A 102,868-nucleotide genomic window follows, 5' to 3' on the forward strand; every position below is an offset into this window, starting at 1 on the left:
GCATCGGTCAGGGTAATCTGATATTTAATGGGGCGCATCGATGATCATTCCTTTAACTTTTTCCCCAGCATATCAAGAAACGACGATTATCACAATAATTTAGCTTTTCAAAGATACGTTACACTAGTCATGCAATGAGCTTGTATAATCCAGCCAATCCGTTTTGGAATCATGCTCATTGGGTGACGCTTCAGCAAAACGTGACCGTAACTAAAATTCGAAACACTGATCCAATGTCAAATCGTTATCGAGTAGCGACGTACTCATTAAAGAAGGGACACCACTTAAAGCTGTTCCACTCAGCGGTCAACGTTTCTTGGGGGTTGGATTCAGGCAAATTCAACACTAACCGCACTTACACTTACGCCGTTAATAAGAACGACAATAGCCACACTTGGTTTAAATTTGGCATTCATTAACAAATTCTTTAAGAATCTCACAAAGCGATCGGCAATTTTAGCCGATCGCTTTTTTGTCATCATTTTTTCTCGTCAGAACCTATTTCAGACCACTTACTACCATTTTTCGACCACCTACTTTAAATGGGTTTACGACTCTTAAAAAGTATCGTTTAATTAAGAATGGCACTGTATGAATCACCATTATTCTTTACTAATTTTATTGCAATCCTGCCAATTGTCGGCGCTATTGTTAAATATGTTGACAAAAGTATAAGAATATCTAATAATGGCGCCAAGAAAGCTGTCATTTCCTCTGAATTGGTGTAAACTAACCAGTGTTTGCAATAGATCATTCGAAAAAATTCAAAACTTGAAAGGAGCTTTCACATTGCTAAAAATCGCAAGGGGACGCGTTTCCTATCTGGCAGTTCTGGGGGCGGTCTTTTTTATGGCGATTCAAGTTATCGCCAACCTAAACCTTCCCAGCCTTACCTCGGACATTGTTAATAACGGGGTTGCTACCGGTAATATCAGCTATATTTGGAAAATCGGTTTTAAAATGGTCGGTTTTTCGCTACTCAGTATTGCGGCGGCCGTCTGCAACGTGTTCCTAGCTGCAACGACATCGCAAAAGCTCGGTAAAAATTTAAGAAGTGACATTTATCGAAAAGTCATCAATTTTTCAAATGATGAATACGATCAAATCGAAACTTCTTCTTTGATCACCCGGACAACTAATGACGTGGTCCAAATCCAAAACGTCGGCATCATTATGTTGCGAATGATGCTGATGGCACCAATTATGCTGATCGGGGCCAGCTTTCTGGCCTACAACAAAAACCATCAGCTGACCACCGTGTTCTTAGTTGTCTTACCAATTATGGCCCTCTTCATTGGTTTTCTGCTTTACTTCGCTGTGCCAATGTTTCGGGCAATGCAGACTAAAACCGATAAAATCAACCGGATTTTTCGAGAGGGACTAACCGGGGTTCGGGTCATCCGAGCTTTCAGACAAGATCAGTTTGAACAGGACCGCTTTGAGGATGCCAATAAAGATTACACGCAAAATGCCATCAACGTTAACGTCTTAATGGCCCTGGCCTTCCCAGTGATGACGATGATTATGAGTGGCACCAACATTGCGATCATTTGGTTTGGTGCTAAGTTGATCGGCACTCAATCCATGCAAGTGGGGAACCTCATTGCCTTCATGACTTATGCCATGCAGATTCTCATGAGCTTTATGATGATGTCAATGGTCTTTATTTTCATCCCTCGAGCCCAAGCTTCTGCTAAGCGAATCCAAGAAGTTCTAAATCTCCACTCAACACTCAAACTCAAAAAGAAGCCTGTCAAAATCGATCTTTCAGCACCAACTCACACCTTAAAATTCGACCATGTGACTTATCGATACCGGAACGCCGAACTTCCGGCGTTAACTGATATCGATTTTGAAGCCAAGAGTGGTCAAACTGTCGCAATTATTGGTGGAACCGGTTCTGGAAAAACTTCCCTGATTAATTTAATTCCTCGATTTTACGACGTGGAAGCCGGACAGGTTGAGCTGGATGGTATTAATGTGAATGACATGGCACTTGATCAGCTTCACGAAGCCGTTTCATTAGTGCCACAAAAAGCCACCCTCTTTACCGGGAGTCTTCGTGACAATATGAAGTACGGTAAACCTGATGCGACAGACGACGAAATCTGGCACGCATTATCCATTGCCCGGGCCAAAGATTTCGTTGCCGACTACCCTGAAGGACTGGATCTTCACGTTGAACAAGGTGGCGGTAACTTCTCAGGTGGCCAACGCCAACGACTAGCCATTGCCCGAGCCCTGGTTAAGCAATCGGCCGTCTACATTTTTGACGATTCATTTTCAGCACTGGACTTTAAAACCGACGCCGATTTGCGAGCAGCCTTAAGGCGTGATCCGCATATTCAACAAAGTATCACCGTGATTGTTGCACAACGAATTGCTACGGTTGCCGATGCCGATTTAATTCTGGTATTGGATAACGGCCGTTTAGTCGGTAAAGGTACCCATGATGAACTTCGAAAAACTAACCGAGTTTATCAAGAAATCATCCATTCACAAATTCGAGAGGAGGGCGATTAGATGGCTGAGAAGAATACTTCAAACGATACTCAAGCTCGACCAATGCCTGGTCGGGGCGGCCCTGGTGGCCCTCGCGGCGTTGTTGAAAAGCCTAAAAACTTTTGGAAAACAACGGCCCGCTTAATGCGTTATATGTCTGACCGGATTATCGGCCTCATTTTGGTGTTGGTCTTCGCAATTACCAGTGTCATTTTCCAAATCAGAACGCCAAAGATCTTGGGTCAAGCCACTACCGAAATCTATAAAGGTGTTATGAAAGGCACGGCTGAGCAAAAAGCCGGCTTCAACATTGGCAACCTGCCGATTAATTTCGATAAAATTGTTCATATTATCATCATTGTCGCCCTCATGTATTTGGCATCAGCGGTCTTCAGTTACCTGCAACAGTTCATCATGACACTGATTTCCCAGCGAACCGTTTACCGCCTCCGAAAACAAATGAAGCAGAAGATGCGCCGAGTACCAATTAAATATTACGATACCCACAGTAATGGTGATATCATGAGTCGAGCCGTTAACGATATGGATAACATTGCCAGCACCCTCCAGCAAAGTCTCACCCAAGCAGTGACCAGTTTTGTCACCTTTATTGGAACGTTGTGGATGATGTTTTCAATTAGTTGGAAGTTGACGCTGATTGCTTTTGTAACCATTCCTTTAAGTCTAATCGTGGTTGGTATTGTCGCACCCAAGTCCCAAAAATACTTTGCGGCTCAACAGAAAAGTCTTGGGTTGCTTAATAACCAAGTCGAAGAAAATTACGCCGGCCAACTGGTTTTGAAGAGTTTTAACAAAGAAAAAGATACCATTGATAAATTTGAAGAACAAAACGATCAATATTATCAATCAGCTTGGAAAGCCCAGTTTATTTCCGGTATCATCATGCCTCTTATGATTTTTATGAATAACATTGGTTATGTATTTGTCGCCATCATTGGTGGCATTCAAGTCGCCAACGGTAGTGTCACACTTGGAAATGTCCAGGCCTTTCTTCAATACACCAACCAATTTTCGCAACCCATTTCGCAATTAGCCAACTTGATGAACACTATCCAGTCAACGATTGCTTCAGCCGAGCGAGTGTTTGATGTGATTGACGAAGAAGAAATGAAGAATACCAATCAAAATCGACCGGTTGAAGCGAACACCGATAATATCGTTTCACTGGAGCATGTTCAATTTGGTTACGAAAAAGACGAGTTATTGATGACTGATTACAATCTCGAAGTGAAGCCCGGTCAACAAGTCGCCATTGTGGGGCCAACCGGTGCCGGAAAAACGACCATCATTAACCTTTTGGAACGGTTTTACGATGTCTCTGGTGGTTCGATTCGCCTAAAAGGCGTTGACACCCGTGATATCGATCGTGAAAAACTCCGCTCACATTTTGCCATGGTGCTTCAAGACACCTGGTTATTTACCGGGACCATTTACGATAACATTAAATACGGTCGCGAAGATGCGACGCATGATGACATTATCGAAGCGGCCAAGGCAGCCCATGTCGACGAATTTGTTCGAAAACTACCTGACGGTTATGACACTGTTTTAAACGAGGCGGCTTCCAACATTTCTCAAGGCCAACGTCAATTATTGACGATTGCCAGAGCCTTTGTAGCGGATCCGGAAATTTTAATTTTAGATGAAGCCACCAGCTCAGTGGATACCCGGACCGAAGTTCAAATTCAACACGCGATGAACGATTTACTGAAGAATCGAACCAGCTTCGTGGTGGCCCATCGACTTTCCACCATTCAAAACGCTGATAATATCATCGTGATGAATCATGGTTCGGTTGTCGAAACCGGCACCCACAACGAATTGCTGGCTAAGAACGGATTCTATGCGGATCTGTACAACAGTCAGTTCTCAGACAACGTTTCGTTTGATTAAGGAGGCGAGCACATTGAAAAAACGAATTGGCATTGCGATCACTGCTGTCCTTCTCACCCTGGGGCTTGCCGGCTGCGGTCGTCCAAATTTATCGGTAAATCACCACGATTTAAAGCCTGATGGATTGGGCGCTGTAATTAAGGGCCAGAGCCGTCACCAAGCCATCACTTACCGAGTTGATCAGGGCCCAAAGCAAACCGAAAAGACCCATAACGGCAGCTTTGCCTTAACCATCCCCGCCAAGGCCACCGACCAAAAGATTACTTTAAGTGCTGGCGGGACAACCCAAACCGTTAAACTGGCAAAGGCCAAACCAGTGATTGCCTACACTAACCTGCAAAAGAAATATAATCAAGCGCTCACGGCAACAGCCCTTTCCAAACAGGATCGCCAAAAAGCCATTACCTTACAGAAGCAAGGAGCTAAACTTAAGCAGCAGCAACAAGCCATCACCAAAACGGTGGCCACTGAAAAGGAAAAATTGGCAGCCGGCGACACCCGCGCGGCCAGCCAACTAGCTCGTCAAGCAAAAAAGGCAATCGCTTTGAAATCTCAAACAGCCAAGTTTCAGACAACCAGTGCCGAGGTGACTGCCGCAATGCATCAAGCAAAGCAGCGGGTCAAAAATCAATTATTGCCAACCAAGTCTCGCGATGGCATTCATAATTTGGTTTCAACTAAGGACATCAAGATTCGCGTCAACACTGATCGGCAACAAGTGGTTGGTTTAGCGCTGATGGTTCCGGTTAACGCACTGAAAAATAAAACCCAAGCCAAGAAATTTGCAGTTTCCTTTTCAATTTTGGCCGATAGTGCCGGTGCCAACGCTAAGAAATTGATGAAACAGTTCCAAAAACAAACTAAGTCCAGTAAGACCAGCAAGACGACCAATAAAGCCTTACATTCAAATGGGCTTGATTTTCGAATTGGCTATTCAACAACCACATTATATATTTACATCACAAAATAAACTCAAGCCAACAAAAAAGACGACCTCACCTATAAGATGAAATCGTCTTTTTTAATTAGCGCGAAAGGTCTAATGAGTACTTGTTTCGTTTAATACCAACCATTCGCTTGCCAGAAAGACTTGGCAGCTGACCATGACCCATATCGGCCGGCAACGTACTGGTTGGCCACCTTTTCCTGGTTGGCAGCCGAGTAATCACCATGCAGGTATGAAGCACTTAATTGATACTTACCAACGTACTGACCATTGCGAGCGGAGTATGAACCGCCTGATTCGTGTGAGGCAATCCAAGCTTTCGCTGAATTACTTGAACCGGTATTCGTTGTTACTGAACGTTGAGTGGTTGAGCGACCGGTTGTCGACTGACTAGATGTTGTCGGATAGCTTGATTGGCTAGTGGTATTAGCCGCTTGATAATTGCTGGTTTGTTTGGCAGTCGAGTTAGTTTGGGCTGACTGTTTATATTGTGGCTGAACATATGACTGTGTTGACGTCGTCTGTTGAGCCGGTTGAGTCGTCGTAGTCGACGTTGTTGTCTGGCTACCATCGGGAATGTTTAACTGCTGACCAACCGTAATCACACTTGAGCTGCTCAAATTATTTGCTTGATTAATGGCATCGACCGAGACATCATATTTTTGTGAAAGTCCCCATACGCTATCGCCGGATTGAACCGTCACAACGGTCGCAGCTGAAGCATACGAAAAACCTGCGAAGAAAAGACCAACAGCAGCGGCTGAGGTTGCGAGGATCATTGATAATACTTTTTTCAAAATTACACACTCCTATAAATACTTGTGTCTGTGACTGGAAGTTGCTGACCTCATCGATCAACAATGCTTAGTCTATCGCATCGGTGTAACAGACAAATAACACCAGTATTAAGCTTATCGGCAAGTGTGTAATTCATGTAACGGCTTGGTAATTTTTGTTAAACGTTTATTTATCAAAATAACGTCAAACCAGGCATACCCTAACCACTCACACGATTTGGCAATTTGTAATAAGTCGTGGGGAAAGTCTTGATTTTTGGGAAAATAATCCTCGATCAATCATCAATCAATCTCATTTTTAGGATTTATTTTGGAAATCAAGCCGATATTAAATGATTTCGACAATCAAAAACGAAATTGCCGCCCAAAATAAGCTGCCAATAAAGTCTTTCAAATAACTCATCCAAAAGAGCTGACCAAATCGCCAAAAATCAACGATTCCTTTAATCACGCCAATGACAACTAAGATCAACGCAACGATTTCCATATCATTAATCAATTGTGCTAATAGTCTTTTCATATGAGTTTCCTTCAAAGGGGTCTAAAAAAGCAGCCCTGTAAGACTGCCTTATCAAGCTTAAGATTCTTTTCGACGAATGCCATAAAACTCTTCAGGATAATAAATTTTGCCGCTTCGTTTAAACAATCCGCCATCGGTCAACGGTTTAATCAGATTGGCATTAATTGCCACCGGCATGGTTGAAAAAATATTGAAGTTTTCTGCAGCGACGTAGCCTAAATCATAGAAGAACTCCGTATTATCAATCGCACTAACTGCCGGATAACCTGCTAACTGAGCCCGATTTTCAAGTTCATAGATCAATGCCTGGCCCACGCCCTGTTTTCGATATTGCTTGGGTACACTAACTTCCACAATCGACACAATCCGGTGCGTATGGTGCGGCGAACGAATAGTAACCGGAATCATCAGGGCATGACCGATCAACTGGTGATCATGGTCTTTAGCCACCACTTCAAACTCAGAATGATAATCATTGTATGTTCGCAACCGGTCGACCATGTCCACCTCGTCGCCATCAGTATTGGTTTCACCATTTGTATAGCTTTCAGCAATAATGGCTCTGATCTCTGAATATTCGTCTCGCTGGGCAGTTTCAATTGAAAATTTCACGACTAATCTCTCCACTCTTTTTTCTATACCGTGTCTCCATCAAATTTAGTACTCATCAAATGATTTACATCAAGTCTGGTTGGACCATCAACTTGCCAGATGATCACACCTTCTTATACACTTAATATACAGTATAAGGGATAACCACATTAAAAAACAATGAGAAAGTTGGCTAATTATGTCCACAAAAGTAAAATTTGCAATTATCGCCGTTTTGACCTACATCATTTTTGTCATTGCTGCCATCGGTTTTGGCTTTCTTGATCCTCAAAAGATCGGCATTACTTGGAGTATTTTTTGGTACGTTGCAGCAGCCCTCATCATCTACTACCTCTGGTTTAAAAACGTTGTCTATCACCGAGTCATGTACTATGCTCGCCAATTAAAGCTCACCAAGGCCGATCTTCAAAAATTTTTGCCGAATTTAAAAAAGAGCCAAGTCATCCCCGACCCTCAACGAAACAATTATTTTGCACCTATTTTTAATTTTCCCCTGCAGGGATTGGATGTCCTGGATAAAGCCTTAACTAACGAAGCAAAGCAGCGACACATTCAACCTTTCAAATGAGCCTTAGTCGACTTAACCCTCTGTTACCTCGGCTAGCTTCTTATCCAAATAAGCGGCCAACTTTTCCTTTGGATAGATTCCCGACACTTTTTCAGCCGCTCGACCATTCTTAAAAATAACCAAACTGGGAACACTAAGAACGTGATACTGTTCCGCAATTTCCTGATTGCCATCCACGTTCATTCGACCGAAATGAATCCGGTCTCCATAAACCTTTTCCAAATCCGCTAAAATTGGTTCCAAGATCTTACACGGACCACACCATGGTGCCCAAAAATCAACGACGGTCAATTGATGATTTGTTTCAGCTTTAAGATTATCCTTCGTTATCGTGACGCTCATCTGTCTGCTTGCCCTCCTTTCGAACATAGTGAATGATTAACGTAATAATCACAGCCCCCAACACGATTAAGCCAAACAGTGGTGCTGGAACTTCAATATCAATCATCGGAATTGATAAGACTAATTTCAAGGCAATAATGTCAATTAAAATGTACGCCATCGGTTGTAGTTCGGGAATCTTTCCCATCAACTTCATAATCACTTCAGCGACACCCCGCATTGCCAAGATTCCAATCATCCCACCAATTAAAACAATCACCGGATTCGGTGAAATCGCCAGTGATGCCAGTACCGAGTCAATTGAGAAAACCACGTCCATGAATTCGATTTGCATGACCACCGACCAAAATAATGATAGTCGGTGCTTTTTTTGATTGGCTAATTTTTTAGTTCGAACTACTCGGGTTTTCCGGAAGAAGGAATAAACCAGATAGAACAGATAACCTGCTCCCAATACTTTAATTTCCCAAAAATGAATCAGGTAAGTACCCAACCCAATGATCAGAAATCTGAACAGGTAGGCACCCCACAAGCCATAAAATAGTGATTTCTCACGCTGGATCTTCGTTGGCAACGCCTGAGTCTGCGCGGCTAAAACCACCGCGTTATCTACTGAGAGCAAGCACTCAATGGTAACCAGGGATAAAATAATCAACCAGTCGCTGCCACTGGTAATAACCGTACTCCAATTATGTGCATCAAAAAACGGGCCGTATAAATTCGAAACCCAATTCAACAATTTGGCAACCTCTCCTCATCTTAAACTTCCGTTTCATTTGATAGATTATAATATTCTACCACAGACGGCAATAGGCAAATCGGAATTAATTTTCGTTGAGCGCTTCCAAATCGTACCGGCTCAATCGATACTTCACAATTAGGTGATTCAGCTTATGCGCATAATGCGGGTCGGTTGCATAGCCATTTTCCTGAAGTAACCGGGTCGTGGTTCGATAGCTTAAGAGATTTGACCGCCTGACGAATTTGTCGTGCAACAAGCGATTGTGGTCCATGATTGCCGATTGATAATTAGGATATTTTCGAAAGGCAGCCATAACTTTCACTGAATGACCGTTCTCAACTTCCCGGGTCTCAAACGACATTGATTGTCCGTGATAGCGCCCCTTAACGCCAAAGGGATTTTTAGCTAGTCGATACAGCGCTGATGAGCCAAATTGTGATTCCAAAATTGCCTGGGCAATGACCACACTGGGAAGTACCCGGCGATTCTGACGAAAATTTTTGACAGCCGGGCCGGAAATTTTCCGGATGAAGGCATCTTTCTGTTTAATGGTCATCTTTTGCCGATTGGACTTGTCAGCAACCGAAATACGAGGCTGTTGAGTAACGACCTGTCGATGAGTTCGAATCACGACAGCTGCCAAAACAACTCCCGCCACTGCAATTAAAAGTGCTAAAATCCACCAAATTCTTTTATGCAACTGTGTAACCCCACTTTAATTCAAATTAGCCAACTAATTGATTTCTCTGAAGTCAACCCGGTCATTTATCTGAAAAAAGATCGGTTCCGCTTGGCGAATCAACTCATCGGTTAACTGGATTTTAACCACCGACTTGGCATGGTATGGCTGATAATAATAATTTCGGCTTTCGCAGCATACCGCTGCCCGGTAAACCGAGTAAGTCGGTTGATGAGCGGCGCTCTTTGGCACGTTGACCGAGTCCAATAAATGCCAGCAATTGTCAAACGCCTCAATTTCATTTTCAGGTAAATCAATTCGTTCCTTTAGATAAGCCGCCCGAATAAATCGTGAACCGGGTGAATAGGATCCTGGTGGAATAGCCTTACCGGACACGTTACCGGTTGTTACCCGGGGTGTATTAAGCGGGACCGTTCGATGTTTGAATGCTTCGGTAAAGTTAACGTACTTTTCTAATTGGCGAAGTTGGCGCTCGAAATGATTACTGTTTGTCAAAACGCCCAACGGATTTTCAATCACTTCAATTGGATGCGTCACTGGTTCAATCGCTACGATTCGACCAGTTGGGTCACAGGCCGCAAAATGCAGTTCACTGTGACCGTACTTCAATAGACTATGCTTATCAGCCATCAATTCAATTTCATCAATGTGATCAATGATGTCTTGAACCGAACGGTAGTTAGACAACAAATAAAATGACAATTCAAAAGGAGCCAAATGAATCCACCCCGCGGTCGGTTCTTCAACCAGCTGGCTGCCATTGGTAAAGGTTAACTTTTGAACGGCTAAGCCAAACTCATTGACCCCATCGGAGGTATCGATTCGTCGGCCATGCTGACCACCTGAGCCTACCAGCGCGTATTTAGTGATGTATTCCCGATCATCAAATACTGAATGCCAGTGGTAGTGTCGTGGACAAAATAGTGGCCGGGCACCTAACTGCGGCCAGTCCATTGTTCTGGCCAAAACATGGGCATGATCGATCTGGCCAATTTGAAGGATGCTGGTACACATAAAATCGACTCCTTTCCTTACATTAAACTAAGATTTAATTTAAATTGTGCCGGGACAGCGATTTGCTATCGCAACGCGTGTCATAAAATGGTAAAATTTTCTTAACTGGGAAATTTATCTCAGTCACTTTTAGATACATACAGGGGACAGTTTATCATGCACGCAACAATTTTAAAATTACACAAGAATCGGGTATTCACGCTGTTAGTATGGCTGATAATGATCTTTATTGCAATTATTTCTGCTCCAAGCGTTACTAATACGCTCCAATCCCATAGTCAACCAACTTTCAGTGCTAAATCACAACCTACTCAAGCCGCCAAGCTTCGCAACCAATGGGGCTATCACTTGGCCAACACAACGTCAGTCAACGTCGTCTACGAGAATCCCACCGGCAAGTTGACAACCAACCAACAGAAAAAAATTCAATCCGTCATTAATCGATTAAAAAAGCACCGTTCATTTTACAGTATTAGTCGGGTTGTGTCACCTGATACCAACGTTTCCGGTCAGGCACAATTACTTTCAAGGGACGGATCGACTCAACTGGTTTCACTGGACATTAATGCCAAAAATAATCTGCGAATTTTAACCAATGAATTAAGTGGTCAAGTTAAAGTGCCCGGCTTACGTTCCTACGTTACCAGCCCCGAAATTATTCGTGACGTCTCAAATCAAAAAAATGCCCAGATCACTAAAATTATCCTGGTGGCGCTATTTGTTGCTTCGACGTTGATTGTCGGTCTTTATTTCAGAGCTCCTCTGGCAGCAGCCGTTTCATTTATGAGCCTCTTTGCTGCTTTTGTCACCGCCTATAGTCTTTCACTGAATCTGGCCAAACATTTTAACTGGGCGTTTTCACAATACGTTCCCCTTGAGATTGGTCTGGCCACTTTGGTATTAGGCACCATTTGGAATATTTATCTCTACCGTAAATTTAGAAGTGTCTTGACCGTTCAACAGGAGGCCAGAGCAGCCACTAAACAAACAATTCAAAGTTTACGATTTCCGATTGTGACGGTGGGCGGTTGTTTAACTATCTTATTTGCCCTTTGTGGCTTCATTAATTTTAATGAGATCCGTGCACTTTGGACATTGGCGATGACCTACCCGATTCTGATTCTGGCTGTTTTGACCCTCAATGCCGTCTTTATGGCTGCATTGGGAGAGAGCCTCTTTTGGCCATCCGGAACCCCACAGGCGACGATGAAGTCCCACTATTGGCGAACAGCTACTGAATTCTCACTTTGGCAACCAATTGCCGGTTTTTTAGTTGCCCTATACATCACACTGCCCTTTATCTATTTTTATCATAATAGTTTGAGCTTTTCTGCAATGACTAACTTAACTGAAACCAGCCAGGCTGTTAAGGGCGCCCGGGTATTGCAAGCTCATTTTGGCGAAGGAAAAGCCACCCCTGTCACGATTTACTTGAAAGCCAACCAGCCGCTTAATAACGAGAAAGACCTACAAAGTCTTGATCAATTAACCAGTAAGCTTCAACATACCAAGGGTGTCCAAAATGTCTATTCACTCACCCAGCCTGGCGGTATGCCAATTGATAAATACTACGTTGCTAATCAACTTGATGCCATTGGCTTAAGCTCAAAGGAAGCCACCGGCCGATTGTCTCAAGCATCTAACAGCTTACATTCAAATGCAGCTAAGCTTGATTTAAAGGCCTTAAAACGCCAAGTTAACCAATTATCGACAATGGTCACTAAAAGCAATCAGATTGTTCAAGACAGTAGTCGTCTAGCCGCTCAAGTCAATCGGACTGCTGCCAATTCAAGCGTCACGGTGCAACAAAACGCGTCAAAACGGGTTCGCCGATACCAACAGCAAATTAATCAGCTGGCACAATCACTTCAAAGCGTTTCTTCAGGAGTTGGTCAATTAGCAACCGAGGGAAAAGTCATCCAAAGCTATGGTCAAAACAGCTATAATAATTTGCAATCCTATAGCCGCCAAATCAACCAAGTAAAACAACAACTGAAGCGGGTCAATCAACAGGTGACGGCCTCAACCTCACAGTTAAACGGGATTTACGATTACTTAAATGGGTTACAAAAATCTGGTGGCGCAAGTATTTATTACATTACGAAAGCCCAACTTGCTGACACTGACTTTCAGCAAACACTATTGAACTATGCCAGTCAGAACAAGCGGTTGACAACGCTTCAAGTCGTTTTCAAAAATGCCCCGTCAAGCCAAACAACGGTGCATCAAATTAAACGATTACAGCAACAGATTGACCTTCAGTTAAGAGGAACTTCGCTTTCCCAAGCGACTGTTGCCATCACAGGGGAGCCGGTTGCTCAATCAATTATTCAATCAAAGATGACCCACCATTTCACTACCTTAATGGCCATCCTGGTCTTTGGCATCTTGCTAGCTGTCTTCATTCTCAGCCGGGCAATTCTTCAGCCGTTTTATTGGACCGCTGCGTTTGTCATGTCTGCACTAACTGGTTTTCAGCTAACCTACTTAACCATGCACTTTGTTGCAAGTGTTAAACAATTTGACTGGCAGGTTCCCTTACTTGCAGCTGTAATCCTGGCCGCATTTGGCGCCTGGCAAATCATCGCACTCGGGCTATCTTACCGATACACGGAATTATCTCTTCTTGATTGGATTTTACCGACGATGACCAGTTATGGCCAAATCGTCCGCTATATTTTATTGGTGGTTGTCATTCTGTCCATTGCGTTGACCTTTGGCGCATCCTTAGCCATGATTGAGACTGCTTTGATCGTTATTTATACAGCGTTTATTTTCTACTTGGTTCTCCCAATGATCGTTTCATCGTTAGGAAAACTGGCAGTCACATTGCCGGATAAGAAAAATATTCTCAAAAATAAGTAGCCGATCACGGCAATCATCATGAATTTGTTCACAAATTGTAACATTTCTCGTTATTTTAGACTCAAGAACCTGAATTTTGCTTTAAAATGCTTTATTATTTCACCAATTTAAGCAATCCGTCCGAAATCTTTCGGGCGTTTTTTATTTATCCGGACAATTCATTTCCCGTCATAACAACGTTTATCCACCAATAAAACAACCGGTTGCTCAAAATATTTCGTGACGAAATCTTCCTTAACTGCATTGAAAATTGTTTGTCACAGTCCTGCAACAAAGGACTGGTAGGATTGTACTTGTAAATTGATAGGGAGTTGTTAAATTATGAAAGTACATAGACAAATCGTTTTAGTTCTGGTTGCATTTTTCACATTGTTGACAGCAGGTTTTACCACTGCACAAGCTGCAAAAACAGATGAACCAACTTATTCATCTATCTACAACGTTGCTAAGCAAAATCTTGGTAAACCATATGTCTGGGGCGCAACGGGTCCTTCGTCGTTTGATTGTTCCGGCTTTACCAGCTACGTTTACAAAAAGGGTGCTGGTGTCTCACTTCCAAGAACTGCCCAAGCACAATACAATGCTGAAAAGAAAGTTTCTTACAGCAATCTCCAAAAAGGCGATTTGGTATTCTTTGGCGGTAGCGCCGTTTCTATTTCACACGTTGGCCTTTATATCGGTAATGGTAAAATGATTGATGCTCAAAATCGTGGTGTCATTACTGAAAATGTCAAAGCACCTTGGTGGCATTATGTTGGCGGCGTTCACGTCACAGATCTTGATTAATTGATTTAACGAATTTAAGTTTCAACATATTCATGACAACTTAATATCTATTTCAGAAAGCGACCGAAGCAAGTAACCTCTTGCCTCGATCGTTTTTGTTTTTCCTGGTATCTCAAGATCACCTTGCCACACCTGCCGGCAACGATTAGAATGTAAGTAGTTTTTTGATGGAGATTTTCAAATGGAAAAATTCAGTCACTCAAGTGATACCGATATTGGCGATTACCTGAAACTCTTTGCCTGCACAGCTGTGATGCTTCAAACAGTTTTAGCCTTTGCATTGAAGCTGACTGTTTCCGAAACCAGCCAAATCTTTATCGGAATTATTTATAATCTGATCAAATTTACAGCACCGGCGTTTATCTTTGGTATCTTATATACAACCACTCGCAAAACTATTTTAACCGGTCGCTACCAACCTTATTTAAAACAGCAGTGGCATTCTTTATTTGTTCCAACAATTTGGTGGACCATGATTTACTTACTCATCACCCCCGACCTGCAACAGGTTCATCATTATGATGATTTAAAGACTTTTCTGTGGCAGTTTGTTAACGGCAATGCGGCACCCCACCTCTGGTACAATACGATGATGCTACAGTTCATTCTTTTAATGCCGTTATTCTGGCTGATTGGCCGTTGGTGTGCCACGAGCACGAAGCGGGGACTTCTGGTTGCTTCGATCACCGCCATCGTCTACCTGGCTTGGATTATCTTTTACGATCAAGAAGTATTTCACGGCCCCCAGATGGTCCACTGGTATCTCCTTGATCGCTTCTTTTTGAGCTTTTTGGCTTATGGAATTTTTGGAACGCTGGCCTGGCAGTATCGCCAAGCCGTCAACCGCTTCTTTCGGACTTGGTGGCCAATCGGTTGTTTGATCTTTCTTGGCAGTTTCTACTGGATTAACAACGAACTTTTTCAGTTTGGCTTCCCAATTATGCTTACAAACGCGCCCTACTACAAGCCCACCATGGTACTTTATGATCTGACTGTTATCAGCCTGATCGCCGCACTGGCAATTACTCAACTCGATCATCGAAGTCCTGTTAATCGAGTAGTCCATCTTTTAGCCGTTTTTGCTTATAAGGCTTTTCTATCAAACGCTTTTTGGACAGAGCTGCTTTGGCTGGCGGGTGGCAAACAACTGGTATTGCATCATCTCTGGCTTGGAATTGCCACTCTCTACCTGGGAACGTGGCTATTGTCATTTGCCTCAGCTTTTGCAATTCACTTTGTATGGCAGAAATTATCGGTTACCATCCCCAATTTCGCTGGAAATTAAAAACTGTGACTCACGAGGTTATCTCGAGCCACAGTTTTTAATTTTATTTTTATTATCGAGGACGAGCCATGTTAATATGTTGGATGCCAACTTCTTGAAACGGTTGGCCAAATTGTTTAAATCCAAGTGTCTCATAAAATCCTTTGGCACTTTCCTGAGCACCAAGGTAAAATCGTGAAAATGCGGCGTACTGGGGTGCTGCTAAAATTGTTTCCAACAAACACTTAGCGTAGCCACGATGCCGAAAGTTTTTTAGCGTCGCAACCCGTTGAATGTGAACGCCCGCTTCTGTTAAAGTGACCCTGGCTGTTGCGACAGGCCGGTGATTCCCGTAGGCTACATAGTGAGTTGCCTGGGCATCCGTTCCGTCAAATTCAAGTGCTTCGTCAATTCCCTGTTCATTGACAAAAACGGCCTTCCGAATCGAACGGGCATCCTGATAAATTTGGTCCAGTTTTGAAGTTTGTTTAATTTCCACTAACCCAGCCACCTTATGATTGGACGTTATAGGCGGTGACGGTCACCTCATCACCATCAAATTGTAACTTGGTTAAGCTGCCATTGGCCGGGCGCGTTGTGACATCAAATTGACCATTACCAAAGCGTTCAACCAAACTCAGTAGTGTGTTACCGTGACTAATTAGTAACACGTTGTCGCCATCCTTAATCTGAGGATTATTTTTAATTAGTGCCAAACCCTGATCCAAGCGTTTCCAATACTCTTCGTTGTTTTCAGCTTGATGAAACGGATCAGCTTCTTTTAAATAGTCCTTAGCCTTGCCAATTGAATACTTTTCAACAATCGACTTAAATGTCGGCAATCCGTGCGGAGCTCCCGCCAAATACCAAGCCTGATCCATATCGTTACCCTCAAAATAGCCATAGAACTCTTCCCGGAAAAATGGTGATGTAATTGGCGCTTTAACGTCGGAAGCAACGTTATGTTTTAACACTTCCTTGGCAGTTTCTTCAGCTCGAGTGGTGTCACTGCAATAAGCTGCAACAAACTTAACATTTTTTAATTTTTCCCCAGTATCCACCGCGTTCTGACGTCCTTTTTCAGTCAGAGGTGAATTACTCCATCCCTGAAGCTTGTTATAGATGTTAAAATACGTTTGACCGTGACGAACCATATACAAAGTAAATTTAGTCATGTCTTCACATCCTTTGCCTTTGATACCTTAAGTATACCAACTTATACCGGGAATGCGGACAAAAACTTGTTGGTTAATTGGTGCCAAACCGCTTGGATCCGCTCACTTATTTTAGGACAGCTTCTCCAAGCAACATCGCTCCGTATAAGGGATTGATTCAAAAAATCCAAGCCCATGATTTTCCGAATCAACGCCTTATCCTCCGGGTGTTAACCGCTTGGATCCACTCACTACTCTTAGGACAGCTTCTCCAAGCAATTTACTGCGTCTAAGGGATTCATTGGCAAAAAGCCAAGTGCGGGCTTTTCACCAATGAACGCCTTAGTCTCCGTAAATTAACCGCTTGGATTCGCTCACTTATTTTTTTAACTTTCCCCCAAGTTCTTTGCTTGGCACTTTTTTCTTTTCACTTATCTGCTATCATAAATGAAGTACGTATTTTCATTTAAGGAGTCGGCATCTTGAAATATGTTAATTCAATCCTTGCAAAATGCAGTACCCGTAAAGGATTTCTTTTATTATTAATCATTTGCTTCTGGGTAAAAACCATGTTTGCCTACTTTGTTGATTTCCGATTAGGCATTACAAATCCGTTTCAATTCCTAATCGTATTAATCAATCCATTGGCAACAACCGTCTTACTACTAAGCATCCCACTTTACTTTAAGAAAAGTCGGATCTTTTATCCACTCGCTATTATCATCTCAATTTTAAATACAGTTCTCCTATACTTAAACGTGATCTATTTTCGCGAATTCACCGATTTTATGACGGTCAGTACGATGACCGGTTATTCTAAAGTAAACCAGGGCTTAAGCGGCAGTTCCCTGGCATTAACCAATGTCCACGATGTGATCTACTGGTTGGATTTAATTGTGATTGTCATTTTAATGGTGACTAGAAAAATCAAAATCGATCACCGCCCACTTAATCGTCGAATCGGTTTGGCGGTCACTTCGCTTTCCGTCCTATTTTTTGCGATTAATTTATCGCTTGGAGAAATGGATCGGCCTCAATTGTTAAGCCGGACGTTTGATCGAACTTACATTGTCAAATATCTTGGACTGGATGCCTTTACCGTTTATGACGGCATTAAGTCCCAGCACACTAACGATTTGCGGGCAACTGCAACCAAATCCGAGTTGGGAGATGTTTTAAAATTCACTCATCGGCATTATGCTAAACCCAACAAAAAGTATTATGGCATTGCCAAAGGAAAAAATGTCATTATCCTTCATCTTGAAAGTTTCCAACAATTTTTAATTGGCAAAAAGATTAATGGACAAGAAGTCACCCCATTTCTTAACAAACTTTACCGAAGCCATTCATCGTATTCCTTTAAAAACTTTTTCCATCAGGTTGGCCAAGGAAAAACTTCAGACGCTGAAAACATGCTTGAAACCAGTACCTATGGCCTTCCTCAAGGCTCGCTGTTTGCACAACTTGGCAGTGACAATACGTTCCAAGCCGCACCGGCCATTTTGAAGCAACGCCGCAACTATACCAGTGCGGTTTTTCACGGTAACGTTGCCAGTTTCTGGAACCGAAATAACGTTTATAAAGAAATGGGCTATCAATACTTCTTTGATGCCAGTTACTACGATACTTCCGGCGACCGATCCATGGGCTATGGCTTAAAGGACAAACTGCTATTTAGGGATTCTATCAAATATCTGCAGAATCTTCAGCAACCATTTTATGCAAAATACATTACCGTCACGAACCACTTCCCGTATGATCTGGATAAGGAAGATACCAACTTCAAGACAACCAATACGGGAGATGACGTCGTCGACAACTATTTTGTTACAGCCCACTACCTGGATCAATCCATTCGTGAATTCTACCGGTACCTGAAGAAGTCCGGTCTTTTAAAACATTCGCTGATCCTACTTTATGGTGATCATTACGGGATCTCCAACTCCGAAAATAAAAACCTGGCAAAGGCCCTTGGCAAGAATCCGGACGACTGGACAGATTATGATAATGCCCAACTTCAACGGGTACCGTTAATTATCAACATTCCTGGTATGAAGCACGGCTATATTTCCAAAAAGTATGCCGGTGAAATCGACGTTTTACCTACCTTGATGCATTTATTAGGCATCAGTACCAAACGTTACGTTCAATTTGGCACCGACATTTTCTCAAAGCAACATGATCAGGTTGTTGCCTTCCGAAATCAGGATTGGGTTAGCCCCGCATTCACTTCTATCAGCGGTGATATTTACTCAAATAAAACCGGCCAACTGCTTAAACTAACCAAGCGTCAGCAAAAACAAGTTGATAAGGATAAATCCCGAGTGGACAAAGAACTAGCCTTATCTGATTCGCTAAACGAAAAGAATTTGCTGCGCTTCTATCATCCGAAAGGCTTCGAAACGGTTGATCCCCGTAAGTACAACTACGCTAACTTATACCAAAAAGAACTTAAAATTAATAAAGAGCGTGGTAAAAAGTCGACCAGTCTTTATTCGAAGCATGGCAATACGATTAAGGATTACGTCACTGATGCGCCGGAAATTCATCACAAGTCAACAGATTCCAACCGAATCAAGATTACCAACCCGGATGCAAGCAATAATGATAGCAGCAGGTAATGCGTAAATAAAACGATTAATGATCGAATTGTAACTCGTTCAACCATACTCTTAGTTGCCAGGTAAAAATCAACCAATCATCTTAATGGGAAGATGGTATCGTGAAAAAACAGGTTCAAAACAAACATTGGGTTAATTTGCTAATCTATAATCTTTTAGTCAGTCTACTGGCAGTGGCATCATTTGCTATGGTTATTTTGGCAATTATTAACGTCATCACTTTGAAGCGCGGGCCTTACCGCCTGATTTTCTTCCTGATTTGGGGCTTCTTTCTAATCGATTATTTAATCCGGTTGAAATTAGCGCCTTCCAAAAAGGATTTTCTGATTTCAAACTTGTTTGATTTGATCGCACTAATCCCATCACACCCGATTTTTGCACTTTTCCGAATTGCCCGGATCATCACAATTATTCGGGATTATAATCTTTTATGGAAACTGGGTTGGACTGGTAAATTCACCAACGAAATTCATCGGTTCTTGTACGATACCGGCTTTATTTACCTATTTTCAATTAGTCTGGTAATCTTGATTGGCAGTTCACTGGTCTTTGCTTCATTTGAACACGTTTCACTTCAAGAAGCACTCTGGTGGGCCATCACAACCGCCACAACTGTCGGCTACGGTGATGAAACGCCTCATACAGCCGGTGGCAAGATTGTCGCTTCGCTACTAATGCTTGGTGGGATTGGTTTTCTAGGTTTACTGACCTCTACAATTACCGGCTTTTTTACAAAACAAGATGTTGAAGAAGATCGGGATCGAGCTTTAAAACACTTAACCAAACAAGTGGATCATCTATCAAAGCAAGTTTCCCAGTTACAAAAGACTATTCAAACGCCGCAAGAACGAAAGCCCAAACCGGCTCCTAAAAAGAAACACCATCAATAGAAAAATGACCAATATAATTTTGACAAAGTCTGCCGAATTGTATTGAGTCTTTTAATTTTACATATAAATGATTGATAAAAATATCGCAAGGAAAATTACTGTTGAGAAAATAGTAACAATTGTAATAACCATTAATCCTTTTTTATTGTAAGGGTTGATTCGCTTACCGCTCGGCCCTGCCAACCAAAACTTGTCAGATTGTTTGAGAGAGCTGCCATATTTGTGAAGATTATAAATCATCAGCCCATATAAATACCAAAATAAAATTGTAAAAGACAGAAGTTGCAAGCCAACGCCGATGGTTAGCGAAATTATGCCAGTCTGCATTAAGATAATCGTTGCAAAGAAGAGCCCAATCACTAAAATAATCGCGATTATCAATCCTAAGTTACTTCTTTTGGGCATACTTGGCTTTGTAATACTGGTTACCTTCCTTTCAAAACTACGAGGTTATTTTCTATTATCTAAAACCGTCTTAGCTTGTCAAGTTTAATTTTACCTTTGTACTTAATTGCTTAACAAATACTCACTTATTCGAAAGTTCAAAAGCCTTTACTTTTAATTGTTATGTGGTAGCATTCGATTAACATTTAACCATATTTATCGAAGGTAACATTTTTGCTTATTCTACGTTTAGAAAAAACAGTAGTAATAATTTAGTGAGGTGAGATTTATGAAAAGCCAAGGTCAAAAAGCTTCAACCGCAAACTATTGGTGGGCGATCGTTTCATACATTATGATTTCTCTTCCCGCAATGTTTTTTGAAAAAGTCAGCAATGTTACTAAATCTAGTCTCTTTCCCTATATTGTTACAATTCTAGAAATTGTCATGTTGTTAATAGTTGGTCGGTTACTAATTGGTGAAATGAAAAGTGAATTGAAGCTTTTTTCTAAAAAGATCCCCGTATATTCCTTATATATCCTTTTGGGTATCGTCAGCATTATCGCTTGGAACATTATCTGCAACATTGTCTACTATCATCCAAACGTAAATGCGAGGAAATTCACCACTACCGCAAATTCAGCGCCGCTAATTATGTTTATTTTTGGTGCAATCCTGGCACCATTTCTAGAGGAATTGGTATTCAGAAAGGCTTTAATTGCCGCTTTTAAATCAGTTTTCAACTCAACTATCCTGTCCATTCTGCTTTCGAGCCTGCTGTTTGGTTTAGCTCATTGGGATTGGGCCGAAACGGCGCTGACTTCCAAAGCTGAACTAATGGGTCTCTTATTACGATTTGGAATGGGTGTAATTTTATCAATCTTATATTTAAAGGCCAAAAACATTTTTGTCCCAATTGGCATCCATATGGCAATTAATCTGATTGCAGGCGTTTAGTAAACCTGTCACAGCAACCCTTTTGAAAATTAACTCACCTTTAATTATTCGGATATTTATACCCATCATGCGAATAGTTATGTAATTAGACTAACCGAAATGGCTAGCCTTTTTATTTTCCATTTGATAACAATTTGAACAAAAAAATCATTTCATCGATGCATCGACGTGCTGTGCAGTGGTCCCCGTCTATCCGGGTAAAGTGACTGCATCATAGTGTTAACTGCAACCGGTGCTTCGCCAAAGGCTGTGGCGATTAGTGGCTCCTTCCCCGGATATTCGGAAACATCCCCAATTGCCAATACATTTGCCAACTCGGTTTTTCCAGCTGACTTAACCGAGATTTTACCGCGGTTAACTGCCGGATGCGCTTCCCAAGCATTTAAAGCCTCGTCTTGGGCAATAAAACCGTAATTAACAACAATTTTATCGACCGTTAAAGTTTTTGTTTCATCTGATTTCATTTTTTTAGCTGTGATCATGACCTGATCATCACCAGTTGCTTGCAGCTGCTTAATCAAATACGGTGTCACCGGTTCAATTGAGGACGCTTGTAGCCGATCGACACTATGCTCCATTGCCCTGAACTTGTCACGCCGATGAAGCAGATAGACCTTTTTGGCAACTGATTCCAACAATAGTGCTTCATCGATGGCTGAGTCACCACCACCAGCTACCAGGACCGTCTGATCTTTAAATTGAGCTAAATTCTTAACGCTATAAAATAGTTGACGACCTTCAAACTCATCACTATTGTCAACTGCCAACTTGCGCGGATTAAAGGCACCGACTCCTGTGGCAATAATGACACCCTTGGTGAGCGTCGTTTCCTGATTTGTCGTAATTTGATAGCCACCATCGACCTTTTGGACATTCTTCACCGTTTGATTCAGTTTGACGGCTGTTTCAACCGTCTTAAGTTGACTTTCGAGCTGTTCAACCAGATCTCTGGCTTTAATTTTTGGATAGCCGGCCACATCTAAAATAATTTTTTCCGGATATAGTGCACTTACCTGGCCACCTAGTTCGCTTAAGCTCTCAATGATCTGGGCTTTGGCATTTCGAAGTCCCGCATAAAAGCCGGCAAACATCCCTGCCGGCCCACCACCAATAATGGTTATATCATACATTGTTTCACTCGAAGTCATTTTTGAGATTCCTCCTTAGATTCATAAAGGGTGACTGTCATCACCAATTTGAGTTTCTGTTTAGTTTAACGCTTTTTTGAACGATTCTTTTCCGATCTGCCTTTTTTGAGCCGGTGCTTTTTCGGAATGATAATTCGCTGGCCTTGAAGTGTTTTGACTTCCCTTAAGCCGGCATCAATCATAATGTAAATTAAAAACCAGCCGATAATAATATCAAGAACTTCCTGCATAATGGAAACATTTAAACCGGTATTCGGAATGTCCCAATCCCAAAATGTGTGTAAAGCGACCGCAATCAAAAAGAAAATATAAAATTTAGGTTTAGTAAAGAAATCGCGCATTGTAAACGGCTTTTTACGAGCTTTTCCCAGAATAATGGCGCCGCCCATAATGGCTGCCCAAATAGTGTGGGTTCCAATTGCCTGAAAGCTACGGGTAAAAATAGTCATTAAGCCATATTGACTAATATAACCGGAACTTTCAAAGACTGAGAAGCCGGCCCCAACTGCAGCCCCGATCAAGACACCGTTAAATATGTAGTTAAGTCGATACGAATTAATAAACAGAATCACGACCACACATTTGGCAAGTTCTTCTACAAAGCCGACAACCAGTGCCGATTCAATACTCACATCCGTTCGAATTGGCAGCATTAAATAAAATGTCATGGTCACAAGCAATGATAAGATCCCGCCGACTAAAAAAGTCGTTAGGACCTGCAGAACCGAAATATTTTGATAAACATTAATTTCGAAAAACATCATCATCAACGAAAACGGCACGGCCAGTGACCCAATAAAAATCAGCCCGGGAATTGCTTTATTGCTTTTAAAAAGAAATAGTAACAGCATCAGCATCGCAAAACTCACAGCCAACACAAAAAAGATTCTGGAAAAAAACCACGGTTTAACCGGGCGACTCGACACCTTTCTCAAACTAGGGGTTGTGCTCCTGGTTCCCACAATAAAGAGTCGATCTGCTTCATCTTTAGTATGCCGCTGAAAAACTTCAGAAAACATCCTCGATAGATGAATTTCAACCGGATTGTCCTGGGATTCGTCACTCAACCGCTTGGCAATGTGGTCATCCAAGTTATCCAGATTATCATAATTTCGTCGAACGCCCGTCCAAATCAGCGAGAAAAAATTGCGCCCGATTTTTTTATTTTCGAGTTTCATTTAAAAAATCCCATTTCTTAATAGTATTACTATTTAGCGTACCTTACCCAGCAAACAGATTCAAGTCGGTGTCGCTCACTCTTTTAGGACAGCTACACCAAGGAGATTCCTACATGTAAGGGATCAGGTGGAAAAATTCAAAAACAGAATTTCCTCACGTGACGCCTTACGCTCCGGAATCTAACCGCTTGGCTCCACTCACTTTTCCTAGGACAGCTCCTCCAAGCAGACCCCTGCATGTAAGGGATTAGATTGAAAAATCCAGGCCCGTAATTTTCCCATCTAACGCCTTACATTCCGGAGTCTAACCGCTTGGTTCCGCTCACTTCAAATTTTGAATTATCCGTCATTTTCGGTTATGATTAGGTAAAGGGTTTTCATCCTTGATATTACAACATTATGGAGGTAGCTTTAATGGCCCAGAAAAAAATGATTCTCGATCTTGATACCGGTATTGATGACGCAATGGCAATCGCATATGCCGTTGCTGATCCGGACGTTGATTTAATTGGTATTATCGGCTCATATGGTAATGTTTACGTCGAAGATGGCGTTATTAATTCACTTAAAATTCTCGAACTGTTGGGTGCAACCGATGTCCCAGTTTACCAAGGCCTGTCGCACTCGTCTGAAAGTGACCACTTTGATCGCATGCCGGTTAGCGCTCAGATCCATGGCGAAAACGGGATTGGTGAAGTGGATCTTCCTGCCCCTAAGCGTCAGCCGGAAACTGGTGATGCGATTGATTTCTTTATCGATGCTGTTAAAAAATATGGCAAAGACCTAATCTTGGTTCCAACCGGCCCATTAACTAATCTGGATGCCGCAATTAAAAAAGCACCTGAAATTACCAACGAAATCGGTAATATCACAATCATGGGTGGCGCTGTAACCGTTCCAGGAAACGTGACCAACGTCGCCGAGGCTAATATCCAACAAGATGCCACAGCCGCCGACCATGTCTTTCGAAAAGCCCCATTGACCCAAGTTGGTCTTGATGTGACCTTACGCACACTGTTAACGAAAAAAGAAACCCAGCAGTGGCGTAACCTAGGGACTAAATCTGGTCGCGCTTTCGCTGATATCGTTGATTACTATATCAAAGCTTATGAGGTAACCAGTCCCGACCTTCATGGGTGTGCCCTCCATGATCCGTTCGCGGTTGGGGTGGCGATTAACCCTAACTTTGTTCAAACTATCAGTTTAAACATGTATGTGACAACCGATGAAAAATACTACGGCCGAACGACGGGAGATCCGGCACGACTTTCAGATCCTAATCCAAATGTCAAAGTTGCCGTTAATGCCGATGTTGACGCCTACTTAGACGCCTTCATGACCCACTTAACCGGCCTCTTTAAACAACATTAATCACAGATCCATAAAAACGACCGTCTTCGTATTTAACGAACTGACAGTCGTTTTTCATTTGAGTTAAAAGTCTACTGGGGATTGGTCAACTTCTGTTAAAGTTAGCGTACCGAAAAAAAGCTCTTGAGATAACTGCCAACACCGTCATTATCATTATTGCTGGTAATGACGCTGCTAATGGCCCGAATTTCATCCGTACCATTCTCCATTGCGACCCCAATTCGAGCGTGTGAGATCATGCCAAGATCATTTTGCGAATCGCCAAACGCCATCAAATTTGAAAAGTTCCAGCCAAAATGGTTTAAAAGGGCTTTTAAGCCAACCGTTTTATCCATTTTTGGCGCCAAAAACTCTAAGATTTGTGGTTGTGACCGGACAACATGGTAACGCCGACTGATTCTAGCAGGCATCGCTTTAACAAAATCATCCAGAAGTGCCGGTTCCTCACACACAACTGCTTTGGCATATGACTCAGTTTCCGCCAATTCAGCATAGCTTTGTGAAGCAAACTCGATATTGCCTTTAAATTGTTGTTCATACATGGAAGGCTTTAAGTCCGAGATCGCATAGACTCGTTCAAAATTCAAAATGTCCAATGGGGCACTGAATTCTTCTGCAAGTTTATGTAAGGGCTCAAAATCTACTTTTGCCATGCCACTCTTAAATAAAGGCGTCTTATCGTTGTTGTGAACAACCAATGCGCCATTAAAGGTAATGGTGTAATCATCCTCACCTGTTAAACCCAATTGTTCAAGGTATGGCCAGATTGCATTAATCGGTCGGCCTGTGCAAAGGACGACTTTAATGCCCTCATCATGAATCTGTTTCAAAATAGTTTCATTAATTTTGGAAATTGTTTTATCACTTGTCAGCAAGGTGCCGTCCAAGTCCAAAGCTACCATTTTAATCACTGAGAATATCCCCCTCTTTTAGTATAACGAGGTTAATTTTAATGAAAATTGAGTAAAAAAACAATCCTTTTAGGAAGATCTTACAAATAACTTCTTAATTTTGAAGAAACCGACATTGACTGTTCATGGCTAATTTGACATTTAACTAAGTGCTTAAATCATTTGAGATCGATAATTATTCCGGACAAATTAAAAAGCATAACAATTTATTGATTAAGTCAATGCCCTAATCAGCAATATCCAGTCATTATTTCACAAGCAAAAAAGAAGCCAAGGCCTTTAATAACCTTGACTTCTAAATTCATCCGTATAACTCAACCGTTATTTTCTAACTTAACTTATCTGTGATTCAAGTTCACGAAGTTCTGCCTCACGTACACTGCGAGGTAAAAATCTTCTAATTTCTTCTTCGTTAAAACCAACCTCTAGTCGATGGTCGTCAAAAATGATTGGTCGTTTAATCAAATCCGGGTACTTAACCAATAAATCAATTAATTGAGATACCGAAAGATTGTCAATATCCAAGTTTAATTTCTTGTAAATATTGGATCTTGTAGAAATGATGTCTTCACTACCATTTTCAGTCAAGCGTAAAATCTGCTTAACCTCATCGGCATTAAGAGGATTGGAATTGATGTTTCGCTCTTTAAAGGCAATGTTGTGACGCTTTAACCAAGCGCGTGCCTTTCGACTTGACGCACTACTTTGTGCAACGTAAAGATTTAACATTACAATCCCCCCTAATTTGTAACAAAAATGAAACTGAAATACATCTTTCACGTAACATATTAACACAGTGACACCTTTTGTCAATACCATTACTTACTTTTTGTAAATGAATTTGTGAATTTTTCTCTCCCCATCCACTTTTTAATTATGAGTCATTAGAAACAAAGCAATACAAATTACTAGGATCAATACTGACACCATGTATCCAAGAAAAAGTTTTGCTGAAAAATTAACTTCTTTTTCTCCTCTAACAGCAAGCGCCATGCCGTAAATAAAAATAGAAAAGAACGAATAGATCCCTAAGGAAATGATGCTGTACGCAATCATGCTTCCCTGAGCCTCTTTCTTTAATCCTGGCAAAAACATCCCAAACGCCACACCGATAAGTAACAAGATAGTTGGCGTTACTGCTACTATTTTTTTCATGTCTTTTTCCTTTCTGCGCTATCATTATGATTTATTTTGAGCCATTTCTTGGCTTGAGCTTCTTCAAAGTAAACATAACGGGCTACACATTAATGATTTGAATTGAAATATGATAAGTGATGATAATGACATTTGCCCATTATCACTTCTGCATCAGATACTATAATCATCTGACCGGTTCAATCATAAGCTTTATTAGTGTTGGGTAATAAACACTCACAAAATTTTCGATCGTCTATCGCCTACCAATTCCTGTACCTAAATGATGGAAGTATAACTTAAAAAGAAATCAATTTCAACTTATCATAAAATTATTAGCCCCTTCGATCAATTAAACCAAAGCATCCCGACCAACCAAATGGTTTATATGGAACAGGTCTAACCGCTTGGCTCCGCTCACTGCTAGGACAGCTTCTCCAAACAGCACCATTCCATATAAGGGATCGAGTAGAAAAATCTAAAAACAGGATTTCCCTACTCGACGCCTTATATTCCAGGTGCTAACCGTTTGGCTCCGCTCACTACTATTAGGACAGCTTCTCCAAGCAACACCACTCCTGATAAGAGATCAATCTGAAAAATCCAAAGTCGGGATTTCTCAGATTGATCTCTTATCATCCGGGTGCTAACCGCTTGGCTCCGCTCACTGACGTTTACAAAGTGTTCTTAATTGATTATACTTGACGGTATACATTGTGTTTGCAGGTGAAAAAAATGAAAATTACCCTCTTAGCGACCAGTGATACACATGGCTTTATCGAACCAACCAACTACGTTGATTCGAACTCAGATAAGCCTTTTGGTCTAGAAAAAGTAAGCTCGACAATTAAACGATATATCCGCCAACATCCAGATGAAAAGGTCATTTTGATTGATAATGGGGATTTTCTTCAAGGGTCACCAATGGCTGATTACGTCGCCAAGCGCGCCGATACAACCGACCGGGCGGCCTTTATTAACGCTTATAACCAAGTTGGTTATCGAATCGGCAGCATTGGCAATCATGAATTTGATTACGGGCTGGATTATCTAAATTTTGTTATTAATCATTCAACTCGGCAATTTGTGTGTGCCAACATTGTCGATCGCGATAACGAGCCCTTGCTGACGAATCCTTATACGATTATGACCGTTGCCGGGGTTAAAATTGGCTTCCTGGGATTAACCACCACCAGTACTAAGAAATGGAAAAACGTGAACGATTTAAATGACTTCAATCTGATTTCCGAACTAACCGCGTGCAAACGCTATTTACCAGGATTAAGAGATAAAGTTGACATTGTCGTCATCGTTTATCACGGTGGGTTTGAGCGGGATCGAACCGGTACCTGGAATGACATTAATCCGGGTGAAAATCGTGGCTACGATATTTTAAAAAATATCAAGGGAATTGATGGCTTTATTTCCGGTCACCAACATCGCAAAATCGCCAGCGAGCTATTTAAGGTGCCAATTATCCAACCCGGATCCCGGGGTGAATACATTGGCAAAATCACTTTTGACATTTCACCCGAAGACAAGCGAATCACCCATCGTAACGCTGAATTATTAAGTGTTGCTGATAGCGACCCTGATCAAAAAATCGCCAAGGAAATTGCCTCCCTTTCCGATCATCTGCAGCATTGGCTTGATAAACCACTTTCTCGAATCGATGGGGATCTAACCTTTAGTGATCCTTTTCATGCTCGAATTAAGGAATCTGCCTTTATTGAATTTATTCAAAAAATTCAAATGGCCAAAATGGGCACCGATATTTCTGCCACCGCGTTATATAATAACGAAGCCCACGGGTTTGAAAGTCCCATTACGATGCGTAATATTATCACCAACTACGTTTATCCAAATACACTAGTAAAATCCAGAATTACCGGTGCTGATCTGCGAGCCGCTTTAGAAGTTACCGCTAAATACTTTGATGTTAAACATGGCGAAGTGGTCGTTAACGAACGCTTCATGTTTCCTAAAGAGCGCTTTTATAATTACGATATGTACGAGGGAATTGAATACACACTTAATATTGCTAGGCCAGTTGGTCATCGGGTTACTAAATTAAAATATCATGGTCAAGATGTTACTGACGATCAAATTCTATTTGTGACTTTAAACCGCTATCGAGCAAGCGGTGGCGGTCACTATCCCATGTATACGAAAGACAAAATTGTTGCTTCTTGTGATATGACCATTAGTCAAATTATTTTAGAGTACTTACAAAAACATCCCATCATCAAGGCAACTAATAATCATAATTTCAAAATTGAAGCTAAAGATTAACTACTTAATTGTCCACAATTTAATAGGCCCTTTTTCATGCGCTAATCACGTGTTTAAGTTATTATAAACTGTGTTAAATTCAAATCACGATTAACTCATGAGGGGAGAGACAAATCCATGCATCGAACAACTCGTCAAAATTTCTGGTTGGCAATTTTTTTAGAAGTTCTTGTTTTAGCACTATTATTTTATGTGATACCACCAGTTGAGAACCTAATTACCCGTAACGATACAGGTCAATTCTTTGTTCAGGACCTAACCTTATTAATTATTTTTGTGGCGATCAATCTCATTTGGATTAAACAGCCAATTCATTTCTCATTGCACACCTCAATTGGCTCAGCCTTATTACTAGCTTGGCCGATGTATCTTATCCTATTGTCGGCTGTGATTCAATTGGCAAACGGCCGCGCTAATAATTTGATTAAAGCAAGTGTCGTCGGAATTAGTGCCGGTGTTTTTGAAGAATATCTATTTCGAGGACTGATCTTAGGCATTTCTTTATATGTCTTTACCAAATACAAGACGCACAGCCAAATTTGGTCAGCCGTTATTCTTTCAAGTATTTTATTCGGAATCACTCACGGCATTAACGCCTTTTCACAGCCTTGGGATCAAACTGCATTGCAAATTATTTCAACCGCCTGCTTCGGGATCTTCTTAGCAGCTTTATACTTAAGATCCGGCAGCTTGATCTTGCCAATGTTAACCCATGGATTATGGGATTTCAACAGTACTTTAGCCAGCACCAGTGTCTTCAAAGAAAGTGCCGTAACAGGTCAGGAAATTTTAATTCAAGGTATTTTGGGGCTATTCTTCATTTTGTTGGCAATCTTTTACCTAAGAAAAAAACGAACTGACTCTTTGAAAATTAACTTTTAAACCGAAAAAAGCATCCCGTCAATTTTTATTTGACAAGGATGCTTTTTCATTTATCAGCTTAACTCAATTCGACTATTTAACGTACTCGGCTCTTGGCATGATTTGGCCGATGTTTTGATTGCCTTCGCCTAGCCGGTTCGTGCTGTTGTGATGATTTTTTGTTTTGACCAATGTAGGCGACCGCTTTAAAATCACGGATGGCGGTGACCTTTATCTTACCAGGATAAGCCAATTCAGCTTCGATTTGTTTTTTAACTTGATCAGCCAGTTCCGCATTCTGTTGATCGTTAATTTTTCTAGGATCAACCATGATTCGAATCTCTCGACCAGCCTGAATGGCGTAACTTTCCTTTACACCACGCTTACTGCTGGCAATTCGTTCAAGACTCTTCAACCGGTTAACGTACTCTTCAACTGATTCACTTCGGGCACCAGGTCGGCCACCGGAAATGGTGTCACCAGCCGCCACCAGATAGGAAATCGGTGTTGTGACTTCAACATCCCCGTGGTGAGACGCAATGGAATTAATGACCCTTGAGTCCTCATCAAACGTTTCGGCAATTTTCACACCCAATTCAACGTGCGTTCCATCAACTTCGCGATCGATTGCTTTGCCAATATCATGCAGCAAGCCGGCTCGTTTAGCAACCTTAACATTCAAACCTAGTTCAGCTGCCATTAAACCGGCAATCTCAGCTACTTCAATCGAATGATTTAACACATTCTGACCATAACTGGTCCGATACTTTAGCCGACCAACAATTTTAATCAAGTCTGGATGCATCCAACCAATGTGTAATGAACTAACCGCTCGTTCACCGGTTTTCCGAATATCATTCATCACATCAGTCTGTGCAATCGTTACTTGCCGCTCAATTGATTGTGCATTAATCTGCTTTGAAACGGTCAAATTGGTTAGTGCCAATTTCGCAATTTCCCGTCTAATCGGATCAGCCGTTACAATATGCAATACTGAGCGGTCATCTGGATCAAAAACCAAATCAACGCCGGCCAGAGTCTCAATATAACGTAAATTCTGACTGTCACGCCCGGTTAATTTTTGCCTGGTACTATTATCGTAAATTTGAACCAGATGTTCCGTGTGTTCTCTAGGCATATCAACCGGGCCGCGTTGAATAGCATCCACCGCCATAATTTTAGCGATTTTAGGGGCATTAACAGCCGCTTCATCCTGTTGATATCGTAATTCAATTTCTTTTTCACGTGCCAACGAGTCTTTTAGCTGATCGAGAATTTCAACTTTAGCTTGCCCAATCGATAGTTGGCCACGTTCTTCAAGCGTTGTCACCCGTTTGCTTGATAAGGCTTCTGCCCGTTTTCTCAGGTCAACAATCGACTGTTTCAAGTGTGATAAGTCATTAGCCCGTTTTGTCATTTCTTCGTGTAGTTGATCAAGTCTGGCAGCGGTTTGGGTCAAGCCGGTCTCCCGTTGTTTAATTCGAACTTCCCGAGTTGCATTATCAGCTTGATAACTGTCGAGTTCTTCCTCAATGGATTCCTTATAATCAGAAACACGTTGATCAGCCGTCTCATTAATCTTTTCAACGGCCTCCTGGGCTTTCACTTTGGCATGTGCCAGCACTTTATCTGCCTCTCTGTGGGCACCTTGAATTTCAGCTGCGTACCGACGCTTTTGAAGCGAGACGCCGCTAAATGCCCCGATCACGCAGGCCAGAAACCCTAAAACAATATAAATCAAGGAATTTGCCCTCCCTTCCTTCTGGACTCTTCCATTATTAGTCTAACATATTCCACTGACTAATCGAGATAACGGTTCAAAAACTTCTTCACCGTTTCCGTATATAGTTTGGGATGATTTTGATATGATCTGGCATGGCCTCTTCCTGGAACAATTAAAAGCTGCTTGGGACCTTTATCGGCCTTATAAAGCGGATAAACCATCTTGGTCGGTACAAAGTGATCGTGCGCGCCATGGATAAATAGCATTGGCCGCCGATTCTTTTTAACCTGATTTAACGCACTGGCCTCCTTAAACGTATACCCGTTTTTAACCCAATTAATTGCGCTAACAATGCCAACCAATGGAAATCTCGGCAAATGATATAGCTGTTTTGCCTGGTAGGCAATTTCATCAGAAACATTCGTGTAGCCACAATCCTCAATGTAGGCTTTGACTTGCTTGGGAACATTTTTAACACCGCTAACCATCATCGTCGTCGCGCCGCCCATACTGGTTCCGAAGACCACAATCTTGGAATCAGGGCCCTTTCTGGCAATCACCTTTTTGATCCATTTAACGTAATCCAGTCGATCCGGCCAGCCATAACCAATGTAATTCCCTTGGCTGTCACCATGGCCCCGAGCATCGGGTAACAACACATTATAACCTAGCTGATGGAAAAGATAAGCATATTGAAACATTTTATCCTTATTTCCCATAAAGCCGTGTGCAACAACAGCTGTCTTGTTCGTTGGCTGATCAGCCGAAATATAGTTGGCATCCAACTTTAGATGACCAGTTGCCGATAATTCATGCCAGCGTTGTTTATGAACCCCTTGATACCATCGATGGGCTGGGTACAACGGGCTACTTGGCTTAATTCTTTGCGGCTTACTCAAAAATGATTTAGGTGCCGGAACAACGGCCACCTTGTAAAAATAAAGACCCGCTCCAAATAATCCTGCGGCGACCACCGTTACCAGCGACGCACAGGCAATTAATAGTTTTGTTCGCTTTTTCATTTACTATTCACCATTATATTTTTTAATTAACTACTCAATTGACGCCTTATCTTCCGGAGGTTAACCGCTTTTGTCCACTCACTTTCTTAGGACTGTTCCGCCAAGCTGATTCCTGCATGTAAGGGATTCGGCTCAAAAATCCAAACCCGGGATTTCCAAGCCAAACGCCTTACATTTCGGAATCAAACCGCTTGGCTCCACACACTATCAATTTGCAGTATAATTAGTACTAACGAATAGGACGGTGATCATAATGTTTCCAGAACGATTAAGAGCTTTGCGTCGGGGAAAACACCTGACACTTTCCCAATTAGCTCAATTACTTAATACGCAATTTCCAACCGATAAAGAACATCGCAATACGCCCCAACAAATTGGTAACTGGGAGCGCGGTGTTCGCACCCCTTCATACGTTGAAGTTCAAAAACTAGCTTCCTTTTTCAACGTTACCATGGACTACTTAACCGGCCTGACAGAAAATACAACCTATGATTTGGCTCGGTTGTTTATTTCAGATAAATCTCTCCAATTTAATGGTCAAACTCTAGATTCTTCCGATCGCTATGAAATCTACCAGTTGATTTCCGGTTATATCCATGGCAAGACAGGTCGGCCACAACCACCTACCCCAACCATGAAGCAAGAAGAGCTGGACTTGGGGATGGATAAAAACAACCATCACTAATCTCATTTAATCATTAAATAGACGCTGACGAAAGTTGAAATTGTGAAGCCAACCCATGCAATCGCACAAAAAGCGATATGGGCTCTGTTTTTTTGAATAATTGCAAAAATTAACCCGACTAACAAAATAACCCAAATGGCAGCTATTTTCTGAGCAAATGTCATCATTCAATCAACCCTCGAATCTTAATTAAATTCATTTAGTAGGAGTCACTATGCTAACTAACAAACAAAAAAAGAAACTCTTAAAACGTCATCATCAAAAAGCAACCACCAATAATGATTACATCAATCAAATGAAGCGCTATCGGGAGCTGTTTTCGGACTTCCCTGACATTAAGTTTTTAATTAATAATGTACTCGAAAGCGACCATCTAATCAAGTCTAAATTACTTCCCCAGGATCTGCCGGTTTTACTATTGCCTGATAATGTCCAGGATCAGCTCTATCAAGTCATTAATCAAAAGTTTGATAAGAACGATCCTAAGGGCGATCAACTTTGGGATCAATTATCCGATGCCCTCCCAAAGTTGGATAAAGCCCTTCGCTCTTACCGCGACTACCTTGAAGAAACGTATGGCATGTGGGCTTATATTTCCGCGCCATTTGTAAAAGATCTGGCAGACTACATTGGTAACCACAGTGTTCTGGAGGTCATGGCCGGCAACGGATACATCTCAAAAGGCCTCGCTGACCTTGGATTAACCGTTTATCCGACTGACAGCCTCGATTGGGTTGCCGAGAATCAAACGGGTCAACACCAAGTCACAAAAATCGAAAAACTGGATGCCGTTTCTGCCATTCACAAATATCAAGGCCACGTTGACGACGTGATCATGAGTTGGGCGCCGGATAAAGGGACCGTTGATTTGGATGTCCTAAATGCAATACGAAAAGCCGACCACGATCTCAAACTGATCGTCATCGGCGAGAAAAACGGTGCCACGAATTCAAAAGCTTTCTGGCAAGCGGCCCATATGATTGAGCCGAAAGCCACTGAAAAATTAAACCGTCACCATCAACCATTTGATTTGATTAAAGATCAGGTTTACCTAATTGACTAAGCCGTGGTAACGGTAATTTTTTAATCAAGGGTTCCTTTTCAGGCGGCTCTTTCTCAAATTTAAGAAGGGCCACTTTTGTATCGGCACCACCTCGATAATCACCGCTTTCACCATTTGACCGAACCACTCGATGACAAGGCACGACAATTAAAAAGGGATTCTTAGCAACGGCACTGGCCACCGCTCGAATTGCTTTTGGCTGGCCAATTATTTCGGCCAATTGTTTATAAGTAATGGTTTGCCCATAGGGAATCTGTTGCAGAGCTTTCAGAACCCGGCGCTCCAATTCATTATGAATCTCACTAAAGTCAAGTGGCACATCAAATTTCTCACGCTTTTTATCAAAATATTCTTTAAATTCATCAAGATAAGCCCCAGTAATATCGTCATCATACATGAACTGATACTGATATCGATTTTGAGGATAAAAGTCAAAAATTTCAGAAATGTGTCGATGGGGACTTGAAACAAAGTTTAGCCCCTTATCGGTCACTGTAAAATAAAACACTTGATGATTGATTTCAACGCTTTCCCAATAAATTTTTTTCATAAATAAAATCTCCAAAATAACTCGTTACAGGTATTGTACCACAGCAGATGCACCGGCAAAGATTTGACGCAAATCAAGTGTGACTCATCGCTTTACTTGACTGTCAATAAACCGTCAACCACAATAAGTTTAGTGATCACAATTTTTGTCGAATACTTGAAAGGAAAGATCTTCGATGCAAAATAGCCAAAGCCTGACAGCCGCCAAACAAAGGTCGGGTTTACAATACGATTTAAGTCAAATTCAGATTAATAAAACCATCAGTGAGCTGATCCAAATGGGTCACGCCGAACGAGATAAAGTGCCTTTTGACCAATTGGCCCATTTTCAGCCCGTAAATCGAAATGTGGTTTCCGGAATTGAACACGTGGAAAGCAAATTAATTTCAGAACTGTTACCCCTCCGTCATAAACGATTGGCCGCCTCCCCCTTCTCCTTTTTCAGAGGGACCGACGAATTAATGGCTTATGATTTAGCCAACCAAGTCTCGACTAACATTCCGGTAGTAATTTCCGGCGATGCTCATATCGGCAATTTTGGATTTTACGCTTCACCGGAACGAAAATTACTTTTTGACCTCAATGATTTTGACGAATCCACCATCGGTTCCTGGGACTGGGATATTCGTCGACTTTTGGTCAGCGTCGTGCTGGTTGGGCAACAACTTGGTCTATCTCAAAATAAACTTTCAGCCATCGAGAAGGGCGCCGTAGAAACCTATCAGGAAATCTTAAGTAAGTGTTTCGATAATCATAGTGCTTTGGAACGTTATTACTTTTCAACGGAGGTCGAAAGTTTTTTGAAATCAGAAGCTTCCGATCATTCTGCTTCAAGCCTGTGGGAAAAGATTAAGTGCAGTGCAGTTTCTCGAAATTCCGAAAAAGTGGTTAAAAAATTCACCACCCTCGACTCAAAGGGCCACTTGGTCTTTCGGGAAAACCCACCGAAAACCGTCCACGTTTCAAAAAAACGGATGGCTCAAATAACCAACCACCTGGAAAAATACCTTCAAACAGTTGGTCCAGACGTTGCTGTTCTACTCTCACAGTTTCACATCAGTGATATTGTTCGCCATAGTGTCGGTGTTGGCAGTTTTGGCACCCGATGCTTTCTAGTCCTTTTAACAGCAATTGACGGCAGCCACCTGGTCCTCCAAATTAAAGAGGCTTTACAGACCCGGCGCTTTCAAGGATTCGACGTAACAACCCAATACAGTCAAAACGGGCTGGATAATGGTGAGCGAATCGTGACTTGCCAGCAGGTCTTACAGCGGGCATCCGATCCCTTTCTTGGTTTTTATCATAACGATGAGATCGATCGTAGTTTTTATGTTCGTCAGTTCTGGGACATGAAGGAATCGGTCAACCTAGAAAAAATGAGTGAAACCGACTTTGCCGACTACGCCAGGGTCTGTGCGTTGTTACTGGCACGGGGCCACGCCCAAAGCCCTACTGCCGGCATTGTCCATGGCTACGTTGGCAAAAAGAAAAAGTTAGTCAAAAGTTTGGTTAATTGGGCCAATGATTACGCAAAACAGGTTCATGTCGATTATCAATTATTTAAAGAAGCTTATGATACCGGCCAATTGGCAAAGGAGGAACAAATTAATGCATAAAGTGGTTTTTCACGTTGATGAAGTTGAAAAGTGGGCCCATACCATGGGAAACATTCAAAACCTACTTGATTATGCTCAAACACAGCATGACCAATATCAAATTGTCGTACTCGTTAACGGCGATGGCATTATGAGCTATTTAATGTCCACCGCCAAGCAGGCTGTTAAAAAACTAGGTGATCAAGCTGTGCGGTTTCATGCTTGTCAAAACGCCATGCGCAGCCACGGTGTTCAGGCCAAGGACTTACCGGACAATGTCGAAATTGTTCCAGCTGGGGTTGCCGATTTAATTACATTGCAAGAACAGGGATATGCTTACATCAAACCATGAAAAACGTGGTGGATTGCGACTTAACTGCCGTTGCCACCACGTTTTTTATGGTTTAAATTTCAAGATTATCCAACCAATCGCTCAACACCTTGATGAATTTCTGTGGGATGATCAATAATTGCGCTCGCATGGGCAGCCGATAATTCTGGCACATCCCCGAACCCATAAGTGACGCCCAATGTTTTCACGTGGTTCTCGTAACCACCAAGCATGTCCGTATTGCGATCCCCGATCATGACACTCTCAGCTTCATCGGCACCCGACTGCGTTAAAGCGTACTTCAAAATGGCCGATTTGGTAATGCGGGTTTTCTCGTCACTGGTTGCGCCGTACTCACTTTCAAAATAACGGCCAAGTTGAAAATGATCATTGATCCGTTTAATCATCACTTCAGGCTTGGCAGAAGCAATGTGTAACTGATAGCCGGCTGCCTTTAGCGCTTCAAGCTCCGTCAAAATGCCAGGATAGATTTTCAGCTGGAAGATGCCCTCTTTTTGATAAAATTCCTGATAGTAACTCAACGCATTAAACACGTCATCATCGGAGAGATCCGGGTAAAACTGGCGAATTGACGTAATCAATGCCGGTCCGATAAACTTCCGATACTGGGTGGCCGTTAAAGTCGGTAAGTGCATTTTTTCAATAAAGTATTTCAGAGATTGCACAATCCCCTGTTCCGAATCAGCAATGGTACCATCAAAATCGAAGAATAGATGCTTCATCTTTAACTCTCGCTTTCGTCTAAATCTATATATGTCACCATCTTACCGGTTAAGGGGAAAATTGCAAGTCGATTAATTAAAAAAGCTGACCTATAAAACATTAAGAATAAGTGATAATATAAGACTGTTATCAGCTTAATTGCTTACAGGAGGGGTTCATTTTGAAAATTAATCGTCATCTTCAAAGAGTCGGCTGGCTGTTGCTGCTTTCCGGACTGGTCATCGGCGGCTTATTCTGGCATCATTCAAACGTTGAGGCCGGCACAAAACCGGCAAAGCTCAGTCCATCAGCGAAGATCAAAGCCCGGGTCGCAAAAATGTCAACCAACGAAAAAATCGGTCAGTTATTTGTCACCGGTGTTTCCAATAACAGTGCCGCTGTTCGCCATGATATCAAAGAATACCACTTGGGCGGCATTATTTTAATGGGTAATAATTTTGTTGGCTCGCGTAAACAGTTTAAACACCGGCTTAGCAATTATCAACGCAGCGCGAAAATTCCGCTCACCATTTCAACAGATCAGGAAGGCGGTACTGTTTCCCGCCTGAGCAGCAATCCACGCATTTCAGGCCATCGTTACTACTTTTCACCACAACAGGCTGACAAGAAAGGCGGCATGAAGGAAGTCAAAAAGATTTATCGGTTAGAAGCTAAAACACTTAGGTCACTTGGCATTAATTGGGATTTTGCGCCGGTTGCCGACGTCTCAAAAAATCACCACAGCTTTATTTACAACCGAACATTTAAGCCCAGTTACCAAAAAACTGCTTCTTACATTCGCCAAGTGGTTCCAGTCATTCAACACCAGCACGTTGCGGCCACGTTAAAGCACTTCCCCGGTTATGGTTCGGCTGCTGATACCCATACCGGCTCAGCCACCGTTAACCGTTCCCTAAGTTCATTTGAAAAACGGGATTTTGTTCCCTTCAAAGCTGGCATTAATAGTGGCGTGGATGCCGTGATGGTCACCCATATCATTCTAAGAAAAATTGATCCAAAAAAGCCCGCTTCTCTTTCCTATAAGGATATTAGTCTCTTGAGAAAGCAACTAGATTTTAAAGGCGTGATTGTTTCGGATAGTTTGCAAATGCAAGCGGTGGGTAATTACGCCACTCGTCACCACGTTCAACGCGATGTGGCCGCCTTTAAAGCGGGAAATGACGTCATCCTATCCAGTGATTATAAGAAGGGCATCCGCCATCTTCGCTACGCCATTGCTCATAAACACCTCTCCCAAAAGCGGTTAAATCAATCCGTTGAAAGAATTCTGACTCTAAAGCAAAAACTCGGCCTAAAGATTTAGTTATTCCTTACCATGTCGATTAGTCGAATCAAAAAAATCACCCCTGCTCGTTTGAGTAAGGGTGATTTTTTAATTTGTGCTTGAGTCAGTCACGATTAATCCGTTTTGACAACCAGCTTTTTATTAGCTGTGATAAAACTACCATCTTCAAGTTGGAAACGGGTCGTTAAGCCACTTTTGACAAGTTGCGTCACCTTTAACACTCGACCCTTCGAATAGTGACTCACTCGTTTAGCTTTAGTGAATGTTTTTTTCGAATAACTGTTAATTCCCTTCTGATTTATGACTTTAATGGTCTTAACCGGCTTCGTGTAATACCGCTGGATCAGCTGAACCGCCGATTTGCGTGCTGTGACATATTGACCATTGGTTAATTCAAAACGCGTGGTTTTGCCTTGGCGAACAATTCGACGAACCTTCAGAACTGTTCCCTTCTTCAGTCGTTTCACCTGATTGTCGCGAGTAAAGCGTGGACTACTGTGCGTATAGACGCCCTTTTTGGCCGTTACTCGAATGACTGCTGTTGCATCAACGTGGTAATGACGAGCAATTGAGCGGAACTGGTTAAAGGATTTCAAACCGGTAATATACGTGCCGTCTGATAATTGTAATCTTGTAATGCCGTCTGGTCGAATGATCACTTTAATCACGTGAAGTACGCTTCCCGGACGAACATATCCAACCCGATAACGCTTGTTAAAGGTTGATCGACTATAGCGATACAGTCCTTTAACCGTGACCACTGTTTTAGTCACCAGCTTCTGGTAATAGCGATTTTGAGTTTGACCCACACTATCTGGTTGCTCGATTGTTGTCGCCGGCGTGGTAATTGTCGTCGCCGTTGACTGGCCGGTTTCAGTAACGATTGATCCTGCTGAATTGACATCATTTGGGTTGATGACCGGACCCGTTGTGGCGGCTCCACTGCCAACCGTTGAGGCCGGTTTGTTCACCGTCACTGTGCCGTCAGCCTTAACGATCATCTCGGCAATGACATGACCAGCTGCATCCCGGTTAGTGACGATCGTCTTCCCAGTTGTTGGTTCTGTCACCGTTGTTGTGGTCCCTGTGGTTTTACCAGTGTTGTCAAAATGAGTTACCACAACTTGACCATCAACAACCTTTACTTCCTGGTTCTCAGAACCTTTTTCTGATTGAGTGACAATCTGGCCCGTTTGATCTCGGGTTGCCGTTTTGGTCTCAGTCCCATCCGGTGTCGTCACCGTCACCGTGCCGTCTGGATTTGTCACCACACTGGACGTTGTTTCGCCAACGTTCCCCAGGTTTTCAACTGTCACTGTGCCATCTTTACCTACCGTCGTCACTTGGGTAATTTGACCACTAGCATTGATAGTCGTGGCATTGCCGTCAGCATCCCTGATGATCACATTGCCTTTACCATCCGTGACTGCCATCTTACCAGTTGATTGCTGACTCTGGTCTTTAATCGGAGTAGCCGTTGAACCCGTAATTGGGGTTACTTGGCCATCCGGCGTTGTCATCGTCACCGTTGTGTGGCCATCTTTATCGGCCTGGATTGTTACCAGATTGCCATCCGGCAGCTGGCGAGTGGTTGTCGTGGCTGCTTCGGTTTGTTGATGAGTGCCAATTACGGTTCCTTCCTCATTCGTCGTTACCGACTGACCATTTTCATCAGTAATCGTGACATTACCATCCCGATCAAGCAAGGCCGTTTCACCTGTCGGCAGCGTCTCAACTTTGTTAGGTGTTAACACTTGAGTCATTGGATTACCCTGCGAGTCTTTCGTATTAACGATGACCGTGACTGGTTGTTCCGTTGCCCCAGTGTCTCTAATGACCGTTGTGCCGGCATTGGTTGGCTTGGTCGTCACTTTGGTTTCAGTTACTTGATCTTTACCATCCTTCGTTGTCACCGTGATAACACCCGTTTGTGGATTTATCTCAGTTGTCACAACTTTGACGATCTCATTTTGAGCATTCACGATTGTCGTGGTTCCCTGACCATCGTTAACCGTTACGTCGCCATTACGATCCTTGATGGCCACGCCCTGATCACCGATCTTCATTGATTGGCCATCAGCCGGAATCGAGGTTGGTTGACCATTTGAAACGGTCATTTCCGTTTTACCATCTGGTCCAGTCGTCATCGTCGCATGGCCATCACCGAATTTAACGGTAGTCTGTTTGGCAACTTCTTGATAGCCTTGTCGATAACTGTCTTCAAAGGCCTTTTGTGCATCGGCATCGTGACTAAACTTCGTCTTACCAGTTGCTAAATCTTCACCCTTTCGACCAGCTTCACGCCCTGTACTTTCAGCCAATTTACGCGCATTGTCCTTTAATTCTTGATATTTGTCATCATATGATTGTTGAACGTCAGGATGCTTGAAATCAGTTTTGTGTTGGCCAGCCATGTAATCAGCCTCAACCTGATCTTTGGCTTGATCCTTAGCGGTGTTCAAGTCTCGATCGTAAGTCGCTTTGTATCTATTCTGAGCTTCCGGATCACGACTGTACTGTTCAGCACCAGTTTGACGATCAACGCCATTGGTAACGTCAATACCCGCTTGGCGTTCAGCTTCTTTGGCAAACGTTTCCTTGGCCTGTTGATAAGCTTGCTCATAATCAGCTTGGATTTCAGAATTCTTTGAATGGGTTGGATTCATCGGAAGATTATTATTATAGTCATTTTTACCCTTATCTGCAGCTTCTTTCTTCTTAGTGTCAAGTGCTTGCTTGTAAGACTCCAGGTACTTGTCCTTAGCATCCAAATCGTTTGCATACGCTTCGGCACCGGCACTGGCTGATATTCCTTGATCTACATCCGTGCCTGCCTGTAATTCAGCTTCCGTAATCCGGCCTTCTTTAGCCTGTTTATAGGTCTCATCATAAGCCTTCTGAACTTCCGTATTCTGCGAATAATTCTTTTGACTGGTTCGCCCTGCTTGGTAATCATCTTTGGCCTGCTGTTCGGCCTGGGCCTTCTTTTCCTTAACGGCATCGTTATACGCCTGATTATAGGCTTGACGAACGGCCTCATCGTTATTAAAGCTTTGATGATTATCCGGCTTTCTGGAACTGGTATCGGCATCCCGCTTTCCATCTAAAGCAGCTTGTGCAATTGCCGTGTTTCTAGCAGTTTCATACGACTGCTCATAGGCTTTCTGAATCGTCTGGTTTGGACTATAGTGAGCATTCTTTGGTTGCTGATTCTTGTAATCAGCATCCGCCTGCGCTTCAGCGATTTTGGTACCAGTCTCAACGGCTGTTTGGTAAGCTTGATCATAATTTGCTTTGGCATCCACATCCATTTCAAATGCTTTTGCGCTAGTTGTTTGATCAACACCAGCCTTGGCATCCTTCTCCCCCTGTTGCGTTGCCTTGATGAGGTTAGCTGATTTAGCTTCCTGATACTCTTTCTGATAAGCGGCCTTAACGCCTGCGTTCACATTGTCGTAGTCTGCCAATGATTTACCGGCTTGATAATCAGCTTTGGCCTGATCGGTTGCCTTTTGTTCCGCATCTGCCTGTTTTTGATCATATGCCTCTTGGTAGGCTTTTTGTGCATCAGCATCATGTTTGAACGCATCCGCATTTTTTGGCCGTCCCTGAGCAACGTCTTCAGCTGCGGTTGTGATCGCTTGATCGTGGCCAGCTGCTTTTTGGTCCTTAAAGGCCGTTTCATAAGCTTGATTAATGGCCGAATTACGACTGTAAGGTGTTTTCTTTTGACCTGTTTGATAGTCAGTGACCGCATCTTTACCAGCCTTCTCCTGACCAGCTTTAACGGTCGCTGCATACTGGTCTTCGTAAACTCGTTGTGCATCCGGATCATTGGCAAACGCCTTGATTCCTTCAGTCACGTCAACTCCTTGATCAACGTCTGTAACTGCCGTCTGCTCAGCTTTAACTGCGCCCTTAGCTTTAGCATCCTGATAAGCTTGATCGTAAGCCTTTTGAAGCGCTTCTTGTTTGGCAAATTGTTGATTCTGTCCCTTACCCGCAGCGTAGTCAGCCTCAGCGGTTGCCGTGGCTTCGACTTTTCTTTTGGCGAGGGCTTCATCATAAGCCTGATCATATTTAGCCGTTGCCTGTTGATCATTGCCGAAAGCTTGGCGGCCGGTTTCCTTGGTAATGCCAGCCTCAATATCCGTAACAGCTTGGGCATCGGTTCGATTCAGAGCTGCCTGTTTAGCTTGCTCAAAGGCCGTTTCATAAGCTTTTTGAACAGCTGGATGTTGACTATAATCTGGATTAGCCGTTTGAGTTTTGTCATAGTCGGCTTTTCCGGTGGTTGTTGCCGTTACTTGAGCGGCTTCAAGGGCCTGATCGTAGGCTTTTTCATACGCCTCCCTAGTGGTTTTATCCGCAATTTTTCCAGCTTCAACGGTCTTATCCATTCCGCCTTCAACGTCCTTGACAGCTTTTTCAGTTGACTGCTTGATACCAATCGCCTGTTGATTGTTAAAAGCAGTTTCGTAAGCCTTTTGGACCTCTTTATTTTGGCTAAATTGGCTCTGTGGCTCACGGCCAGCCTGGTAATCGTTCTTGGCAGTTTCAGTTGCCTGGTCTTTAGCAGCTGTTAAAGCAGCTTCGTAATCTTGACGATATTTCTCGGCAGCATCGGTATCATGTTGATACTGATCATCACCGGCTTCCATCGCAATTCCGGCGGCAACATCAGCTGCAGCTTGCGCCTGAGTGGTTGCCAACGTTTTCTGCTTAGCTTCTTCGTATGCCGTTTGATAAGCTTGATTAATTGCGTCGTTTTGACTGTAGGTTACCTGTTTAGGGTGACCGGCATCATAATCCGCCTGGCCGGTTTGAGAAGCCTGATCTTTACCCGCTTGAAGTGCTTCGTCATATTTCTTCTCATAAGCCGCTTTGGCATCGGCGTCATTGGCAAACTTGGCAGCTCCTTCAGCTTTACTAATGCCTTGATCAACATCCCCAGAAGCTGTGGTAACGGCTGTTTGCCGACCGGTCTGCTGATTCTGTTGATAAGCAGCCTCATAAGCTTCATTAATTGCCTGCTGACGACTGTATGGTGATTGTTTTTGCCCATTTCGGTAATCATTGTTAGCATCGGCTGCAGCTGCCTGCTTGCCCGCTTCAACTGCTTGGTGATAAGCATCCAGATATTGTTGTTGAGCAATTGGATCATGTCGATAGCGATCGGCGCCGGCCGTCTCTGTTGTCCCGGCTTTAATATCTTCTGCAATCACTTCCGGCAAATGCGTAACGGTTGCTTGATGCATCTTTTCAAATTCCTGATCATACGCTGCTTGAATTTCAGTATTTTGACTATAAGCATTATTTTTAGCAACCTGTTTTTGATAATCCTCAACGGCTTGCTGACGAGCAGCTGTTTGCGCTTTCGTCAACGTTTGCTGATACGTTTGCGCATAAGCATCTTTGGCTGCCTGATCATGATTGAATTTAGCAGCACCCTCAGCCTGGCTGGCGCCGGCTTCAACGTCTTTGCCAGCCTGCTCAATTGCCTGGGTGCGACCAGCACTTCGTTGTTCAGCCATGACCATTTCATATACCTGTTGAATGGCCGCATTTTGACTATAGGTCGTTTGAGGTTGACCACTTTGATAATCAGTCACCGCTTGTTTTTCGGCGGCTGCTTTTCCTTTATCAACGGTTTCATTATAAGCATTAGCATAAATCTGTTGGACATCCAGATCATTGGCAAATGCTTGTTGGCCATCCGTCAATGTCACACCAGTTTCAACGTCTTGAGGCGCCTGCTTTTTGGCTTGTTCACCCGCAGTTGCTTTTGCCTGGTCAAATGCCTGATCATAGGCCTTGACAATTGCCGCATGCTTGGCGTCATTTTTCTTTTGGCCTGTCAATCGGTAATCTTCCTTGGCAGCGGCCTCGGCAGCCGTCACTGCTTTGTTAAGTGTCTCAAGATAATCTTGTCGGTACTTATCAACAGCTTGTTGATCGTTTTGGTACTTGGCAGCTCCTTGTTCGACCGTTATTCCGGCTGCAATATCACCGGCTGCTTGAGCGAATGTTCCAGCTAAAGCAGTTTGTTTTTGCCGATCATACTCAGCTTGGTAAGCCGCGTTAATTGACTTATTAGGGCTATACGTTTCCTTCTTGGGCTGTCCCTGTCGATAATCATCAGCAGCCGTTTCCGCGGCAGCTGCCAGCCCATCTTTTAGTGTCTGCTCATAAAGCGTATCGTAATGCTTTTGAGCATCTGGATCATTGGTGAATTTTGCCCGGCCGCTTTGCCGATCAACGTTATTCAGCACATCGGCAGCTGCAGATTGAGTGGCAGCTGCGAGTCCTTCAGCTTTATTTTGAGCATAAGCGCGGTCATAAGCGTCCTGAACTGCTTGGTTTTTACTGTAGTTACTACGTTTTTCTTTGCCGGATTGGTAATCACTGTCGGCATCACCAATGGCTTTGCTAACTGCCTGTTTTTCAGCTGTTTCATAAGCTTTTTCATACGCCGTAAGAACTTTTGGATCCTGGGTGTCAATGACTTTCGGTCGGCCATTTCGAGCATCCTGTTCAGCAGTCTGCTGTGCCTTATCAACGGCTGTTGCCTGAGCTTCTGTAAATGCTTGATCGTAAGTCGCTTGAATTTCCTGGTTGGCGCTGTAATTATCACGATGGGTTTGACAATTTTGATAATCAGCAATTCCAACCCTCTTAGCTTGATCAATAGCCGTCGCCTTAGCCGTTTCATATGCTTGATTATAGGCTGCAGCAGCATCCACATCGTTAGCATAAGTCTGAACACCGACTGCCTTGGCAATCCCCTTGGCAACATCTTCGCCAGCCTGCGTTTTGGCTGCCACAACTGCCTGATCTTTTAAGGCTTGATAAGCTTTGTCATACGCTCTTTGAACTTCTGAATTCTGACTAACGGTCGTTGCTTTTTGACCATTGCGATAATCATCTGCTGCCTGCTTACCGGCTGCTTTAACTGCATCCACTACCGCAGTTTGATAAGCCGTGGTGTAGGCCGAGACAACTTTTGGATCTTTATTTAATGACTTAATCCCGTTTTCTTTGGAAACACCACTTTTCACATCATTAGCTGCCTGAGCGACAGCTGCTTTCATTGCCGCTTCCTGCTGTTGCTTAAAGCTTTGATAATAAGCATTTTGAACCGCCGTATTCGGACTAATTGATTTAGGCGTCGCTGTAGTTTGATAATCCGTTTCTGCTGCTTTTTCAGCTGCTCGTTTAGCATCCGTCAACGCGTTCTCATAAGCTTGATCATAAGCACTGATAACTGCTTGATCCACATAGCCTTTCAACCCGTTAGGCTTAGTAACGCCCTTGGCCATATCAGTCGCTGCTTTGGCGACCGCTGTTTTAATGGCTGCTTTTTGAGCATTTTCATACGCGGTTTTATAAGCACTTTGAATTTCAACATTTGCATGATAGTTGTTTCGAAGTTGTTGATGATTATTATAATCGGTTGTACCATCTTCAGTTGCCTTGGTTTTACCAGCAGCCAAAGCTTTATCATAAGTTTTCTCATACAGGGCCTTGGCTTCAGCATCATTTTCAAAAGCCTTACCACCGATCTCTTTAGCGACGTTAGCAGCCAGATCAGTCCCGGCCTGCGCAACAGCCGCTTCGGCAGTGGCTTTTTTGTTCTGGTTAAAGGTACTATCGTAAGCCGCTTGCACTATCCTATTTAGGCTATAAGTTTTCTGACGCTGGTTTGCTTTGTAGTCGCGGTCAGCATCCAATTTTGCTTGGGCAACTGCCTGATCTTGAGCAGCCGCATATGCTTTTCGATAGCTTTCGATAACTACCGGATCACGATACTGTGTCACAACTGCATTAGCCATATCACTAGGGGCTTTATCAACAGCTGATTTTATAGCGGCGGCTTGAGCACTCAGGTAAGCTTCCTCAAAAGCCTTTTGGACATCCACGTTTTGACTATAATGTGGATCCAGTTTGTTACCCGATTCGTAGTTCTTTTGGCCAAGGGTTTTAGCAAACGCCAATTCATTAGTCTTAGCTGTTTCATAAGCTTGCTGATAAGCGTTCACCGCATCAGCATCAAATTGATACTTGGAAGCCCCCTGCTGTACGTCGATGTTATTTGTCATATCTTGACTGGCTTGTTTTTTAGCTTCGGTAAGTGTTTCCTTCTTAGTATCGTTAAAGGCCTGACGATAAACTTCCTGAATTTCCACATTGACACTGTATTGGTCGCGAAGTGATTGACCGGCCAAGTAATCTTTTTTAGCATCAACTCTGGCGGTTTTAAAAGCATCGCCTCGAGCATCTTGATAAACTTGATTGTACGCTGTCACTGCATCCTTGTCATAACTGTATTTAAGCACACCGGTAGCCCGGGGAACATTGGCATTTAAATCTTTGACAGCCTGAATTTTAGCTTCTTCAATGGTTTGAGTCTGAATTGCCTTATAAGCTTGAAGATAAGCGTCTTCTACTTGCTGATTTCTACTAAAATATTGTCGTGTGCCCGCGCGATAATCAGTTTCAGCAGTTTTCTTAGCGGACTCAATTGCCTTGTCAAGAGCTGTTTGATAAGCTTGACGATACGCTGTGGCTGCGTCAGGGCCTTTTTCGAAAGCTTTAACCCCTTCAACCATTGTCTTACCGGCAGTCATATCAATTGCAGCTTGGTCAGTTGCTTGTTTGAGAAAGCCGTTTTTATCATCGTTATAAGCTTTTTCATAAGCCGCTTTGACATCCGAATTTTGGCTATAATCCGACTGCAATGCTTTTCCTGCCTGATAATCGTTTTTACCGGCCACCGTTGCTGCAGAAAGTGCCGCTGCCTTAGCTTCTTCATAGGCTGTCCGATAAGCATCAGTCACTGCTGTTACGGTATAGTTTTTAATTCCGGCTTCCAGTGACACATTTTGATTCATATCTTTGCCGGCCTGTTCCTTAGCACTGGCAATCGCTGCTTTTTGAGTTGACTCAAAAGCTTCGTTATAAGCCGAAACCGCCTTGGCATTTTGATAGGCACTAGCGTCCGCTTTTCGATTCGCATTGAAATCATCAGCCGCTTGCTGTTTGGCTGCTACTACCAACTTAGCTTCGGTTTGTTCATAGGCTTTTTGGTATGGAACTGAATACGATTCATCATAGCCAAGGGTCATAGCTTTACCAGCCGTCGCATCTAGAGTTCCCTGCTGCGTACCGAATTCCAAGTTATAGGCTCTGGCAGCATCGTTGTAATAAGTTGTCACGACATCTTCTACAATTTTATCCAACTCGCTCTTAACTGCTGAACTGGTTAAAGTTGGTGACGTAATCTTCGAAATATCTGCATTAATCTGCATATCTTCAAAGAACCGCTTACTATCTTTGGCAATGCCGGCCTCATGTTTACTATTCCGGTAAATGTCCATCAACTCTTTGGTCTTCGCAACTAAATTTTCCTTCACATCTGATGAAGCCAAATAATCATAAATTTGGTTATAATCTTTGTTGCTGACGGTATTGGTTGACTTATCATGATTACCTTCGTTCACAAATTGATAATCGGTTGCCGGTTGACCGTCAAGAAAATCTTTAATGGCCTTATCAACGGCACCTGCTTCATTTTCATAAAGAGAGTAAATGAATTTAAGTGCACCTTCATTTGAAGGTTGATAATTTTCATAAACCCCACTTCGTTGATGGCCCTGTAAATTGTTCAAATCTTCCAAAGTAATTGCTCTGGCAACATAAAGTGCCTCGGCGATTGTCTTGCCATCCTGTTTTAATGGGTCACCAGTTAATTTATCTCTGGCTGCCATTTGCATAACCGGTACAATCACCTTTTTTGCCCATGCATAAGCCTCAGCCGAAACAAATTCTGTTACAGCAACTTTTTGATCGGAATTGGCCGCTTTGACGGGATCATTAACTTGATAATTATTAAGGCCTAAACCAGTGTATCTGATACCAGTGGCCCCAGTTGATGGATCCATCACTTCGTTTAAAGCAGTTTGAACCCCCACGTTGGCATGCCGCAAAATTGCATTCTTAATTCCGTTTGCCAGTGCAAGATAAAGACTGTTAGCAGTTGAGGAATTGGCCGCTTTTCTAAGGCCAACAATATCTGCAATCGTTTTCAAAGTGCCGTTCAATGCCAAAGCACCATCATCGCCACCAAGTGTTGCCGGAATCGAGACGGATTGGTTACCATTGCTATCAACGTATTCCATCCCAATTGATCGAATATCTGTCAACGCCTGTTTGATAATGCCGTTTTGAATAAATGGCAAGACGATATTCACAAATTTTTGCAGACTTTCAACCGTCTTTCTAGTTTGTGAACTGACATCTCGATTAAGCCCACTGGTTTCCTGGTAAGCAAAGACTTCTGGATTATCCTTAACAGTTGTATTAAGAATTAACGTCCCAAGCAAGTTTACAATTCCGGTCACACTAACATTGGATTCCAAATCCTTACTTCGATAAGCATTACTGTTTACCAGCTTATCACCAAAACGCGGATCCATTGCGTTAGCTTTCACTTTATTGATATACTGTTGCACCTCAGTTGCATACGTGGATAAATAATCAGCATATCCCAGTTTAAAATTGTCGTTTTTATCATTGGCGGAAACTTCCTTGGCACCAATTCCAAGTACGCCGCCTTCTTTCCAAGTCCCCGACCAGATCAATTGACCACTATTGTCCATCATTGTATGGGAGGTTGTCACCTGCTTAGGATCAATGATACCGTTTTCATCTTCAGCATGACTCGCAACATAAGCATCCAAGACATGACCAATTTTCCCGAGATCGCCAACTTGTAATACAAGCGCTCCGGCACTACTAATCGGTTTATTAATTTCGTCAATACTCTTTTGGGCCTGTTGCCAACCAGATCGATAATCAGGATTGTTAATATCCGTTGTCGATGCCAGCTTAGTAGTCGACGTATACTGAATTGTCGGTTTTTTCCCGGTAATTTTAAAAATTTCTGCAGCCTGCTTTAACGCAGCCGTTTGGTCGGCTTTGGTTGCGTTAGTTAGTTTGATGACATTAGTCGTTTCATCATAATTCTGCCGGAGCCCTTCAAGGGGATCCGTGGCTTGATCTTTTTGAGCCTTTTGAGCCGCCGCTGACTTTGAATCGGCATCAGCCTGTTCATCGGCTAATTGAAGTGATCGTTTTACTCGAGTAGTTGGCGCTGCTTTTTCTGCAGAACTTTCTTCTTGATGATGCTTCTCAGCTACTTTTGGCTGAGACTGATCTTGGTTGACCGAAGTCGCTTCAGGTTGACCACTTGTCGATTGATTAGTCGAAGCAGCTGATGAGTTCTTGGCCGGCGCTGCTGAATTAGTCGTTGCTGAAGAAGCAGCCGCAGTTGACCTTTGTGACTGTTGAGGCGTCGTACCAGCTGAAGAAGCAGTCTGTGCTTGAGCAGCTGCCGGTTGTCCAGCAGTCGACTGCGTAGCTTGTCCCTGACCAGCCTGTTGACCAGTTGAAGCTGATTGCTGATTGTTCGTTGAATTACCTGTTGCCTGACCCGCCGAGGCTTGAGGAGTTGTTTGTTGATGACTTGCCTGAGTAGCTGCAGCTTGATTAGTCCCTGCCGACGACTGAGTTGGTTGTGATGCCTGAGTCGCCTGACTGGTTTTTGCTGGCTGTGATACTTGCGATGTTCTGGCTGCCTGTGACGTTTGTGATGCTTGTGACGCCTGGGCAGTTGACGTTGGTTGTGACGCTTGCGACGTTGGCTGAGTAGCCGACGAAGCCGCTGTAGCAGCACCAGTTGAGCTGGTTTGGCTTTGAGTGTCCGCACCTTGAGCTTGCTGTTGTGTTCCCGTCTCTTTTTGGTAAGCTCCCGCCGGCTTTGCAGGAACCGTTTGGCTACTACTTTGTTTGCCAGGTGATGCCGCCGTTTCCTCAATCGGCGTTGTATCAGGTGAGGCCGTGCTGCTATCAGCTGCCGCCCGATCATTGCTTCCACCAAATAAAATCACGGTTCCAACACCAAGCGTATATAGACTGGTCGTTAACCAATGTTTTTTGTGCTTTCGTAATCTATAATGCAGATTTTGTTTTTCTGCTCGTCCAATTCGATTGTTTCTTGAAATGTTCTTTCGGCCTCTCATGACTAAAACACCCTTTCATCGTCATTCTGCGGTTTACTTGCAGCATTCAAGAGCAATATGGTGATGATTCTTGGATTTACTCCCCCAGATCAGTGCCAAATTACCCATTCCGATTTGTTAACACTGACACAACTTTAAAGTCTCATTCAATTTCTTACCTCACTAGAAATCCGTCAATTCTTCTTTTATCACAGGTATCATATCATTAATTTGGAATGTTTACCACTATTATGATTATTAAATTATTATTTATATCATCACAAGATAATCCAATTTTCTGAGTACCTTACTCATCATATTGGCGATTACTTATTGTAAAATCAGTATTTTAAAATAAGTAAAAAGACATTAGATACACTGCCACAGCAGCATTTCTAATGCCTTTAGTCCATTCATTCATTAAAATTCAGTCTATTTTAAAAAGTAATTTTTCCAACGGCCAGCCCATAAATGGTGTAAACTGCCGCAATCACAATCAGGACAGCAATGGCCATTTCAATTGGCCCAAACACCTTATCAGCTTTGTTATCGCGTTTTTGTAAAATCCAATATACTGGAATGCCGGCTGCAAATAGCAACGACATCAGAAGCAGGAAGTTTGCCCCAGCCGCAAATAGTAACCAGCAGGCATAGATGCTTGAGATAATCCCGATCGTAATATTTCTTCCCCGACCACTACTATGATCATCGTTTACAGAATACTTCAGTTGGTAGAAAGCTGAGAAAGCATATGGAATCAAAATTGCCGCACTGGCGATTGAATAGAAGAAGTTATATGCGGATGCCGTAATTAAATAGCTAAACATAAACAACTCAACACAAACGTTGGTAACCGTCAAAGAAGTAATCGGTGCGCCATTTTTATTTTCTTTAGCAAACAATTTCGGGAAAGTGCCTTCTTTGGCAGCTTCATATGGCAACTGGCCGGCAAACATCGTCCAAGACAGCCAGGCCCCAACTACTGAGATGATCAGGCCAAGGTTGACGACCATCGATCCCCATTTACCAACCAAACTTTCAAGCAAATTGGCCATTGCCGGCTGTGTTAGATGAGCCAAACCTGAGCGGCTCATAACACCAAAAGATAGTAACGTGACCAACATATAAATTAAAATAACTGTGATAATTCCTAAAACGGTTGCTTTACCGACATCGGAACGCTTACGAGCCCGGCCTGAGAAGACGACCGCTCCTTCAATTCCAATGAAGACCCAAACCGTTACCAGCATCGTACTCTTAGCTTGTTTCATCACATCGGCAAATTGAAAATTGCCACTTGGTGTAAACCAAAAATCACTGGTAAACATGTTCATTTTAAAGGCGAACAATACAATAATCAGGAATAGGAAAATCGGAATCAATTTGGCAATCGTAATAATCGTATTAACAAACGATGCCGATTCAATACCTCTTAAAATCATAAAATGGCAAGCCCACAATATCACGGATGCGGCAAGAATTGACCAAATATTTTGACCATCCCCAAAAATTGGCAGAAAGTAGGCCACCGCACTCATTAATAATGTTGCGTACCCAACGTTTCCCAGCCATGCGGATAACCAGTAACCCCAGGCTGAATTGAAGCCCATATATTTGCCGAAACCGGCTTCAGCATAGCTGTAAACACCAGCATCCAAATCTGGTCGTTTCATTGTCAGGTTTTGAAATGTCAACGCGAGCATTACCATTCCAATTGCGGTAATTACCCAGCCGATGATAATCGCACCGGCACCAGCACCGGCAGCCATATCATGCATTAAATTAAAGACACCGCCACCAATAATCGATCCAACAACCAAACCGATCAACTCAAGCAGGCCTAATTTACCATCATGTTTTTCCATTGCATTCACTCCCTTACAAAATTTTCCCCTGGTATCAAAAGATAATTGCAAAACCGGTGCAGATTTCAAACAATGTGTCATTACTCACAAGCTTGCTTACACTTCGGCTTATCCCGAGTTAGCTACGCACACTGATTTAGGACTGCTTCGCTAAGCAACACCACTCCTGATAAGGGTTACCGATTAGCTGCGCACACTCAAAATTTTAAAATACTTCCGGTTATACTGAATCTTGCCTTCCGCTACCAGCTGCTGCACCATCAGACTGGTTGTTTCCCTCGTTGTGCCACTGACCTTTGACAGTTCGATCAACGTCATTGGGTACGGAATCACGATAGTATCGTCATCTTGCTTATCACCAATTTGTTGGCCAAGAAACCAAATGGCATTCCAAACCCGACATTTGGCACTGGTTGTCACCATTCGCTGAAGTTGCATTTCGGTTGTATTGATAATCGAACTCATTTCACGAATTGCATTGATCATCATCTCCGGATTTTCCCGCAACAATTCCTCATATAACTTCATCGGCATGACCGCGATTTTGACTTCCGTCATCGTTTCAATACTATAAGCATAATTTTCGTCTTCAAAGAGCCCAATATATGGAAACGCTTTATTTTGACGAATATAAAGATAAAGCTGCTCATCCCCGTCTTCATCCAAATGAAACGATTTCACGACGCCACTAATCAGAAAATAATAGTTGCTTCTCGGATCTCCCTGATCGAAGAGAACCTGCCCCCTATGAAAAGACTTAATCGTCATGGATGAAATAATGCGATCCAAATCCTGATCACTTAATGGGCTAAATTCTGGATGACTTCGAATTTTTTCTCGATACGATTGGTAATCACTTTTATTGTTCAATATCATTATATGTCCACTCCAAAAATGGTTAGATAATTAACTTGTCAATAAAAGTGTACCGCAATTAATGGTTTTGTACATCAAACAGTTTCAGGTGCGCCGAGCTAGCTATGCACACTAATTTAGGACTGCTTCGCCAGCTCACAAGGGTTCAATTTGCAAAAGCCAAACCCCGGCTTTCCCAAATCGACGCCTTATCCTCCGGGTGTTAACCGCTTAGCTACGCACACTAACTTTTTTACTAATCACCGTTCCCGAACCGTTTTTAACAAACCCTTCAATATTATCAAGCGCTGTTACCACCGCCTGGTTTCCGGTTGCCTTCACGAAATCAATCGCTGCCTGCACCTTTGGTAACATACTTCCCGGAGCAAATTGGTTTTCTTCAATATAAGTTTCCAATTCAGCTACCGAAACCCGCTCTAATTTCTTCTGATTTGGTTGGTTAAAGTTAACATAAATGTTTGGCACCGCCGTTAAAATAATTAATGCATCGGCATCCACTAATTCAGCCAATTTTTCACTGGCAAAATCTTTATCGATCACCGCTTCTCGGCCAATTAACTGGTCCCCATTTGTGACTACCGGAATGCCGCCACCACCAACTGAAATTGGAATAATTCCAGCATCAACCAACGTTTTAACTGCTTGGGTTTCAACAACCCCCGTCGGTTTAGGTGATGGTACAACCCGGCGATAGCCACGACCCGAATCTTCAATAAACGTAAAGTCAGGATTTTCTTTTTTAGCTAAATCAGCTTCGCCTTTGGACATAAATGGGCCAATTGGTTTAGTGGGGTTTTTAAATGCCGGATCATCCGCACTAACCTCAACTTGAGTAACCACCGTCGCAACCGTTTGCTTCAATCCCTTTTCCTTTAAAACCTGATTCATGGCATTTTGCATCCAGTAACCAATGCTTCCCTGAGTCATCGCAACGGCTGTGTCCAATGGCATTGCCGGGTTTTCCTCAGTGCTGCCGGCTGCCTGCTGCAACAATAAGTTACCAACTTGTGGGCCGTTACCGTGCGAAATAATCAATTGATCTCCGTTTTCAACAAATTTCACCAGTTGTTTAGCTGTTGCCAACAGTGCTTGCTGTTGTGCAGCTGCCGATGCGTCTTTTGAAAGAATTGCATTGCCGCCAAGTGCGACTACTATTTTTCGTCCCATTGTGAATCCCTCCTGTTTATGAGATAACCGTTATTTTAAATACGAAAGGCCGGGGACAGACTAATAATGTTTGTCGCCGACCCTCACTTTCTTGGTTGATTAATCTGTTTAATTTTGTTTCAGTGCCTAAACTTTTGGAATGAACAAATTACCCAAAGTTGCCGCCATCATTGCTTTAATTGAATGCATTCTGTTTTCTGCTTCTTCAAATTGACGAGCGTACTTGCTGTTAAAGACTTCGTCGGTAACTTCCATTTCTTTAATCCCGTACTTTTCTTCAACTTCTTTACCATAAGTTGTGTCAGTATTATGGAAGGCTGGCAGGCAGTGCATGAAGATTAGCTGATCATCCGGCGTGCCCGTCTTTTTCATTGCTTCCATGTTAACTTGGTATGGGGTTAATTCCTTAACCCGTTCTTCCCAATTGCTTTCGCCCATGGAAACCCAAACGTCAGTATAAACAACGTTGGAGCCTTTCAGGCCTTCATCAAGTTCATCGGTAATAACCAACTTGGCACCTGATTTTTCAGCAAATCCTTTAGCAATACTTTGAGTCTCATCAGTTGGGAACAAAGCTTTAGGGGCCACAATGTGCACATTTACACCCAGAATTGCGCCAGTTACCAGCAACGAGTTGGCAACGTTGTTCCGGCCATCACCCATGAAAGTCAATGTTAACCCTTGGAGTTTACCGAAGTTTTCTTTAACCGTCATAAAGTCAGCCAGCATTTGAGTTGGGTGCCATTCATCCGTTAATCCGTTCCATACCGGTACCCCACTGTCACGTGCCAGGATCTCGGCATCACTTTGTTTAAACCCACGAAACTCAATGCCGTCAAACATGCTGCCAAGAACCTTCGCCGTATCCGACGTCGTTTCCTTTTTACCCAACTGAATGTCGTTTTGGCCAAGGTACTCAGGATGAGCGCCGAGGTCAATTGCGGCAGTCGTAAAGGCTGAACGAGTTCGTGTCGAAGATTTTTCAAACAACAGGGCAATGTTTTTGCCTTCCAAGTAATGGTGAGGAATACCAGCTTTCTTTAAAGCTTTTAAATGTAAGCCAAAATCAATTAAATATTCCAACTCAGCAGCCGAAAAATCTTTTTCAGCCAGCACACTGCGACCTTGAAATACGTTTTGTCTAAAATCTTTTGTCATATTCGAATTCTCCTTGATGTGAAGTTTGGGGTACTAAATTTTGTCGTCAATCTACCGGGTGTTAACCGCGACGCCTTATTCTCCGGGTGTTAACCGCTTAGCTGCGCACACTATCTTTTTAGATCCTCCCGGACGATTGGGCAGCTCATGCAACGTGGACCCCCACGGCCTCTTGACAATTCACTTGAGATAACCTCAAGTACCTTTAAGCCGTGTTTTCTAAGCAGTTCATTGGAAACATAGTTCCGATTGTACGTAACAACAACGCCTGGCGCAATCGCTAACGTATTGGAACCATCATTCCACTGCTCACGACCAGCAATAATCGGATCACCGTTACCGGTTGGAATTAAATCAAGATCATCCAAATGAAGCGCTGTTTTAAGAACTTTCTTCAAATCAGTATCGTGTTGAAGATTTAACTCACCTTCATTTTTTCCAGGAGTAATGGTCCAAGTATCGATTTGACCACCTTTACCAAGAATTCCCGGGTGAACTGTAAACTGATCGTAGTTGATCATTGTAAAGACCGTATCCAAATGCATCATTGCGTGGTTATGCGGAATCTTAATGGCAATGACCGTGTCATATTGGCCATGTTTGAAGAGGTTTTTAGCAATATCCTGAATGGCATCCGCCGAAGTTCGTTGAGAAACCCCAATGGCCATCACATGATCATTCAATACCAGTTCATCGCCACCTTCAATTCGGGTTTCGTGGTTTCGATCACGCCATACGTGAACTCCCTGGTTAGCAAATCGTGGATGATATTTAGTGATTGTTTCATTAAATAGTGATTCACGTTGCCTTGCCGGATACGTCATATGGTTAATGCTCAAGCCATCACCAATACATGCCGAAGGGTCACGCGTAAAGTACAGGTTTGGCATCGGATCCATGTAAAATTCGTAGTCTTCGTTTTCAGCACTACTTACAAGGTCCTTTGGCACGAAGTCAAGTTCGTTCTTACGAACACCTTCCATGATCTTAACAACCATGTCTTGATTATTCATGCTGCCAAGATATTCCTTCAACGCATCGTGAATGGTGCCGGAAGCATATCCTGATTCAGTTAACATCTGCTCTAAGAAATGGTCTCTGACTTCTTCGCCACCGGCATCCAGTGCTTCAGCAGACAGTTTTTCCAAATATAGAACTTCAACACCGTTATCTCGCAGTGTGTCAGCGAAATAATCATGTTCTTTTTGAGCAATCGGTAAATATGGAATGTCATCGAATAATAATCGTGGCATCATTTCAGGGGTAAAGTTTTCAATTTCCCTGCCAGGTCGTTTCAACAATACCGTTTTTAGCTTACCGATTTCTGAGTAGTTATGAATTGGACTTGTCATTTGTGTAACCTCCATTCTTCCCTTGAGTACATGTCTAATGATAGATCATTTTAAAAAAGCCATCGTCTGTTTTTATGCATTGAAAATGTCGTTTTTTTAGCAGAATTAGCATGCCACAATTAAAGATTGAATAAATCTAATTTTTTCTTTGATTAATTGCTTCACAAATTGATTTTAACGGATTTTTATACAACCAAAAATGTTTAAATTAAAAAATAAATTTTTGATTAAATTTTATAATCCTTATTATATCACACTTTTTTCACAAAATTCATATTTTCTCCTAATTTAAAACCGAATAAATATTTTTGATGGTTCATAAAATATTCATTTTTTCTTCAAAGAAAATACACTTTTTCATAATGGGTCACAAGCAAATTGCCCCGAAATGAAAGCGTTTACCGAGGCTTTTGCGCCTAAGTGATATTGGATTTCCATGCAATTTCACCCCTCTTGGTCTAAAAGAAAACAGAGAGAAAGCAATTAATTTCCCTCTGTTGACCGCCAACCTTTCAATTCACTGTCGTAATGAGTAGATCCGGATTAGCATGTTTTAAAAATAAGTCTTTGATGTTTTTGGCTGATTTAACTGATGGGCAAAACGTCACAATTGTGTCATAGCCAGCCAGGGTCCCGGCAACGTCTTCCAAATGCAAATCATCGATGACTGCCGCTAGTGGGTTTGCATAACTGGGTTGTGTATGGATCACGTCAACAAACTCAATTTGGCGAACTTCCGTCACGGTTCCATTGATCATGCGATACATTCGCTCCAGTTCGTTTTGATTGCCCGACTTAAAAATCATGTAGCGGGACTTTCCAGAACTGTCAGGCTGCTTAACAATCTGCATTTCACGAATATCGCGGGATAGTGTTGCCTGAGTGACGTTAATCCCGGATAGCTTCAACTTTTCCATGAGTTCTTCTTGGGTGGTAATCGTATACTGATTGATAATTTGTTCAATTTTAGTTTGCCGCACATCTTTTTTCATGATCTTTTTACCTTCCTACCTATCGAAAAATAAGCTGCTTAAATATCCGCGAACTTTCAAGTTAATTGTATAACTATATCATAACAAATCATAATCTAAAGTGTGCGAATTCAAGCGGTTAATTTACGAAGGCTAAGGCGGCTAATTGTGAAAAGCCCGAACTTGGCTTTTGGCAATTAGATCCCTTAGACGCAGTAAATTGCTTGAAGGAGCAGTTCTAAAGTGTGCGAATTCAAGCGGTTAATTTGCGAAGGCTAAGGCGGCTAATCGTGAAAAGCTCGGGCTTGGCTTTTTGCGATTAGATCCCTTATCCAGAGTAAGCCTTTAGCAGTCACTCATCCTCAATAAGTGCAAATTTCTTGTGGATGCTGCGTGGTCACGTGAACCTTTTGATTATAAATGAACACTTCACATTCCTTACCACTGGTCAATTCAACCTTGACTTCGTTTTGATAAATCGTAAACAGACACTCATTATGATGAAGCCGCAGCTTGAATCGAATTGAATTCCAGGCAGCCGGTAGCTTGGGTTCCAAACTAAAATGCTCTGCGTTATTAACCACGCCGGCAAAACCATAGACAACTCCCTGCCAAGCGGCACCCAAACTGCCCGCATGAATCCCATTTTGGGTGTTATGATGCAAATCCAGCAAATCCGTTTTAACGGCCTGTGAGAAAAAGTCATAGGATTGCTTCTTCTTACCGGCTCTCGACGCTGCAATCGCATACATCGCCTTAGAGAGGCTTGAATCATGCGTGGTAATCGGTTCATAAAAATCATAGTCCGCTTCAAGCTGTTCTCGAGTATTGCCCTTTGGAAACAGAATGTCAGCCATAATAGTATCGGCTTGCTTATTCACTTGGTAACGATAGAGCATTAACGGGTGGAAATGAAGTAATAATGGAAATAGACTCTGGTCAATTTGATCCAAATGCATTTTGGGCAATTGTTCAAAGCCCTGAAATTGCAGCTTAACCTTCTTTTGCTTATCGTAAGGCAAGTACATCAAATCAGCTGCTTCCTGCATGGCATCGATTTCTTCTTCAGAGATATTTAGCTTGCTGGTAATTGAGGTATTTTTGAATTTTTTAGCATATTTAATTGCCAGCCTCAAATTAAATTGGGCCATGACATTTGTATAATAATTGTTATCCACCAACGCACTGTATTCGTCCGGACCGGTTACCTTATTAATCACAAAGCGCCGTTTGCCGTCCATTTCGGTAAAATTACCGTATTGCATCCAAAAGCGGGCCGTTTCCAAAATAATTTCAAAGCCATAATCCTTGAGAAACTCATCATCACCCGTAATGGTGTAGTACTGTTCAATGGCAAAAGCAATATCGGCATTAATATGAAACTGGGCCATCCCGGCCAGCCAGTACGAACTGGCTTCATAGCCGTTGATGGTTCGCCAAGCATACATGGCGCCCTTTGACAAGCCAAATTCACTCGCCTGTTGTTGCGCAATCTCCAACGTATGGTATCGATACATCAGCAGTTTCTTTGCCAACTTGGGTTGAGTATACGAAAAGAAAGCCAGCATAAACATTTCCGTATCCCAAAAGAAATGACCTCCATAGCCATTGCCGGTTAATCCCTTGGCGGGAATACTGGTGTAGCCATCCCGACCCGCCGACTGATTTAATTCAAACAGATTAAATCTCAAACACAATTGAATTTGGGGGTCACCATCAATCTTAACGTCACTGTGGAGCCAAAAGGTTTGCCAAACTTGAGCTGATGCCATTAATTCCGATTGAAAAGAGGTATCACGAATATGATTGTCCAACGCTGCCAGGTATTGATCCGCATAAACCCTGGCGTTTACCAATGGATGAATGTCGCCGATCGCAAATAGAAACTCAAAGTTTTTCTGACTTCCTTTCTTAGCGTGATAGCGACTTCGATAGCCATAGTGATGCTCATCATCCCTAAAATACTCAATCTTTGGATCCGGCGCCAAATTTTCCTGCGCCTGAAAGGTCAAGAGCAACCCCTGTTGGCTGCGAAAAGTCGTAATGAGATAGCTGGGTTGGCCATTGTCGGGAATAAAATCCAGTTGCATTTCGCCGACACTTTGATTAACCCGAACATCGCGGTTCTGACGATGAGTCGCCTGATTAACATAATTATGGAGCTTAATCACTTCAACCTCTTCATCAAAATTGGTAGGAATAATGGAATATCGAATTCCATATACGTTTAATTTACTCAAACTGGCAAAACTTTCCAACACCAAATTAAAATTTCGATTTTCCGGTGTTGTCACGGAAAACATTTCATGGAGCAGTCCTGTCTGCATATCGAGGTTTTTATCAATTGTTTCAACCTCAAAATGATCAACAGCGGAATCTTCATTGGCAACTTTAATCCGAATGTATCGCGGATCAAGTAGTCGATTAATCACCTGATCGCTTTCCGGATAGCCAGTGTATTTTTCACCATACATCACTTCGTTATAGTCGAAGAAGCCATTGACAAATAGCCCAGGCGACCCAATGTAATCTAAATTATTTCCCTGCAACGGGTTTGAATCGCGAACCCCAAAGTGACCATTGCCAACATTATAAATGGTTTCCAAAAACATCGGATCCTTACTTCGCAAGTTTTGCAAATGAATTTGAAATTCCGGTGATTGTTCAATCCTCATAAGCAACTGTTCCTTTCGCATCGTAATTGACTCAATTTTACCATTTTACACAAAGTTTTCACTTTTTGTTACCAAAAAATTCACATTTTTATGTTAGTACGGTATAGTAATCGTTTTAAGATATTAAATTTCAGTAAATCTACATAAACGGTTGCCATTATGACTTTACTAGTCTATTACAAGTTGGTATACTTTTTATTGACTTTCCACTATGTTTTAATAAGTTGATAAGTCATTATGCATGCATCTGTCTTCTGAATGGCATATAATCAATATGTAACTAAAGGCTGGTAAAGTATAAAAGATGAAAGGTCCCTAAAGGAGAAAAATTATGAATAGTAAATTACTTTCGTTTCTTGAAGAAATTAAGGCTCAAGGCAACATGTCAAAGGCAGCTCAAGCATTGTTTGTCACCCAACCATATATTAGTCGGGTTATCAAAAATGCCGAGGTTAACTTTGGCGTTAGATTAATTGACCGATCATCTCATCCGATTCAATTAACCTATGCAGGTGAAAAGTTATTATCCTATCTTCAAGAGGAAAACCGGCTTCGTGCCAACTTGGACAGAGAAATGACGCACCTCTCCGAGTTTAAATACGGTCATCTGACCATTGCGTCAAACGATGTGTTATCAAATGATATCTACGAACCCATTTTGATTCGGTTCTCACATAAATACCCGAAGATTCACGCGCAAGTCATTCGAATGAATAGTCGGGACGCGGAAAAGCGCCTGTTATCCGGGTCACTGGATTTCTTTGTGGGTCAACCACTATCAAATCCAAAGGTTGAATATCAACCAGTTGCTAAAATCCCGTTAGTCTTCATTATTCCGTCATCTTCATCCCTGTTCCAAGCTGGCAAATATAAAGTCGACTACAAGAGTCTGGACTTCAGTAAATTGTCAGGCGAGCCGTTCATCGGCATTCCACAGCAGGATTTCTACCAACGTGCTGTTAACAACTACCTTAGTGATTTAGGCATTTCCCCAGAATACAGTTTGGAAGTTCCGGACATTCACTTGGCTGCCAACCTGGCAATTAATGCGCTGGGCGTTACTGTGGCACCAGATGTCTTTGTTTCAGATCAATTCATCAGCGATGATAAAAAGAAGAATTTAAACATCGTTCAAATTCCTTCTGATGCGTTGACGGCTGACTTCGGCATTACCTATATGAAGACTAAGCAGACTTCAGAGCCAATCAATGATTTACTGGAGATTATTTCAAAGGTGGTTGAACAATACGCGCCAAGTTGGTAATCGATAAAAATTCAATTTTTTCACTTAGAACCACACTTTGCAGTCAAGCATTGTAGTGGTTCTTTTTTGATTTTAAATTCAGCTAATCAGTTAACCCCCGTGATCGAATGTGGTAATCATTCATTATCTAATTTTCAAGTTTGATAACAATTGTTACAATTTTCGTCACACAAAATTCACATTTATGTAATCCAATTGACACGTTTACACATTCAGAGTACCCTAACAATGATCGGAAAGGAAGTGATCCTCAACTCGCACCATGGGGAAGGGTTAATTAAATCATGATTGTCAATTGACCCAATCGTTAAAATTCCCGGAGACTTGTTCGATACATAGCGTGCAATTCACTGAAGGAATTAACACAATATTCTAACAGGGGCACATGTTGCTTAATCAGGGGTGATTAAGTATGGGGAGATTTTTTCAGGAAGGGTATGAGTTAATTGAAGAAACGAAAATTATGGACAACGGGCATTACCAGTCTGGCTGTTTTGTTAATGCTGACGCCAACTGCTTCCGCTGCTTCAAAAAAGAAGCATGCTGGTAAAACCACGTACAGTATTAGTAAGATCTTAAAAGCGCTAATGGCCAAGCAGAAGATGTCACCCAATAAACGAGTTCAACTGGATGTTTTCCTAAAGCCGCAGAATCAAGATCAGTTAACCAATGAAATTTATAACGTCAATACACCCGGTAAAACCGGCTTTAAACAATTTTACACGCCGGCTAAATTTCGAGCTAAATTTGGCCAACCGGCAAAGGTCACCGGTCAATACCAACCGTACTTTAAAAAGTACCATTTAAAGAGTCACGTTTTTAGCAATGGTCTGATCATCAAGGTTTCCGGAACGGCTAAGAACGTTAATAAAGCTTTTTCAACCAACCTTGAAACCGCTAAGTATCACAATAATCCGGTTCAGTTTTCAAGTAAAAAGCCAAAGATGCCAGTGGAACTGGCTGATCACGTTCTAACTATTCTGGGAATTACCAGTTTTAACAATCAAGCAAGCGGCCTAGCTAAAAAGGGTCACAAAACTCAGGGACCAGAAAAGAAATATTCACCAAGTAAGTTCACTAATCGATATAATCTCAAGTCCTTGTACGATAAAGGTTATCAAGGCCAAGGACAGACCGTTGGGATTATCTCATTTGCCGGTTTCAAGAAATCCGATGTTACCCATTTTTGGAAAGCGCAAGGTGTCAATAGCAGTGCTAACCGGCTCAGTGTTAAAAAGTTAGCCAGTCCGGCAGCTCAAACGACCAACACGAAGTTCAATCAAATTGAAACAAGTGTTGATACTGAGCAGGCTGGGACCGTTGCCCCAAAAGCCAATGTTCGGGTTTATCAAACCAACTTCAGTGACGTTGGCCTAGTCAATGCTTTTTCAACCGCTTTTGACGAAAATAAAGCCGGTTCCCTTTCAATGAGTTGGGGACTCAGCGAATATTTGACCCATTATTTGAAAGACAAGAAACTATTGACGCCGGTTTACGGCCAGATTATGAACATTGTCATGGCCCAGGGCGCTCTCCAAGGGGTCTCCACCTTTGTCGCTTCTGGTGACTCCGGTGCTTATGCTGGCGGGATTGGTGGTAAAATTGGCCCAATCAGCTTGCCAAATTACAGTACCTATGCAATTTTCCCCGCCGATAATCCGTGGGTAACCACAACAGGTGGCACAACCTTACCATTTACTAAGAAACTTGCCAAGGGGGTGAAAGTCTCCGTCGACAAAGAACGTGCCTGGGGTGGCGACTATCTGTTTGACGCTTACATCAAAGGCCGTCATAATATGCTAAAAAATCTCAGTCTTTACTCGCAGGCAATGGCCGGTGGCGGTGGTGGCATCAGTCACCTTTATAACACGCCACAGTACCAAGAAGGCGTTTCCGGAGTCAATACCTTTAATGCTCGCGAATACGTCTCAAACTTGAGACAACCACGAACCAACCCGGTGCTGGTCAGTGGGACTGATTACGGCCGAAACTATCCGGATGTCTCTGCCAATGCCGACCCACTAACCGGCTACCAAGTTTATGATAAGGCAGCAGGTGGTTGGCACGTAACCGGTGGCACCAGTTTTGTCGCACCACAGTTCAACGGTGCCGCAGCTGTTATGAACAGTGGCAAGGGTCAGCGAATGGGCTTCTGGAATCCACAAATTTATCAATTAGCCCAGGACAAGACCAAAACGCCATTTACCGTCATGGACAGCACTACCAACAATTCCAATCTTTATTACGTTGGCCAACCTGGTAAGCTGTATAATCAGGCAACTGGACTGGGAACCATTAATTTCGAAAAGCTTTACGACAATTATCAATAATTTAATCTAGCAAATCAAAAACAGTTGGCTTCCGAGAGCATTCTCAGATAACCAACTGTTTTTTTGTACCATTATTCAATCCGGTCTTTTAAGCCGGTATGATTCAGTAAAATGTTCAAAATCACGGCTGTAAAACTCCCCACAACCATTCCGTTACTCATAATCACCTGAACAGTCGCCGGTAAGTACTGGAACAGATTCGGTTGGGTCGTCACTCCTAACCCAAAACCGATTGAAACTGCAATGATTAGTAGATTCTTGTTGTTCAACTCAATTTGAGAAAGCATCTTAATTCCTTGAGCACCAACCATCCCAAACATGACCAGCATGGCGCCACCAAGCACCGATGCCGGGATCAACGTTGCCATCGCCCCAAACTTGGGAATCAGTCCCAAGATCATTAAGAAGAAGGCCGAATAATAAATAGGAGCTAATTTCTTAATTCCGGATAATTGCACAATGCCAACGTTTTGTGAAAAAGTTGAGTACGGGAATGTATTGAAGACCCCGCCTAAAATAGCAGCCAACCCTTCTGAACGATAACCGTGTTCCAAATCGCGATCAGCTAATTGACGCCCAGTAATATCGCTTAGGGCAAAGTAAACCCCAGTTGATTCAATCATACAGGTCAAAGCGGCCAAAATTAATGTCGCGATCGATGACCATTCAAACTTGGGCGCCGAAAAATAAAAGAATTGAGGTAGTTGAGCCCAGTGAGCCTGGCCAACCGATTGGAAGCCAACCGTGCCCATTAAAATGGCAACCACCGTCCCGACTAAAATCCCGATCAAAATCGCAATTTGTTTCAAGAAGCCGTGGCCCCAGATATTTAAGATAATAATGACCAGTGCTGTTAACGCTCCTAAAAATAAATGAGTTGGATTACCAAAGGCTTTGGCCGTTGAATCACCGCCACCCAAGTTTTGAAACGCAACCGGCATCAAGGTAAATCCAATTAACGTAATTAATGAGCCCGTTACCACCGGTGGAAAGTATTTTCGCAAATGAGCAAAGGGCTTAGCGGCAATGATAATGAATAAGCCGGCACAAATAATTCCTCCGTACATATACCCCAAGCCAAAGTTTTTCCCAATCGACTGAAGTGGCGCAACATACTCGACCGCGCACCCCAAGACCACCGGCAGGCCAATGCCGGTAATCGGCGTTCGTTTAATTTGAAGCAGTGTCGCCACACCACACATGAAAATGTCCATCGACACCAAATAGGTCATCTGAGCCGCGTTAAACTTTAACGCACCACCAATTAACAACGGTACCAAAATATCCCCAGAGTACATGGCAAGTAAATGTTGAAAGCCTAAAATTGCATTGCGAATTGGCGTTTTATTACCCGAAACAGAAACATTATTCATCTTGTTCTCCCTTTTCATTCGTGTTTAACGTAATAAAGATATGTTACCATTAAATCCGCACAATCACAATGTTATTTTCTGAGAAACCATACCGACTCTGGCTTGAAAGATCAACTACCCGTTGACAGAACTGAAAAAATCGCAACTGAACGAAAGATAGCTTTCGAGCAATTGCGATTTTAAGCGATTAGTTTGGTTTTAGTTAGCTGTTCTTAATACCAGCCGTATGCACGCCAATGTTTCTTGGCATTTACCCAACTACCATAGCGGGCTTTAACATAGCGGTCAGCAGTTTTTTCCTGGTTAGCTTTTGAATAGTCACCATGTAAGTATGATGAGCTTAATTGGTAACGACCAATGTAACGGCCATTACGAACAGTGTAGGACCCACGGGATTCGTGGTAGGCAATCCACTTTTTAGCGGCAAGATTAGCCTTTGATAATTTTGATTTATAAGTGCTGGTAGTTTGTGCGTTAGCGATTTCTTGGGTTGCGGCAACTTGGAAAGTTCCAAACATGGTGAGTGCCGTCATTAACGTAACAATCGATTTTTTTAACTTCATAATATAACTTTTCCCCTCCGTAATTAATCAACGACTATGAATATACACCGTTGGATTTACATGGAGGTAACCGGAAAATTACAAACGTGTTAAAGTAAAACCGCTTATGGTAATATTTAAGACAGAATCCTATTGTTACGGACAATGAGGCACTTCATTTTGTAATTAACCACCTTATTTTTTAGCTAAAATTATTGAAAAATAATTGAATATGGCCGCTTTTGAATCCATTAAGTTATCGCAACAACAAATTAAGCGAAAAATATCGCAAATCATTAGGCCAATTTCTAAAAATGATATAAAATTATGATTGATATATCTATAGGGAGTGATTCTTTGGAACCGCATTTCAATAAGATCACACAAGCCGGCTACCATCAGCTTCAAGCCGAGATTCAGCAACTTGAAGCTGACCGGCCTGCTAAAATTAAAACCTTGTCGGCTGCCAGAGCTTTGGGTGACTTGTCGGAAAACGCTGAATATAGTGCCGCTAAACGTGATTTGCGTCATTTAGAGAGTCGCTTACGTTTTCTACGCAAACAATTACAATACGCCAAAATTTATACGCCATCTAAAAGTGACAATGTCGAAGTTGGTAAGTATGTCACCTTTAAATTTTTAGATGACCAATCAACTGAGACCTATCAAATCGTCGGCACACCGGAAGTCGATATTGATCATGGCAAGATTTCGATTGCTTCGCCAATTGGTGCTGCACTTTTAAACCATCGTACCGGTGACGTGGTGACTGTTCAAGCCCCCAATTTAACCTATCAAATTAAAATTATTAAAGTTAAAATCTAGGAGAAGCCGATGTCTCAATACATTAATGTGATTTATACTGCTGTTTTCTTTTTTCCATTTTTAGCACTTTTGCTGACCTTACCAATTCTACTAGTTAATTACCACCGCTATGGTGCACTTCCCAAATGGAATATTTTTGTGCTTTACACCTTTGTTTTTTACATGTTATGCGCTTATTTTTTAACCATTTTACCCTTACCCAGCCGAAGCTTTGTGGCCCATTTAACAACGCCTACTCATAACTTTGTGCCGTTGATGTTCATTACCGACTTCATTAAGTACAATCCGTTTTCATTATTTCATCCCGGCACTTGGCTGGCTGCTTTAAAGGCACCAACTGTCATTCAACCGGCTTTTAATATTCTTTTAACGGTTCCGTTTGGCTTTTATTTACACTACTATTTTCAAAGAAGTTGGCAACAAACGTTACTCTTAAGTTTCTGTTTATCATTATTCTTTGAAATGACCCAGTATACCGGTTTGTACGGATTCTATCCCCGACCATATCGGTTATTTGACGTGGACGATCTGTTGCTAAACACAACCGGGGGCTTACTCGGCTACTGGATAACCAACTGGCTGAGAAGAATTCTTCCTTCGCCTCAAAAAGATCAAGCCCATGCTTTGTCTCGTAATCGCAGTATTTCCGGCTTACGTCGATTAACTGCTTTAGCCATTGACTGGTTATTGATCATCTTTGTCAGTTCACTGATTTCGATCATTTTACAAAGTAATAACGATGACTGGACAACCACCTTAATGGCTTGGTTTATCCTCATTATTATTCCGGAAATTTTCTTTCAGCGGTCAATTGGCATGCAACTGGTTCGAATTCGAGTGACCAATAAATTTGGCCACCGCGCCGGCTGGTATCAAGTCATTATTCGAAATTTATTTTCTTACGGCATCATCGGCGGCACCTTCTATGCCACCATCAAACTACTTGATTTAACCGGGACGGCGCCGCAATCCCAGTTGTCACTTATTCACTGGGGCATTCTGGCAACCACGCTGGTACTGTTATTAATTGTTGTCGATCTGTTAATTGATTCCTTTGCCAGCCGGCACCGCCTCTTTTTTGAGCACTTAAGCGGCACTGATACCAAATCCAGGGCCGATCAGTTGGTTAATTCAAAATAAGTTAAAAAAGTCTTCCAAATCCCCTAGTAAATTCGAACTTCTCTTTCTATAATGGGATGTGAAAATTGTCTACTATTTGACTGAAAAGAGGTTTCAATATGGTCAAACAAAGTAAACGTGAACTCACTTACCCGATTATTTTACATCATGAAGAAATTGGTTATAGCGTTGAAATTCCGGATATAAACGGTGCTTGGACGGAAGCACTTACTAAACAAGAGGCGTTGGAAAAGGCCAAGGACTTGATCGGAACAACCTTAATCAATCAATCAAAGCGGCCAAAACCAACTCCACTAGACGATATCATTTTTTCGTCAAAGAACGGTGACTTCAAAACAACTGTCACTGTCGACTTGACATATTATCAGCAGTTAATGTCAGGGCAAGATGCTAACGAAAGCAATGCGTCAACAAATTAGTTTAGTTCATTTCAAAAAGCGTGTTCGACATCTTCGAACACGCTTTTTTGATTGTTACATGTAAGTAGAAACCTGCCAGCAAAAATCACTCTAAAATTGCCCTTGTATCAAGATCAGTTCTGTTTTGATTTTGAAAACCAATAGTATCCATAACATCCTGCTGCCACAATTAAGATCACGACTAGCACTGCCAACCACTGATCAATCATTACCAGAAGCCTAGTCCAGGCATGCCCCGCATAGTGACCGGTCAAAATGAGCACCGTGTTCCAAACCAGGGTTCCAAATAACGTCAGACCGGAAAAACGCACCAACGGATAGGCTGTCATTCCGGCCGGAAGTGAGACCAAGCTTCGAACAACCGGGATACACCGCCCAATTAAAATTGCCCAGCCGCCATGCCGCTCAAAATACCGGGCGGCCTTATCAATGTCGGCGGGTTTAAGCCGCAGCAAGCGGCCCAGTCGACCGGCAACCATCTTTTCTAACTGGGGCACACTTAATAAGCGGCCGATTCCATAGAGCATCAATGCCCCGACGTAGGCCCCAACCGTAGCAGCTAAAATGGCACCCGGAATCGTCAAATGACTGGTTAACGTTAAATAGCCCGTAAAGACCAAAACCAATTCGGATGGAATGGGCGGGAACAGATTCTCGACAGCAATTAAAAATGCAATCGCCAAGTAGCCATATTGATTGATCAATCCCGTAATCGTTGTTTCGCTCAAGAAAGGTCCTCCCGGTAAACTACCAAAATAATATTTTGCGAAAGATATGTCGATATTTCAGTATCAAAAGTATATCATATGACGCATTTGGCACGCCAGAAACAGCCTTTAAATTTCCCCAATCAGCCAATGTTCGCTTTCACCCACCCCCGCTTTTGGCTTATAATTAAGAGGTACCAATAAAGGAGGTTCTTTTATTTATGAAGACTGTCAAAATCGGTGGGACGCACTTTGAAGCATCTGCCGTTGCACTTGGTATCATGCGCATGGCCGGAATGGCCACCGCAGACGCCGCTAAAACGCTAAAGGCTGCCCATGAAGCCGGTATCAATTATATTGACTCGGCTGACATTTACGGTGAGGGTGGTTCGGAGAAAACTTTCAAAGAAGCGCTCAAAGCTTCCGGTATTCCCCGAGATGATTTATACATTCAATCAAAGGGTGGCATCATCCTCGATCCAAAGCGCAGTCATGATGGACTGGTCTTTGGCGCCCGATATGATTTTTCAAAGCAACACCTGATTGATGCCGTTGACGGAATTCTTCAACGAATGGGTATCGATTATTTAGACGCCTTTCTGTTACACCGACCGGATCCACTGATGGAAGCTGATGATATTGCCGATGCTTTCGACACCCTCCAACGAGAAGGTAAGGTTCGTCACTTCGGTGTTTCCAACTTCAACCCACAACAAGTAGAAATGGTGCAGTCTTGGGTTAGTCAGCGACTGCTAATCAACCAGTTGCAATTTAACGTCGTTCACTCCGGCATGATTCGCGAAGGGATGCACGTTAATATGATTGATGATGCCAGTCTCGATCACGATGGCGGTATTCTGGAATATAGCCGTCGTAAACACATGACCATTCAAGCTTGGTCACCATTTAACTACGGCTTGTTTGCCGGAATGTACATCAATGATCCAAAATATCCTAAACTAAATAAAAAACTAGAAGAACTCGGCGAGAAGTACCACGCCTCAAAGAACGCGATTGCGACTGCCTGGATTCTTCGTCATCCTGCTCACGTTCAAGTGTTACTCGGTACCATGAATCCGGAACACATTAAGGATAGTGCTGCCGGTGCTGACATTGAGCTAACCAAGCAGGAATGGTACAATCTGTACTTCGCAGCAGGCAATGATTTGCCTTAATGAGTTAAATCTGTTTGGCTGCAAGCTAATTTGACTTAACAATAACCAAAAAATGATGCTCAGCGGTGACAACCTGTGGCCGCTGAGTTTTTGTTGCCTAAGGACGATTTTAATATGAGTAAACGCAGAAAAAAGAACCGGCAATCAAACAGGCTGTTTGGTTGGCTGGTGACAGTGATCGTTTTAGCCGGAGCCTGGTACTTTACCGGTGGTCAACCAAGTTCACTAACTGATTTATTCAATCAGGCCACCCAAACGATCAATCAAACAACTAAAAATAACGTTTCAAATGATCAACTAGCGAAATTAACCTATCACTCTGGTGAGTCAAGCTTCGTCTACGTCAATCATAATCGGGCCAAATTAAATCCCCAAAAGTGGCGGACCAACTACGTCGTTTATTCAAATTTAGATACTTTAAACCGGACCAGCCGCGGCAACTTAGCTTACTTAGAACGTCGCAACCTGGCTTCTGATGACAACCGAGTTCGTCAATTCGTCGAACCAACTGCCTGGCACCAAAAATTTGTAGATCGCCAACCGATTATCAACCGGGGTCATTTAATCGCTTATTCCATCTCAAAAGGCATTAATCAAAATGGCCATTACAGCCCCGGTGACACTTCCGGCGACCAAAACAATCCTAAAAACCTGTTTACCCAGACCGCCTTTTCCAATCAACGGGTTCAAACAATTTATGAACAAAAAATCCGGTCTGCGTTAAAAGCCGGCAAGCGGGTGATTTTCTTTGCCAAGCCGATTTTCAGGGGCAAAGAATTGATGGCCCGAGGAATTCACCTCGAGGCCATCAGTACAGATCGGACGCTTAATTTTAATGTCTATCTGTTTAATGTGCAACCCAAGGTGACCTTTAACTACACTACCGGTCGGTCAACGATTGATCGCCAAATGAACGTGCCAGCGCCTTAAGTAATTGTTTTGAATCCAAGCTCACTCACGTAGATTGGCTTGAAAGCTTTCATAAGTTTGCCACCATATCATTAAATAAATGGTCCTCATCACAGCTAACAACTTGCTAGCTATGATGAGGACCATTTTTGATTTGAATTTAATGAATACCTAGTTCCAACTTGGCCTCTCTTGACATTTTGTCAATCGACCAGGCCGGTTCAAAGACAACGTTAATATAAACGTCTTTTACTTCATCAAACCCGGTTAATTCTTCACGAATTGCTTCATCTAGATAATCCGTTAATGGACATCCAGCAATTGTCAACGTCATCGTTAGTGTACATAATCCCTTATCATCCAATTCGACGCCGTAAATTAAACCCAGATTAACAATATCAATACCTAATTCCGGATCGATCACGTTTTCCAAGACGTCTAAAGCTTTCTCTTTAAATGGCCGATTATTAACTTCACTCATTCGTGATACCTCCTTGTTGGGTTTTGGGGCTGTCTGCTTAATGGTTTGAGGACAGCTACTCCAAGCAACATCGCTCCGTATAAGGGATTGATTCAAAAAATCCAAGCCCAGGATTTTCCGAATCAACGCCTTATCCTCCGGATGCTAACCGCTTGAATCCGCTCACTATCCTTAGGACAGCTCCTCAAAGCAATCTACTGCGTCTAAGGGATCGAATGGCAAAAAGCCAAGCCCAGGCTTTCCGCCATTCGACGCCTTAGTCTCCGTAGATTAACCGCTTTAATCCGCTCACTATCCTTAGGACAGCTACCAAAAGCAACACCACTCCTGATAAGAGATCAATCTGAAAAATCCCAAAACAGGATTTCCCAGATTGACGTCTTATCATCCGGGTGTTAATCGCTTTTGTTCGCTCACTATCCGATTGATCCCTCCATTTCAAAGCTGATTAATCGGTTCAGCTCGACAGCGTATTCCATCGGGAGCTCCTTAGTGAACGGCTCCACAAAACTCATGATGATCATTTCCGTCGCCTTTTGTTCAGAAATTCCCCGTGACATTAAGTAATAAAGCTGTTCCTCAGAGATTTTCGACACTTTGGCCTCATGCTCCATCGAAACGTTGTCATTCAAAATTTCATTATACGGAATTGTATCACTGGTTGATTTATCATCCATAATGATCGTGTCACATTCAACGTGGGCAAACGAACCGTCCGAGTGCCGACCAAATTTAACTTTCCCACGATAGTCCACAGCACCACCATCTTTAGAAATTGATTTGGAAATCACTGATGATGACGTGTTAGGGGCATTATGGATCATTTGGGCACCGGTATCCGAGTCAATATTTTTACCAGCCACCGCAATTGACAGCATTGTTCCCCGGGCACCCTCACCATTTAAGTAAACAGACGGATATTTCATGGTAATTTTAGAGCCTAAATTTCCATCAACCCATTCCATAATCGCGTTATCCAACGCCTGGGCCCGCTTGGTTTCCAAACTGTACACATTGTTCGACCAGTTTTGAATCGTCGTGTAGCGGCAATAGGCATTCGGCAACACGTTAACTTCAACGACTGCCGCATGCAGACTATCACTCTTATAAGTCGGCGCCGTACAGCCCTCAACGTATTCCAAGTGAGCGCCCTCATCCACAATAATCAGGGTTCGTTCAAATTGGCCGGACTTTTCGGCATTAATTCGGAAGTAGGACTGAATCGGCGTTGTCACCGTGACGCCCTTTGGCACATAAATAAACGTGCCACCGGACCATACCGCCGAATTGAGCGCCGCATATTTATTATTTGTTGGTTTTACCAATTTGCCAAACCATTTTTTGAACAGATCCGGATACTTTTTCAATGCAGTATCCGTGTCTGTAAAGATGATGCCCAACTTATCGAATTGCTCTTCCATCTTGTGGTAGACCACTTCGGACTCGTACTGGGCCGAGGAGCCTGCCAGATATTTTCGCTCCGCTTGGGGCACGCCCAACCGGTCAAAAGTTGTCTTAATATCCTGAGGCACATCATCCCAATCACGATACTGCTTATCCGTTGCCCGTTGGAAAAACTTCATGTGTTCCAAATCAAGGCCGGTTAAATCCGGGCCAAAACCCGGCTCAGCCATTTTTAAATAGGCATGATAAGCTTTCAAGCGATAATCCAACATCCACTGGGGTTCATCTTTGGCCTTTGAAATTTCACGAACCTTTTCTTCAGTTAACCCCAGGCCGGTTGAATAAACGGGCTTCACATCATCATGAAAGCCGAATTCATAGTCTTTATCATCAAGTACTTCTGAAACGTCAGTCATCTGCCCCACTTCCTTCCTCATTCAACACTTCATCCATTGCGTGCCATGCCAGTGCCGCACACTTGATTCTAGTTGGAAACTCTGCCACCGTGCCAACAATGGCCGCATCTCCCAATAATTCTTCATCGGCTTCATCAATATCATCACCGCTGATTAACTTGGAAAACGCTAAAATCAATCTTCGAGCCGTCGGAACGTCCTTACCAAGAAGAACCGTTGTCATCAAACTGGCAGAAGCTTGGGAAATGGTGCATCCCGAACCGTCAAACGCAACGTCAGCAATTTTGTTATCCTTAACAACCACCGAAACCTTGATCACATCACCACAGGTTGGATTTTTCAATCGTTTTTCACCCGTTGGATTAGCTAATTCGCCCTTGTGTCGGGGAAATTGAGCATGATCGATAATCACCGTTTTATATAGTTCGTTCAGCTTTGCCAATCCCATTTGCGAAAAACTCCTTTACTTCATTCAATCCATCAAGTAAACGGTCGGCTTCTTCCTTTGTGTTGTAGAAATAGAAGCTGGCCCGGCAGGTTGCTTCACAACTTAGATATTCCATTAACGGTTGGGCACAGTGGTGGCCGGCTCGAACGGCAATGCCATCCATATCCAAACCAGTTGCGACGTCATGGGGATGCAAGCCATTTAAATTAAATGACAGGACCCCGGTATGCTTAGCCGGATCATGCGGACCATACACCGTGATGCCGTCAATCTGTAATAATTTGGGCAAGGTATAATCAACCAATTCCTGTTCGTAGGCCTGAATGTTATCCATGCCCAATTGAGTTAAATAATCGACCGCACTTCCCAGTGCAATGGCGCCACTAATATTCGGTGTCCCGGCTTCATACTTCCAAGGAGATTCTTTCCAATCGGCAGCGTGTTCATGGACTTCGTTAATCATTTCGCCACCGAACTGAGCCGGTTCCATTTGATCAAGGTCTTCCGGTTTGCCATACAGAATGCCGATGCCGGTTGGTGCCAACATCTTATGACCTGAAAAAGCGTAAAAATCAACGTCCAGATCTTGAACATTCACTTTCAAATGAGGTGTGGACTGAGCGCCGTCAGCAATCATATAGGCCCCGTGCTGATGAGCCAGCTGAGTCAACTCCTTAATCGGATTGAGGACGCCCATAACGTTTGAAGCATGCGCAATTGAAACGATCTTGGTCCGATCGGTAATTTGCTTTTTAGCATCCGCCATATCCAACTCACCATCAGCCGTTAAGCCGATATACTTTAAGGTTGCGTGCTGCTTCTTGGCAACCTGCTGCCAAGGTACTACATTACTATGGTGTTCCAATTCTGAAATGACGATTTCATCGCCTTCGTTGACGACACTGTTGCCAAAGCTCGACGCAATCCAATTCAAACTTTCCGTTGTGGAACGGGTATAAATAACTGATTTGCGGCTTGGCGCATTAATGAATGCCGCTACTTTATCCCGAGCTGCTTCGAATTCTTCAGTTGCCCGTTCAGCTAAGGTATGGACACCACGGTGAACGTTTGCGTTGTCATGTTCATAGTAGTGGACCAGTGAATTTAAGACACTCACCGGCTTTTGAGTTGTCGCCGCATTATCCAGGTAAACCAGCGGTTCGCCATTCACTTTTTGGTCAAGAATCGGGAAATCCGATCTTGAATTATTCAATCCCTTGCTCATTTGAAAGCTTCCTTTCCATCATCTCTACCATTTGCTCTCTGACTTCCTCAACTGGAATGTCTCGTAGGACAACGCCCAGAAAGCCTCGAACAACCAACCGTTTGGCAACCTTTTTGGAAAGGCCGCGACTCATCAGATAATACAGCTGTTTTTTATTAATTTGTCCCACACTGGCAGCGTGACCGGCAATCACATCATTTTCATCAATCAGTAAAATCGGATTGGCATCTCCGTGGGCCTTGGGTGACAACATCAATACCCGATTTTCTTGCTGGGCCTTGGCACCGTGAGCGCCATGAATAATTTTGCCAACCCCGTTAAAAATCAGGGTTGAGCGATCCAGCAAGACCCCACGCTGTAAAATATTGCCTTCAGAATGACGGCCGTAATTAGTGACTTGGGTATCCAATCCTTGAACCTGGCGGCCAGTGGACAAAGCGACGGTTTGCATTTCTGTATGTGAGCCGTCACCTTTTAGATCGGAGTCAAAATCAGCGACAGTATAACCATCATTTAAGACGCCCATCGTCCAATCAATTCGAGCACCATTGGCCAGGTAACCCCGCCGATTATAGTAAGCGTAAGTCTTCTCACCCAGTGTATCCAACGCGGAAAATTTGACGTAACTATCGTCTTCAGCCACGATCTCAACTGTCACATGGGCCGGATTAATCTGATCACCAATGGTTGAAACCCGTTGGAGAACAGAAAAATGGCTGTTGGCACCGGCGAGAATTAATGTATGGTTAACAAAATTTTCTTGGCCCCGACTATCTTGAACCGCCATTAAATTAACTGGCTGCTCCAGTGTGACGTTATCAGGGACATAAAGAAAGGTCCCGCCGTTCATCAAAGCGGCATTAACGGCCGTCAAGCGATTTTCACGGTAGTCAACTGCTTTTGCGAAAAGATTTTTTGACAACAGCTCACTATGATCTCGAACCGCCGTCTGCATATCACACAAAATAACACCCTGATCTTTTAAAGTGTCATTAAGCTGATTTTTAAAGGTTTGTTTCCCAACACTCACAAAATGGTAATGATCCGTTGCATCCAATAATTGGCTTGGATCATCACGAACCGGCTGCTCAGTCTCGGCAAAGTTGAGCAACGGCCATGAGTGGTAATTGACCTTATCAAATACCGGTAGTGTCAATTGATCAATCTGCTGCCAAGCTTTTTGACGCAGATTCGTCAACCACTCAGGCTCATGATCAAATTGAGCTTGTTTTAATAATCCCGGATTTAATTTTCGGGTTTTCGTTGAAAGCATGGCTACTTCCCTCCCCCAACACTGACATCGTCGTCAACCAGATTGACATCCAGGCCCAATTCATCTTTCAAGCCGGCGTAACCTTCTGCTTCCAGTTTTTCTGCCAAACTGGCGTCACCGGTTTTAACAATTCGGCCATCCATCATGACGTGAACCTGATCCGGATGGATATAGTTCAATAATCGTTGATAGTGAGTAATCATTAAGGTGCCGAAGTCGGGGCTTGCCATATGATTAACCCCTTTGGCAACCACTTGAAGCGCATCAATATCAAGGCCTGAATCGATTTCGTCGAGAATCGCAAACTTTGGCTGGATCATCATTAGCTGAAGAATTTCATTACGCTTCTTTTCACCACCGGAAAAGCCTTCGTTTAAGTAACGTTCAGTCATCTCATCCGACATATTCAAAACTTTCAGGTTTTCATCAAGTTTCTTCAAGAACTTTCGGATTGGTAGTGGTTTATCACAGGTCGCATTAACAGCCGTCCGCATGAATTCCAAATTGGTAATCCCTTTAATTTCGACCGGGTACTGCATCGCCAGGAACAAGCCGGCGCGGGCCCGTTCATCAACTTTTTTGTCTAAAAGGCTTTCCCCATCCAGGGTAATGTCACCCTGGGTAACGTGATAATTCGGGTTCCCCATAATTGTTTCAGACAGAGTCGATTTCCCGGTTCCGTTTGGTCCCATGATCGCGTGAGTTTCACCCGTGTTAATGACCAAGTTGACACCTTTCAAAATTTCCTGCTGTTTCTTGGTTTCTTCATCCTCAACTGCGACGTGAAGATCCGTTACTTTTAAAGTTGCCATGTTGCGATTCTCCCTTCCATGATGTCTGTTTCAATTAACATTATACCTTCTGGACTATGTATTTTTACATACATTTGGAATATTTGTAGAAATAATTTTCCCGCAAATCCGTACCATTAAAATTAGATTAAATTATAAACGCTTCCGACCCACTTTTGCAATACCAAACTTAATATTCATTTAGAATTTTCTGATTTTTGCGAATGGAATAATTGATACTTAAAATTATTCTTATTCAGTTATTCACATATTTCATATATTAATAAGGAAAATCCCGACTTTTTTATTAACAAATTCAAAAAAAGATTGTAATTTTGCAATTATTAGAATATTATGAGAACTACACAATTGGTATGGACAATCTAAGTTTAAATTATTAAGGTAGGTGGTTTCATGGATCGCTTAAAGGATGACGACAAATTAATGTACTCACCTAAATTTGAGCATGCAGCCTGTGGGATGGGCTTTATTACTCAAGTGGATGGCCATCCGAGTCACGAAATTGTGGAAAAAGCGCTGACCATGTTACAAAGAATGAATCATCGTGGTGGTACCGGGGCCGAACCCGATACTGGTGATGGTGCCGGGATTTTAATGGCACTTCCGGACGCGTTTTTCCGCAATCAAATGGCAAAATATGAGTTAACATTACCAAAGTTCGGTGACTACGCAGTCGCCCAACTCTTTTTACCCCATGACGCTGATGAAAAGGCGTCAATGCTAAAAGCTGTTACCAGTCAAATTGATGCCGCCGGCTTTCCGGTGCTTTGGACCCGTAACGTGCCGTTTGTGTACGAAAATTGTGGTCCAGCAGCCCAGCAATCAATGCCCGGCTTCGTCCAAGTTGTTTTACAACGTCCGGTTGATATTAACCCGGGCCAGGATTTTGAAGATCATCTTTACATTTTAAGGCGTCAATTGGAAAAAACTTTTGACCGTCAATCAATGTATATTTGTTCCCTATCGAGCCGCACAATTGTTTACAAGGGCATGTTGCACGCTTATCAAGTCAGTCTCTTCTATCCGGATCTACATGATCCCCAGATGAAGAGTGCGATTTGCTTAATTCACTCCCGTTTTTCAACCAATACGTTTCCAAGTTGGGATCGGGCTCAACCCTTTAGATTCTTAGCGCATAACGGTGAAATCAATACATTAAAGGGCGCCGAAAACTGGATGACCAGTCACGGCATCGAAATTTATGACGAAGACGATTCCGATTCCGCTAAACTGGAAAATTGTATGGAATACTTATACCGCCATGGCCGCTCGATTCCACAATCATTGATGATGATGGTGCCGGAAGCTTGGGGCAGTGGCACAGAAATGTCAGATGAGCAACGGGCATTTGATGAATACAATGCCACGTTCATGGCACCTTGGGATGGGCCAGCTGCACTTTGCTTTACCGATGGCATTCAGGTTGGGGCCTTTCTTGATCGAAATGGCTTACGGCCTTCCCGCTTCACATTAACCAAAGACAACCAATTAGTGGTTGCCTCGGAATCCGGCGTTGTCGATGTCGATCCAAGTGATATCGTCGATAAAGGAATCCTGGCTCCGGCTGAAATGATTCTGGTTGATACCAGTACCGGCAGAATTTCCAAAACGGATGAGCTCAGCGTGAATGCGCCGAAGCTCATCCCTATCAACAATGGCTCAATGCCAACCGTCTGACACTTGATAAATTACCTGAAGTTAAACCAGAGGCCAGTATCTCAAAGGAAAGTTTAAAGAAACTATGGCTTCGAAACGGGTACACCCACGAGGTGATTCAAACCGCTTTGATTCCAATGGCCAAAAATGGCGGCGAGCCGGTTGTTGCGATGGGCTTTGATTCCCCATTAGCTGTTTTAAGTAAAAAACCGCAATCATTGTTTACCTACTTCAAACAATCCTTTGCCCAAGTCACCAACCCACCAATTGATCCGCTGCGAGAAAAAGTGGTGATTGGCACCTTTGGCTTTCTTGGTCGAGATGGTGACTGTACCAAAGATACGGCTGAAAACTGTCATAAATTAAAAATCAACCGTCCTATCTTAAATGATCAAGAGTACGCCAAGATCCTGAGTTTGGATCTCCCCTCCCTAAAAGTCGCCCAATTATCGTTGGCTTACGATTTGACGGATACACCTGATCGACTGGCGCACGTACTGAAGGAACTGTTTACTCAAGCAGAAAATGCAATTGATAACGGGGCCACCATTTTGGTATTGAGTGATCGCCCGGTTGCCGATAATCAGATGACGATTCCGGTTCTTTTAGCCGTTTCCGGCTTACACAATTATTTGGTTCGCCAAGGAAAGGGCACGGCTGCTTCGATTGTCGTCGATACTGCCGAAGCGTGTGAAATTCACCACTTTGCCTGCCTCTTGGGTTACGGTGCCGCTGCGATCCATCCTTATGGCGCATTTGCGACTTTACGAGAACGCGGACTGGAAAACCACTTGGAAGACTATTGCCATGCATCAACCAAGGGAATCATTAAGATCATGAGCCGAATGGGGATTTCAACTACCGCCGGCTATCAAGGTGCTCAGTTATTTGAAGCAGTTGGTCTTTCCGATGAAGTAGTTGAACAATACTTTACCGGGACCCCCACCCGAATCGGTGGCATTAGTTTAAATCAAATTGAAGATGAATATTATCGAAAGTATCAGTTGACCTTTAGTAACCACTCCGTTGACGATTTGCCTTCCGGTGGCAGTTTTCAATATAAAGTCGACGGCGAAGAGCATCTCTATAATCCAAAGAGTATTTACCAATTCCAAAAAGCCGTCCGAACCGGCGATTATCAAGAATATCAAAAGTACACGGCTGAAATGAATAAAGAAGCCCAAGAAAGCCCGGTCACCCTGCGGTCCATGTGGCGAATTGAAAAAAATGGCAATAAACCGGTGCCCCTAAGTGAGGTTGAGCCGGTTAGTTCAATTGTGAAACGTTTCAAATCTGGGGCAATGAGTTTTGGTGCCCTCTCAGAAGAAGCACATGAAACAATTGCCATTGCGATGAATAAGCTGGGAGCCCGCAGTAACTCCGGTGAAGGTGGCGAAAGTCGAAGTCGCTTCCACGTTGGTGCCGATGGACTTAATCGCAACAGTAAGATTAAGCAGGTGTCAACCGCTCGCTTTGGCGTAAATACTGAATACCTGATGAGTGCTGAAGAAATTCAAATCAAAATGGCTCAGGGTGCCAAGCCGGGTGAAGGTGGTCAGCTGCCTGCCGGAAAAGCTTATCCGTGGGTTGCCAGCATCCGGGGTTCGATCGCCGGCGTCCAGTTAATCTCACCGCCACCTCACCATGATATTTACTCAATTGAAGATCTGGCTCAGTTAATCTATGACTTAAAACAGGTCAACCCCTACGCCAAGATTAATGTTAAGCTGGTCTCTTCAACTGGTGTTGGCACCATTGCAGCCGGCGTGGTTAAAGCCGGCGCCAATACGGTTGTCATTTCAGGTTACGATGGCGGTACCGGTGCTGCACCACGAAATTCAACCCGTGACTGTGGTCTGCCATGGGAAATGGGCTTGGCCGATGCTCACCAAACCTTGGCCCTCAACAAATTACGACAGCGAACTACGCTGGAAGTCGACGGTAAGTTGCTAACTGGCCGAGACATTGCCATTGCCATCATGTTGGGCGCCGAAGAATTCAGTTTTGCGACCCTGACGATGGTTTCCATCGGTTGTGTTATGATGCGAAAATGCAACCTTAACACTTGCCCAGTTGGTATCACGACCCAAAATCCGGCGCTACGTAAACTATACGCTGGTCGACCTGAACACGTCATTAACATGATGCACTTTTTGGCTGAAGATCTGCGGGAACAAATGGCAGCTTTAGGTTATCGCACTGTTGATCAAATGGTTGGTCACGGTGAACATTTGAAGCCAAGATACATGCCATCCGGCAAATCCAAAACACTTAATTATGATCGCATGCTAAATAAAACCATTACCATTGAGCGTAAAAAAGCCAATCCATTCAAGCCAAAGTACGACTGGCCGGATTTGGACCGGTTTGCTGAAACCAGTTTGAAAAATCATAATGCTACCACAATCAACCTGCCAATCAGCAACGTTGATCGGGCAGTTGGGACCCGGCTGGGTGGTTGGATCGGAGCCCACTTTGGCAACTATGGTTTAAAACCGGGACAACTGCGGTTTAATTATCATGGCACGGCTGGCCAAAGTTTTGGTGCCTTTATTACCAAAGGACTTGAAATCAAGCTGGTGGGCGAAGCCAACGACTACGTAGGCAAAGGCTTATCCGGTGGCCGACTAATTGTGGCCGCTCCGCATCAAGCCAAAGAACTTTATACCCATTCACCAATTGTCGGTAACGTGGCCTGCTTTGGTGCAACCGGCGGTGAAGCCTACTTTAACGGCCGGGCTGGCGAACGATTCTGTGTCCGTAATTCTGGTGCCAACGTGGTCGTTGAAGGGGTCGGCAATAACGGTTGTGAATACATGACCGGCGGTGTCGCTGTTATTCTTGGCCGCACTGGGCGTAATTTCGCTGCCGGGATGTCAGGTGGTGTCGCCTATGTTTACGACTGGACCCATGATTTCAAAAAAAATTGTAACCGTGATCTGGTTGACCTCTATCATCTGGATGAGGCCGGTGATGATAGCATTTTGCAAGAACTCCTAAAGAAACACGTTCAATACACCGATTCTGAAACTGCCCGTAAGATTCTGGATAATTGGGAAATCGAAAAACAGACCTTTATCAAAGTTTATCCTCGTGACTATCACAAGATGCGTAAACTGATTCGTGACTACACTAAACCGGGAATTTCAGAAGAAAAAGTGATTGAAAAAGCCTTTTACACGGCTACCAGTCAAGATTAGGAGGAATTCAAAATGGCAGATCCAAGAGGATTTTTAAAATACCCCAGAAAAGATAATCCGATGCGGCCAATTATGCAGCGCGTCAAGGATTTTAACGCGATGGAATTGGATTTAAGCGATGCTGATCGACGTCAACAGGCTGCCCGTTGCATGAACTGTGGCATTCCATTTTGTCACCACGGGGTTTTCTTCGGCGGTGGCCGAGCAGTTAGTGGCTGTCCAAACGACAATTTGATTCCCGAATGGAATGACTTGGTATACCGTGATCAGGATCGCCGGGCATTTGAACGATTGAGTCGAACCAATATGCTGCCGGATATGACCGGTCGGGTTTGTCCGGCTCCCTGCGAGGTTTCCTGTGTCCAAGCGTTAAATGGTCCCGGAATTACCATTCGAAACAACGAAAAATTTATTATCGAACAAGCCTTTAAAAATGGCTGGGTGGTTGACTCTGGCAAACCGCTGCACCGAACCGGCAAAAAGATTGCCGTTATCGGCAGCGGGCCAGCTGGTATCTCTGCGGCTTGGCGTTTAAATCAGCTTGGCCATTCGGTCACTTTGTTTGAGCGTGACGATCGTTTTGGCGGCTTTCTAATGTATGGCATCCCAAATATGAAATTGCCGAAAGAAATCGTCCAGCGCCGAATCAAAACCCTTTCACAGGTGGGCATTGAATTAGTTCCCAACACCGAAGTTGGTAAAGACATTTCAGCAGCTGAACTTAAGCAGCAATTTGACCGAATTGTTCTTTGTACCGGTGCCCGTCAAGCCCGTGACCTCGACGTTAAGGGCCGCGACCTGACGGGAATCTATCAAGCGGCTGAATTTCTGAAAATGGCTACTAAGGACGTGCTGAAAAATGGCACCCAGGCTAACAATCGTTTGAAAGGCAAACACGTTCTGATTCTTGGCGGTGGTGATACCGGTAATGATTGTATCGGCACCGCGATCCGCCAAGGTTGTGCCGGGATTACCCAATTGGAAATCACACCGGCCCTGCCTAAAGAACGAACCCCACAAAATCAATGGCCTGAGTGGCCAATGGTTTTGAAAACCGGTTATGGGCAAAAGGAAGCCAAGGCATTGTTTGGCGACATCACCAAGTATTCGTCAACTGCTACCGCCTTCTTTGGTGAAAAAGGCCACGTTCAAGAAGCTGAGATCAGCCAGGTGGATCATTTCAAGCCAATTCCCGGTACCGGCAAAAAAGTTAAAGCCGACGTTGTTGTCCTGGCAATGGGCTTTACCGGCGCCGAACAGTGGTTGTTTGACCAATTCAGCATCACCAAGAAAAACGGTAACTATACAACCAACGACAATCAGGTTTACGTTGCCGGTGACTGTCGACGCGGTCCCAGCCTCGTCATTTGGGGCATCCATGAAGGCCGCATGTGTGCTGAAAAAATTGATGCATCATTGCAAACTTTGGCAAGTGCCAAATTATAAGTCGTTTAATTAAAAGGTGACCGTTCCCACAGAACCCCTGTGAGGACGATCACCTTTTTAATTGGCGTGCCTTTTTAACCAAAGTTCGCGCACCGCTTGCCAACTCTTAGTTGCTTCGAATTGCTTTTGGTATTTTTTCGGCATTTGACGATAACCAATAGCCATCAATGGCCGCTGGTACTGATTAATAAAATCGATTGCCTGATCACTCGTTTGATCTTGGCGATAAGCCAGTAACGAGTGAGTCAGATCTGGTAAACGTGTGATTTTAGCATCATCAACCTCATAGAAGTGAAGCCGGCCTTTTACCGGAAACGGTTTGACCAAATCAACCACTTGAACCGGCCAAGCATAATTACCATAGTGCTTTTCTCGTGACACCCGGCCAATCGAAATTATCGCAAGTGCCAGGCCATTCGCCAATCCCCAGCCAAAGTCAGTCGCTGACGGGGTGGCCGCACTAACCAACAAAAAGGTGGTGACTTTTCCCGGCAGCCAGCTTCGATATTCGAATGGCTTTTGGCCAATAATGATTTGCCAAGCATATGGTTGTTTAATCGACAGCGCCTTCAATGATCCCATCTCCTTAATGAGTTTCCTTAGCCAAGTTAATTGGCGCTTCTGTCGCAATGGCCTTCACAAAATCCTGATCATGATCGATCACCAGCATCGTCGGTTGAACCGCTAAAATTAACGCCTGAATTTGGCGCCTAGTGATCACATCCAAATAGTTTAAGGGCTCATCCCAAAGATAGAAATTAGCAGGTTCGCATAATGAGCGGGCCAACGACACTTTACGTTTCTGACCCATACTGAGATCAGCCAGATTTTTAGAAAAAGCACTTCTTTCAAAGCCTAATTTTCGCAGCATATTTAAAAGGCTCGATAAGTCAATGTCAAAATTAGCGGCGTAATCCGGCAAATCACCGGTCAACGTTTCAAAATTCTGCATGAGATAAGAAATTTTAACTGTCCGGCTCAACTCATAACTGCCATGGGCAATCAACTGTTTCTGACCCAAAAGGGCTTTTAGAATTGTTGTTTTGCCAAAACCATTAGGAGCCTGTAAAACAAGCCGCTGCCCTTTTTGCAAATCAATTGTTAATGGCCAATTCAAAATCCTTTGATTGCGCCACACCTGAAATTCTGCCAATCTCAAAATGTGCTTTTGATAAGGCGGTTGATAATTCAAGGTTAACGGCACCACCTCATCCACATTTTTTAACAGTGACTTTCTTTTATCAATATCTGCTTCGGTTCGCTTGAGTGTGTTTTTAGAACGTTTCATCACCTTAGCCGCTTTATGGCCAATAAACCCTTTATCAAGATCAACCGTTTTTTGACCGCGATAACTCGCTTTTGATTTTTTGTTTTCTGATTGGCCGGCCCATTGCTTCACCTGATCGGCAGTTGCTTGCAGCCGTTTGATTTCAGTTTGCAAATGACGCTTCTCATTATGTTCCGCCAAATTTTGCCGGTTATACTCGTGTTGCCACGTCTCATAATTGCCGTCAAAAAGTTGAATTTTTGCCCGGTCGATCGACAACACATGGTCAATCACCTGATCCATAAAGTGTCGATCATGGCTGACAACAATGAACCCCCGCTTGGTTTGCAAATAGTTGGCAACTGTCTGCCGACCAATCATATCCAAATGGTTTGTTGGCTCATCGATCAGCTGAAAGGTGCCATCATCGACAAATAATCCAGCCAGTAGTAATTTAGTCCGTTCACCGGGACTCAACGTCGAAAAAGGTCGTGTCAACAGGGCATCGGTAAGCCCTAATTTATTCATTTCTAATTGAACTTTCCATAAGTCATTGTCAGCTAAACCCGTAATGGCTTTTAAAATGTCCGATGTCTTCGCCGTTGGATTAGCAATCGGTTGCGGAAAATATTTAAATCGGACACTTGATTGAATTTCTCCCGAATAAACGTATTTCCCAAGTAACAGTTTTAAAAAAGTCGTTTTTCCACGACCATTTCGACCAATCAGGCCCAATTTCCAACTTTCATCAATATTTAAACTGAATCGATTAAACAAATTCTTTGTCATGTCACTATACCGAAATGACAGATTTTTCACTTGAATGTTTCCCATAAACACGTCGCCCCCGATTTAACGGGGCAGCTGTCCAATTCACTCTTAAAAGCTAATCCCCGTTGCAACCAAATTGCCCACGGGAATCGTCAATCTTATTCAAATCGCTGATGCCATTCTTTGAGTAGCAGCCACTCAAAACAACAAGCCATTGAAATTCACAAATCGCACAGACTACCCCTGTCTTAAAAAAAACCAGTTGGTATTTAATTCTGATTAACGATTTGTTAGTTTCAACGCTTGGTCACATCCTTGTTTAGTATAAACTTAAAATAACATACTGAAATCGCCATTTCAAGTCGGTGCATCATTCCAAGTTCCCAATCAACATGCAGGTCATCATTCTTACCCCGCCTAATTTTCCGAGCTCTTTTAAAACTAGTTAACACGTGTTCATAATATATAAACACATAGTGAAAAATGTTCCCGGATTTAAAATTGAACTGCAACGCTGAGCCAGGTATACAAATAGGCCATAGAGACCTACGCTTGATAGTGACTAAACAACTCAAGAAAGGACTTCTCTATGACCCAGATCAAGCATACTACTACGTCGCATCTTAAACTACGCCACGCCTACCAAAGTCTTTAGTTCATACGATACTTTATTTGATTAGTTAACTAGACCACTATGAAGTAGTGTCTCCCAAGTGTTGCACTTGATTTGACAATTCGGGTAGTGAAAAATGTTCATAATTTGTGTTCAAAACGCCTGACATTTTGATGTAAGGTCGGTATAATAAGGGCGTGGAGAAACGCAGACAATTTGTTGCTACGCTTCAATCAATTCCTTGAATTTAGAGTGTGAAGTGGTGGTTTCTCACCCTCCAACTCCGCCAAATTGCTTGCCGTTTTTCACTAATTTTAGGGGAGCGATATCATGATGGATGAAAACTTCAAAATCACGTTAATTGGTCTGTTAACTCTGATTATTGGCACAATCTTCGCTTCGATTGTTGCCAGTTTCGGTTTCACAACAGTTTTACCTGGTTTGTTATCATTCTTAATTGCGGCAGCGTTGGTTCTCCTTGGATTTAGATTTACCAATCATCACCTTGCTTCGAGGCACTAATAACTTGTAGCAGGCAGATGAAACGGTCCGGCAAATTTTGTAATTGAAATTTGTCGGGCCGTTTTTGGCACCATCGTTTATTTTCCCAATAGCGTATACTGGACACAAATAAACCACAAAGGGGAAATCAAAATGTTTGTTCATAAAGTTAACGAAACATTGGCCTTTAAACTACCTGAAGAACGTGACGCAACTAATTTACTTGAGCTTATTGAAGCCAACCGTACCGAATTTGGTGAATGGCTGCCATGGGTTAAAGACTCATTTTCGGTTAACGACGAAAAAGCTTTTATCAAAAACGGTCGTCAACGAATGGCAGCTAACTCATTCTGGTTTGCGGCTATCCTCTATAAAGGTGACATTGCCGGGATTATCGATCTCCATCAAATTAATCACAACCATCACCGCTGTCAAATTGGCTATTGGCTAACCGGCAGTTTGCAGGGAAACGGCATCATGACCGCAGCCGTTCGTGAACTTGAAACCATCGCCTTTCAGGAATTGCAGATGAACCGTCTCGAAATCTTGGCCGATGTGCGTAACAAAAAAAGCCGCAACGTCGCTGAACGTCGAGGTTTTCACTTAGATGGTCTCCTAAAACAATATGCTTTTTATAACGGCCAGTTCAGGGATATGGCTCTTTATTCCAAGCTCAAGTCATAGAATCCCTCCTACTCATGACTCATTAAATGATGCCAGGCCTGCATCAAAACTTTTCGATCAACAAAGTCTGTATTGGGGATTTTAAACGAGTTAATGGTCTTGGTCCCCAGATAGAGCAAGCGCTGTTCAACGCCGATGGCCGCCCCGTCTAGAGTAATCACATTATAGGCTGTTCCATCGGTCACGAAATGTTCGTGTGGGTTGGCGCAGTTAATATGATAAGCTGTGGAATCAGCCACCACGTTTAAAATTCCGTCCACCAAGTAACTATTGGCAAAATGGACATGCCCTGAAAAAATGGCTTTAATGTTGGTGTGATCAATTACTTTTAACAAATCTTCCCCATTTTGCAGGATACTGTAACGCATCTGTTGGAGAGGCGGCCCGAACAAGGGATGGTGCATAAAAATGATGCCCGGTTTCGTTGATTCTTTCAATTGGCCGCTTAGCCACTGTAATTGGGTTTGATCCAGATAACCCTGTTCAATGTTGCCACATTTGGTGTCCAAAAAATAGCCATCCCATTGATCTAACGACTCATGGTAATAATAGCGGTTAGCAACGTGCCTTCGACCCAAAAAGCCGTTGTAAAACTGATCCGTTCGATCATGGTTTCCTAGAATGACTTTGATTGGTGCCATCAGGCGATCCTGCTCCTGGTCCAATAAATGGTGAAAATCAGCGTAGGATTCTGCATCCCCTTCATGGATCAAATCACCACTAATGACGATTAAATCAGGATTAACATTGGTTGTATAAATATCATCAAAAACGGTTCGCAGCTTTTCTTCAGGATCAATCTGCTGGTGATTAGCGGGTGAAGCGCCCGCCGGTGTTAAATGGGTGTCAGAAATTTGAACAATTTTGCACTGAGCCATTCTCATCACTCCAATTCATCATTTAATTGCTGATCAACGACGTTTTCTTTTGTCTGACTGTCAAATAACAGCACCGCCGAGTCATCCAGTTGAGCGTAGGCTGTTTTCGGTGCCGTTTTAGACCACCGATTAACGACCACTTTTAACTGACTGTTTTTAAACGCTCGACAAGTTAGCTGTTTGAATCTACCGTAATCCAAGACGGTTTGAACTTCAATCGGGAAGCTTCCAGGAACCGGTTGCGCATGTAATTGAATATTTTCCGGTCGAATCCCCAGTAAGTAATGCTGGCCTTCAACTAGCGCCTCCCAAACGGATTGGCTGAGGTTCGAAACAATTATTTGGTCATCACTAATCAAATTACCATGATCAAATTGAACCGGTAATAGGTTAATTTGGGGCGTTCCAACAAACTTGGCTACAAATAGATTGACCGGGTGCCGGTATAGTTGATCAGGGGTGGCAATCATCTGAATCTTCCCATCATTAATGACCGCGATTCGATCCCCCAGTGCCATTGCCTCCTGCTGATCATGGGTGACGTAGATGATGGTTTGTTGGTTTTGCTTGTGAAGCTGTAAAAGCTGATCACGAGCTTTTCCCTTAATTGAACGTCAATATTAGATAGTGGTTCATCAAGTAAAAAGATCTTGCTTTTCTTCGCCATTCCTCTCCCCAAAGCTACCCGCTGTTTTTGACCACCGGAAAGTTGGGCCGGATACCGGTCTCGATAATCTTTCAAATTTAAGGATGCTAAAATCGCCGCCAATCGCTGCTGCCGAACTGATTTGGCCACCTTGTGAACTTTCAAGGCATACTCCAAATTTTGATAAACGGTCATATTAGGGTAAAGGGCGTAATCCTGAAAAACCATCGCAATATTTCGCTGGCGACTTGTCATCGCTGTGGCATCGCGGCCATCGATTAAAATTTGACCGGCAGTTGGTTTCTCAAGACCGGCAATCATTCTTAACGTTGTTGATTTGCCACAGCCTGAAGGTCCCAGAAAAACCAGGAGTTCTCCCGGCCTCACCAATAGATCCATTTGGTTGATCACATTTGTCTTTTTATGATAACTTTTCGAGACGTCCTTTAATTCAACTGAAAATCCATTAGATGCCATCTTGATTTCTCCTCATTCACTTCAAACCTGACTGACTGATACTACTCAAAATATATCGTTGAAAGACAATGTATATCAAAAGCGGCGGCATGATCATGATGACGGCCAACGCCATCGCCAACGGAAAGTTAGTCCCACCTTCACTTGAAATATAATTTTGAAGTGCCAACGGTAATGTAAAGCTACTCTTGTCTTTTAACACCAGTGTTGGCCAGACATACTCGTTCCAACTATTGATAAAGAAAATCGCACCAACACTGATAATATTTGGCTTTAATAACGGCACAACCAAATTACTGAAGATTCGTCGATCGGGAATTCCATCCACTTTGGCTGCCTCGATCAAAGAGTTGGGAATCTTTTCCATGGCTTTTAGAAACAGCATAATGCCCGTTGCGTCACACATTTGAGGTAGTGCGACGCCAACAACGTTATTCAACAAATTCATTTTTGAGATCACCAAATAGTTTGGAATCATCACGGTTGTGAAGGGGACAAAAATTGTGGCCACAAATAAAAAGTAAACCAGCCGACGACCCTTGAAATGAAAGTTTAAAAAGCCATAAGCAGCCAATAAACCGGTTAGCACTTTTCCGAGTGTCACCAAGGTTGCCATCAAAAATGTATTGCTGATCATCTGAAGAAGATTAATTTGCCGATTTAACGTTTGGTAATTAGACAACGTCGGGTGGCTTGGGATCAGCTGCAAAATGGCGTGATAAGATTCCTGCAGCGTTTTAAAAGAATTAGCAATCATAAAAAGGACCGGCACAATCACGCCAATACAAATCAGTAGTAACAAAATATGCCACAAAGCATGCCGTCGTTCAGTCACCATCTTGATGTCTCCCTTCAACAAATTTCATTTCAACCAGCAGTAACACTAGGAAAATAATCAAAGTGACCGTTGCTAAAGCGGAGGCATTTCCCGTTTTATAAAGGACAAACGCATTTAAATAGGTGTGGTACAAAAGGTTAGAGGATCCGTAATCCGGACCACCCTGTGTAATCACGTTCAATGGCGTAAAAACGTATTGAAGGCCTTGAACAATCGTTAAAATCAAAACGTAAACGGCAACGCCTCGGTTCATTGGTAACACAATATTCCAAATTACCCGCCACTTAGGAATCCCATCAAGTGCCGCCGCATCCAGAATATTTTTGGGAATTGTGCCCAGTCCGGTCAAAAGTAAAATAAAATTATAGCCAAAAACTTTCCAATTAGTAATTAAACAGATGACGACAATCGCCATTGCACCTGAATTGGTCCATTGTGGCAGTTTCATCCCAAAGTCACGCAGCATTAAGGCCAATGGTCCAGACACCGGGTTCAAAATCCATGAGAAAAGCATTGCCCCAACAACTAATGAAAACAGGCTTGGAATAAAAAACAAAATCTTATAAGCCCCCTTCATTTTTCCAATAAAGAAATTGACAATCAATGAAATCAAATAAGGAAAAATAAAGTTCAAGATTAGCAACAGGCCAATGTAGATGAGCGTGTTAACCATCACTTTTTGATTAATTGGATCCGTTAAAATGCTAATGTAATTCTGTAAGCCGACAAATTCCTTGGTCGGTGCGATTAAATTCCAATTAAAAAAACTGAGATAAAACGTATATCCCACTGGTACCACGATAAACACCAACAGTAACAAAGCCGATGGCAAAAAATACAGCAACGGTTTAACTCGATAGCGAAAACGGTCCCTTGACTTAGGGCCGGAGCGACTGGCAATCTTACTTTTAACTTGCGAATTATTGCTGATCATTGATCTTCTCCTGAGCTGATTTAAGGGTTTTCCCGACGTTGCTACCGGATAGAATCTTGTCACGCGCATCAATCATATCCTGCTCAGCTTGAAGGCCGTTCTTTGGAAATGATGTCCAAGGTACAGCGTTTGGTAACTCCGCAACAGCTGGTTTAATCATCGGATTGGCCGCCAAATACGTTTTAAACGCACTCGATTTTAGTGACGTCTTTGTTGGTGGTAAATAACCGGTTCCCTTGTCCCATGTCAGCAAGGAATCATTTTGATACATAAACTTTTCAAACGTCCAAGCAGCCTTTTGTTGAGCTGTTTTTTGGGCCGTAATTGCCAACATTGAACCCCCAACCGGAACCGTTAGTTTGTGGCCATCAAAGGTTGGCGCAGATTGAGAAGAGGCTTTAAAACTGACACTCTGCTTAATATGGGATGCTTGAGCAACCGTTGTGAAGGCCATCGCCACTTTGCCATTGACAAAATCATCCATCCCTTGATTCCATGGCGTATGAATGGCCGACTTATCCTTCAACACCATATCTTGATAGAGTTGATAAGCTTTCTGCCCCTGAGTGCTTGCAAAAGCAGCCTTGCCGTTAGCATCTTTAATTTGAGCGCCATTACTCAGCATCATTGCTTGCTGGGCCCAAGTGTCAGCCGGCTCTTGGATATAAACACCGTATTTACCACTCTTTTGCTTAATCGTTTTGGCGGCTTTGGCAACCCCTTCCCAAGTCTTCAAACTGCTTTTCTTAATGCCGTCCTTAGCTAACAGATCATCATTAGTATAAAGAATGGGTGTACTAAGTGAGTAAGGCAATCCTACCAGCTTTCCTTTAGCATTCTTCGCAAATGAAAGTGTTTGAGTAGAAAAATTATTCGTGATTGTCTTCTTGTTTTTATCAAATTGCTGAGCTGCATCGGTCGGTGTCATGTATTTGAAATTGTCTGAAAAATAATTGGTAAATGCCCAGCCAATTTGAACAACATCCGGGACTTTTCCAGATGCTTGAGCCGACTGCAAGTTCTGCATTAATCCTTGATACATATTCGGATTGTACTTGGCCGTGACTTTAATATTTTTATGCGTTTCGTTAAACTTTTTAACCAGCTTATTAACCGAAGCACCACCAAGTGTCTGCGCGTTCACGTGCCAATATGTAATGTGTGTGACTTTATGCGCAGCGGAATTCGAACAACCAGCAAATAAAAGTGCCATCGAAAAAATTGAAATAATGCCTAAGACTTTCTTAGTCAATCCTTTAAGCTTCATCGAAGAGCCCTCCTTTTCTTGACAACATTAAAATAACAAATCGGTGTAAAAAATAAGCCATCTTAATGTATCAAAAGCGTAAAAAAGCCAGAGGATGATTCCCTCTGACTTGGTTTACGCTATAAATGTCTGAAAAGATCGCCAATCACTCTTACCAGGCTGCTGATAATCCCGCCCAGGAAATGACCGACTTTAGCAAGAAATGACTCATGCCCGGTTTTTTTATCAGTCGACTTCTTTTTAGGTGCCTGCAGTGTTTTGGCAGCCAGCATTGGCACTTCAGCGGTACTATTGCCGACCTTTACAAGTGCTTTGCCAATGGTTGACCCCTTCTTAACCGGTAACTTGCGGGCTTCGCCAGCGTATGATTGATGAAGTGTCGGCTTGGCTGCTTTGGTTCGCCAGATAACGGCTCGAGAATCCTGTGGCAATGCAGTTACTTGATGTTTACCAATCGAAACTGTTTGGTCATGAAGCTTGACCGTTTCAGTTGTGTAATTCTTTTCAATCGATCGGATCAATTTTTCCATAGATGAAAAAATAGTATTACTATCAATAATTGTGGCAATCAAATGCCGGCCGTGGTGCCAAAATGATGCTGTCAAACAAAGACCGGCACTATTTGTAAAACCGGTTTTGAGACCGTCAACGTGTTCGTTCTTCTTATAATAAACATCGCCTGGCAACAGTCGATTACTATTGACCAAGACTTGTTTATCAACCTTCATTGACGGTTTTGAACTCCATTTGGTAATCGTCGGGAACTCGCTTAATACGTGAGCCGCCACCGTGGAGATCGCTTTGGCACTCACCATATTTTGTGCTTTTTTTCCGGTTCCCGGTACCTGCAGCTGATACTTGGTCAAATCAGTATTATCTAAACCAGAACTGCTGACGAAGTGGGCATCCAGTTGCCATTGTTTAGCCTGCTGGTTCATCATTTTAATGAACTTGGTGTTATTGCCATGAGCTACCAGCTGACCAAGGGCAATTGCTGCCGAATTGGATGAGGCGATTAACGCTGCTTGATAAAGCTGCTTGACCGTATATTGCTTGGATTTCTTAATTTTAAAGGAACCCAATTCATAGCTTTTACTCATTTTGATCAATGGCTTACTAACCGGAACCTTTTGATTCCAAGATAACTGATGCTGATCAATTGCCCTTTTAGTTAGATATAACGTCATTAACTTGGAAAGACTGGCAATCGGGCGCTTTTGATTACTGTTTTTTTGGTATAATAGTTGTCCGGATTTTGCATCCATGACATAAATCTCTTTGGCTTCAAACCGGTACTGCGCTTTTTTACTCTTGGCTTGAGTAGCCGTTACGGTCATTAACCCGGCCAACAAACCGGCCAGTGTTAAAATAACCGCCATTAGCTTGGTAAATCGGGAAGTGCCTTGCACGATCAAACCTCCAATAACTTCTTAATCCGAATTATCATACCGCTTTTTGGCCAAAAAGAGTGGAAATTCAATTATTCTTTACATAAAATTTACTCAGTCTTCAAACTATTTTCACAATTTAACGCAAGCGCAAAGAATGATACTATCTTGAAAAAAATATTCAGCAATCATTTACGTACAACGACAGTTTTAAGATTGATCATCCGTCAGTTTTAAACGGGGACTGCAACTAAGGCCTTTCCAAATTTAGTGCTAAACAAACTTTTTATTTCCATCTGTTAAAAGAGCAAAGCTTGTTGTTCCAGCACTTAAACTATTTTAGAATCAAAAACAGTTAAAATACTGGAAATATTTGAGGCACTGGCAGTCTTTTTTGAAGGCCCCTTTTGCAAATCCTTCTTAACCTTACGATGCTTTTTCTTTCCAGCAAGTGCCGCGTATTTCATCTTTGATCCCTTTTTATCGCCGTACTTCTTGCTATCCCTTTTAAAAGCATTCCGAAGTTTCTTCTTTGTCGCTTTAGGGGCCTTCTTAATCAATCTGTTTAACTGCTTTTTGCTTATCTTATTAGTTGCCTTTTTAGCTATACCTTTTGTCGTAACGGCTTTAACTTTTTTTGAAGTAGCTTTCTCATTTAAAACCGTTTCTTTCAAAGCTTCTCTTGGAGAACTCTGGAAAACCTGCTCCTGACCATTAGAGTTCCGTGTATATGGTTCAGGTACTTTAGTTGCTGAAATCATTTCAAATTGTCGCACCTTCTGCAAGGTAATATTATCGAATGACCTTGCCACCACATCTGCGTTCACCTTTGTTGTTGCAAACAAAAGTACTCCGCTCAAAATTAAAAGGATCTCAAACAGCTTTAAATTTATCTCTTTTATCACAATCAGTCCCCCAGGCCCCACTAATTTCTCAACATTATGTTCTTGTAAAGCATCCACGATTTAGTTTTAAACTAATTCGTAAAATGTGTCAATACAATTTTGTAATAATTAATAGAGGTTAGTGTTTATCCCATTTTAGGACATCCCGAATTGTCAATAAGGATACCGTAACTTGAAAGTATCAATTCCCTGATTACTCAAAATCCACCAACCGATTGTCTTCTGAATCGGCCAGTGGGTTTAAAATCCTCATTTACAATATCATTGAAATTCAGTGTAGACGTTTCCTAATCAATGCTAATCTAATCAATTGAATGATGACAACTACTAATAGAACAACGCCCAGCACACCAATTGCTGCTAATCGATCACCCGTTGTTTGAACAGCCCCAGTGCCATCCACTCGACGCATCATTAAGAAAACGGTTGTCAGTCCAAATAATATTAGCATAATCAAATTAGTGATCCACCAAGCCTTCAACTCTAGCATCCCCATTTCTTCAATTTGTGTTTATGCCATTAACCATCTTTAGGCTACTCTTAAGTTTGATATTAGCGCTTGAACCCGTTCTCTATGGCATTAACGTCATTCCCATTTCATCAATATGGCGGCGAACCACCCGTTCCTTTGCCCGCATTTGGTAAGTTGCACTGTGAATAATACTATTGCCACGGTTCACTTTGTTATAAAGTGCGGCATCATAAAATAGAAATTTATGGGAAACCAGCATATACTCCGCCGTAAACAATAAGTCCTCCGCCAAATCCAGTGACTCGTCAAACCGAATTTGATGATCTCGAATAATCGACAGTCGAAAGCCTTTGTTCCAAGTATAACCGCCAATGCCATCTCCCCGGTAATTAATCGAATCATAGGCCCGCCGTTTGGTGATGGCTTCAAATTCCGGTCGTCCGGCATGTCGAGAACCACGCCAACTCCAATTAAAGCCAACAATTACCAAATCTGTTTTGGGATCGGCTAAGCCTGAAACCATAACTTCCAAATACGATGGATCCAAAAGGTCATCGCCATCAACGAACACGATAATTTCACCTTTCGCATGATCAATTGCATAATTACGTGCTTTGGAAACCCCTTTATGTTTTTCAAAGTAGTGGGGCTTAATCCGCTCATCCTGTTTTGCAAAGGTCTCAATCACCTTAGCAGTTTGATCCGTCGAAGCATCGTCAACCAGTAAAATTTCAAAGTTTTGGCAAGTCTGTTTAAAAATACTATTCAATGTTTTTTCCAAGTACTTCCCCAGATTATAAGTTGGAATTGAAATTGTTACCAACGGTGTCTTAGTTGCCATCGTTAACTCCCCCATTCATGTAAGCGTTCTGATTTTGTGGTCAGTTTATCTTTAGAATAGGAACTGGTCAACTATATCGACTTCAATTTAAAAATTACATTAGGGCGACAAACAAGGCCTTCAAGCCAATACCGCTCAACACGCCAATTACAAACGGTCCGGTTGTGAACGCTAATCGATCAGTACCGGCAATTTTTTCAGAAATCCAAAGTAATGTTAGTGCAATAGTAGGCATGGCGATCATTAATACAAGTGGGGATGAATGATTAACCAATGGTTGCAAAAAAATACTTTCCTGGAAAAGCAATTAGGGTGCCCATGGCAAAAATTAGGAATAAACGAAAATAGGTTGATTTTGTTTTCATTTTGAAATAAAACCTCTTCCGATAGTCTCAAAAGGTTGATTACAGCCCTTGGTCAACGCCAAATCTGAACTCAATTCAATATTACTGACAAAACGATTCAAGCTCAGGTTGCAATTGCGTCAAAAGGTTATTGAAATTAAAGACATTAATTGTAAGAACAATAACATACAAAAAAGCCCCAAGCAATAACCTGAGGCTTCATATGTTTGAGTTAATTCGTCTGCAAGAGGGCTCCCGACCGTTAAAATGACAATCCTGCAAACGTGATTAATTATTCGTGTTCTGCGTGTTCCTTTGACTTGGCACTGTTTTGACCGTAGTAGGCGTTAGCACCGTGCTTACGGTAGTAGTGCTTGTCCAGAAGATATTGTGGAACATGAATTTCATTCCGGGTCAGTTGCAAAGCATGGTAACTGATCTCGGCTGAAACTTCCAAGACCTTGGCATTGTAAACTGACTTGTCTGGTGTTGGTCCCCATGAGAATGGACCGTGTTGGCTAACCAAAACTGCTGGAACAGCATCCGGATCAATGCCCCGCTTCTCAAATTCGTCAACGATGACCTTACCCGTATTTAATTCGTAAGCCTCTTTGATTTGCTTTTCACTTAATGCCGGGGCACATGGAATGTCACCGTAGAAAGTGTCGGCATGAGTTGTGCTGACCGCTGGAATATCCATTTTAGCAGCAGCAAATGAAACGCCCCAAGGTGAATGGGTGTGAGTGATACCACCAATATTTGGAAAATGATTGTAAAGATAAGTATGCGTTGGTGTATCACTTGAAGGGTTCAGATCCCCTTCAACCACTTTACCGTCCAAATCAACCACCACCATATCAGATGGCTTCATCTTATCGTATTCAACACCGGATGGTTTGATGACAAACAAGCCTTTGTCACGATCAATTCCGGAAACGTTACCCCAAGTAAATGTCACTAAGTCCAACTTGGGTAGTTGCATGTTTGCTTCGTAAACTTCTTGTTTAAGCTCTTCTAGCATAATTTGCATTCACCTTTCATTATTTCATTTTCATTGATTTAACGGCTTCACTTTCAACCGGCAAAGCAGCCTTGTAGTTATCAATAAACTTGTCATATCCTTGAACGCTGGCTGGTTCTGGATAAAGAGTGGCTTTAGTAGCATCCTTAAAGACCCGGTTAGCCAGGTAATCTTCCAAAGACTCACCATTGTTACGGTTCACACAGAAGAGAGCCAAAACTGCCATCCCCCATGGACCGCCTTCACCTGCATTTTCCATTACGGAAATCGGCGTGTTCAGCGCATCAGCCAATACTTGTTGAGCCACGACCGGTGTCTTGAAAATCCCACCTTGAGCAACCAGCACGTTTGTCTTAATATGCTCTTCACGCAATAGAATGTCCATCCCGATTTTCAATGGCGCAAAGGCTGAATAAATTTGGGTCTTAATAAAGTTGGCCAAATTTAATTTAGCATCCGGTTTGCGAACAAATAACGGTCGGCCTTCCGGCATCTTAGTGATATTTTCACCTGACAGATAGGCAAAGTTAACCAAGCCACCGGCATCCTGATCACCCTTAACAGATTCCGCAAACAACGTTCCATATAGGTCATCCGGCTTTAATTGAAGGCCAAGCGCCTTGGCAAATTCGCCAAATAAACCCACCCAAGCGTTAATATCGGATGAACTGTTATTAGTGTGAACCATAGCAACCGGTGCACCATCCGGTGTTGTCACCATATCAATATCGCGGTGAACCGCCTTCATTGGTTGATCAAGCACGACCATGGAGAAGGCCGATGTTCCGGCAGAAATGTTACCAGTGCGTTTCTTAACACTGTTGGTTGAAACCATCCCAGTCCCGGCATCCCCTTCAGGAGGTGCAATCAAAGAACCAGCTTCAAGTTGGCCGCTTTGATCCAGTAATTTAGCACCATCAGCGGTCAATTCACCGGCTTTTTTACCTGCTGGCAAAACTTTCGGCAAAATATCAACTAAATTCCAAGGGTATTGTTGAACTTCAGCCAAACCGTTGAATTTATCAATCATCCCTTGATCATAGGAAGTGGTCTTTTCATCGATTGGGAAGACACCGGACGCATCACCAACGCCCAATACCCGTTCACCTGAAAGTTTCCAAGTCACATAACCGGCAAGGGTCGTTAAAAAGTCAACCTTCTTAACATGATCCTCTTTATTGAGAATTGCTTGATACAAATGGGCAATACTCCACCGTTCCGGAATGTTGAAGTTAAACAGCTTGGTTAATGATTCGGCTGCTTGGCCTGTAATGTTATTCCGCCAGGTTCTGAACGGTACCAATAATTGGCCGTCCTTGTCAAAGGCCATGTAGCCGTGCATCATGGCACTAACGCCGATTGACCCAATTTTTTTGAGTTCAACGCCGTACTTATCATGAATTTCTAATGCCAAAGTTGCGTAGCTGGTTTGAATACCATCCCAGATTTTTTCAATCGGATAAGTCCAAATGCCGTTATTTAGTTCGTTTTCCCAAAGATAATCGCCAGAAGCAATTGTTTGGAAATCGTTGGTAACCAGGACTTCCTTAATACGGGTCGATCCCAGTTCGATACCTAACGAAATGTTTCCGCTTACAATTTCGTCTCGTACTCGACTTTCGTCCATTGTTTTATCCTCCAGAGTTGCTCGTTATTAATTACATTTACTGCTTAATTGTAGAATATTCGTACGGATAAATCAATGGTATTTGTTATTTATAGGATAAATCAGATTGATTTCTGCTAAACTAACCACTGTATTAAGGCTTCAAACTATAGTTGCTCAATAACGGTGATTGTTGTATATTTAATTTGCATTAATCAATAAAAATTAAATTCATCTGATGGTCTGGGGTGCTGTTATCGGCTGAGAAATACCCATGGAACCTGATGCAGTTAATACTGCCGAAGGAAGACCCTCTAGTCTAAAAGCAATGATTCGAGCTTGACTAAAAGGCCATTTTCTTTTTGGAAGTGGTCTTTTTTCATGAGCAGGTCTGCTTCTTAGACCATCAAGATAAATAAGAAAGAGGTTATTATTTTGACAACGTTTACCACTCAAATCCACGAACTGGCAAAACCGCTTTGGCTTCGAAGCGCTCACCATCCCTTCATCAAGCAACTGACCACCGGTGATCTACCACTATCGACCTTTCGCTACTACTTACTACAGGACCGCTATTACCTGAGTGAATTTGGTAAATTGCATGATAAGATAGCCGATCAGCTCACTGACAAAACAGCTATCCAGTTTCTTCGCGATGGCGCTCAGGGACTTAAAAATGGTGAAATTGCGGTTCGAAAGGGCTTTTTCACTCAATTAAATATTACCAAAGAAGAGGTTGCCCTAACCCCCATTGCGCCCACCGCTTATAACTACGTAAACCACATGTATGCCGCTCTTTATCAGGGGTCACCCCAACGAGCAATTGCTGCCCTATTACCCTGCTACTGGCTGTATAACGAAATCGGCCAGGCATTGATTAGTCAGGGTTCTCCCGTGGCCCTCTATCAGCAGTGGATCGAAACCTACGACAGTGAGGGGTATACCGATAGCGTGAATAAGATGATTCAATTAACCAATCGAGCAGCTGAGCAGGTAGATGATTCAGAGCGACAAGCCATGACGACCGCCTTTATCAGAAGCAGCGCCTACGAGCTTGGCTACTGGGGCATGGCCTTGCGTCACGAGAATTGGGATGCACTATAGAATGGATTTTTGTCACTATTTAAAAGCAGGGATCAAGGTCGGCTGATAAATCACCAACTCCTTGATCCCTGTTAGTCTATTGTAAGTGTCGTTTAAATCATTTCGGTTAACTTATCTTGGTCAACAATCTCAACAGTCGACGCCTGCACACGAATTAAGCCGGCTTTAACAAGCTGCTTAAAAGTTCGACTGATAGTTTCTGGAGTTGTCCCAATAAAAGTGGCAATGTCTTTTTTCTTTAGGGGAAGTTTAAAGTGGGTCTCATTTAAAGACGCGCTGGTTTCCAATAAATACTTGGCTAATTGACCTGCAACATCCGAAGTTGCTGAAACGGTCTTCTCTTCTTGAAGATGATTGATCTGTTGACTCATGGTTGTCAGCAAGTTCACCGCTAATTGTGGACTTTGTTTCAATAAGTCTTGAAACGCATCCTGGTCAATCTGACACACTGTCGAATCGACCAAGGCCGTTGCCGTAACGTTTCTCTGATCACGACTGAACAGAGCAGCCTCACCATCAAAGTCTCCCGGCTGCATGACTTTTAATAGCTGCTCCTTGCCATTTTCTGCAATCTGCGACAGTTTAACCTGTCCACGTTCCAATATCATGAAATGGCCAATCCGATCTCCAGCCAAATAAATGATGGTTCCTTTCTGATAGTGGTGTTGGACCACTAGATTCGCAACTGCCGTTTTTTCAGCTGGCGGCAGCGATTTAAAGAGTGGCACCAAATTGACACAATTCAAGGCATGTTTCGCATCCATTTTCAACTTCACCTTACTTTTCTAAGTATGACTCCAAGTGCTTGATAGTTCGAGGTCTAACTGCTTGGTTACACTCACTTTTCTGAGGACAGTTTTGCCAACCAATTTTTGGTCGGTGTGTCCGGTGCCGTGCTTGAATCAAACGGGAGTGGCTTAAAAGCAGCCTCAACCTTTTTCCAGTTGATATGGTTGCCATCCATGAAGTTTTCAGCTAGTGTCGCCACCTGATTGAGATTAATTTGCTTCATCAATTGAGGATTGTTTCCGAGTGTCGCCAATAACGTATTAGCTGCCAATTGCCGAGCGACAACTTTTTCAAACGCTTCACTCGTCAGAAAATCCGTCAGCAACAACCGTTTTTTTAACGGGACTGCCGGAATTTCACGTTTTAAAAAGCGCTGAAACTTGGACCAATTTCGGACGATTGCCCGATAAAACTGATATGGCACCCGAACATTAATTTTCTTAAGTGTCTCAACAGCCAGTTGTTGGATCGACCAATTTTCATTCAAGGGTGCGTTGTCAACCCACTCGATCAGAAAACGTTGGATGGTTTCCTTATCAGTGCCAATCATCTTGGCTTTTAACGTCAAGCCGTAGCGCACAAACACAAATTGGGCAAATTGCGCTGGTGTGATGGTGCGGTCATTTTTTTCCTGACGGGCCTTACGTATTTCTTTTATCTGTCGAAGCTTGCTTGACTTGGCAAATTTGCCTTGTTTTACCATTTGTGACCACCTATATTATATCTATTGTTTCGAATCATCTTAATTACCTTAATTATACCTGAATAATCTCTACTTTTAAAATTTGCCTGATTTGGTCCTTTTGAGGGCCATTTTTTTATCCTTTCAGGCACTTTTGATCGCTGACAAAACTTAACTGATCACTAACCGTCACATTTTGAGGGA

The 102,868-nt window shown here is 42.8% G+C and carries 83 protein-coding genes, 1 pseudogene and 1 riboswitch; of the genes and pseudogenes, 31 read left to right on the plus strand and 53 right to left on the minus strand.

Features of this window, described 5'->3' with window-relative positions; genetic code table 11:
- The first annotated feature begins 134 nt into the window (after positions 1-134).
- From ED605_RS14515 to ED605_RS00015, 4 genes are all read left to right on the plus strand, one after another.
- Entirely contained in the window at positions 135-419 is a 285-nt protein-coding gene (locus ED605_RS14515; RefSeq protein WP_162919705.1) for a hypothetical protein, read from the plus strand.
- A gap of 370 nt (positions 420-789) precedes the next feature.
- Complete coding sequence (locus tag ED605_RS00005; RefSeq protein ID WP_121976890.1) at positions 790-2,523, plus strand: ABC transporter ATP-binding protein; 1,734 nt, start codon at positions 790-792, stop codon at positions 2,521-2,523.
- Positions 2,524-4,416, plus strand: a complete 1,893-nt coding sequence (locus tag ED605_RS00010) for an ABC transporter ATP-binding protein (protein WP_121976891.1) — start codon at positions 2,524-2,526, stop codon at positions 4,414-4,416. It begins immediately after the preceding gene.
- Positions 4,417-4,429: 13 nt separating this feature from the next.
- Positions 4,430-5,386: a hypothetical protein gene (locus tag ED605_RS00015; RefSeq protein WP_121976892.1), complete on the plus strand. Its 957-nt coding sequence runs from the start codon at positions 4,430-4,432 to the stop codon at positions 5,384-5,386.
- An 89-nt stretch (positions 5,387-5,475) separates the two neighbouring features.
- Here the strand turns inward: ED605_RS00015 and apf are convergent, their stop codons facing one another.
- From apf to ED605_RS00030, 3 genes are all read right to left on the minus strand, one after another.
- Complete coding sequence (gene apf / locus ED605_RS00020) at positions 5,476-6,159, minus strand: aggregation-promoting factor (protein ID WP_452233276.1); 684 nt, start codon at positions 6,157-6,159, stop codon at positions 5,476-5,478.
- A 328-nt stretch (positions 6,160-6,487) separates the two neighbouring features.
- Positions 6,488-6,679, minus strand: coding sequence for a hypothetical protein (locus tag ED605_RS00025; protein WP_121976893.1), 192 nt, complete (start codon positions 6,677-6,679; stop codon positions 6,488-6,490).
- A gap of 57 nt (positions 6,680-6,736) precedes the next feature.
- A complete protein-coding gene (locus ED605_RS00030; protein WP_121976894.1) occupies positions 6,737-7,291 on the minus strand; it encodes a GNAT family N-acetyltransferase in 555 nt (184 codons plus the stop codon).
- A gap of 178 nt (positions 7,292-7,469) precedes the next feature.
- Between ED605_RS00030 and ED605_RS00035 the strand changes: the two genes are divergently transcribed.
- Positions 7,470-7,859, plus strand: coding sequence for a hypothetical protein (locus tag ED605_RS00035; RefSeq protein ID WP_121976895.1), 390 nt, complete (start codon positions 7,470-7,472; stop codon positions 7,857-7,859).
- A gap of 12 nt (positions 7,860-7,871) precedes the next feature.
- Here ED605_RS00035 and trxA read toward each other — a convergent pair whose 3' ends face one another.
- The 4 genes from trxA to ED605_RS00055 all read right to left on the minus strand — a co-directional run bounded on the left by trxA (position 7,872) and on the right by ED605_RS00055 (position 10,657).
- On the minus strand, positions 7,872-8,201 hold the full coding sequence (gene trxA / locus ED605_RS00040; RefSeq protein ID WP_121976896.1) for a thioredoxin: 330 nt from the start codon (positions 8,199-8,201) through the stop codon (positions 7,872-7,874).
- Positions 8,176-8,937: a TerC family protein gene (locus tag ED605_RS00045; RefSeq protein ID WP_121976963.1), complete on the minus strand. Its 762-nt coding sequence runs from the start codon at positions 8,935-8,937 to the stop codon at positions 8,176-8,178. The genes trxA and ED605_RS00045 overlap by 26 nt, the downstream gene beginning before the upstream one ends.
- Positions 8,938-9,025: 88 nt before the next feature.
- Positions 9,026-9,643, minus strand: a complete 618-nt coding sequence (locus tag ED605_RS00050; protein WP_121976897.1) for a glycoside hydrolase family 73 protein — start codon at positions 9,641-9,643, stop codon at positions 9,026-9,028.
- A 33-nt stretch (positions 9,644-9,676) separates the two neighbouring features.
- A complete protein-coding gene (locus ED605_RS00055; RefSeq protein ID WP_121976898.1) occupies positions 9,677-10,657 on the minus strand; it encodes a linear amide C-N hydrolase in 981 nt (326 codons plus the stop codon).
- Between the two features lie 156 nt (positions 10,658-10,813).
- On the opposite strand from ED605_RS00055, the gene ED605_RS00060 reads away from it, so the two are divergent.
- The 3 genes from ED605_RS00060 (at position 10,814) to ED605_RS00070 (ending at position 15,593) form a co-directional block, all read left to right on the plus strand.
- A complete protein-coding gene (locus ED605_RS00060) occupies positions 10,814-13,522 on the plus strand; it encodes an MMPL family transporter (RefSeq protein ID WP_121976899.1) in 2,709 nt (902 codons plus the stop codon).
- Positions 13,523-13,843: 321 nt separating this feature from the next.
- Entirely contained in the window at positions 13,844-14,308 is a 465-nt protein-coding gene (locus tag ED605_RS00065) for a C40 family peptidase (protein ID WP_121976900.1), read from the plus strand.
- A gap of 181 nt (positions 14,309-14,489) precedes the next feature.
- The gene (locus ED605_RS00070) at positions 14,490-15,593 is read left to right on the plus strand and encodes an acyltransferase family protein (RefSeq protein ID WP_121976901.1); all 1,104 of its coding nucleotides are present in this window, start codon (positions 14,490-14,492) and stop codon (positions 15,591-15,593) included.
- Positions 15,594-15,645: 52 nt separating this feature from the next.
- Here ED605_RS00070 and ED605_RS00075 read toward each other — a convergent pair whose 3' ends face one another.
- Positions 15,646-16,071 (minus strand): GNAT family N-acetyltransferase, encoded by a 426-nt coding sequence (locus tag ED605_RS00075; RefSeq protein ID WP_121976902.1) that lies wholly within the window; start codon positions 16,069-16,071, stop codon positions 15,646-15,648.
- Between the two features lie 13 nt (positions 16,072-16,084).
- Positions 16,085-16,747: a histidine phosphatase family protein gene (locus ED605_RS00080; RefSeq protein ID WP_121976903.1), complete on the minus strand. Its 663-nt coding sequence runs from the start codon at positions 16,745-16,747 to the stop codon at positions 16,085-16,087.
- 461 nt (positions 16,748-17,208) lie between these two features.
- Between ED605_RS00080 and ED605_RS00085 the strand changes: the two genes are divergently transcribed.
- Together ED605_RS00085 and ED605_RS00090 are read left to right on the plus strand one after the other, a co-directional pair.
- Positions 17,209-19,347 (plus strand): LTA synthase family protein, encoded by a 2,139-nt coding sequence (locus tag ED605_RS00085; protein WP_121976904.1) that lies wholly within the window; start codon positions 17,209-17,211, stop codon positions 19,345-19,347.
- A gap of 101 nt (positions 19,348-19,448) precedes the next feature.
- Positions 19,449-20,237 carry a potassium channel family protein gene (locus ED605_RS00090; RefSeq protein WP_121976905.1) on the plus strand — a complete coding sequence of 263 codons (789 nt, stop codon included), beginning with the start codon at positions 19,449-19,451 and terminating at the stop codon, positions 20,235-20,237.
- Positions 20,238-20,294: 57 nt separating this feature from the next.
- On the opposite strand, the gene ED605_RS00095 is transcribed toward ED605_RS00090, so the two are convergent.
- Positions 20,295-20,618 (minus strand): hypothetical protein, encoded by a 324-nt coding sequence (locus ED605_RS00095; RefSeq protein WP_162919706.1) that lies wholly within the window; start codon positions 20,616-20,618, stop codon positions 20,295-20,297.
- 292 nt (positions 20,619-20,910) lie between these two features.
- Between ED605_RS00095 and ED605_RS00100 the strand changes: the two genes are divergently transcribed.
- Positions 20,911-21,576 carry a CPBP family intramembrane glutamic endopeptidase gene (locus ED605_RS00100; RefSeq protein ID WP_121976907.1) on the plus strand — a complete coding sequence of 222 codons (666 nt, stop codon included), beginning with the start codon at positions 20,911-20,913 and terminating at the stop codon, positions 21,574-21,576.
- Between the two features lie 152 nt (positions 21,577-21,728).
- Here the strand turns inward: ED605_RS00100 and ED605_RS00105 are convergent, their stop codons facing one another.
- Both ED605_RS00105 and ED605_RS00110 read right to left on the minus strand, forming a co-directional pair.
- Positions 21,729-22,724 (minus strand): NAD(P)/FAD-dependent oxidoreductase, encoded by a 996-nt coding sequence (locus ED605_RS00105; protein WP_121976908.1) that lies wholly within the window; start codon positions 22,722-22,724, stop codon positions 21,729-21,731.
- Positions 22,725-22,789: 65 nt separating this feature from the next.
- The gene (locus ED605_RS00110; RefSeq protein WP_121976909.1) at positions 22,790-23,902 is read right to left on the minus strand and encodes a PrsW family intramembrane metalloprotease; all 1,113 of its coding nucleotides are present in this window, start codon (positions 23,900-23,902) and stop codon (positions 22,790-22,792) included.
- Positions 23,903-24,316: 414 nt separating this feature from the next.
- Here ED605_RS00110 and ED605_RS00115 point away from each other — a divergent pair, with 414 nt between their 5' ends.
- Complete coding sequence (locus tag ED605_RS00115) at positions 24,317-25,273, plus strand: nucleoside hydrolase (RefSeq protein WP_162919707.1); 957 nt, start codon at positions 24,317-24,319, stop codon at positions 25,271-25,273.
- A gap of 101 nt (positions 25,274-25,374) precedes the next feature.
- Here ED605_RS00115 and ED605_RS00120 read toward each other — a convergent pair whose 3' ends face one another.
- The 3 genes from ED605_RS00120 to ED605_RS00130 form a co-directional block, all read right to left on the minus strand.
- Positions 25,375-26,175: a Cof-type HAD-IIB family hydrolase gene (locus tag ED605_RS00120; RefSeq protein ID WP_121976964.1), complete on the minus strand. Its 801-nt coding sequence runs from the start codon at positions 26,173-26,175 to the stop codon at positions 25,375-25,377.
- A 342-nt stretch (positions 26,176-26,517) separates the two neighbouring features.
- A complete protein-coding gene (gene spx / locus ED605_RS00125; protein ID WP_121976911.1) occupies positions 26,518-26,913 on the minus strand; it encodes a transcriptional regulator Spx in 396 nt (131 codons plus the stop codon).
- A 141-nt stretch (positions 26,914-27,054) separates the two neighbouring features.
- Positions 27,055-27,339, minus strand: coding sequence for a LasU family protein (locus ED605_RS00130; protein ID WP_121976912.1), 285 nt, complete (start codon positions 27,337-27,339; stop codon positions 27,055-27,057).
- 714 nt (positions 27,340-28,053) lie between these two features.
- Here ED605_RS00130 and ED605_RS00135 point away from each other — a divergent pair.
- Positions 28,054-29,610: a bifunctional metallophosphatase/5'-nucleotidase gene (locus ED605_RS00135; RefSeq protein WP_121976913.1), complete on the plus strand. Its 1,557-nt coding sequence runs from the start codon at positions 28,054-28,056 to the stop codon at positions 29,608-29,610.
- Between the two features lie 117 nt (positions 29,611-29,727).
- A complete protein-coding gene (locus tag ED605_RS00140; protein WP_121976914.1) occupies positions 29,728-30,492 on the plus strand; it encodes a CPBP family intramembrane glutamic endopeptidase in 765 nt (254 codons plus the stop codon).
- A 76-nt stretch (positions 30,493-30,568) separates the two neighbouring features.
- On the opposite strand, the gene rny is transcribed toward ED605_RS00140, so the two are convergent.
- Together rny and ED605_RS00150 are read right to left on the minus strand one after the other, a co-directional pair.
- A complete protein-coding gene (gene rny / locus ED605_RS00145) occupies positions 30,569-32,212 on the minus strand; it encodes a ribonuclease Y (protein ID WP_121976915.1) in 1,644 nt (547 codons plus the stop codon).
- A gap of 59 nt (positions 32,213-32,271) precedes the next feature.
- Positions 32,272-33,216: an alpha/beta hydrolase gene (locus tag ED605_RS00150; RefSeq protein ID WP_121976916.1), complete on the minus strand. Its 945-nt coding sequence runs from the start codon at positions 33,214-33,216 to the stop codon at positions 32,272-32,274.
- A 253-nt stretch (positions 33,217-33,469) separates the two neighbouring features.
- Between ED605_RS00150 and ED605_RS00155 the strand changes: the two genes are divergently transcribed.
- Together ED605_RS00155 and ED605_RS00160 are read left to right on the plus strand one after the other, a co-directional pair.
- Positions 33,470-33,901, plus strand: a complete 432-nt coding sequence (locus ED605_RS00155; protein ID WP_121976917.1) for a helix-turn-helix domain-containing protein — start codon at positions 33,470-33,472, stop codon at positions 33,899-33,901.
- Between the two features lie 214 nt (positions 33,902-34,115).
- The gene (locus tag ED605_RS00160; protein WP_121976918.1) at positions 34,116-34,964 is read left to right on the plus strand and encodes an SAM-dependent methyltransferase; all 849 of its coding nucleotides are present in this window, start codon (positions 34,116-34,118) and stop codon (positions 34,962-34,964) included.
- Here the strand turns inward: ED605_RS00160 and ED605_RS00165 are convergent.
- Positions 34,936-35,514, minus strand: coding sequence for a methylated-DNA--[protein]-cysteine S-methyltransferase (locus ED605_RS00165; protein WP_121976919.1), 579 nt, complete (start codon positions 35,512-35,514; stop codon positions 34,936-34,938). The two genes, ED605_RS00160 and ED605_RS00165, sit on opposite strands and share 29 nt — an antisense overlap.
- Before the next feature lie 175 nt (positions 35,515-35,689).
- Between ED605_RS00165 and ED605_RS00170 the strand changes: the two genes are divergently transcribed.
- Positions 35,690-37,129: a DUF2252 domain-containing protein gene (locus ED605_RS00170; protein WP_121976920.1), complete on the plus strand. Its 1,440-nt coding sequence runs from the start codon at positions 35,690-35,692 to the stop codon at positions 37,127-37,129.
- Positions 37,122-37,460: a DsrE family protein gene (locus ED605_RS00175; RefSeq protein ID WP_121976921.1), complete on the plus strand. Its 339-nt coding sequence runs from the start codon at positions 37,122-37,124 to the stop codon at positions 37,458-37,460. Before ED605_RS00170 ends, ED605_RS00175 begins: the two co-directional genes overlap by 8 nt.
- Positions 37,461-37,525: 65 nt before the next feature.
- On the opposite strand, the gene ED605_RS00180 is transcribed toward ED605_RS00175, so the two are convergent.
- Complete coding sequence (locus ED605_RS00180; protein WP_121976922.1) at positions 37,526-38,182, minus strand: HAD hydrolase-like protein; 657 nt, start codon at positions 38,180-38,182, stop codon at positions 37,526-37,528.
- A gap of 161 nt (positions 38,183-38,343) precedes the next feature.
- Between ED605_RS00180 and ED605_RS00185 the strand changes: the two genes are divergently transcribed.
- Entirely contained in the window at positions 38,344-39,486 is a 1,143-nt protein-coding gene (locus tag ED605_RS00185; protein ID WP_225418994.1) for a glycoside hydrolase family 3 N-terminal domain-containing protein, read from the plus strand.
- Between the two features lie 95 nt (positions 39,487-39,581).
- Here the strand turns inward: ED605_RS00185 and ED605_RS00190 are convergent, their stop codons facing one another.
- From ED605_RS00190 to ED605_RS00225, 8 genes are all read right to left on the minus strand, one after another.
- Positions 39,582-51,548, minus strand: coding sequence for a DUF5776 domain-containing protein (locus ED605_RS00190; RefSeq protein ID WP_121976924.1), 11,967 nt, complete (start codon positions 51,546-51,548; stop codon positions 39,582-39,584).
- A 416-nt stretch (positions 51,549-51,964) separates the two neighbouring features.
- Entirely contained in the window at positions 51,965-53,392 is a 1,428-nt protein-coding gene (gene arcD, locus ED605_RS00195) for an arginine-ornithine antiporter (RefSeq protein WP_121976925.1), read from the minus strand.
- A 183-nt stretch (positions 53,393-53,575) separates the two neighbouring features.
- Complete coding sequence (locus ED605_RS00200) at positions 53,576-54,268, minus strand: Crp/Fnr family transcriptional regulator (RefSeq protein ID WP_121976926.1); 693 nt, start codon at positions 54,266-54,268, stop codon at positions 53,576-53,578.
- A gap of 210 nt (positions 54,269-54,478) precedes the next feature.
- Positions 54,479-55,435 (minus strand): carbamate kinase, encoded by a 957-nt coding sequence (gene arcC, locus ED605_RS00205; RefSeq protein ID WP_121976927.1) that lies wholly within the window; start codon positions 55,433-55,435, stop codon positions 54,479-54,481.
- 126 nt (positions 55,436-55,561) lie between these two features.
- Positions 55,562-56,593 (minus strand): ornithine carbamoyltransferase, encoded by a 1,032-nt coding sequence (gene argF / locus ED605_RS00210; RefSeq protein WP_121976928.1) that lies wholly within the window; start codon positions 56,591-56,593, stop codon positions 55,562-55,564.
- A gap of 110 nt (positions 56,594-56,703) precedes the next feature.
- Positions 56,704-57,945: an arginine deiminase gene (arcA, locus tag ED605_RS00215; protein WP_121976929.1), complete on the minus strand. Its 1,242-nt coding sequence runs from the start codon at positions 57,943-57,945 to the stop codon at positions 56,704-56,706.
- A 512-nt stretch (positions 57,946-58,457) separates the two neighbouring features.
- The gene (argR, locus tag ED605_RS00220) at positions 58,458-58,937 is read right to left on the minus strand and encodes an arginine repressor (protein ID WP_121976930.1); all 480 of its coding nucleotides are present in this window, start codon (positions 58,935-58,937) and stop codon (positions 58,458-58,460) included.
- A 341-nt stretch (positions 58,938-59,278) separates the two neighbouring features.
- Positions 59,279-61,591, minus strand: a complete 2,313-nt coding sequence (locus tag ED605_RS00225) for a glycoside hydrolase family 65 protein (RefSeq protein WP_121976965.1) — start codon at positions 61,589-61,591, stop codon at positions 59,279-59,281.
- Positions 61,592-61,922: 331 nt separating this feature from the next.
- Between ED605_RS00225 and ED605_RS00230 the strand changes: the two genes are divergently transcribed.
- On the plus strand, positions 61,923-62,855 hold the full coding sequence (locus tag ED605_RS00230; protein WP_121976931.1) for a LysR substrate-binding domain-containing protein: 933 nt from the start codon (positions 61,923-61,925) through the stop codon (positions 62,853-62,855).
- 500 nt (positions 62,856-63,355) lie between these two features.
- A complete protein-coding gene (locus ED605_RS00235; protein ID WP_162919709.1) occupies positions 63,356-65,185 on the plus strand; it encodes a S53 family peptidase in 1,830 nt (609 codons plus the stop codon).
- A 71-nt stretch (positions 65,186-65,256) separates the two neighbouring features.
- Here ED605_RS00235 and ED605_RS00240 read toward each other — a convergent pair whose 3' ends face one another.
- Positions 65,257-66,558: a nucleobase:cation symporter-2 family protein gene (locus ED605_RS00240; RefSeq protein ID WP_225418995.1), complete on the minus strand. Its 1,302-nt coding sequence runs from the start codon at positions 66,556-66,558 to the stop codon at positions 65,257-65,259.
- 212 nt (positions 66,559-66,770) lie between these two features.
- Positions 66,771-67,121 carry an aggregation-promoting factor C-terminal-like domain-containing protein gene (locus ED605_RS00245; protein ID WP_121976933.1) on the minus strand — a complete coding sequence of 117 codons (351 nt, stop codon included), beginning with the start codon at positions 67,119-67,121 and terminating at the stop codon, positions 66,771-66,773.
- Positions 67,122-67,457: 336 nt separating this feature from the next.
- Here ED605_RS00245 and greA point away from each other — a divergent pair, with 336 nt between their 5' ends.
- The 3 genes from greA (at position 67,458) to ED605_RS00260 (ending at position 69,484) form a co-directional block, all read left to right on the plus strand.
- A complete protein-coding gene (gene greA / locus ED605_RS00250; RefSeq protein ID WP_121976934.1) occupies positions 67,458-67,925 on the plus strand; it encodes a transcription elongation factor GreA in 468 nt (155 codons plus the stop codon).
- A 9-nt stretch (positions 67,926-67,934) separates the two neighbouring features.
- Positions 67,935-69,065: a VanZ family protein gene (locus ED605_RS00255; RefSeq protein WP_121976935.1), complete on the plus strand. Its 1,131-nt coding sequence runs from the start codon at positions 67,935-67,937 to the stop codon at positions 69,063-69,065.
- Positions 69,066-69,163: 98 nt separating this feature from the next.
- Entirely contained in the window at positions 69,164-69,484 is a 321-nt protein-coding gene (locus ED605_RS00260; protein WP_121976936.1) for a type II toxin-antitoxin system HicB family antitoxin, read from the plus strand.
- A gap of 113 nt (positions 69,485-69,597) precedes the next feature.
- On the opposite strand, the gene ED605_RS00265 is transcribed toward ED605_RS00260, so the two are convergent.
- Positions 69,598-70,212 carry a DedA family protein gene (locus ED605_RS00265; protein WP_121976937.1) on the minus strand — a complete coding sequence of 205 codons (615 nt, stop codon included), beginning with the start codon at positions 70,210-70,212 and terminating at the stop codon, positions 69,598-69,600.
- A gap of 200 nt (positions 70,213-70,412) precedes the next feature.
- Between ED605_RS00265 and ED605_RS00270 the strand changes: the two genes are divergently transcribed.
- The gene (locus tag ED605_RS00270) at positions 70,413-71,366 is read left to right on the plus strand and encodes an aldo/keto reductase (protein WP_121976938.1); all 954 of its coding nucleotides are present in this window, start codon (positions 70,413-70,415) and stop codon (positions 71,364-71,366) included.
- Between the two features lie 114 nt (positions 71,367-71,480).
- Positions 71,481-72,296 (plus strand): DNA/RNA non-specific endonuclease, encoded by an 816-nt coding sequence (locus ED605_RS00275; RefSeq protein ID WP_121976939.1) that lies wholly within the window; start codon positions 71,481-71,483, stop codon positions 72,294-72,296.
- A gap of 139 nt (positions 72,297-72,435) precedes the next feature.
- Here ED605_RS00275 and ED605_RS00280 read toward each other — a convergent pair whose 3' ends face one another.
- The 6 genes from ED605_RS00280 to sufC form a co-directional block, all read right to left on the minus strand.
- Complete coding sequence (locus ED605_RS00280; protein ID WP_121976940.1) at positions 72,436-72,756, minus strand: metal-sulfur cluster assembly factor; 321 nt, start codon at positions 72,754-72,756, stop codon at positions 72,436-72,438.
- Positions 72,757-73,172: 416 nt separating this feature from the next.
- Positions 73,173-74,576 (minus strand): Fe-S cluster assembly protein SufB, encoded by a 1,404-nt coding sequence (sufB, locus tag ED605_RS00285; RefSeq protein ID WP_121976941.1) that lies wholly within the window; start codon positions 74,574-74,576, stop codon positions 73,173-73,175.
- Entirely contained in the window at positions 74,569-75,024 is a 456-nt protein-coding gene (gene sufU / locus ED605_RS00290; RefSeq protein WP_121976942.1) for a Fe-S cluster assembly sulfur transfer protein SufU, read from the minus strand. Before sufU ends, sufB begins: the two co-directional genes overlap by 8 nt.
- Positions 74,993-76,249, minus strand: a complete 1,257-nt coding sequence (locus ED605_RS00295) for a cysteine desulfurase (RefSeq protein ID WP_121976943.1) — start codon at positions 76,247-76,249, stop codon at positions 74,993-74,995. The genes sufU and ED605_RS00295 overlap by 32 nt, the downstream gene beginning before the upstream one ends.
- Entirely contained in the window at positions 76,230-77,522 is a 1,293-nt protein-coding gene (sufD, locus tag ED605_RS00300) for a Fe-S cluster assembly protein SufD (protein ID WP_121976944.1), read from the minus strand. Before sufD ends, ED605_RS00295 begins: the two co-directional genes overlap by 20 nt.
- 2 nt (positions 77,523-77,524) lie before the next feature.
- On the minus strand, positions 77,525-78,334 hold the full coding sequence (sufC, locus tag ED605_RS00305) for a Fe-S cluster assembly ATPase SufC (RefSeq protein WP_121976945.1): 810 nt from the start codon (positions 78,332-78,334) through the stop codon (positions 77,525-77,527).
- 393 nt (positions 78,335-78,727) lie between these two features.
- Here sufC and gltB point away from each other — a divergent pair.
- A pseudogene (gltB, locus tag ED605_RS00310) lies at positions 78,728-83,190 on the plus strand (glutamate synthase large subunit).
- A 12-nt stretch (positions 83,191-83,202) separates the two neighbouring features.
- Entirely contained in the window at positions 83,203-84,636 is a 1,434-nt protein-coding gene (locus tag ED605_RS00315; RefSeq protein WP_121976946.1) for a glutamate synthase subunit beta, read from the plus strand.
- Between the two features lie 57 nt (positions 84,637-84,693).
- Here the strand turns inward: ED605_RS00315 and ED605_RS00320 are convergent, their stop codons facing one another.
- Both ED605_RS00320 and abc-f read right to left on the minus strand, forming a co-directional pair.
- On the minus strand, positions 84,694-85,218 hold the full coding sequence (locus ED605_RS00320; protein ID WP_225418996.1) for an ASCH domain-containing protein: 525 nt from the start codon (positions 85,216-85,218) through the stop codon (positions 84,694-84,696).
- 4 nt (positions 85,219-85,222) lie between these two features.
- Positions 85,223-86,737: a ribosomal protection-like ABC-F family protein gene (gene abc-f / locus ED605_RS00325; protein WP_121976948.1), complete on the minus strand. Its 1,515-nt coding sequence runs from the start codon at positions 86,735-86,737 to the stop codon at positions 85,223-85,225.
- An 880-nt stretch (positions 86,738-87,617) separates the two neighbouring features.
- On the opposite strand from abc-f, the gene ED605_RS00330 reads away from it, so the two are divergent.
- Positions 87,618-87,809 (plus strand): hypothetical protein, encoded by a 192-nt coding sequence (locus ED605_RS00330; protein WP_225418997.1) that lies wholly within the window; start codon positions 87,618-87,620, stop codon positions 87,807-87,809.
- Between the two features lie 132 nt (positions 87,810-87,941).
- Positions 87,942-88,472, plus strand: a complete 531-nt coding sequence (locus ED605_RS00335; RefSeq protein WP_121976949.1) for a GNAT family N-acetyltransferase — start codon at positions 87,942-87,944, stop codon at positions 88,470-88,472.
- An 8-nt stretch (positions 88,473-88,480) separates the two neighbouring features.
- Here the strand turns inward: ED605_RS00335 and ED605_RS00340 are convergent, their stop codons facing one another.
- The 13 genes from ED605_RS00340 to ED605_RS00395 form a co-directional block, all read right to left on the minus strand.
- The gene (locus ED605_RS00340) at positions 88,481-89,356 is read right to left on the minus strand and encodes a metallophosphoesterase family protein (protein ID WP_121976950.1); all 876 of its coding nucleotides are present in this window, start codon (positions 89,354-89,356) and stop codon (positions 88,481-88,483) included.
- On the minus strand, positions 89,356-89,868 hold the full coding sequence (locus ED605_RS14700) for an ATP-binding cassette domain-containing protein (protein ID WP_225418999.1): 513 nt from the start codon (positions 89,866-89,868) through the stop codon (positions 89,356-89,358). Before ED605_RS14700 ends, ED605_RS00340 begins: the two co-directional genes overlap by 1 nt.
- Positions 89,817-90,473, minus strand: coding sequence for an ABC transporter ATP-binding protein (locus ED605_RS14705; RefSeq protein WP_225419000.1), 657 nt, complete (start codon positions 90,471-90,473; stop codon positions 89,817-89,819). Before ED605_RS14705 ends, ED605_RS14700 begins: the two co-directional genes overlap by 52 nt.
- 16 nt (positions 90,474-90,489) lie before the next feature.
- The gene (locus tag ED605_RS00350; RefSeq protein WP_191981320.1) at positions 90,490-91,311 is read right to left on the minus strand and encodes a carbohydrate ABC transporter permease; all 822 of its coding nucleotides are present in this window, start codon (positions 91,309-91,311) and stop codon (positions 90,490-90,492) included.
- A complete protein-coding gene (locus ED605_RS00355; RefSeq protein WP_121976951.1) occupies positions 91,301-92,245 on the minus strand; it encodes a carbohydrate ABC transporter permease in 945 nt (314 codons plus the stop codon). Before ED605_RS00355 ends, ED605_RS00350 begins: the two co-directional genes overlap by 11 nt.
- Complete coding sequence (locus ED605_RS00360; RefSeq protein WP_121976952.1) at positions 92,232-93,512, minus strand: ABC transporter substrate-binding protein; 1,281 nt, start codon at positions 93,510-93,512, stop codon at positions 92,232-92,234. Before ED605_RS00360 ends, ED605_RS00355 begins: the two co-directional genes overlap by 14 nt.
- A 119-nt stretch (positions 93,513-93,631) precedes the next feature.
- Positions 93,632-94,921, minus strand: coding sequence for a D-alanyl-D-alanine carboxypeptidase family protein (locus ED605_RS00365; RefSeq protein WP_225419001.1), 1,290 nt, complete (start codon positions 94,919-94,921; stop codon positions 93,632-93,634).
- A gap of 308 nt (positions 94,922-95,229) precedes the next feature.
- A complete protein-coding gene (locus ED605_RS00370; RefSeq protein ID WP_121976953.1) occupies positions 95,230-95,805 on the minus strand; it encodes a hypothetical protein in 576 nt (191 codons plus the stop codon).
- A 271-nt stretch (positions 95,806-96,076) separates the two neighbouring features.
- Entirely contained in the window at positions 96,077-96,295 is a 219-nt protein-coding gene (locus tag ED605_RS00375; protein WP_162919708.1) for a DUF3923 family protein, read from the minus strand.
- Positions 96,296-96,377: 82 nt separating this feature from the next.
- The gene (locus ED605_RS00380; protein WP_121976955.1) at positions 96,378-97,118 is read right to left on the minus strand and encodes a glycosyltransferase family 2 protein; all 741 of its coding nucleotides are present in this window, start codon (positions 97,116-97,118) and stop codon (positions 96,378-96,380) included.
- Between the two features lie 94 nt (positions 97,119-97,212).
- A complete protein-coding gene (locus ED605_RS00385) occupies positions 97,213-97,401 on the minus strand; it encodes a hypothetical protein (protein ID WP_121976956.1) in 189 nt (62 codons plus the stop codon).
- A 353-nt stretch (positions 97,402-97,754) separates the two neighbouring features.
- On the minus strand, positions 97,755-98,483 hold the full coding sequence (locus tag ED605_RS00390; protein ID WP_121976957.1) for an L-ribulose-5-phosphate 4-epimerase: 729 nt from the start codon (positions 98,481-98,483) through the stop codon (positions 97,755-97,757).
- A 19-nt stretch (positions 98,484-98,502) separates the two neighbouring features.
- Entirely contained in the window at positions 98,503-100,110 is a 1,608-nt protein-coding gene (locus tag ED605_RS00395; protein ID WP_121976958.1) for a xylulokinase, read from the minus strand.
- Positions 100,111-100,323: 213 nt separating this feature from the next.
- Positions 100,324-100,414: riboswitch (TPP riboswitch) on the plus strand.
- Positions 100,415-100,524: 110 nt separating this feature from the next.
- Here ED605_RS00395 and tenA point away from each other — a divergent pair.
- The gene (gene tenA / locus ED605_RS00400; protein WP_121976959.1) at positions 100,525-101,193 is read left to right on the plus strand and encodes a thiaminase II; all 669 of its coding nucleotides are present in this window, start codon (positions 100,525-100,527) and stop codon (positions 101,191-101,193) included.
- Between the two features lie 92 nt (positions 101,194-101,285).
- Here tenA and ED605_RS00405 read toward each other — a convergent pair whose 3' ends face one another.
- Both ED605_RS00405 and ED605_RS00410 read right to left on the minus strand, forming a co-directional pair.
- Positions 101,286-101,957 carry a Crp/Fnr family transcriptional regulator gene (locus ED605_RS00405; protein ID WP_121976960.1) on the minus strand — a complete coding sequence of 224 codons (672 nt, stop codon included), beginning with the start codon at positions 101,955-101,957 and terminating at the stop codon, positions 101,286-101,288.
- Positions 101,958-102,031: 74 nt separating this feature from the next.
- Positions 102,032-102,685: a hypothetical protein gene (locus ED605_RS00410; protein WP_121976961.1), complete on the minus strand. Its 654-nt coding sequence runs from the start codon at positions 102,683-102,685 to the stop codon at positions 102,032-102,034.
- Positions 102,686-102,868 lie beyond the last annotated feature (183 nt).

The sequence above is a fragment of the Lentilactobacillus raoultii genome, assembly GCF_900411375.1.
Lineage (GTDB): Bacteria > Bacillota > Bacilli > Lactobacillales > Lactobacillaceae > Lentilactobacillus > Lentilactobacillus raoultii.

Bases quoted from the DNA above. Each gene is read 5' to 3' on its own strand.
- ED605_RS00255 (WP_121976935.1), top strand. From the start codon at position 67,935: ATGTCTCAATACATTAATGTGATTTATACTGCTGTTTTCTTTTTTCCA.
- ED605_RS00065 (WP_121976900.1), top strand. From the start codon at position 13,844: ATGAAAGTACATAGACAAATCGTTTTAGTTCTGGTTGCATTTTTCACA.
- argR (WP_121976930.1), bottom strand. From the start codon at position 58,937: ATGAAAAAAGATGTGCGGCAAACTAAAATTGAACAAATTATCAATCAG.
- ED605_RS00235 (WP_162919709.1), top strand. From the start codon at position 63,356: ATGCTGACGCCAACTGCTTCCGCTGCTTCAAAAAAGAAGCATGCTGGT.
- ED605_RS00035 (WP_121976895.1), top strand. From the start codon at position 7,470: ATGTCCACAAAAGTAAAATTTGCAATTATCGCCGTTTTGACCTACATC.
- ED605_RS00275 (WP_121976939.1), top strand. From the start codon at position 71,481: ATGAGTAAACGCAGAAAAAAGAACCGGCAATCAAACAGGCTGTTTGGT.
- argF (WP_121976928.1), bottom strand. From the start codon at position 56,593: ATGACAAAAGATTTTAGACAAAACGTATTTCAAGGTCGCAGTGTGCTG.
- ED605_RS00175 (WP_121976921.1), top strand. From the start codon at position 37,122: ATGCATAAAGTGGTTTTTCACGTTGATGAAGTTGAAAAGTGGGCCCAT.
- sufU (WP_121976942.1), bottom strand. From the start codon at position 75,024: ATGGGATTGGCAAAGCTGAACGAACTATATAAAACGGTGATTATCGAT.
- ED605_RS00260 (WP_121976936.1), top strand. From the start codon at position 69,164: ATGGTCAAACAAAGTAAACGTGAACTCACTTACCCGATTATTTTACAT.
- ED605_RS00105 (WP_121976908.1), bottom strand. From the start codon at position 22,724: ATGACTTCGAGTGAAACAATGTATGATATAACCATTATTGGTGGTGGG.
- ED605_RS00190 (WP_121976924.1), bottom strand. From the start codon at position 51,548: ATGAGAGGCCGAAAGAACATTTCAAGAAACAATCGAATTGGACGAGCA.
- ED605_RS00270 (WP_121976938.1), top strand. From the start codon at position 70,413: ATGAAGACTGTCAAAATCGGTGGGACGCACTTTGAAGCATCTGCCGTT.
- ED605_RS00165 (WP_121976919.1), bottom strand. From the start codon at position 35,514: ATGAAAAAAATTTATTGGGAAAGCGTTGAAATCAATCATCAAGTGTTT.
- ED605_RS00170 (WP_121976920.1), top strand. From the start codon at position 35,690: ATGCAAAATAGCCAAAGCCTGACAGCCGCCAAACAAAGGTCGGGTTTA.
- ED605_RS00115 (WP_162919707.1), top strand. From the start codon at position 24,317: ATGGCCCAGAAAAAAATGATTCTCGATCTTGATACCGGTATTGATGAC.
- arcA (WP_121976929.1), bottom strand. From the start codon at position 57,945: ATGACAAGTCCAATTCATAACTACTCAGAAATCGGTAAGCTAAAAACG.
- ED605_RS00405 (WP_121976960.1), bottom strand. From the start codon at position 101,957: ATGGATGCGAAACATGCCTTGAATTGTGTCAATTTGGTGCCACTCTTT.
- ED605_RS00295 (WP_121976943.1), bottom strand. From the start codon at position 76,249: ATGAGCAAGGGATTGAATAATTCAAGATCGGATTTCCCGATTCTTGAC.
- ED605_RS00315 (WP_121976946.1), top strand. From the start codon at position 83,203: ATGGCAGATCCAAGAGGATTTTTAAAATACCCCAGAAAAGATAATCCG.
- sufC (WP_121976945.1), bottom strand. From the start codon at position 78,334: ATGGCAACTTTAAAAGTAACGGATCTTCACGTCGCAGTTGAGGATGAA.
- ED605_RS00130 (WP_121976912.1), bottom strand. From the start codon at position 27,339: ATGAAAAAAATAGTAGCAGTAACGCCAACTATCTTGTTACTTATCGGT.
- ED605_RS00055 (WP_121976898.1), bottom strand. From the start codon at position 10,657: ATGTGTACCAGCATCCTTCAAATTGGCCAGATCGATCATGCCCATGTT.
- trxA (WP_121976896.1), bottom strand. From the start codon at position 8,201: ATGAGCGTCACGATAACGAAGGATAATCTTAAAGCTGAAACAAATCAT.
- ED605_RS00150 (WP_121976916.1), bottom strand. From the start codon at position 33,216: ATGAAAAAGCGAACAAAACTATTAATTGCCTGTGCGTCGCTGGTAACG.
- ED605_RS00135 (WP_121976913.1), top strand. From the start codon at position 28,054: ATGAAAATTACCCTCTTAGCGACCAGTGATACACATGGCTTTATCGAA.
- ED605_RS00110 (WP_121976909.1), bottom strand. From the start codon at position 23,902: ATGAAACTCGAAAATAAAAAAATCGGGCGCAATTTTTTCTCGCTGATT.
- spx (WP_121976911.1), bottom strand. From the start codon at position 26,913: ATGTTAAATCTTTACGTTGCACAAAGTAGTGCGTCAAGTCGAAAGGCA.
- ED605_RS14705 (WP_225419000.1), bottom strand. From the start codon at position 90,473: ATGGCATCTAATGGATTTTCAGTTGAATTAAAGGACGTCTCGAAAAGT.
- ED605_RS00200 (WP_121976926.1), bottom strand. From the start codon at position 54,268: ATGATATTGAACAATAAAAGTGATTACCAATCGTATCGAGAAAAAATT.
- ED605_RS00120 (WP_121976964.1), bottom strand. From the start codon at position 26,175: ATGGTAGCTTTGGACTTGGACGGCACCTTGCTGACAAGTGATAAAACA.
- ED605_RS00395 (WP_121976958.1), bottom strand. From the start codon at position 100,110: ATGGACGAAAGTCGAGTACGAGACGAAATTGTAAGCGGAAACATTTCG.
- ED605_RS00280 (WP_121976940.1), bottom strand. From the start codon at position 72,756: ATGAGTGAAGTTAATAATCGGCCATTTAAAGAGAAAGCTTTAGACGTC.
- ED605_RS00230 (WP_121976931.1), top strand. From the start codon at position 61,923: ATGAATAGTAAATTACTTTCGTTTCTTGAAGAAATTAAGGCTCAAGGC.
- ED605_RS14700 (WP_225418999.1), bottom strand. From the start codon at position 89,868: ATGGCACTGGGGGATCGAATCGCGGTCATTAATGATGGGAAGATTCAG.
- sufB (WP_121976941.1), bottom strand. From the start codon at position 74,576: ATGACTGACGTTTCAGAAGTACTTGATGATAAAGACTATGAATTCGGC.
- ED605_RS00340 (WP_121976950.1), bottom strand. From the start codon at position 89,356: ATGAGAATGGCTCAGTGCAAAATTGTTCAAATTTCTGACACCCATTTA.
- ED605_RS00410 (WP_121976961.1), bottom strand. From the start codon at position 102,685: ATGGTAAAACAAGGCAAATTTGCCAAGTCAAGCAAGCTTCGACAGATA.
- arcC (WP_121976927.1), bottom strand. From the start codon at position 55,435: ATGGGACGAAAAATAGTAGTCGCACTTGGCGGCAATGCAATTCTTTCA.
- ED605_RS00080 (WP_121976903.1), bottom strand. From the start codon at position 16,747: ATGACTAAATTTACTTTGTATATGGTTCGTCACGGTCAAACGTATTTT.
- ED605_RS14515 (WP_162919705.1), top strand. From the start codon at position 135: ATGAGCTTGTATAATCCAGCCAATCCGTTTTGGAATCATGCTCATTGG.
- ED605_RS00390 (WP_121976957.1), bottom strand. From the start codon at position 98,483: ATGCTAGAAGAGCTTAAACAAGAAGTTTACGAAGCAAACATGCAACTA.
- ED605_RS00240 (WP_225418995.1), bottom strand. From the start codon at position 66,558: ATGAATAATGTTTCTGTTTCGGGTAATAAAACGCCAATTCGCAATGCA.
- ED605_RS00330 (WP_225418997.1), top strand. From the start codon at position 87,618: ATGATGGATGAAAACTTCAAAATCACGTTAATTGGTCTGTTAACTCTG.
- sufD (WP_121976944.1), bottom strand. From the start codon at position 77,522: ATGCTTTCAACGAAAACCCGAAAATTAAATCCGGGATTATTAAAACAA.
- ED605_RS00155 (WP_121976917.1), top strand. From the start codon at position 33,470: ATGTTTCCAGAACGATTAAGAGCTTTGCGTCGGGGAAAACACCTGACA.
- ED605_RS00245 (WP_121976933.1), bottom strand. From the start codon at position 67,121: ATGAAGTTAAAAAAATCGATTGTTACGTTAATGACGGCACTCACCATG.
- ED605_RS00160 (WP_121976918.1), top strand. From the start codon at position 34,116: ATGCTAACTAACAAACAAAAAAAGAAACTCTTAAAACGTCATCATCAA.
- ED605_RS00140 (WP_121976914.1), top strand. From the start codon at position 29,728: ATGCATCGAACAACTCGTCAAAATTTCTGGTTGGCAATTTTTTTAGAA.
- ED605_RS00350 (WP_191981320.1), bottom strand. From the start codon at position 91,311: ATGGTGACTGAACGACGGCATGCTTTGTGGCATATTTTGTTACTACTG.
- ED605_RS00380 (WP_121976955.1), bottom strand. From the start codon at position 97,118: ATGGCAACTAAGACACCGTTGGTAACAATTTCAATTCCAACTTATAAT.
- ED605_RS00025 (WP_121976893.1), bottom strand. From the start codon at position 6,679: ATGAAAAGACTATTAGCACAATTGATTAATGATATGGAAATCGTTGCG.
- abc-f (WP_121976948.1), bottom strand. From the start codon at position 86,737: ATGGGAAACATTCAAGTGAAAAATCTGTCATTTCGGTATAGTGACATG.
- ED605_RS00070 (WP_121976901.1), top strand. From the start codon at position 14,490: ATGGAAAAATTCAGTCACTCAAGTGATACCGATATTGGCGATTACCTG.
- arcD (WP_121976925.1), bottom strand. From the start codon at position 53,392: ATGGAAAAACATGATGGTAAATTAGGCCTGCTTGAGTTGATCGGTTTG.
- ED605_RS00320 (WP_225418996.1), bottom strand. From the start codon at position 85,218: ATGGGATCATTGAAGGCGCTGTCGATTAAACAACCATATGCTTGGCAA.
- ED605_RS00060 (WP_121976899.1), top strand. From the start codon at position 10,814: ATGCACGCAACAATTTTAAAATTACACAAGAATCGGGTATTCACGCTG.
- ED605_RS00225 (WP_121976965.1), bottom strand. From the start codon at position 61,591: ATGAGGATTGAACAATCACCGGAATTTCAAATTCATTTGCAAAACTTG.
- ED605_RS00360 (WP_121976952.1), bottom strand. From the start codon at position 93,512: ATGAAGCTTAAAGGATTGACTAAGAAAGTCTTAGGCATTATTTCAATT.
- ED605_RS00180 (WP_121976922.1), bottom strand. From the start codon at position 38,182: ATGAAGCATCTATTCTTCGATTTTGATGGTACCATTGCTGATTCGGAA.
- ED605_RS00375 (WP_162919708.1), bottom strand. From the start codon at position 96,295: ATGCTAGAGTTGAAGGCTTGGTGGATCACTAATTTGATTATGCTAATA.
- ED605_RS00355 (WP_121976951.1), bottom strand. From the start codon at position 92,245: ATGATCAGCAATAATTCGCAAGTTAAAAGTAAGATTGCCAGTCGCTCC.
- ED605_RS00010 (WP_121976891.1), top strand. From the start codon at position 2,524: ATGGCTGAGAAGAATACTTCAAACGATACTCAAGCTCGACCAATGCCT.
- ED605_RS00100 (WP_121976907.1), top strand. From the start codon at position 20,911: ATGAAAAGCCAAGGTCAAAAAGCTTCAACCGCAAACTATTGGTGGGCG.
- ED605_RS00335 (WP_121976949.1), top strand. From the start codon at position 87,942: ATGTTTGTTCATAAAGTTAACGAAACATTGGCCTTTAAACTACCTGAA.